At 42.9% G+C, this 115,343-nt stretch carries 101 protein-coding genes and 1 tRNA gene (1 of these 102 running past the window's edge); 47 read left to right on the forward strand and 55 right to left on the reverse strand.

What is annotated here, in order from left to right:
- Positions 1 to 677 precede the first annotated feature (677 nt).
- Positions 678 to 1,379, reverse strand: coding sequence for a DNA glycosylase (locus DXK30_RS11120; protein ID WP_227670752.1), 702 nt, complete (start codon positions 1,377 to 1,379; stop codon positions 678 to 680).
- A gap of 370 nt (positions 1,380 to 1,749) precedes the next feature.
- On the opposite strand from DXK30_RS11120, the gene upp reads away from it, so the two are divergent.
- Both upp and DXK30_RS11130 read left to right on the forward strand, forming a co-directional pair.
- A complete protein-coding gene (upp, locus tag DXK30_RS11125; protein ID WP_114701744.1) occupies positions 1,750 to 2,409 on the forward strand; it encodes a uracil phosphoribosyltransferase in 660 nt (219 codons plus the stop codon).
- 73 nt (positions 2,410 to 2,482) lie between these two features.
- Entirely contained in the window at positions 2,483 to 3,232 is a 750-nt protein-coding gene (locus tag DXK30_RS11130) for an SDR family NAD(P)-dependent oxidoreductase (RefSeq protein ID WP_114701745.1), read from the forward strand.
- A 69-nt stretch (positions 3,233 to 3,301) separates the two neighbouring features.
- On the opposite strand, the gene DXK30_RS11135 is transcribed toward DXK30_RS11130, so the two are convergent.
- On the reverse strand, positions 3,302 to 3,985 hold the full coding sequence (locus tag DXK30_RS11135) for a hypothetical protein (RefSeq protein ID WP_114701746.1): 684 nt from the start codon (positions 3,983 to 3,985) through the stop codon (positions 3,302 to 3,304).
- A gap of 223 nt (positions 3,986 to 4,208) precedes the next feature.
- Between DXK30_RS11135 and DXK30_RS11140 the strand changes: the two genes are divergently transcribed.
- A complete protein-coding gene (locus tag DXK30_RS11140) occupies positions 4,209 to 5,177 on the forward strand; it encodes an alpha/beta fold hydrolase (protein WP_114701747.1) in 969 nt (322 codons plus the stop codon).
- An 88-nt stretch (positions 5,178 to 5,265) separates the two neighbouring features.
- On the opposite strand, the gene DXK30_RS11145 is transcribed toward DXK30_RS11140, so the two are convergent.
- The 3 genes from DXK30_RS11145 to tyrS are packed head-to-tail and all read right to left on the reverse strand — an operon-like array spanning position 5,266 to position 7,504.
- Positions 5,266 to 5,499, reverse strand: coding sequence for a DUF1653 domain-containing protein (locus tag DXK30_RS11145; RefSeq protein WP_114701748.1), 234 nt, complete (start codon positions 5,497 to 5,499; stop codon positions 5,266 to 5,268).
- A 12-nt stretch (positions 5,500 to 5,511) separates the two neighbouring features.
- A complete protein-coding gene (locus tag DXK30_RS11150; RefSeq protein ID WP_114701749.1) occupies positions 5,512 to 6,291 on the reverse strand; it encodes a TIR domain-containing protein in 780 nt (259 codons plus the stop codon).
- Between the two features lies 1 nt (position 6,292).
- A complete protein-coding gene (gene tyrS, locus DXK30_RS11155) occupies positions 6,293 to 7,504 on the reverse strand; it encodes a tyrosine--tRNA ligase (protein ID WP_114701750.1) in 1,212 nt (403 codons plus the stop codon).
- Positions 7,505 to 7,647: 143 nt separating this feature from the next.
- Between tyrS and DXK30_RS11160 the strand changes: the two genes are divergently transcribed.
- From DXK30_RS11160 to DXK30_RS11170, 3 genes are all read left to right on the forward strand, one after another.
- Positions 7,648 to 9,006, forward strand: a complete 1,359-nt coding sequence (locus DXK30_RS11160; RefSeq protein WP_114701751.1) for an anhydro-N-acetylmuramic acid kinase — start codon at positions 7,648 to 7,650, stop codon at positions 9,004 to 9,006.
- 153 nt (positions 9,007 to 9,159) lie between these two features.
- Positions 9,160 to 10,494: a beta-ketoacyl-ACP synthase II gene (gene fabF / locus DXK30_RS11165; RefSeq protein ID WP_162799532.1), complete on the forward strand. Its 1,335-nt coding sequence runs from the start codon at positions 9,160 to 9,162 to the stop codon at positions 10,492 to 10,494.
- A 116-nt stretch (positions 10,495 to 10,610) separates the two neighbouring features.
- A complete protein-coding gene (locus tag DXK30_RS11170) occupies positions 10,611 to 11,456 on the forward strand; it encodes a hypothetical protein (RefSeq protein ID WP_114701753.1) in 846 nt (281 codons plus the stop codon).
- 131 nt (positions 11,457 to 11,587) lie between these two features.
- Here DXK30_RS11170 and DXK30_RS11175 read toward each other — a convergent pair whose 3' ends face one another.
- From DXK30_RS11175 to DXK30_RS11195, 5 genes are all read right to left on the reverse strand, one after another.
- Positions 11,588 to 13,405: an aminopeptidase P family protein gene (locus DXK30_RS11175; RefSeq protein WP_114701754.1), complete on the reverse strand. Its 1,818-nt coding sequence runs from the start codon at positions 13,403 to 13,405 to the stop codon at positions 11,588 to 11,590.
- A 415-nt stretch (positions 13,406 to 13,820) separates the two neighbouring features.
- Complete coding sequence (locus tag DXK30_RS11180) at positions 13,821 to 15,326, reverse strand: peptide MFS transporter (RefSeq protein WP_227670756.1); 1,506 nt, start codon at positions 15,324 to 15,326, stop codon at positions 13,821 to 13,823.
- Positions 15,327 to 15,683: 357 nt separating this feature from the next.
- A complete protein-coding gene (locus tag DXK30_RS11185) occupies positions 15,684 to 16,121 on the reverse strand; it encodes a hypothetical protein (protein ID WP_114701756.1) in 438 nt (145 codons plus the stop codon).
- Positions 16,122 to 16,313: 192 nt separating this feature from the next.
- Positions 16,314 to 17,888, reverse strand: coding sequence for an apolipoprotein N-acyltransferase (gene lnt, locus DXK30_RS11190; RefSeq protein WP_114701757.1), 1,575 nt, complete (start codon positions 17,886 to 17,888; stop codon positions 16,314 to 16,316).
- A gap of 276 nt (positions 17,889 to 18,164) precedes the next feature.
- Positions 18,165 to 19,064 (reverse strand): CBS domain-containing protein, encoded by a 900-nt coding sequence (locus DXK30_RS11195; protein ID WP_114701758.1) that lies wholly within the window; start codon positions 19,062 to 19,064, stop codon positions 18,165 to 18,167.
- Positions 19,065 to 19,352: 288 nt separating this feature from the next.
- Between DXK30_RS11195 and DXK30_RS11200 the strand changes: the two genes are divergently transcribed.
- On the forward strand, positions 19,353 to 20,687 hold the full coding sequence (locus DXK30_RS11200; protein WP_114701759.1) for an Lnb N-terminal periplasmic domain-containing protein: 1,335 nt from the start codon (positions 19,353 to 19,355) through the stop codon (positions 20,685 to 20,687).
- Between the two features lie 7 nt (positions 20,688 to 20,694).
- On the opposite strand, the gene DXK30_RS11205 is transcribed toward DXK30_RS11200, so the two are convergent.
- Positions 20,695 to 21,240: a YcgN family cysteine cluster protein gene (locus tag DXK30_RS11205; RefSeq protein WP_227670757.1), complete on the reverse strand. Its 546-nt coding sequence runs from the start codon at positions 21,238 to 21,240 to the stop codon at positions 20,695 to 20,697.
- Positions 21,241 to 21,475: 235 nt separating this feature from the next.
- Between DXK30_RS11205 and DXK30_RS11210 the strand changes: the two genes are divergently transcribed.
- The 5 genes from DXK30_RS11210 to ylqF all read left to right on the forward strand — a co-directional run bounded on the left by DXK30_RS11210 (position 21,476) and on the right by ylqF (position 30,309).
- Positions 21,476 to 22,213 carry a dienelactone hydrolase family protein gene (locus DXK30_RS11210; protein ID WP_102078159.1) on the forward strand — a complete coding sequence of 246 codons (738 nt, stop codon included), beginning with the start codon at positions 21,476 to 21,478 and terminating at the stop codon, positions 22,211 to 22,213.
- 172 nt (positions 22,214 to 22,385) lie between these two features.
- Positions 22,386 to 25,613 (forward strand): DUF2339 domain-containing protein, encoded by a 3,228-nt coding sequence (locus DXK30_RS11215; RefSeq protein WP_114701761.1) that lies wholly within the window; start codon positions 22,386 to 22,388, stop codon positions 25,611 to 25,613.
- Between the two features lie 167 nt (positions 25,614 to 25,780).
- Positions 25,781 to 26,941 carry a DNA cytosine methyltransferase gene (locus DXK30_RS11220; RefSeq protein ID WP_201508197.1) on the forward strand — a complete coding sequence of 387 codons (1,161 nt, stop codon included), beginning with the start codon at positions 25,781 to 25,783 and terminating at the stop codon, positions 26,939 to 26,941.
- 70 nt (positions 26,942 to 27,011) lie between these two features.
- Positions 27,012 to 28,886, forward strand: a complete 1,875-nt coding sequence (locus DXK30_RS11225) for an AAA family ATPase (protein ID WP_114701762.1) — start codon at positions 27,012 to 27,014, stop codon at positions 28,884 to 28,886.
- A gap of 466 nt (positions 28,887 to 29,352) precedes the next feature.
- Positions 29,353 to 30,309, forward strand: coding sequence for a ribosome biogenesis GTPase YlqF (gene ylqF, locus DXK30_RS11230; RefSeq protein ID WP_057761911.1), 957 nt, complete (start codon positions 29,353 to 29,355; stop codon positions 30,307 to 30,309).
- 21 nt (positions 30,310 to 30,330) lie between these two features.
- Here the strand turns inward: ylqF and DXK30_RS11235 are convergent, their stop codons facing one another.
- Positions 30,331 to 30,726 (reverse strand): hypothetical protein, encoded by a 396-nt coding sequence (locus DXK30_RS11235; protein ID WP_114701763.1) that lies wholly within the window; start codon positions 30,724 to 30,726, stop codon positions 30,331 to 30,333.
- A gap of 6 nt (positions 30,727 to 30,732) precedes the next feature.
- A complete protein-coding gene (locus tag DXK30_RS11240) occupies positions 30,733 to 31,857 on the reverse strand; it encodes a hypothetical protein (protein ID WP_114701764.1) in 1,125 nt (374 codons plus the stop codon).
- A 191-nt stretch (positions 31,858 to 32,048) separates the two neighbouring features.
- Between DXK30_RS11240 and mutY the strand changes: the two genes are divergently transcribed.
- On the forward strand, positions 32,049 to 33,293 hold the full coding sequence (gene mutY / locus DXK30_RS11245) for an A/G-specific adenine glycosylase (protein WP_114701765.1): 1,245 nt from the start codon (positions 32,049 to 32,051) through the stop codon (positions 33,291 to 33,293).
- 86 nt (positions 33,294 to 33,379) lie between these two features.
- Here mutY and DXK30_RS11250 read toward each other — a convergent pair whose 3' ends face one another.
- Both DXK30_RS11250 and rapA read right to left on the reverse strand, forming a co-directional pair.
- The gene (locus DXK30_RS11250) at positions 33,380 to 34,282 is read right to left on the reverse strand and encodes an acyl-CoA thioesterase (RefSeq protein WP_057761915.1); all 903 of its coding nucleotides are present in this window, start codon (positions 34,280 to 34,282) and stop codon (positions 33,380 to 33,382) included.
- A 360-nt stretch (positions 34,283 to 34,642) separates the two neighbouring features.
- On the reverse strand, positions 34,643 to 37,531 hold the full coding sequence (gene rapA / locus DXK30_RS11255; protein ID WP_201637762.1) for an RNA polymerase-associated protein RapA: 2,889 nt from the start codon (positions 37,529 to 37,531) through the stop codon (positions 34,643 to 34,645).
- A 455-nt stretch (positions 37,532 to 37,986) separates the two neighbouring features.
- Between rapA and DXK30_RS11260 the strand changes: the two genes are divergently transcribed.
- Entirely contained in the window at positions 37,987 to 38,934 is a 948-nt protein-coding gene (locus tag DXK30_RS11260) for a D-2-hydroxyacid dehydrogenase (protein WP_114701766.1), read from the forward strand.
- An 11-nt stretch (positions 38,935 to 38,945) separates the two neighbouring features.
- Here the strand turns inward: DXK30_RS11260 and DXK30_RS11265 are convergent, their stop codons facing one another.
- A complete protein-coding gene (locus DXK30_RS11265) occupies positions 38,946 to 40,571 on the reverse strand; it encodes a flavin-containing monooxygenase (RefSeq protein WP_114701767.1) in 1,626 nt (541 codons plus the stop codon).
- 96 nt (positions 40,572 to 40,667) lie between these two features.
- On the reverse strand, positions 40,668 to 41,381 hold the full coding sequence (locus DXK30_RS11270) for an RluA family pseudouridine synthase (protein ID WP_114701768.1): 714 nt from the start codon (positions 41,379 to 41,381) through the stop codon (positions 40,668 to 40,670).
- Between the two features lie 481 nt (positions 41,382 to 41,862).
- On the opposite strand from DXK30_RS11270, the gene trxA reads away from it, so the two are divergent.
- From trxA to DXK30_RS11285, 3 genes are all read left to right on the forward strand, one after another.
- On the forward strand, positions 41,863 to 42,189 hold the full coding sequence (gene trxA / locus DXK30_RS11275) for a thioredoxin (protein ID WP_057761928.1): 327 nt from the start codon (positions 41,863 to 41,865) through the stop codon (positions 42,187 to 42,189).
- A 525-nt stretch (positions 42,190 to 42,714) separates the two neighbouring features.
- Positions 42,715 to 43,983 carry a transcription termination factor Rho gene (rho, locus tag DXK30_RS11280; RefSeq protein ID WP_055125334.1) on the forward strand — a complete coding sequence of 423 codons (1,269 nt, stop codon included), beginning with the start codon at positions 42,715 to 42,717 and terminating at the stop codon, positions 43,981 to 43,983.
- Positions 43,984 to 44,302: 319 nt separating this feature from the next.
- Positions 44,303 to 44,530, forward strand: coding sequence for a glycine zipper 2TM domain-containing protein (locus DXK30_RS11285; RefSeq protein ID WP_114701821.1), 228 nt, complete (start codon positions 44,303 to 44,305; stop codon positions 44,528 to 44,530).
- Positions 44,531 to 44,696: 166 nt separating this feature from the next.
- Here the strand turns inward: DXK30_RS11285 and ypfJ are convergent, their stop codons facing one another.
- The gene (gene ypfJ, locus DXK30_RS11290) at positions 44,697 to 45,584 is read right to left on the reverse strand and encodes a KPN_02809 family neutral zinc metallopeptidase (RefSeq protein ID WP_114701769.1); all 888 of its coding nucleotides are present in this window, start codon (positions 45,582 to 45,584) and stop codon (positions 44,697 to 44,699) included.
- Between the two features lie 528 nt (positions 45,585 to 46,112).
- On the opposite strand from ypfJ, the gene DXK30_RS11295 reads away from it, so the two are divergent.
- A complete protein-coding gene (locus tag DXK30_RS11295) occupies positions 46,113 to 46,469 on the forward strand; it encodes a hypothetical protein (RefSeq protein ID WP_114701770.1) in 357 nt (118 codons plus the stop codon).
- A gap of 248 nt (positions 46,470 to 46,717) precedes the next feature.
- Here the strand turns inward: DXK30_RS11295 and DXK30_RS11300 are convergent, their stop codons facing one another.
- The 5 genes from DXK30_RS11300 to rpmI form a co-directional block, all read right to left on the reverse strand.
- Positions 46,718 to 47,017, reverse strand: coding sequence for an integration host factor subunit alpha (locus tag DXK30_RS11300; RefSeq protein ID WP_057761935.1), 300 nt, complete (start codon positions 47,015 to 47,017; stop codon positions 46,718 to 46,720).
- A 215-nt stretch (positions 47,018 to 47,232) separates the two neighbouring features.
- Complete coding sequence (pheT, locus tag DXK30_RS11305) at positions 47,233 to 49,632, reverse strand: phenylalanine--tRNA ligase subunit beta (RefSeq protein WP_114701771.1); 2,400 nt, start codon at positions 49,630 to 49,632, stop codon at positions 47,233 to 47,235.
- A 188-nt stretch (positions 49,633 to 49,820) separates the two neighbouring features.
- A complete protein-coding gene (gene pheS / locus DXK30_RS11310; RefSeq protein WP_114701822.1) occupies positions 49,821 to 50,876 on the reverse strand; it encodes a phenylalanine--tRNA ligase subunit alpha in 1,056 nt (351 codons plus the stop codon).
- Positions 50,877 to 51,203: 327 nt separating this feature from the next.
- Positions 51,204 to 51,560, reverse strand: a complete 357-nt coding sequence (gene rplT, locus DXK30_RS11315; protein WP_011281252.1) for a 50S ribosomal protein L20 — start codon at positions 51,558 to 51,560, stop codon at positions 51,204 to 51,206.
- A 119-nt stretch (positions 51,561 to 51,679) separates the two neighbouring features.
- Positions 51,680 to 51,877 carry a 50S ribosomal protein L35 gene (gene rpmI / locus DXK30_RS11320; RefSeq protein ID WP_057761939.1) on the reverse strand — a complete coding sequence of 66 codons (198 nt, stop codon included), beginning with the start codon at positions 51,875 to 51,877 and terminating at the stop codon, positions 51,680 to 51,682.
- Positions 51,878 to 52,312: 435 nt separating this feature from the next.
- Here rpmI and DXK30_RS11325 point away from each other — a divergent pair, with 435 nt between their 5' ends.
- The 7 genes from DXK30_RS11325 to DXK30_RS11355 all read left to right on the forward strand — a co-directional run bounded on the left by DXK30_RS11325 (position 52,313) and on the right by DXK30_RS11355 (position 58,785).
- Positions 52,313 to 52,756: an acyl-CoA thioesterase gene (locus tag DXK30_RS11325; protein WP_114701772.1), complete on the forward strand. Its 444-nt coding sequence runs from the start codon at positions 52,313 to 52,315 to the stop codon at positions 52,754 to 52,756.
- Between the two features lie 188 nt (positions 52,757 to 52,944).
- Positions 52,945 to 53,802 carry a phosphoribosyl-AMP cyclohydrolase gene (gene hisI / locus DXK30_RS11330; RefSeq protein WP_114701773.1) on the forward strand — a complete coding sequence of 286 codons (858 nt, stop codon included), beginning with the start codon at positions 52,945 to 52,947 and terminating at the stop codon, positions 53,800 to 53,802.
- A gap of 218 nt (positions 53,803 to 54,020) precedes the next feature.
- Positions 54,021 to 54,260 carry a Sec-independent protein translocase subunit TatA gene (gene tatA / locus DXK30_RS11335; RefSeq protein ID WP_057761945.1) on the forward strand — a complete coding sequence of 80 codons (240 nt, stop codon included), beginning with the start codon at positions 54,021 to 54,023 and terminating at the stop codon, positions 54,258 to 54,260.
- A gap of 26 nt (positions 54,261 to 54,286) precedes the next feature.
- A complete protein-coding gene (gene tatB / locus DXK30_RS11340; protein ID WP_114701774.1) occupies positions 54,287 to 55,027 on the forward strand; it encodes a Sec-independent protein translocase protein TatB in 741 nt (246 codons plus the stop codon).
- A complete protein-coding gene (tatC, locus tag DXK30_RS11345; protein ID WP_114701775.1) occupies positions 55,027 to 55,959 on the forward strand; it encodes a twin-arginine translocase subunit TatC in 933 nt (310 codons plus the stop codon). The genes tatB and tatC overlap by 1 nt, the downstream gene beginning before the upstream one ends.
- 216 nt (positions 55,960 to 56,175) lie before the next feature.
- The gene (locus DXK30_RS11350) at positions 56,176 to 57,675 is read left to right on the forward strand and encodes a UvrD-helicase domain-containing protein (RefSeq protein WP_057761950.1); all 1,500 of its coding nucleotides are present in this window, start codon (positions 56,176 to 56,178) and stop codon (positions 57,673 to 57,675) included.
- A gap of 75 nt (positions 57,676 to 57,750) precedes the next feature.
- Positions 57,751 to 58,785 carry a tRNA dihydrouridine synthase gene (locus DXK30_RS11355; protein ID WP_114701776.1) on the forward strand — a complete coding sequence of 345 codons (1,035 nt, stop codon included), beginning with the start codon at positions 57,751 to 57,753 and terminating at the stop codon, positions 58,783 to 58,785.
- Between the two features lie 45 nt (positions 58,786 to 58,830).
- Here the strand turns inward: DXK30_RS11355 and DXK30_RS11360 are convergent, their stop codons facing one another.
- Together DXK30_RS11360 and DXK30_RS11365 are read right to left on the reverse strand one after the other, a co-directional pair.
- Positions 58,831 to 59,259 (reverse strand): MAPEG family protein, encoded by a 429-nt coding sequence (locus tag DXK30_RS11360; RefSeq protein WP_390178041.1) that lies wholly within the window; start codon positions 59,257 to 59,259, stop codon positions 58,831 to 58,833.
- 11 nt (positions 59,260 to 59,270) lie between these two features.
- Positions 59,271 to 59,684, reverse strand: a complete 414-nt coding sequence (locus DXK30_RS11365; protein ID WP_114701777.1) for an OsmC family protein — start codon at positions 59,682 to 59,684, stop codon at positions 59,271 to 59,273.
- Between the two features lie 475 nt (positions 59,685 to 60,159).
- Between DXK30_RS11365 and DXK30_RS11370 the strand changes: the two genes are divergently transcribed.
- Positions 60,160 to 60,681, forward strand: a complete 522-nt coding sequence (locus DXK30_RS11370; protein ID WP_114701778.1) for an RNA pyrophosphohydrolase — start codon at positions 60,160 to 60,162, stop codon at positions 60,679 to 60,681.
- Between the two features lie 260 nt (positions 60,682 to 60,941).
- On the opposite strand, the gene DXK30_RS11375 is transcribed toward DXK30_RS11370, so the two are convergent.
- The 3 genes from DXK30_RS11375 to DXK30_RS11385 all read right to left on the reverse strand — a co-directional run bounded on the left by DXK30_RS11375 (position 60,942) and on the right by DXK30_RS11385 (position 64,812).
- Positions 60,942 to 62,036 carry an NAD(P)-dependent alcohol dehydrogenase gene (locus tag DXK30_RS11375; RefSeq protein ID WP_114701779.1) on the reverse strand — a complete coding sequence of 365 codons (1,095 nt, stop codon included), beginning with the start codon at positions 62,034 to 62,036 and terminating at the stop codon, positions 60,942 to 60,944.
- 181 nt (positions 62,037 to 62,217) lie between these two features.
- Positions 62,218 to 63,051, reverse strand: coding sequence for an NRDE family protein (locus DXK30_RS11380; protein ID WP_114701780.1), 834 nt, complete (start codon positions 63,049 to 63,051; stop codon positions 62,218 to 62,220).
- Positions 63,052 to 63,159: 108 nt separating this feature from the next.
- Positions 63,160 to 64,812 carry a DUF4139 domain-containing protein gene (locus tag DXK30_RS11385; protein WP_114701781.1) on the reverse strand — a complete coding sequence of 551 codons (1,653 nt, stop codon included), beginning with the start codon at positions 64,810 to 64,812 and terminating at the stop codon, positions 63,160 to 63,162.
- A gap of 412 nt (positions 64,813 to 65,224) precedes the next feature.
- On the opposite strand from DXK30_RS11385, the gene urtA reads away from it, so the two are divergent.
- The 8 genes from urtA to DXK30_RS11430 all read left to right on the forward strand — a co-directional run bounded on the left by urtA (position 65,225) and on the right by DXK30_RS11430 (position 74,191).
- Positions 65,225 to 66,577: an urea ABC transporter substrate-binding protein gene (gene urtA / locus DXK30_RS11395; RefSeq protein WP_114701783.1), complete on the forward strand. Its 1,353-nt coding sequence runs from the start codon at positions 65,225 to 65,227 to the stop codon at positions 66,575 to 66,577.
- Between the two features lie 228 nt (positions 66,578 to 66,805).
- Positions 66,806 to 68,635, forward strand: a complete 1,830-nt coding sequence (gene urtB / locus DXK30_RS11400; protein ID WP_390178042.1) for an urea ABC transporter permease subunit UrtB — start codon at positions 66,806 to 66,808, stop codon at positions 68,633 to 68,635.
- A gap of 10 nt (positions 68,636 to 68,645) precedes the next feature.
- Positions 68,646 to 69,716 (forward strand): urea ABC transporter permease subunit UrtC, encoded by a 1,071-nt coding sequence (urtC, locus tag DXK30_RS11405; protein WP_101204890.1) that lies wholly within the window; start codon positions 68,646 to 68,648, stop codon positions 69,714 to 69,716.
- A 44-nt stretch (positions 69,717 to 69,760) separates the two neighbouring features.
- Positions 69,761 to 70,570, forward strand: a complete 810-nt coding sequence (gene urtD, locus DXK30_RS11410) for an urea ABC transporter ATP-binding protein UrtD (RefSeq protein ID WP_313777867.1) — start codon at positions 69,761 to 69,763, stop codon at positions 70,568 to 70,570.
- 78 nt (positions 70,571 to 70,648) lie between these two features.
- Positions 70,649 to 71,347, forward strand: coding sequence for an urea ABC transporter ATP-binding subunit UrtE (gene urtE / locus DXK30_RS11415; protein ID WP_114701785.1), 699 nt, complete (start codon positions 70,649 to 70,651; stop codon positions 71,345 to 71,347).
- A 304-nt stretch (positions 71,348 to 71,651) separates the two neighbouring features.
- Positions 71,652 to 72,536 carry a prolipoprotein diacylglyceryl transferase gene (gene lgt, locus DXK30_RS11420; protein ID WP_114701786.1) on the forward strand — a complete coding sequence of 295 codons (885 nt, stop codon included), beginning with the start codon at positions 71,652 to 71,654 and terminating at the stop codon, positions 72,534 to 72,536.
- A gap of 148 nt (positions 72,537 to 72,684) precedes the next feature.
- Positions 72,685 to 73,554, forward strand: coding sequence for a thymidylate synthase (locus DXK30_RS11425; protein WP_114701787.1), 870 nt, complete (start codon positions 72,685 to 72,687; stop codon positions 73,552 to 73,554).
- Between the two features lie 64 nt (positions 73,555 to 73,618).
- On the forward strand, positions 73,619 to 74,191 hold the full coding sequence (locus DXK30_RS11430) for a dihydrofolate reductase (RefSeq protein ID WP_114701788.1): 573 nt from the start codon (positions 73,619 to 73,621) through the stop codon (positions 74,189 to 74,191).
- Positions 74,192 to 74,323: 132 nt separating this feature from the next.
- On the opposite strand, the gene uvrC is transcribed toward DXK30_RS11430, so the two are convergent.
- Positions 74,324 to 76,168, reverse strand: coding sequence for an excinuclease ABC subunit UvrC (gene uvrC, locus DXK30_RS11435; RefSeq protein ID WP_114701789.1), 1,845 nt, complete (start codon positions 76,166 to 76,168; stop codon positions 74,324 to 74,326).
- Between the two features lie 154 nt (positions 76,169 to 76,322).
- Positions 76,323 to 77,846 carry a DUF3360 family protein gene (locus DXK30_RS11440; RefSeq protein ID WP_114701790.1) on the reverse strand — a complete coding sequence of 508 codons (1,524 nt, stop codon included), beginning with the start codon at positions 77,844 to 77,846 and terminating at the stop codon, positions 76,323 to 76,325.
- A 500-nt stretch (positions 77,847 to 78,346) separates the two neighbouring features.
- On the opposite strand from DXK30_RS11440, the gene DXK30_RS11445 reads away from it, so the two are divergent.
- The gene (locus DXK30_RS11445) at positions 78,347 to 78,907 is read left to right on the forward strand and encodes a DUF4442 domain-containing protein (protein ID WP_114701791.1); all 561 of its coding nucleotides are present in this window, start codon (positions 78,347 to 78,349) and stop codon (positions 78,905 to 78,907) included.
- Between the two features lie 239 nt (positions 78,908 to 79,146).
- On the opposite strand, the gene rplS is transcribed toward DXK30_RS11445, so the two are convergent.
- From rplS to rpsP, 4 genes are all read right to left on the reverse strand, one after another.
- Positions 79,147 to 79,569, reverse strand: coding sequence for a 50S ribosomal protein L19 (gene rplS / locus DXK30_RS11450; protein ID WP_057761981.1), 423 nt, complete (start codon positions 79,567 to 79,569; stop codon positions 79,147 to 79,149).
- 205 nt (positions 79,570 to 79,774) lie between these two features.
- Positions 79,775 to 80,539: a tRNA (guanosine(37)-N1)-methyltransferase TrmD gene (trmD, locus tag DXK30_RS11455; protein WP_114701792.1), complete on the reverse strand. Its 765-nt coding sequence runs from the start codon at positions 80,537 to 80,539 to the stop codon at positions 79,775 to 79,777.
- Between the two features lie 77 nt (positions 80,540 to 80,616).
- Positions 80,617 to 81,150 (reverse strand): ribosome maturation factor RimM, encoded by a 534-nt coding sequence (rimM, locus tag DXK30_RS11460; protein WP_114701793.1) that lies wholly within the window; start codon positions 81,148 to 81,150, stop codon positions 80,617 to 80,619.
- Between the two features lie 165 nt (positions 81,151 to 81,315).
- Positions 81,316 to 81,585, reverse strand: a complete 270-nt coding sequence (gene rpsP / locus DXK30_RS11465) for a 30S ribosomal protein S16 (RefSeq protein ID WP_068038349.1) — start codon at positions 81,583 to 81,585, stop codon at positions 81,316 to 81,318.
- Between the two features lie 425 nt (positions 81,586 to 82,010).
- Between rpsP and DXK30_RS11470 the strand changes: the two genes are divergently transcribed.
- The gene (locus DXK30_RS11470) at positions 82,011 to 83,489 is read left to right on the forward strand and encodes an ATP-binding protein (RefSeq protein WP_114701794.1); all 1,479 of its coding nucleotides are present in this window, start codon (positions 82,011 to 82,013) and stop codon (positions 83,487 to 83,489) included.
- Between the two features lie 38 nt (positions 83,490 to 83,527).
- On the opposite strand, the gene DXK30_RS11475 is transcribed toward DXK30_RS11470, so the two are convergent.
- From DXK30_RS11475 to DXK30_RS11535, 13 genes are all read right to left on the reverse strand, one after another.
- Positions 83,528 to 83,707 (reverse strand): hypothetical protein, encoded by a 180-nt coding sequence (locus DXK30_RS11475; protein WP_114701795.1) that lies wholly within the window; start codon positions 83,705 to 83,707, stop codon positions 83,528 to 83,530.
- A 203-nt stretch (positions 83,708 to 83,910) separates the two neighbouring features.
- Positions 83,911 to 85,608: an ATP-binding protein gene (locus DXK30_RS11480; RefSeq protein ID WP_114701796.1), complete on the reverse strand. Its 1,698-nt coding sequence runs from the start codon at positions 85,606 to 85,608 to the stop codon at positions 83,911 to 83,913.
- 329 nt (positions 85,609 to 85,937) lie between these two features.
- Positions 85,938 to 86,654 carry a response regulator gene (locus DXK30_RS11485; protein WP_057761994.1) on the reverse strand — a complete coding sequence of 239 codons (717 nt, stop codon included), beginning with the start codon at positions 86,652 to 86,654 and terminating at the stop codon, positions 85,938 to 85,940.
- A 600-nt stretch (positions 86,655 to 87,254) separates the two neighbouring features.
- Entirely contained in the window at positions 87,255 to 87,671 is a 417-nt protein-coding gene (locus tag DXK30_RS11490; protein ID WP_114701797.1) for a F0F1 ATP synthase subunit epsilon, read from the reverse strand.
- 114 nt (positions 87,672 to 87,785) lie between these two features.
- A complete protein-coding gene (gene atpD / locus DXK30_RS11495; RefSeq protein WP_114701798.1) occupies positions 87,786 to 89,219 on the reverse strand; it encodes a F0F1 ATP synthase subunit beta in 1,434 nt (477 codons plus the stop codon).
- A gap of 38 nt (positions 89,220 to 89,257) precedes the next feature.
- Entirely contained in the window at positions 89,258 to 90,139 is an 882-nt protein-coding gene (atpG, locus tag DXK30_RS11500; RefSeq protein WP_102093132.1) for a F0F1 ATP synthase subunit gamma, read from the reverse strand.
- Positions 90,140 to 90,355: 216 nt separating this feature from the next.
- A complete protein-coding gene (gene atpA, locus DXK30_RS11505; RefSeq protein WP_057762002.1) occupies positions 90,356 to 91,900 on the reverse strand; it encodes a F0F1 ATP synthase subunit alpha in 1,545 nt (514 codons plus the stop codon).
- Positions 91,901 to 91,993: 93 nt separating this feature from the next.
- The gene (locus DXK30_RS11510; protein WP_114701799.1) at positions 91,994 to 92,617 is read right to left on the reverse strand and encodes a F0F1 ATP synthase subunit delta; all 624 of its coding nucleotides are present in this window, start codon (positions 92,615 to 92,617) and stop codon (positions 91,994 to 91,996) included.
- 13 nt (positions 92,618 to 92,630) lie between these two features.
- Complete coding sequence (locus DXK30_RS11515) at positions 92,631 to 93,101, reverse strand: F0F1 ATP synthase subunit B (RefSeq protein WP_101205956.1); 471 nt, start codon at positions 93,099 to 93,101, stop codon at positions 92,631 to 92,633.
- Positions 93,102 to 93,218: 117 nt separating this feature from the next.
- Positions 93,219 to 93,467, reverse strand: a complete 249-nt coding sequence (gene atpE, locus DXK30_RS11520; protein ID WP_010197960.1) for a F0F1 ATP synthase subunit C — start codon at positions 93,465 to 93,467, stop codon at positions 93,219 to 93,221.
- A gap of 33 nt (positions 93,468 to 93,500) precedes the next feature.
- Positions 93,501 to 94,367: a F0F1 ATP synthase subunit A gene (gene atpB, locus DXK30_RS11525; protein WP_101205957.1), complete on the reverse strand. Its 867-nt coding sequence runs from the start codon at positions 94,365 to 94,367 to the stop codon at positions 93,501 to 93,503.
- 676 nt (positions 94,368 to 95,043) lie between these two features.
- Positions 95,044 to 95,442 carry an ATP synthase subunit I gene (locus DXK30_RS11530; RefSeq protein WP_057762011.1) on the reverse strand — a complete coding sequence of 133 codons (399 nt, stop codon included), beginning with the start codon at positions 95,440 to 95,442 and terminating at the stop codon, positions 95,044 to 95,046.
- Between the two features lie 276 nt (positions 95,443 to 95,718).
- Positions 95,719 to 96,612 carry a metal ABC transporter substrate-binding protein gene (locus tag DXK30_RS11535; protein WP_114701800.1) on the reverse strand — a complete coding sequence of 298 codons (894 nt, stop codon included), beginning with the start codon at positions 96,610 to 96,612 and terminating at the stop codon, positions 95,719 to 95,721.
- Positions 96,613 to 96,810: 198 nt separating this feature from the next.
- Between DXK30_RS11535 and DXK30_RS11540 the strand changes: the two genes are divergently transcribed.
- The 6 genes from DXK30_RS11540 to gluQRS all read left to right on the forward strand — a co-directional run bounded on the left by DXK30_RS11540 (position 96,811) and on the right by gluQRS (position 102,491).
- The gene (locus DXK30_RS11540) at positions 96,811 to 97,389 is read left to right on the forward strand and encodes a Fur family transcriptional regulator (RefSeq protein WP_114701801.1); all 579 of its coding nucleotides are present in this window, start codon (positions 96,811 to 96,813) and stop codon (positions 97,387 to 97,389) included.
- Between the two features lie 72 nt (positions 97,390 to 97,461).
- Entirely contained in the window at positions 97,462 to 98,259 is a 798-nt protein-coding gene (locus tag DXK30_RS11545; protein ID WP_114701825.1) for a metal ABC transporter ATP-binding protein, read from the forward strand.
- A gap of 104 nt (positions 98,260 to 98,363) precedes the next feature.
- Complete coding sequence (locus DXK30_RS11550; protein ID WP_114701802.1) at positions 98,364 to 99,167, forward strand: metal ABC transporter permease; 804 nt, start codon at positions 98,364 to 98,366, stop codon at positions 99,165 to 99,167.
- Positions 99,168 to 99,483: 316 nt separating this feature from the next.
- Positions 99,484 to 100,323, forward strand: a complete 840-nt coding sequence (locus tag DXK30_RS11555; protein ID WP_114701803.1) for a metallophosphoesterase — start codon at positions 99,484 to 99,486, stop codon at positions 100,321 to 100,323.
- A 492-nt stretch (positions 100,324 to 100,815) separates the two neighbouring features.
- Positions 100,816 to 101,253 (forward strand): RNA polymerase-binding protein DksA, encoded by a 438-nt coding sequence (gene dksA, locus DXK30_RS11560; RefSeq protein ID WP_057762021.1) that lies wholly within the window; start codon positions 100,816 to 100,818, stop codon positions 101,251 to 101,253.
- Between the two features lie 242 nt (positions 101,254 to 101,495).
- On the forward strand, positions 101,496 to 102,491 hold the full coding sequence (gene gluQRS, locus DXK30_RS11565; protein ID WP_114701826.1) for a tRNA glutamyl-Q(34) synthetase GluQRS: 996 nt from the start codon (positions 101,496 to 101,498) through the stop codon (positions 102,489 to 102,491).
- A gap of 141 nt (positions 102,492 to 102,632) precedes the next feature.
- Here the strand turns inward: gluQRS and DXK30_RS11570 are convergent, their stop codons facing one another.
- Positions 102,633 to 103,829, reverse strand: coding sequence for an FtsW/RodA/SpoVE family cell cycle protein (locus DXK30_RS11570; protein ID WP_182176715.1), 1,197 nt, complete (start codon positions 103,827 to 103,829; stop codon positions 102,633 to 102,635).
- Positions 103,830 to 104,109: 280 nt separating this feature from the next.
- Positions 104,110 to 105,534: a UDP-N-acetylmuramoyl-L-alanine--D-glutamate ligase gene (gene murD, locus DXK30_RS11575; RefSeq protein ID WP_114701804.1), complete on the reverse strand. Its 1,425-nt coding sequence runs from the start codon at positions 105,532 to 105,534 to the stop codon at positions 104,110 to 104,112.
- Between the two features lie 700 nt (positions 105,535 to 106,234).
- Between murD and DXK30_RS11580 the strand changes: the two genes are divergently transcribed.
- From DXK30_RS11580 to DXK30_RS11595, 4 genes are all read left to right on the forward strand, one after another.
- Positions 106,235 to 107,734, forward strand: a complete 1,500-nt coding sequence (locus DXK30_RS11580; protein ID WP_114701805.1) for a SulP family inorganic anion transporter — start codon at positions 106,235 to 106,237, stop codon at positions 107,732 to 107,734.
- Positions 107,735 to 107,908: 174 nt separating this feature from the next.
- Positions 107,909 to 108,763 carry a universal stress protein gene (locus DXK30_RS11585; protein ID WP_114701806.1) on the forward strand — a complete coding sequence of 285 codons (855 nt, stop codon included), beginning with the start codon at positions 107,909 to 107,911 and terminating at the stop codon, positions 108,761 to 108,763.
- Between the two features lie 479 nt (positions 108,764 to 109,242).
- Positions 109,243 to 109,581: a P-II family nitrogen regulator gene (locus DXK30_RS11590; RefSeq protein WP_010197981.1), complete on the forward strand. Its 339-nt coding sequence runs from the start codon at positions 109,243 to 109,245 to the stop codon at positions 109,579 to 109,581.
- 107 nt (positions 109,582 to 109,688) lie between these two features.
- Entirely contained in the window at positions 109,689 to 110,951 is a 1,263-nt protein-coding gene (locus DXK30_RS11595; RefSeq protein ID WP_114701807.1) for an ammonium transporter, read from the forward strand.
- 194 nt (positions 110,952 to 111,145) lie between these two features.
- Here DXK30_RS11595 and DXK30_RS11600 read toward each other — a convergent pair whose 3' ends face one another.
- The 3 genes from DXK30_RS11600 to DXK30_RS11610 form a co-directional block, all read right to left on the reverse strand.
- The gene (locus tag DXK30_RS11600; RefSeq protein WP_114701808.1) at positions 111,146 to 111,529 is read right to left on the reverse strand and encodes a DUF2147 domain-containing protein; all 384 of its coding nucleotides are present in this window, start codon (positions 111,527 to 111,529) and stop codon (positions 111,146 to 111,148) included.
- Positions 111,530 to 111,790: 261 nt separating this feature from the next.
- Positions 111,791 to 112,054, reverse strand: coding sequence for a hypothetical protein (locus tag DXK30_RS11605; RefSeq protein ID WP_114701809.1), 264 nt, complete (start codon positions 112,052 to 112,054; stop codon positions 111,791 to 111,793).
- A gap of 70 nt (positions 112,055 to 112,124) precedes the next feature.
- Positions 112,125 to 112,961 carry a DNA/RNA non-specific endonuclease gene (locus DXK30_RS11610; protein WP_201508206.1) on the reverse strand — a complete coding sequence of 279 codons (837 nt, stop codon included), beginning with the start codon at positions 112,959 to 112,961 and terminating at the stop codon, positions 112,125 to 112,127.
- Positions 112,962 to 113,138: 177 nt separating this feature from the next.
- On the opposite strand from DXK30_RS11610, the gene DXK30_RS11615 reads away from it, so the two are divergent.
- Positions 113,139 to 113,229, forward strand: a tRNA-Ser gene (locus tag DXK30_RS11615).
- Positions 113,230 to 113,436: 207 nt separating this feature from the next.
- Here DXK30_RS11615 and DXK30_RS11620 read toward each other — a convergent pair.
- The 3 genes from DXK30_RS11620 to mraY form a co-directional block, all read right to left on the reverse strand.
- Positions 113,437 to 113,724, reverse strand: coding sequence for a hypothetical protein (locus DXK30_RS11620; RefSeq protein WP_114701810.1), 288 nt, complete (start codon positions 113,722 to 113,724; stop codon positions 113,437 to 113,439).
- Between the two features lie 434 nt (positions 113,725 to 114,158).
- Positions 114,159 to 115,106 carry a putative RNA methyltransferase gene (locus DXK30_RS11625; protein WP_114701811.1) on the reverse strand — a complete coding sequence of 316 codons (948 nt, stop codon included), beginning with the start codon at positions 115,104 to 115,106 and terminating at the stop codon, positions 114,159 to 114,161.
- Positions 115,107 to 115,245: 139 nt separating this feature from the next.
- Positions 115,246 to 115,343, reverse strand: the end of a protein-coding gene (gene mraY / locus DXK30_RS11630) for a phospho-N-acetylmuramoyl-pentapeptide-transferase (protein ID WP_101205970.1). It continues 1,021 nt past the right edge of the window; 98 of the gene's 1,119 nt are visible here — the last part of the coding sequence; the start codon falls outside the window, past its right edge; the stop codon is at positions 115,246 to 115,248.

Raw genomic sequence — 115,343 nt, forward strand, 5'->3', positions numbered from 1 at the left:
CATTCTGAATCAGCAAAAATCCACACAAGTTGTTCTTTAGTTATGCTTTTAAATAATGTCTGATACTGTCGTCCAGTATTAGGTATACTCTGACTAATTATACTCAATATCCAATGTGGTTATTGCTAATTAGCGAGCTGACTATCATATCATGTTTTAATACGCTGTCAACTTCTTTTTTTAATTTGTTTCAATAAGTTAGCTCGTTAATTACGGATGATTAATCACCCTTCTTATTAACTGCTTCCCTTAATGAGGTGCGTATTATAGACGCTTTTTTTATCAAGTCAAGAAGTATTTTTTATTTAGTTTGAGGTTCTTTTCATACTCTCTATGAGTAGTAAAAGCCCTTTATCCTAATAAAGCATTCTGAGTGGTTATGCAGTTTCCTGCCCCTTCAGTCTGCCTTCCCTTTCGACTGGGTGGCATTATACGTGGTTTTAATGTGGGGTCAAGGGGTTATTCTGAGAGTTTGTCAAATCAGTTTGATAGACGCCAAATACTAACGCCATTTCAATAAGTTAAGTGTGAAAAAGAATGCTAATTATTTATGAGAGCGGGTGCTTACTGAGTGTTTACTTCGATTAACGTCACTTTTCTCTTCACGTAGGGTCTTTTTTTAGACGCTTTCTAGCTATATAAACGGTTCTAAAGCAGTAAATTCTACAATCATTACCTTATAGCTTACCTATCTTTTTAAAGAAGTCTTTATAGGCCGCGACTTTTTTGTCTAACGCTAAAGGATAAGCGCGTGAAGTGGATGGCAACCTATATAAAGTTAAATCGTTAATGTTGGCTGTTTGGCTATTGTCTGCATTTTGCCATTGATAAGGATAATCCATACTTTGATTGGTCTTGGGATGCTTTGATTTGGCAATTGGCTCATCTAATAGTCCGAGCAACACTTCAGTCGCTTTGCCACCTGTGGTAAACAATGTATCCACCTTTGGTACTTGCGGCAAGATGTTGTCTAAATCAACCGTCGTAACGACGGTTAAGTTTTTATCAGAGGCATTACCCGTCTCCCGAATGGCTTGCTTGACAGTAGGACAAGAGGCAATGCCACGCTCAAACATAAAATTACGAATACGCTCAGGGTCAAAACGCTTCTCATCACCTACTCTAAAATAGTCAGCATCGTCAAAAAACACGCGCCCATAGATACGCCACATATCATTATAAAAGTTAGGATAATGAAAAGACATCGCCCACTTATCAGCAGTCGGTGGAAACGTCCCCATCATCATTACGGTGGCATTGGGTGGCAGCACCGGCGCAAACGGATGAGTCTCTACTGCGGCGGCTCTTGTTTCGGACAATATTAGGGGGTTATCTGCCTGACTTGCCTTGTTTTGGTCAGTGTCTGGTCGTGTAGTCATGATATTCTTCATCAGAAAAGTGGTTTTTTTGTTATCATAGCAGGCCTAAATACTACTTCACTTTAAATAGCGCTATATAGTAAAACATAGTCCGCTTAAAACGTGGTCGGCCTAGTTAAGAAAATAATGCTTTACTTCGTCTAAATCGCCGTGGCTTCCATAACGGTTATGTACGCTAACATGATAATTTCGTTAAAAAATACTCTTGCAAAAGCATTCGATGTATTTAGCGAGCTTGATTATTACAGCGTTCATCTTACTATTTATGTGCTGAATATAAGGTTAAAGTGCAGTAAGTGTTTGTATCTTTTATACTAATAGCAACCGCAGTAACTGCGCAAGCGTCAGCCCAAAAATCAAGAGAGTTCTTATGAGTGACTTAAACAACGGTTTAAAAATTACGGTAATCGATCATCCACTAGTCCGTCATAAACTCAGCCTAATGCGCGAAAAAGATTGTAGTACTTATAAATTTCGGACGTTGACCAAAGAGCTTGCCCGCTTGATGGCGTATGAAGCGAGCCGTGATTTTGAAATTGAAACCTTCCCAATGCAAGGCTGGTGTGGTGAAATCACTGGGGAGCAAATTATCGGGAAAACAGCGACCATCGTACCGATTTTACGTGCAGGCATTGGCATGCTTGACGGGGTGCTTGATTTGATCCCTACCGCAAAAATCTCTGTCGTGGGTCTACAACGTGACGAAGAAACACTGCAGCCCGTGCCTTTCTTTGAAAAGTTTGTGAGCCACATGGACAAACGTCCAGCGCTTATCATCGACCCAATGCTCGCAACGGGCGGCTCCATGGTTGCGACCATCGAGATGCTCAAGAAAAATGGTTGTACTAACATTAAAGCATTGGTACTCGTGGCTGCACCTGAAGGCGTACGCTTGGTAAATGAAGCGCATCCTGACGTGACCATCTATACTGCTGCGTTAGACAGCCATTTGGATGAGCACGGTTACATTATCCCAGGTCTAGGTGATGCTGGTGATAAGATTTTTGGTAAGCAGTTATCGAATAGATAAGTTGCATTAGGGTAAATAAAGTCGTCATCAAAATTATGGCAACAGCAGACAGCATCAATAATAAGGACAGATCATGAACGTATTGATTACAGGAGCAAGCGCAGGTTTTGGTAAAGCGTTGGCAGAGCGTTTGGTTGCTAACGGCCATCGTGTGATTGGTTGCGCCAGACGCCTTGATAAACTGAATGCTTTGGCAGAGACTTTGGGTGAGGCTTTTTTGCCCGTGGTTATGGATGTGAGTGATACAGCTGCTATCCCGCAAATCATTGCTGACTTGCCTGATGATTTTAAACAAATCGATGTCTTGGTCAATAATGCAGGATTAGCACTGGGTACAGAGCCTGCTCACAAGGCCAGTCTTGATGACTGGATGCGTATGACTGATACCAATATTAAAGGCTTGATGGCGCTGACCCATGCGGTCTTGCCAGCGATGGTCGCTCGCGATAGCGGTTATATTATCAATGTCGGTTCGATTGCTGGTAGCTGGCCTTACTTTGGTGGCAACGTTTACGGCGCAACTAAAGCGTTTGTAAAACAGTTCAGCTTAAACTTGCGAGCGGATCTGATTGGCACCCAAGTACGCGTGACCAACCTTGAACCTGGTAATGTGGCTGGCACTGAGTTTTCAAACGTGCGCTATCATGGTGACGATGACAAAGCTGCCAAGGTGTATGATGGTTTTAAAACCATGACAGGTGAAGATATCGGTGATATTTTGTTATGGCTAATTGAGTCACCTGCTCATATTAACGTCAACCGTCTAGAAGTAATGCCAGTCGCCCAGACTTATAATGGACTAACGATGGCCAAGCAAAATTAATATTAACTGCTCGGCTAGTTATAGTATCAATGTTGATTATAGGTATATCACTTATCAACACCGAACCTGTTAGCGTATCTCATACGATCGAAGCAATATAGAGTCATCTGTATTGCTTTTCTTTATGTCTTCAATAGCTTGCTCATTGACCAAACGCAAATCCTGAAAGTCTAAAATCAGCACTTCGTTACGCAGACGTTCGCTAGTGCGCTTGTTATGTCGTATCGCAAACCCCAATACTTGCTTACCAGTGATAGTTATCTGATTAATAATTAACCTTGAATTATTCACTTTCAGCTTTTTGGACAGATTCTCAGACGTTGTCTGAGCATTTATTATTGCCGTTGCCGGATTCACCGTAGTGGTTAAAGTCTTAGTCTGTCGTACACTTTTGGGCATATCTCCTGCAAAAAACAATACCTGACCTAATGGTAAATATTGCGCATGGCGCACCAGCTCTTGTCGGAACAATGCAGGCATATCTGTGTTAAAACTGTCTTCTGTCTGCTGATAAAATGCGGTAAAGTTACGATGCAAATAACGCCCAAACACCGTAGTATTAATCCATTCTTGATAAACATCGTCTGCCAATAACTGCTTGGTAAAAGCACTGGCATCAATTGTGACATCCTTACTCAAAGTAGCAGACAACATCGATAGCAAAAGCGCCTGCGGACTGGTAAATGTCTGCTGCTGCTGCCACACTTGTGGATATAGGCTACTATCGAGTAATGGCAATGTTGATCTGCTCATGCACTTGTATCCTCAACGATCATTTTCAGCCCCTACATAGCACTGGTATAGTCTCACTGTTGGCTTTTACCCTTAGCCAAATTCTATGCTATGGTCAGGTGACAGCTTTAATATAGCAGTCTTTTATTCGCGGTATAACTATTTTGTAGCTGTGTACTCTACCGCAATACTTTCTTAGCTAAATTGACCGAGACAGCTTGAAAAATCAAAGAGATATCACTCTATGAAAAAAGACCTTATACCCCTTCCTACTCCTTACCAGCTAAAGACCATTACTGTCCAAACAGCTGATGGAACGTTGCTGCCCGTCTCTGTCATTGGCAAAGGTAAACCCGTCCTATTAATGCACGCTTTTGGTATGGATGCGAGGCAATTTCTACCATTTATTTTACCGCTAATTCAGCACTACTGTTTTTACTTGCCGCATTTTAGAGGGTTTGGTTTGGCCAGTAACTTAACGTTGCCAACGTTTGATTTTATTGAGCAATATGCACAAGATACCCAAGATGTATTTGAATACGTGAGCAAAGAAACTGGCTTTGAGGCTTTTCCTGTTGCTGCGATATCGATGGGGGCATTGGTTATGTGGGCGTATTTTCAGCGCTTTGGTACTCAGCGCGTGAGTCACTATCTGAATATTGACCAAGCACCGATTATCCATAATCAGCCAGACTGGCAAGGTGGCGGTGTGTTTGGTACCCGACAAACCGAATTATTTGCGCAATTTACACAGTTAATTACCGATACTGCTCCTTATTTACAAGCCGAGCAAGTAGTTGACTTCCGCCACCTGCCCTATCAATTAAAAGTAAACTTATTAGACATGGAACGTTCTTTTTCTCTGCTCTCTGTCAGTCGCAAACCTTCGCAATTATTGGTAAAAGCCCTCAGTTATCGGGCATCACACAAAATCTCATTGATGGAACACGCGACTTGGCAACATAAACTTCGTTGCCTATCTGCTTATGTTGCGCTGCCCTACGATTATCGAGACGTTTTGCCAACGGTCAATATTCCGACTACCTTACTGATTGGTGCGCGCTCGCAGTTATATAATGCAGAGTGGCAACAGCGTTTGACCACTCTGCTGCCCAATGCGCACAGTATTATTTTGCCAACATCAGGGCATGCTGTACCGATGGATGCACCAGTTAGTTTTTATCAAGTCTTGAAAGAGTTTCTGAATGCTTAATTGTGAGTTTGCGATAATGCACAAAAAAAACGACCTCAACGGGTCGTTTTTTTGTGCGCTAAATTCAATCTAAATCAGTGGCTAGATATTAATCACTTAATGGCTGAACCAATTCAAATCGCGGTATTGCTTGACCATCAACGGTGACCGTCTCAGTAAACATCGCAAGCGGACGTGCCCACACGCCATACTCACCGTACAGACAACGATATACCACTAGCGATTCTTCGGTTTCTGAATGCTGCGCCGTATGTAATACTTGATATAAGCTACCTTTATAATGGCGGTAGATGCCTTGAGAAACTGCGACTTGGTTTGCCATTATTACTTCCACTTAGTCAATTTTATTCATATCGACGTCATAGCCAGAGCTTTTCATTTCTCTAGCAATGCTATATCTCCAAGCTCCACCTGTATCCATAGGCTTATAGACCACACCTGATATATCATTTGGAATTTCAACATTACCTTTCACAAGTGCAACAACATTGGCTCGACCAATCTTACCTATTAAGAGTCCATGTTCAAAAATAACATTTTGTCTTGCTCGTGGTTTCAGATCTTCTGGCTTGGATTTAACACCTCCAATGTCGCATTCAGTATAGAGAACGATAGCAAAACCTACATCCGTATATTTTTCTAATTTCTCTATGATGGTAGCACCAGAGTCTACTTGCTCATGAAGAATAACGGCCTCAAAACCGAGCTTATCTACAAATCTAGCTACTGTTTCTTTAGCGCCATCATCGTGACCGTGAACAATAAAGATTTTTGAACTATCTTTCATAATTAAGGGCTCTTTTTTGGTTAAACTCTCGGCCGTGTCAAATAACTCTATATCTTCTATTACGTCATCTATAACTTTTAAAGCATAGTTATGACCAATCAACCATGCCTCTTTAAACTTAGCAGACTCGTCACTACCGTTGAAAAATACTGCTAGAGGAGTGAAGCTAATTTTGTTAAATTTCTGAATATAAGGTGAATTACTGTCTAGAAACCTACTAATCAGCGTTGTAAATCTAATAGACAACTTATCTTGGTTATCATGATTTTCATAAGTTAAGTTTTGAAAATCTTGTCTAAGCGTTTTAAAGGCTCCTACTTTATCCATATTAACCGACTGTCACTTTCGCATAAGCCTTTTTGCCTGCTTGAATCACGACCGTCTGACCTGAGGTTAGACTAAAGCCACCATCAACGACTTCGCCATCTACTTTGACCGCGCCACGTTTTACCATGTCTTTGGCAGCTGAGTTGTTTTTAGCGAGCTTAGCTTGGTTCAGGATTTGAGTGATAAACAACGCATCTTGCCCTTCTAGATCCAACATGATTTCTGGTAAGTCAACTGGTAGCTCGCCATCTGCTAAAACGTTACCCGCAGATTTGTGCGCATTAGCAGCGGCATCAGCATCATGAAAACGCTCGATTAATTCTTCGGCTAAGATACGTTTGATTTCTTGCGGATTACGGCCATCTTCCATTTCGCGCATCAATCTTTCAACTTCTTCCATTGGCTTAAAGCTTAAAAATTCAAAGTAACGATGGATTAGTGTGTCTGGCATCGACAGGATTTTTTGATACATGGTGCCTGGTGCATCATAGATAGCGACATAGTTGCCCAGTGATTTGGACATTTTATTGACACCATCTAGCCCTTCTAAGATTGGCACAGTGATACAAACTTGTGGTTCTTGGCCATAGCGTCCTTGCAGCGTGCGACCCATTAGCAAGTTAAAGGTCTGATCGGTACCGCCAAGCTCAACATCGGCTTTTAGGGCGATAGAGTCGTAGCCTTGTACTAACGGATAAAGAAACTCATGGATCGAGATAGGCGTTTGTGAAGCATAGCGTTTTGAGAAGTCATCACGTTCAAGCATACGCGAGACGGTTTGCTGACTGGCAAGCTGAATCATGTCAGCGGCGCTCATGTCATTGAACCACTCAGAGTTAAAGACCACGCGGGTTTTTTCTTTGTCCAAGATTTTGAATACTTGTTCAGCATAAGTCGTGGCATTGGCTTTGATTTGCTCATCGGTCAACGGTGGACGCGTGCTGTTTTTGCCAGAAGGGTCACCAATCTTGGCGGTATAATCGCCGATTAGAAAATAAATCTCATGACCCAAATCTTGGAAATGCTTAAGTTTATTGATCAATACCGTGTGACCTAAATGTAGATCTGGTGCGGTAGGATCAAAGCCGGCCTTGATACGTAGTGGACGATTGAGCTTTAGCTTAGCCACTAAGTCATCTTCAGACAATATCTCTTGCGTACCGCGCTGAATAAGGGCCAGTTGTTCTTCTAGGGTGTAAGTTTGATTGGTCATGATGCTCTCTATATATCACTTTAATTGGGATTTTTATGAATGACGGTTACTGGCTCAACACCTTAGGAAGTTTAGAACCTCAAAAGGTCAGAAAAAATGCTAGAATTTGACGGATATACTAGCGTTTTTTAAGGTAAATTGCCATGACCAACCCCGCATCGATTGCTGATACTGACCATAATGCCCTCGCAGACTTGCTTATGAATAATGGTTTGGATAATCCTTCAGACGATATTGATGATTTGACCTTTGATGATTCGAACTATGCCACCCTAACGGATGCACTTGAGCAAACAGTATTTGAAAGCTTCGATGATGGCTTATATATCGGCATGATGTCTGGCACCAGTTTGGACGGTATGGATGCTGCTCTTTGTCAATTTAATCCTGAGATGAGCACCAAAGATAGTACCCAACCACCGATGCGATTGCTTACGACTTATAGCCAAGATTTTCCGCCACGTCTGCGTGAAGTGCTATTGGCATTGTGTCAGCCGAATGGTGTGAATCAACTCGTACCAGAGACTGATGAACCAAACAGTGAATTGGATTGGTTCGGCTGGGCAAGTCGCGCGTACGCTGAGTTCGCGAGTGAAGTGGTCAATACGCTATTGCAGCAATCAGATACCGATCCTGAGTCAGTACTAGCGATTGGCTGTCATGGACAAACCGTACGCCATCGCCCGCAGATGGGATTCACGTTGCAACTGGTCGATGCCAATATCATCGCTGAGCGCACAGGTATCAGCGTGGTCAGTGATTTCCGACGTCGTGACATGGCAGTTGGTGGTCAAGGTGCGCCTTTAGTACCTGCGTTTCATCAGGCACTATTTGCCAATCCTGATAGTACCCGTGTGCTATTAAACTTAGGTGGTATTGCTAATATAACCGTCTTGCCCGCCAATGAAAAAGATCAAGTTGTTGGCTATGATACTGGACCTGCTAACTTATTATTGGATGCGTGGACCTCATTGCATACAGATAACTCTTATGACGCAGGTGGCGCTTGGGCGCAGTCTGGAACACTCATTGAGCCATTATTACAGCAACTTTTGGCACATCCGTTTTTTGCTCAGTCTCATCCAAAAAGCACCGGTCGTGAGGACTTTAACTTAACTTGGTTGCAAGATGAGCTACAGGCTTTTGAGCAAGCCAATGCTAACATCAGTTATTCAGCAGCCGATGTACAAGCAACCTTAACTGAGCTAACGGCTATCAGTGCCAGTACGCAAATCAACATGTTTGTCAGTCATTCAAAAAACAGCTCAGTTTATGTTTGCGGTGGCGGCGCATTGAATGACTATTTAATGACACGCCTGCAAGCACATCTACCCCATTGCACAGTAAAAACCACTGAACATTTAGGGCTTGCGCCAACATGGGTAGAGGCCGTTGCTTTTGCATGGTTGGCCAGACAAACATTGATGGGTGAAACTGGTAATTTACCAGCGGTAACTGGTGCCAATAAAGGCGTGGTGTTAGGGCAAGTTTGTTTTGCCTGACCAGTTATATTTTAGTTTACATACGTGCACCTATGTGTTTTATAATAACTTTAAAAACGCCATCCTCTTAGGACCCGTAAGTATAGGACATATCGCATGAGCCAACACAGCACCTCACCTATCGACCAAGCCACCAATGATGACACAAATAATATGACCGCAGCACCTGTACATAAATCGCGTCAAAAACCCCCTCATTACGAGCGCTCTGATGACAAACGTGTGGTCGTGACAGGTATGGGTGCCATTACGCCGCTCGGTCTAGATGTTGATAGCTCATGGAGCAAGCTACTCAATGGTGACAGTGGTATCTCACCAATTACGCATTTTGATGCCACAGGCTACCGCGCGCAAATCGCAGGCGTCATCAAAGACTTTGATGCCAAGCAATATATGAGCGCCAAAGATGCACGCCGCTATGATAAGTTTATACACTACGGGATTGCGGCTTCTTCTATGGCACTACAACATGCTGGTCTTATCGATGAAGTCAGTGCTGCTGATGCGCCAGTACAAGGTGTTGACCAAGATCGCTTTGGTATCATATTGGGCTCAGGTATTGGTGGTATCCAAACAATCGAAAACAGTCGCGATACCCTACACGAAAAAGGTGCCGCCAAAGTTTCGCCTTTTATTATCCCAGGCTCTATCGTTAATATGGCAGCAGGATTGGTCGCGATTAAACACAACTTAAAAGGGCCAAATCTTGCAACATCAACAGCTTGTACCACGGCGACTCACGCTATCGGTCTTGCTGCGCGTTTGATCGCCTACGGTGATGCCGATGTCATGTTAGCAGGCGGTAGTGAAAAAGGCTCTAGCCCACTTGGTATAGCTGGCTTTAGTGCTATGCATGCACTATCTACGCGCAACGACGAGCCAACCAAAGCCTCGCGTCCATTTGATAAAGGTCGTGACGGTTTTGTACTTGGTGATGGTGCTGGCGTGGTGATATTAGAAAGCCTTGCTCACGCCAAAGCGCGCGGTGCCACAATACTGGCAGAGCTGGTCGGGTTTGGCATGAGCGATGATGCCAGTCATATTACCGCACCACCAGAAGATGGTAGCGGCGCTGCAAAAGCCATGCGCAATGCACTCAATGATGCTGGGATTGAACCATCAAGCGTCGGTTATGTCAATGCACACGGTACCAGTACACCTGCAGGTGACGTCGCCGAATCAATTGCTATCGAAACAGTATTTTCGCCAGTGAAAGACAGCATTTTGGTGAGTTCAACCAAGTCAATGACCGGACACCTACTTGGTGCAGCTGGCGGTGTAGAAGCCATATTTACCGTACTCGCCCTACAAAATCAGCACGTACCCCCAACGATTAATCTTGAAAATGTAGAAGATAACTGCAATCTCGATTACGTGGCTAACCAATCACGTAAAGTCAATAATCTGCAATATGCTGCATCCAACAGCTTTGGCTTTGGTGGTACCAATGGCTCCTTGATATTTGCTCGCTGGCCTGTCAATCAATAACACTTGAGCGCTTACAGCACGATATATTGTAACGTTGGTGTCAGATTTGCTACGTTTGTCCACTTGCAGCCCCTTATCGTACTTGCGTATGATAAGGGGTAATTTTTGGAACATTTATGGAAGATACCATGTCAAGCTACTCATTTTCCCATCAGTTTTATCAACGCTGGACGTGTGCGCCTGAGCCAGTACGCGCAGCGATTACCCAAGAACTAAAAGACATCACTACCCTGCTACAACCTGACACCTCATTTGAAGACTTCACTTTTAATACTCATGATTTAGATGCGCATGTAGACGAGCTATATGACAACTACAATGCAGAACAAGCCATTGCTAAAGCGATCACGGACAAACAAGAGAAAGAAGACGCAGCCGCTGCAAAACAAAAGCTAGAAGCCGAACAGAAGCAAAAAGAAGCAGAAGAAGCCACACGCAAGGCAGAAGCGACTCAAAAAGAACAAGAAAAACATGAGCAGTCAATGTTAGAGAAAGACAAGGACAAAGAAACGGCTGCTATCGACGTAGCTAAAGTAAACACAGATAAAGTCGTGGTAGATAGCGCTGTTACTGACGATTTTGTTACTAATAATTCTAGTGCAAAGACTGAAAAAGTGGCATCAGAAGTCGTAAATGCTGAAGGCAATACTAGCGATAATAAAAGTGCTGACAACAAAACCATTAGCGAACAGGCACATACACTTAGTGATAACCACATTAAAGATATTAATAATAAAGCCAGTGCAGCGATTAATCTGGCCTTAAAAGACGCGAAGCTAGATGCAACACATCAACAGCTAATCCGCGAGCTAGAAACACAGGTCGATGACTATTTAAGTGATCAAATGATGCTAATGTCTGAAAACCTAAAGTCTTGGCTACGTGCTGAGGTAACCCAACACTTTAGCGAGCAGAATGACTTAACTACTAATAATGAAGCTGCTAAGAAAAGCATCCACTAATAGTGATTATTTTTCAGTATTGAACCTACAGTTAGAAACAGCCGCTCAGTACTAAGTAATGAACACTAAAAAGCCCCGTAAATAATTTACGGGGCTTTTTAGTACTTTTAGTTAATGTTTTGAGCTTAGTATTAAATGGCTTTGGTACGTTCAGTCAACCATTCAAGCGCTGCACCTTCAACACGATCTTTTAGCTCTGCGAAGACTTGGCTATGATAGTCATTTAACCAATCTATCTCGGTTTGATCCAACAGTGATGGCTCAATCAGACGCGTATCGATTGGGCAGTAAGTGATGGTCTCAAAGTTTAAGAAATCACCAAACTCTGTCTCAGTAGGCTTAGCAACTGGCGTATTTACTACCAAGTTCTCGATACGAATACCCCATTTGCCTTCGCGGTATAGACCTGGCTCATTACTAGAAATCATACCGACTTTCATCGCACGCTCTTTTGGTGTGCTAGCGCTATAGGCGATGACTTGTGGGCCTTCATGTACGTTTAAGAAATACCCAACGCCGTGACCCGTACCATGACCATAGTCCATCTGTGCTTGCCATAATGGCGCACGGCAAATGGCATCGATCAACGGTGAGGCGATACCATCAGGGAAGTGAGCACGAGCTAGCGCAATGTGGGCTTTTAGCACAAGAGTAAAGTCACGTTTATGCTCAGCAGTGACTTGCCCAATACCGACTACGCGGGTGATATCAGTCGTACCGTTTTGATATTGTGCACCTGAGTCAATCAGTAGCAATCCGCCTTCGCCCTCGGCCACATCAAGGTAGCTGAATTTTTCTGGCGTTGCACGGTAATGTGGCAATGCGCCATTTTCATTAAAGCCTGCGATGGTTGGGAAACTTGGCGAGACATAATGCGGCTGACGACTGCGCACGTCTATCAGCATACTATCAACATCTAGTTCACTCAAACGCTCACCTGCTGCTAGACGCTGCTCAAATGTCGCAAAAAACTCAGCCAAAGCAGCGCCATCTTGACGCATCGCTTCACGGACATGATCGATATCTGCATCAGATTTTACAGATTTGAGTAATGTGCTAGGTGCCATTTGCTCAATAAAACCAACATCATCTGCCATTTTTGAGAGCGTACCTACTGCGATTTTGCTCGGATCTAACAGTAGTAAATCGTCTGGCGTTAATGCGCTCAATGCCTCTTGCACAGCAGAATAGTCAGCCAATGTGATGCCGCTGTCTTTTAAACTCTGTGCAATATCTTCGCTTACTTTATCAGTATCAACAAACAACGTTGCTTTGTCTGCGTCAATCAACATATGTGATAAGAATACCGGATTATAATCAACATCCGCACCGCGCAAGTTCGTCAACCAAGCGATATCGTCTAAGCTTGAAAGTAAATGATGGGTCGCACCTGCTTCTGCCATACCTTCGCGTACTGCTGCAATTTTTGAGGTGGCAGACTGAGCAAGGAACTGCTCATCATGAGTATATAATTTGGCCGCTGGTAGTGCTGGGCGATCTGTCCAAATCTCTGTCAGCACATCACGCTCAGTAATCAAAGTAATATCATTGGCATCAAAAGCATTTAACAAGCGATCTTGCTCAGCGATAGATAACACATTGCCATCCACTGCTACGCTATCCCCTTCTTGCAAATGCTCGGCTAGCCAATCGATATGATTTGGCTGACCCGGCGCAAGCTTTTCTAAAGTAATACCTGTGCCTTCTAACTGGTCAGCGGCATGTACCCAATAACGGCTATCCGTCCATAGACCTGCAAAATCAGCAGTCACAACCAGCGTGCCGACAGAACCGGTAAACCCTGACAGCCATAAGCGTGCTTGCCAGTACTCTGGTAAATATTCAGATAAATGGGGATCAGCAGAGGGTACGATGATAGCGGTGAGATCTTGCGCGGCTAAGGTGCTACGTAAATTAGCAATACGTTCGTGAATGGCTTGTTTATTCATTGAATGTGTCCTTATAAAGGTTATAAAAATATGCTGGAGCGATTATTTACAATCGTCTTGTTCTAATAGTCGTCTTATTTAAGTTTTTGATACTGCTTTAGTTGTAATAAGACATTTATTATCGATAGAGATTATTCAAGCAAACAATCTACTTATTTAGCTATCTAACTATGTTTGCTTTGATAATTACTTCTGCTTATTGAGAATAGAAAGTTGAATTAATATAGGCTTATAAAACGCTGTACTGCTGGTTATGGTGAGCTATCATTAGATGTTTGGGCAGATAGTAAGCTTTCAATAGCTTGTGCTAAATATCCCACCAACTAAAACAATAAAACGTGCTACCAGTAATGGTAACACGTCTCATCATGTGTCACTTGTGCTGTTGTTAATCACAAATGTACATCAGACTATTTTATTGCTTAGCCAGTTGTTTCTCACGCTCGCTTTCTTTGAGCATTTTATTGATAGGTTTTGCTAGTATCAATAATAGTACAGCGGTAACTACCAAGAAGATGGTCATGGTTGTGAACAGACCTGGTAACCCTTCGATTTTGTCAGCTGATACATGCCCACCAAAGAAAGCAGCAACCAAGTTACCCATAGCGATAGAAGCAAAGAATAGCCCCATCATTTGGCCTTGCATACCTTCTGGCGCCAATTTAGTCATGGCAGATAACCCAACTGGGCTTAATGCTAACTCACCTAGCGTCAATAATAATAAACTACCAACCAACCATAGTGGTGATGCCAAGCCAGCACCAGGCGCTAAAATGCTTTTTGAAGCAAAAATCATCAAGGCGAAACCTGCGGCTGCCAGTAGCATACCGAGTGCAAACTTAGCCATACTGCTAGGCTCAAGACCTCGGTTACCAAGCTTGACCCAAATAACACTAACGATAGGTGCCAATATTAAAATAAATAGTGGGTTCAATGACTGGAACCAGATACTTGGTATCTCAAATCCTAAAACATTCAGGTCGGTATAACGATCAGCAAACAAGTTAAAAGACGTTGGCTGCTGCTCAAAGCTTGACCAGAACAGCGTCGAGCCAATGATTAAGACAAAGCAAATTAACAAGCGTAGTTTGTCCGTCTTATCTAATCGCGGTGAGATAAACATAATGACAAAATACAAGATGACCACTGCAGCAATGATATAGGTCATATACTCTGCAACCATCTCAGGATTGAACGATATCATGCCGGTAGACACTAATAGCACTGCAGCTACTAACAACGCGACAAAACCACCAACCCAGCGACCGATGTTTTTGTATTTATCGTTAGATTTTTCCCACTCAGCAGAGATACCTTTGGCGCGTGCATAACGCGTCAAATTCTTTTGTGCGACAAAACGATAGATCAATAATGAGATCAGCATACCCAAACCGCCAACGCCAAAACCGACATGCCACATGCCTTTTTCTTTGAATACGCCAACGATAAGTGCCGCTAATAACGCACCGATATTAATGCCCATGTAAAACAAGGTAAAGCCGCCATCACGGCGAGAGTCGCCTTTGGGGTACAAAGCGCCAACCATCACTGAGATACAGGTTTTAAATAACCCTGAGCCCAAGACAATACAGATTAAACCAACAAAGAACAGCGTCATGCCAAACATCGCTGAAAGCGCAATACACAAGTGACCAAGAGCAATAATGATACTGCCCCACCACAATGCACGCTCTTGACCCAGCCAATTATCTGCTAACCAGCCACCTGGTACTGCTGCTAAGTATAACGAACCAGCAAAGATACCATAAATAGCAGAAGCGGTGACTTCATTAAAGCCAAAACCACCACTGCTTACTGTGGCCACCATAAATAGCACTAGTAGCGGACGGATACTATAGTAAGAGAAACGCTCCCACATTTCGGTAAAAAACAATGAGCGTAATGGCGCGGGATGTCCCATAAAGCCATTATCTAGTGCTTCCAGCTCAACTGCACTAGCTTCTGATTTAGACTGTGTACTCACAACTTTATTCCTTTAAAGATTATTTTGGTAATGACAGAACCCTCAATTATTCGGATGAACGGTCATATAGGCGGAACATTGTTTCACTTGGTTATAATCAAGTAAAGAAAAAGTTGGCTAAAAATTACACAAATACCCATAAAAAAAGCCCGCTCTCAACTATTGAGAACGAGCTTTTTTTAGATGTTAAAGTCTCTATCATCGTACTTAAAGTACTATTGATAGAGACGTGGTAAAGTCACTTATTTTATAGACAGGTAGCATTACCACTCATTTGATTGACCGTATTACAGACTACTGTGCTGCGGTATCGCCAGCTTCTAAGTCACCATCCGCTTGCTCAGCTGTCAAATCCGCATCGGCAACAGCAGCTTGGCTTACAGTACCAGAAGCAGTTGCTGTACCAGCTTCTGCGGTGACAACTGCACTATCTGCATCTGTCGCTGGGGTTACGGTTGCATCTGCCGCGGTATCAGGCGCTGCAGCATCTGACGCTTCTTCTGTTGTTGCAGCTTCTGCATCGGCTGGAGCCGCCTCTTCTTCAGTAGCAGTGGCTTCTGCTTCATCTGCCGCAGCTGATGCTTCAGTTGTCTCAGCAGTGATATGCTCGCCTGCTGGACGCAAAAACGCAGAAACACCAATAAGTAAGACAATACCTAAGAACATGGCAATGCCACCTAAAGCGAATAACAGCTCTTTTTTTGGATTGTTATTAACGACACCTTCTGACATACCTTATCCACCTTGCACAAAATATTTGAAATATTTACCTATTATATCGCAATTTATACTGATTTGTGAAAACCCTTAAGTATTTAAAGGGCTTATTATCCACAATTTGAATATTCATTTTTGGCACTTATGTCAGCCAACTACTTAATAAGTTATCTATTATTCGCTATCGACACATCTTACTGAACAATACTACTTAACCAAACGTACTGGAGTCTTCGGACGTTTACCCAAATAGCTGAGTATCAGCAACAGTGTCATTATAAACAAAATAGGATACTGACCAAAGCGCATAAATGGCGTGTTGCCAACTCGCGCCTGAATATCACCGCGCAGTACAGTACGTTCAAACTGCGGTGCACGCTCTACGATACGACCTTTGTGGTCGATAATAGCTGTCACACCTGTATTGGTCGCACGCATAAACCAGCGACCGTTTTCGAGCGCTCGCATCTGTACCATCTGTAGATGCTGTAGTGGACCTGCTGACGTACCAAACCAAGCATCGTTTGAGATGGTCAATAAGAAGTCCGTGCCAATGGCGTTTTTGCGCGTGGTATCTGGATACGCCACTTCGTAACAGATGGCTGCGCCTAGATTGTGCCCTCGCACACGTAGCGGTGACTGCTGATCACTGCCGCGACTATAGCTCATAATGTCTTGGCTACCCGCTAGATTAGGCAAAATATCGAGCACGCCTTGGAATGGAATATATTCTCCAAATGGCACTAGACGTTGCTTTTTATAAAGCCCTTCTGCCTGTGCTCCTAGCGCAACCACACTATTGTAGAACGGCGGATACTTATCTGTACTGGCATCAAACGCTGCTTCATCCTTATAAGGAATACCTGTCACCCATGTCGTGTCAGTCTCTTTGGCCATCGCGACCATTTCACTGATAAAACCAACAGCTTCTGTCTGAAACATAGGAATCGACGATTCAGGCCACAGCACGATGTCACGTCCCCACTCGTCACGGGTCAACGTTGCATAGATTTTTAGCGTTTCAATCTGATACTCGGTGAGCCATTTTAGGTCTTGTGGGATATTACCTTGAATCAAAGATACCGATAAATCAGGGGTGCCTTTTGGTTTGGTCCATTGCGGATTGATCAACCAAAGCGTGCTACTAATGATAAGCAATGCTATCGATGGAATCATATAGCCACCGCGACGACGCAATAGCTCAACGATACTGGCAGCCAATAGTACCGCTACGAAAGAAACCGCAAAGACGCCAGCCACAGGCGCTAACGAAGACAGCCAGTACTGTTCAGTAAATGCATAACCGACGAATAGCCAAGGAAAACCAGTAAACAACCAAGTTTTCATCCACTCTTGAAGTATCCATAAGGCAGCAAAAGATAACGGCTGCTTGCCAACCACACGATTAAAAATGAGCGCCAAAAAGCCATGGAACAAACCCATACCTAGACCCATGAGCGCAATCATAATCAGCGCAAGCCATGCGGGCGTATCACCATAAACGTGTATCGAGGTGTACAGCCAAAACGCGCCAACACACCACAGTCCCGTACCGTAGGCCTGACCAATCAGAAAGGCGCGACGACCTGTCATCGCTGGTACCAATAACGCATATAAAATAGCAGGTGATACCAAGGCAACTGGCCAAATCCCATAAGGCGCGAGCGCAAGTATGAAAGCTGCCCCTGCCAGCCAAGCTATTAGTACCGTCAACCCCATATGTAAACCTTTTGGTTTACCGGGGTTCAGACGCTTTTGCAAATCAACAGTAGACAGACGCATAGCAGTTATCCAAAATCATATTTTCTAAATATTCTCAGCTAAGCGATGAGATAACACTCACGCAAAACCTGACTGCATAATGCTTTATGCAGGGCCATAAATAAAACCCACCCATGATACCAGTCAAAACCTACAAATGGGTAAATTTGCGTAGCTAAAACCTCATTCTAAAGTTCAAAAGGCAGAAAGCAAAAAACACGATTTTGCATCGTGTTTTTTATTAATTTTGCTGACAAGTTTTATTCATAGACCAATTATCGTGACACTATAATCAAGCTAGTGGCTGCCTATTAATATCTGTTGCTCGGCATTGGTTTTGGTCAGCTCTAGATTTTGGATAAATCGCCCTTCTACATCGGTAATAGTAATTTTCCAATCATCTATCACGACGCTCTCACCTTCTAAATCACCAACGAAGCCAAGTGCTTGCATGACCAGACCGCCCATCGTATCGACATCGGTATCGTCAAAACGGCTACCCAGCTCATCATTACAGTCTTCAATTACTGTAGACGCTTGGACACGCCATGTATTTGGCTTTTCTGGGTCAGGAACGATGTTGTTGATATCGCTGTCTTCATCAAAGTCATCATGCTCATCGACGATGTCGCCAACGATCTCTTCCAACAAATCTTCCATGGTGACCACACCACCGAAGTTACCAAACTCATCAACGACAATCGCCATGTGTACTTGGGTGCGCTGCAATGAGCGTAGCAAGGTATCAGAACGAGCCGTCTCACTGATATATAACGGCTGACGCACCAAATCTTTGAGACGTTTACTGTCAATTTTGTCTTCTTGGTTGCGAACCATATGTACCAAAATCGGAATTAAGTCTTTTGCCAATAAGATACCGATGACAGCATCATCGTCTTGACTGTCAAAAACAGGATAGCGCGAATGGGTGGTCTCAAGAATGATGTCCATCACTTCAGCAAGACTGGTGCTCTCGTGCAGACCAATTACTTGCGGACGCGGCGTCATGATTTCGCGGACTTGTGTCGCAGGCAAATCTAGCACGCCTTCTAGCATATCGACAGTATCAGGCTCTAAAAACTGGCGCGAGTCTTGTACCAGACGAATCAATTCATCACGGGTTTCGGGGGCGGTCGATAGCCAGCGTTTTAAGCCGCGCATCGACCAACTACTCGGGCTGGGAGTGTCGTCAGACATGGTGGTGTGATTTAACCTCTTTAGTTAATAAAAATCAGAATAGTATTCAATAGAAAAATGAACAATACTCAATAAAAAAACAAGTAGAGCCTAGATGGGGATAAAAGTAGCAAATAAAACAGCTAGTTTGTTATTAATTACTGCATGAATAACAAATTTGCTAGTACAAATTAGCTTCACTTTATCGCAAGGCTCACCGACATTCAACGACAAATTCACTCAAATTGTATTGTCAGCGTGTTATAAACTTTGCTATGGTCAAAGCCTTTATTTATCAAAGCAAACCCTATGTCGCTACGTTCCGTTTTTTCTCGCTTACTCTCGTCGCGTTCACGCAGTCGACTGTCAGACAGTCGTGGCTTAGAGAGCCGTGGTTTGGAGAACCTTGACTTAAAATGCGAAACATTAGAACGTAAACAGCCAAAGCCTACATGGCACCAGCGTCTTGTGACTTTTTTAATTGCCGTTACGTTATTGTTATCAGCGCTATGGCTGTTACTCGCGATTTGGTATCAATACGGTGTCAGCTCAGTACTGACTTGGCTTGCGACAATAGCGATTGTAGGTATATTAGCTGCGCTGCTAAGTACACGTTATTGGGATGTCGTCACAAGAGTATTGCACAGTGACTCATTATCTAACAAAAAATCAATTAGCAAAAATACAGCAACCAAACTACTTATCGGCGTATATGGCGCTATTTGGCTTGTGGGTCTAGGTTGGTTTTTTTCTATCGAACCGAAACAAGATCGAGAATGGATGGCTGAGGTCGACCAACGGGTCTCTTATGAACGCGATGCGACCAACCCTGATTTGATTACTTTAACCAATGTCCGTAACTTTGATTGGCAAACTGAAGAAGACGCTACCGAGCATTGGGATACCCGCACAATTGATCTGTCTAAACTCTCTGGCGTTGATGTGACTAACTCTTATTGGATGGGACCGCTAATCGCTCATACCTTGGTTAGCTTTCGATTTGAAGATGATAGACCACTTGCCTTTTCATTTGAGATACGTAAAGAAGACGGCGAGTCTTTTTCAGCGCTTGCTGGTTTTTTTCGACGTTATGAGCTGAGCCTGATTGCCGCAGAAGAGCGCGATATTATTTACACCCGCAGCAACGCGCGCGGCGAGCAGGTTTATCTGTTTCCTATTAGTAATTTGCAACAGCATGAAGTGAGGTCGCTATTTGAATCTTATCTGACTGCGGCTGATGATTTGAACGCTAAACCTGCTTGGTACAATACATTGCTCAGCAACTGTACCAATATTATCTTTTATATGGCGCGTATCGTCAGTGGCGATCGTTTGCCATGGGATTATCGAATTTGGGTCTCTGGTTGGTTACCGAACTATCTATATGATGTAGGTATGTTGGATGCGGTGCCAGAAAAGGGCAACCAGCCTTGGTCAATGAACACGTGGTATGAGCGTACTCATATCAACCCAAAAGCAAAAGGCTTTGATAATCAAGTCAACTCACAATCTAATATCGATAGAGATAAAAACAGCCGTAAATTCTCACAGCAGATTCGTCAAGATATTCCGCTACCAGCATTGGCTAACTCGCAAGCCAGTGCGGAAGCAAAGGCCAAATCTACTGCTCAGGCATCTAACTAACTGTAGACTAAGGGTTAACCCAGTTAACCACCCGCGTCTCCATCTCTTCATCAGACATACCGATTTCCGTGACACAGCGACCAGCGACGCCTACATTGGCCGCTCGCATCTGTTGTTGTGTCACCACCGCATCCCCAGTCAATAATAAATGCCAACTTGGTAAGCCCTGCCCTTTATACAGACGCTTATAGGCGCAGTGCGATGGTAGCCACATCATCTTGGGCAAGTTGTCCATAGTCAGCTGAATACAGTCTGGCACATGCTCTTGACGCGTTGCATAGTGACTGCAATATCCTGTCGCGCAGTCCATCAACTGGCAGGTGACATCGGTATATTCGACCAGCTCCTCATCCACATTGCCGCTTTCATCTTCATCGATGTACTTAATCAAGCAGCAACTGCCGCAACCATCACACAGCGCTTCCCACTCGCTATGGTTTAGTTCTGTTAACGCAAATCGCGACCAAAACTGAGGACGTAGTGGCTCAGACTCATACTTAGAGTCAGCATCAGCATCAGCATTAGAATCAACATCGGTACTATCAGGGAACAAACTTACCGATTGCGCAGGCTTGGCCGCTGCATCGAGACCTAAGTTCAAGTCTGATTGGTCATTATTTTTGTTTAACAAATTTATAGTCATAAAGTCGCAGTAGCATTTTGATAAAGAGCGTTACAGTATTATAGCTGTTTTTGCTAGACATGGGCGTTAAGGTAGTACGAGTTAGAAAAACGAACCATCATAATGACGAATAATTAAAACTCACAACATAAAAAAGGACAATAATATGTCAATTAAGACTTTTGAATTAATCAGTACTACCGAGAATGGTGTAGAGCTTATCAGTTATGTAGCACTACCAGAGAACGCTTCAGATGAAAATCCAGCAGCAGGTATCTTGGTTGCACCAGAATGGTGGGGCGTGGTCGATCATCCAAAATCAGTGGTTGAGCGTTTGGCAGAGGCAGGTTATGCAGCAGTCGCTATGGACGTTTACGGTGAAGGCAAATTAACTACTGATGCAGCGCAGGCAAACATGTGGATGGAGCAAGTACTGGCTGATCAAGACATGCTAATGGCACGCTGCCGCTTAATCCTTAATGATTTTAGCGATCAGCTATCTGTCGATGGTGACAACCTAGGTGCAATCGGTTACTGCTTCGGTGGTAAAGTTGTACTAGATATGGCTCGCGAAGGCATGCCGCTAAAAGCCGTTGCCACGTTCCATGGTAACCCAACGCCAAAACAACCAGCAGATAAAAACTTTGCAGCAAAAGTGTTGGTTGCTCATGGCCGTGATGATTCAATGGTATCAATGGATGCTATCGAAGGTCTAAAATCAGAGCTAGATGCAGCCGATGTTGATTACACTATCGACGTTTATGACAATGCCAAACATGGCTTTACCAATCCGCATGCTGATGAACGCGCTGCTAAAAACGAAGTAGATCTTGGCTACAATGAAGCTGCTGCTAAACAAAGCTGGGAAAACATGCTTGAGTTTATGAAAGCCAATCTAGCATAAAAAATGATTTGGTATAAAGATCATCAAAAAGGGTAGCTTAATTATTAAGCTACCCTTTTATTTTGAGTGTCATTCTAGCATTTGTCTTTTAGCCCAGTAATCAGAGTAGTCTTGTGCTTCTTATCAAATCACGTCATTATCATTTTACTATAAACTGGATTGAGTGACGAAGATGTTGTATCTAATGGTGACCCAGTTGGGCTGGCTGGCTTTTACGATTTTATTGATCGTAGTGGTCGCGTTATATACTAGGATAGCTCGAAAAATCGAGCTTCTACGCCGCGATGTGACGAAACTGCAAGCTGAGCTTGAGCAGCAAAGACAGCGTAGTATGACGCCTCCGTCGGCACCTTTGGTAGATGAAAAGGATTATGCGCGCAACACTACTACTAACGATCATGATCTTAAAGACAATGTTCCTAAAGACAGTGACACTAAAGACCATGATGATAAAGAAATAGCTTTTGACTCACAACACTCTTCTCCGAATAATCGGCTGCCTGTATCACCACCACCGCTTCCTACCGTTGCTTCAAACTCGACCATACATACAGCGTCAAATATATCTAATGATAAACCTATAGACAATAGTGTCCTTATCAATACGGAAAACACAGCACCTACCGCATCGATTGAGCCTGATGAACGCTCATTGCCTATTGTGACCTCGCTCATTCATTCAATCAAAAACTGGTTTTTCGGTGGAAATTTAGTCGTGCGAGTCGGCGTACTGGTGCTGTTGGTAGGTGTGGTGCTCCTGCTTCGCTTATTAAGCGAATATATCGAGATTTCGATTGCCACGAAGTTGATAGCAGTTGGCGTTACAGGGTTAGCATTGGCAGCGCTTGGATTAAAGCTGACCGCAAAACGTTTCTCATATGGGATTACGCTACAGGGCGCAGGCTTAGCGATTGCGTATCTAAGCACTTTTTTTGCTTACAGTGTTTATGAAATCATTCCTAGTATCCCAAGCTTTGTCGGGCTTGGGATATTGTCTGCCATTACCATTGCTCTCGCCGTACGTCAGAACGCTTTTCCTTTAGCATTACTGGCATTATCTGGTGGATTTTTTGCACCGATTTTGACCAGTGAAGATACTGGCAGCTTAGTCACGTTATTTAGCTATTATCTACTGCTAAACGTCACGATTGCCGTCATTGCTCATTATCGACCTTGGAAAATATTAAATCTATTCGGTGTGACTGTAACCTTTGGCTTGGCATACTATTGGGGTATCAGCGAAAACCTGAGCGCCGTCATTGAAACGCAGCGCTGGTCATTGGTAGCATTAGTAAACTTACACTGGCTGCTTTACTTATTTGTCGTCATTCGTTATGCGCAGCAAATCATTACCTATAATGCGCTAAATGAAAAAGACCTCAGTCATGCTGATAATACAGATGATACAAAGCACTTGGATAAAGCCAATGTAGGCAGCTCCTATGTATTCCCTATTGATACGGGTTTACTGTTTTCAGTACCACTACTGGCCTTTGGTTTATTTTCTGCCTTATTAAACGACATCTCTAACGCCCTTACGATTACCAGTGCCATTTTGGCTGCGGTTTATCTTGGGATGGGCTGGTTGTTCATCCAGCGCAGTAGGCGCTATGCTTTAATCACCGAAGGCATGCTAGCATTGGGATTAGGATTTTTTGCGCTCGTTATTCCGCTGGCGCTAGATGCTGAGTGGATTGCTTTTGGCTGGTCAGTACAAGGATTGGCGCTAGTATGGTTTGGACGACGCTCGCTGCGATCGTGGTCGGTGTTATTCGGCTTACTATTACAGCTCGTCAGTATTGGTATGCTAGTGACGACAGCGGTATTCTCTATCGAAGACTATCCCGTTTTGGCCTTTAGTATTTCAGCGCTCAGTTATCTAGCGACCGTCTTTATATTACGTGCTAGCAACTCCCCTGCTGTGCTGCTTAATAGCTTAGATAGTAGTAACAAACTTAATAGCCTTAACACTAAAGGTCCTACAAAATCCTCGGTCATACAATCTCAATCCTCAGTCATACAATCACAAACATTGGACGGCACATCAGATGTATTGACCGGCTATGCACGTGCGCTGGGTGTCAGTACGCAAGCTGCGCAGCAATGGCTGACCTCCATCGATAGTCAGAGCCGCGTATTCAAATTCGTTTGGCATAGCCCTAGATTCATCAAATTTTTGACATTGACCGCGATGGCTTGGATGCTACAAGTACTGATGCTTGATTTGCATCATTGGTTTGATATCTGGCAATCAAGCACGACGGTAATTGCACTGGCAGCACTCATCAGCTTGATCGCTTATTGGGTTATCAATCGCTATCGTCCGTGGGCGGAAATCAGACAGCTTAGTCATGGATTATTGGCCCTGTTCTACTTCATGCTAATACTGCAACTGCCACAAAAATTTGAGCGAAATTTAACATGGGCAACAGCGGAATGGTTGGTGTTTGTAGGCTTAATAATCGGATGGTTGGTCATGGGTCAGCTATGGCTAAAAACATGGTCTGATACATGGTCTGATAATAACAATCCATCACGCCACACTGATGCAAGCTGGCTAGGTACGGGTATCTTACTTATTGCTGCCGCGGCGCATTATGGCCTACCAGACTCTGATGGCGTAATGGCTTTCTTGTTTTCAGCGGTACTTATATTATTTGGACTATGGTTCAATCTTCGTTATCTCAGTCAAAATACAGAGAACACCTCAACTAATAAAGTTTCAGAACAAGGTCGGCTGTATTGGTTTGATTGGCAACAGGCACTATTAGGATGCGCTGCCATTTTTGCTCCCATTGCTTTACTGTGGGTTGTTCTTACCAATTGGTCTTATGACGGTATGATTTGGGGACTGTCTTATTTTCCATTATTCAACCTATACGACATCACATCATGGTTGACGCTATCGGTTGGTTTTAGTCTGTACTACATCAGCCAACGTCGCCACAATGAAACCGTTATCGAGTCGAGTACAGCTGCCAAATCTAAGCGCGTATTCACCACTGAGAGTCTGCTAATTATATTGGGTCTAATTAGTTTTTGGTTAATCTCCAGCATGTTGGTCAGAACGCTACACGCTTTTATTGGTACGCCACTTTGGAACGACTATCAAGGCGGCGCATGGCAAAGCGAGCAAGTACAAACAGGACTGACGATTCTATGGACGCTCTTAGCTTTGGTTGCCACCATCATGGCGAGTCGCTACTGGCAACGCGCGCTTTGGTTTATGGGTATTGGATTGTTAGGTATCGTCGTACTCAAGCTGGTCTTGGTCGATTTGTCACAGACTGAGGCAATTTGGCGAGTCATATCTTTCCTTGGCGCGGGCAGTTTGATTCTGCTCATTGGTTATTTGGCACCACTACCACCCTCGCACGATGAGATCACGGATAAGAACTGATAGATTAAAATAATTGTCACAGAAGACTAATAGAAATACTGTCCGCTAGCAACATTTGACATTCATAAATAATATGAGCTTTTGAATTTTAAGCATTCTAGTTATCACTACTCATAGAACAGCAACTCCAGTATAATCATTATCGTTTTATTTTTTAAGAGTATGCAATGGTACAGAAGTTGACAGCAATAGATTTATTTTCAGGAGCGGGTGGCTTTTCACTTGCAGCCTATAATGCTGGCGTGGATGTACTTGCTGCGATTGAGTTTGATCAACACGCAGCCGAAACTTATCAAAAAAATTTGGTAGATCGGCTCGAAGCAAAAACTCAAGTCTTTGCTGAAGACATTACGAAAGTCGATATCGATTCGATCATGCGATTTCAAGGTATTGAAAAAGGTCAATTAGATCTCCTACTAGGTGGTCCACCATGCCAAGGTTTCTCTTCTCATCGTATTCACGACTCTGGTAAAGACGATCCAAGAAACGCCCTACTCATACGTTATTTTGATTTTGTAGAACATTTAAAGCCTAAAGCTTTCTTAGTTGAAAATGTCCCTGGTCTGCTATGGCCTCGTCATGAAAAATATCTCAATGATTTTTTAAATCTTGCCAAAGAGCATGGTTATACAATCATTGCAGGTGAACCACTTATTCTAAATGCACGTGACTATGGGGTACCTCAGAATCGTAGACGTGCTTTTATATTTGCACTTCGTGATGATGTAATGCAAGGAGATATCAATTGGCCACCACCCCCAACCCACCATAAATCTGGTGAAGCTTCCTGGTTAACTGCATCATCAGCTTTTGAAAAGCCAAATTCAAGAATCTTGGATATCTTCAGAGAACGACTTGCCGAAAAGTTTGGACATTCCAAAGAAGAGTCAGCTAAGATAATTAAATCCTTGCAGTGGGGCAAAAAACTTGATCTTCAAGACTCATGTAACTTAAGTATGACTCACTCTGAAGCATTAACTAGAGTCTTTGAAAACACACCATTATTGGGTGATAGAGACGAGTCAGGTAGAGAACTGAACTGTCACAAAAACTATAAAGGCCATAAAGATGTCTATGGCCGTATTTATCCACATATACAAGCAAATACAATTACGGCAGGGTGTAATAATCCCTCAAAAGGACGCTTTGTGCATCCTTGGCTAAATCATGGTATTACTTTGCGTCATGCTGCACGCCTACAAACCTTTCCAGATGATTATATGTTCACTGGTGGTTCGATAGCGATGGCAAAGCAAATAGGGAATGCAGTACCTATTAAATTGGGTGAAGCTCTTATATCAGAAATATCTAAACTGTTATCGGCTTGATAGATAGTTTTGCTCTATTTATTACCTAAGTAACGAATTTTCTAAATATCCTATTGAAGAAAGAGTAATTATGAGCGATTTACTTACTAGTATCAAAAAGCGTCGGATTAGTTCATTTAATAATTATATTCTAAACATTAGATTTCCGTTTTTTAAGAAACTTAAAAATGGTGCAAGTATTGATTTGGATTTCCCTTTCGTTGCTTTAGTTGGGCCAAATGGTTCTGGAAAGTCATCTACACTTCAAGCTTTATATGGCTGCCCAGCAAACCATAATGTAGCCCATTATTGGTTTTCTACGGCGATAGATCCTATAGAGGAAAGCGGAGATGAAGCGTATAGATATATTTATAAATACCAACCTCTTAATTATCAGTCGCCTGTAGAAATAGCTCAAAAACGAGTGCGTAGGAAAGATGATCCTGATTACTGGGAAACTGCTCGTCCCATGATTAAAGATAAGATGGCTAATATGCCTGAGCCTTTTGATGAATCTTTGTCTGAACTTAGAAACAAGACCAGATGGAAAAAAATACAGAAGGAAGTCGTATACATCGATTTTCGAGCTGAACTTAGTGCTTTTGATAAGTTTTTTTATTTTGGTACATATAATAAGAGTGAGTCTATAGATTCTAAACAAGATTTTTTACGTAAGAGATCACGTGTTCTAAAGAACCATATAGAGCAAATAGGTACTAGTAGCTCTGTCATGAGTTGGCACTCAAGAGAAACGACAAGTATAGATGTATTAAACGAAGAAGAAATTAATTGGGTTAATAGTATATTAGGTAAAAACTATATATCTGCAAAAATAGTTAAGCATAACTTATTTAACAATTCAGGGTACTCGATAATTTTTACAAATTCTGTTTCTAGTTATAGTGAAGCTGTAGCAGGTAGTGGGGAAGTATCTGTCGTTAACTGCGTTGTTAAAGTTCTGAGAGCTGCGAAAGATTCATTGATTTTACTAGATGAACCTGAAGTCTCACTTCACCCAGGAGCACAAAAAGCGCTTCGACAGTTATTATTCTCTGTGATATTAAAAAATGGCTGTCAAGTGATTGTGTCGACACATTCTGAACATTTTGTGAATGGATTACCTAATAATGCTATAAAACTTTTTCAATTTGAAGCTGCGAATAATACCTACAATATTATTAATAACTGTTCTGCTGAACAAGCTTTTTTACGATTGGGGTCAGAGTTTCATGGAACTAAGCGAAAGATATATGTTGAAGATGAACTCGCAAAAGAAATAGTGAGTGCAGCAGCTGTTGAAATAGACAAAGAAATTCTTAAGAATATTGAAGTTATCGTTTATCCTGGTGGTGCAGCCACTATAGTTAAAAACTTACTAGTGCATTTTGCTGTTTCTGAAACACCCAATAAGGATATTGTTTTTCTTGATGGTGATATGAGAAAGACTGTTGATATAGATGAGACTGAAAAATATAAGGAGAAATTAGATGAAGGTACATTTTCCGTCAAGCGATTTCAAAAAGATATCCCTCAAAGTGAATTAAATGATATTGACGATATTCTGTTTTCTCAAACAGGAACAAGAGGCGATTCTTTCATTTTACCTCTTAATGGTGGAAATTCTGACAATTCTGTACAAAAAGAGAATTTTAAACTAAAAATGCTTGATGTTTATCATGACAAATTTAATTTTATGAATGTTGATACACCAGAGGAACTTATATGGGAAATTGCAAGTAATAGCGATCTATTAAATGTTGATTCTATTAAGAAGCTCTTCCCAACAGAGCCTTACAAAGATAGATTTAGACTTTTTTCAGAACATGATTATGGTAGTAAAACTAACTCCACTCAAATCCTTGAAACACAAAAGCGTTTTCTAGCGAAACGAGATACCAACCATTATTTATGGTTAGAATTTAAAGAAATTCTCCGCTTAATATTAAAAGCAGAAGAAATACTATAAAGTAAATATAGGCTACTTTACAACTCATTAAGATCTTAGAAATGCTTACAAGCATAATAAGTGTTAGCTCAACCTCCTAATAAAACTATAACTTGACCATTGCTGTGGCAAAAAATGTACGTAATATAATTGATGTGAGAATGTTAACTTATTCTAATACCAAAGGCCCTTATACTTCTGCAACTTTGAAATTTTTATATAATGTTAATTTGATATTATAAGACTGAAGCAATTTGGCGAGTCATATCCTTCCTTGGCGCAGGCAGCTTAATACTATTAATTGGTTACCTTGCCCCATTACCACCAGCGCATGAGGAAACAGAAAACCAAAATCAAGCTTAATCACAAAGCTGGTTGGGTGAAATTGTGCCGTGAGCAAGCAGGTTCTGTAGTAAACTGGCACCATTAGAAAGTAAACGTTGATTGTTTTACTTTTAGCATTTTTTATAAAAGGTTATGAAAGCAGATGGATAAGAGAGCAAGTATTCAGTGGTTCCCTGGGCATATGAACAAAGCCCGTAACGAAATCAAAGAAGTCATGCCGCAGATGGATTTGGTCATCGAGGTCATCGATGCGCGTATTCCTTATAGCAGTGAAAACCCAATGGTCGCAGCACTACGCGGCGAAAAGCCTGTTATCAAAATCCTGAACAAAGCTGACCTTGCCGATCCTGAGTTGACTCAAGCATGGATGGATTATCTCGAACAGCAAGATGGGGTCAAAGCCATTGCTTGCGATACTGAAAAAGCCAATGATGTAAAACGCATCATCGCCATCTGTAAGCATCTCGTACCCAATAAAGTCGGGACTGGTCGTCAAATCAAAGCGATGATTATGGGTATTCCAAACGTTGGCAAATCAACGCTGATCAATACGCTAGCAGGACGCGCTGTGGCAAAGACAGGCGACGAGCCAGCAGTGACCAAGTCACAACAACTGATTAAACTCGACGATGACATCATGCTTTATGACACACCTGGTATGCTATGGCCAAAAGTCGAAAACGAAAACTCAGGTTATCGTTTAGCAGCGACGGGCGGTATCCGTGATACGGCTTTTGACTTCGCTGATGTGGCCAGCTATACCGCTGAGTACTTAATGCAAGCCTATCCTGAGCTGCTAAAAACTCGCTACAAAATTGAAGAGCTGCCAAAGACCGACTGGGAGTTTTTTGAAGTCGCTGGACGTAATCGCGGCTGTGTACGCGCGGGCAATCAAGTCGACACTTACCGTATGTCTGAAATTCTCATTAACGAATTGCGTAGCGCAAAGATTGGTCGCATCACGCTAGAAACACCAGCGATGACTGAAGCTGAAGAAATCGTCGTCGCAGAACAACGACTCGCTGCTGAAGAGAAGAAAAAAGCGAAAGAGGAAGAAAAGCGATTACGTCGTTTGAAAACACGGAAGAATAGGAAGTAGGTTTAATAAACGTAAGACCAATCATGTAGAAGTGAAAATTTTCCCGTCAGGCAAAGAAACCAACCCTAACAAATAATAAAACACCAACCCATGTTTCTTTGCCAATGGTGCAATTACTCTAGCAGCTTCTTGCATATTACTATCTGGCAGCGGCAGAGAGACAGCAAAAGTATTCTGTAGCTGCACATGAGCGTCCGTTGCCCCAAATGCTAATGAAAGCTCAAATGACAAATCACCTTCATGAGCCAGTTGCTGTAGCTCAGTGGCAAACTCGAATATGTTTTCGCTATGAGCGCTGACTTCTACCTCTAGAAGCTGCGGTAGTAATACACCAGCGCTATCATATGAGTTTGGTAGATACTCATCACCATCACCCAAACTTGCATCCCAAATATAAAACAAAGTATATTCAGTCATAACTGGTTACTCCAACGGCTCTACGGTAGATAAAATCTCTAAAAGTCTATCCCAACGCTCATTCATTCTATTCTTAGCATACTCGTTTGGTGAGTTATCTATCAGATCACGATACTGTATAACCAACTCATCGAAGTCCTCTCGATCTGCAAGTTTGGCTAAAATAAGGTGTTTATCCACACTCTCACCATAGCTGTGCCCTCTTGCAATCCTGTTGTGCAGTAACAAAAAAAGTTGATTATAGCTGTCTATTTTATCTGCTTCATCCAATTTACTGGCAAACTCAGTATTGATAAATTCAGGAATCTGTTTTTGCTTATCTGCAAAGTTTCTATCGCATACATTAATGTAATGTAGCTTTAAATAAGGAAACTGCTGTCTAAGCTCAGTTGGCGGCGATGCTTTGTCATAAATCTCTTCAAACGCTGGTGATACAAAATACGCATGAATTTTTAATCTAAAATAGCCGTTCTTACCTTCCGCTCCTCCGGTTAGACGCACATGACCATAAGGCATGGCCTTGGTACAACCATCGACTTCAAGAGAATCATTAACGTTAGCGCTTGTTACTTGACTACACTGATAACCATAACGTTCTAAACAATCATGCATGAATGGGTGCAGTATTTTTTCAAAGTCCTCTCTATCTCTAGGAACCTGTGCCTCTGGCTTATAAATATCGGCGGACTGTTTTGCAAGCGCCCGCTTTTCTTTTAGCAGTGTCATCCCTCGTGCGATGTTAGGCGGATAGATCGTACCATCTGGATAGGCGACCATACCCCGCGTGTCATAAAACACTAGCCCTAATTCTTCACATAAAGGGGCGATAACATCTAGCGCTTCACCGTGCAGTGCTTCAGGTGTGGGTATGGCGACGCAAGCGGTCTTAGGATGTGTTTTCATCTCTAAATTTGTATTTACGTAGGCTTCATAAAAGACTTCTGAATAATCCGAGATTCTGGCTTCGTCCACGAGACGAGCTGCCAGCTCAATGATATTTGGGCTGATAGTATCCACTGGCTGCTGGCGCAAAGCTTCAAAGTCGTGCGTTGCTTGTTCCCATGAGCTGTCTTTACTTGGTATACAAGTAACTTGCTGGATATCCCAGACAAAAAAGGTTTGTGCTGACAAGATACTATCTCCTAAACTATTAATGGAAACACTGGTTCTACTTATTATTAAACTGAAAGTGAAGGGCACGTAATAACTAACTAATACTCTTCTTTAAAAACAACAGACCATTGCATAGCGAGTCAGCCCACCCCATAAATTAGTTAACCTTTTATGGTCTAATATTTTTTATTAATTGACAAGGATTATTCTTGCCTACTTTATTCTCTCAACCTGAGTCATCTCTTAACTCCTTCGCCCCGCGCCTGCTAAATTGGTTTGCCGAAAACGGTCGCCATGACTTACCTTGGCAACAGCACCAGACTGATACACCCAATCCTTATATCGTTTGGTTATCCGAAGTGATGCTTCAGCAAACGCAAGTGACTACCGTGCTGCCCTACTTCGCGCGTTTTATGGAGACGTTTCCGACTGTGCAAGATTTAGCCGCTGCCGACTGGGATTTGGTCGCCGAGCATTGGGCAGGACTTGGCTATTATGCACGCGCGCGTAATTTGCATAAAGGTGCTAAGCAGTTGGTTGAGGTCATCGATGAAACGGGGGACTTTCCGCAGACACTAACAGGATGGGAGGCGATTTCGGGCGTTGGGCCGTCGACCGCTGGGGCGATTATGGCGATGGGATTGCATCACTATGGCGTTATCTGCGATGGCAATGTCAAACGAGTGCTGACACGTTGGGCAGCTATCGACGGCGATATCACCAAATCTGCTACCACCAAAGATTTATGGGCATTAGCAGAGCGACTAACACCGACAGAGAACTCCGGACTATTTGCGCAAGCCATGATGGATATGGGTGCGACATTATGTACCCGTAGCAAGCCTGCCTGTCTATTATGTCCATTAAAAGAAGACTGCCTAGCGCATGCGCAAGGGCGCGAGACTGATTATCCTGTCAAAGCAAAAAAACAGCCCAAACCTAGTAAATTCAGTGATGCACTGCTAATCGAAAGTGCAGATGGTGACATACTATGGCTACAGCGCCCTGACAATGGTATCTGGGGTGGATTATGGAGTTTGCCATTACAGTTTGTAGAAAAAATTGACGGTAAAGCGAACATTAAGGCTACTGTTAAAAAGACGCTAGCTAGCGATGATAAGCCATCAAACACAGTAAACGATGTCCGTAGTAATGAAAAAGTATACGAAGCAGAATTTACCACTGCTGAGCAAATCATTAATGAATGGCTCATAAAAAATGAACTGGTGGCAAAATCAGTCAGCAATACCTTGCTCGATGATGCCCCTATCAAGCATTCGCTGACGCATTTTCACTGGTATTTGACCCCGCGTAAACTGACGATCGATGCGACGCAGATAACTGAGCTAAATCAGAAATTAGCAGCGGCTGAAATTGACTTTAAATGGTTAACCGAACAAAAAGCGCAAGACAGCCTAGGGCTGCCTCGCGCGATGGTTAAGATCCTAGAATAAAAAACTTAGTATAAAAAAAGCGACTCATTATTGATAATGAGTCGCTTTTTTTATTCCAACATAAAGATAACTGGGTCTAAAGCACCTTAAGATTTTGGCACACGTAAACGCATGAGGCCTTCTTGTTGCACGGTTGCGACCAGTTTGCCATCTTGCCAAAACTGACCATGATTCAACCCTTTCGCATTAGACGTGGTATCGCTCCACATGTCATAAAGCATCCATTTATTCAAATCAAAATCACGATGGAAATGCATTGAGTGATCGATACTGGCAGCTTGTAGACCACTGGTCATAAAGCTAACACCATGTGACATTAGCCCTGTGCCAACCAAATAAAAATCCGACGAGAATGCCAAGAGTGCTTGCTGAATAGCCACTGGCTGATTGCCCAATTCACGAATACGTAGCCAGTTTGCTTGCTTGGGTTTCATAGGTTCTGGGCTAATCGGATTACGCGGCTTAACTGGCTTAATCTCGACATGACGGCGGCGCATAAATCTTGCTTTTAGCGCTTCTGGCACTTTTCCGACATTTTCTTCTTTTAGATCTTGCTCTGTCAGCAAGTCTTCTGGCGGTGGATAGACAGGCATATCTTCTTGATACTCAAGCCCATCTTCCATCGGCGAAAACGAGGCAATCATTGAAAATATTACTTGTTCAACAGGCGGCTTACCACGTACTTCTTTGTACTGGATAGCCGTGACTTCACGTGCAGACAAGCTACGACCATCACGCAATCGACGGACTTGGTATATCACTGGTTGGTTGATATCGCCACCACGCAAAAAATACCCATGCAGTGAGTGACAAGGTTTGTCTTTATCTAATGTATGCGCCGCTGCCATAATCGCTTGGGCGAGCACTTGCCCACCAAATATACGACTGCCCACATAGTCATGGCTTTTACCCTCAAACACATCAGGGGTAACTTCAATAAGCGCGATAGTAGCCAGCAGCTCATCAATCAGTTGTAGATTATCGGACATGACGATATGTTTCCTTATTTTTATCAAAAACGCTCAGCATCTGATGATATTGATGCCATATAGCCATCATATTTGAATGTAAAATAATGCGAGATCACTTGTTAAGATCTGTCGAAGGAGACCTTAAAATAAACATACAAACATCGTTAGCGATGTTATCACCGAATATTTATTTTCTATAGAAAAGGTAAACATCTTACCCAATATTGGTGGCTTTGACTAGTTACTGTCAGCTTACTCATAAGTATTGCCTGTCTGTTTTTGCCAGAAAAATCGCAACTAAAGAGCAAAGCAAGCAATCTCAACCATAAAAAAACGAGATGTATAATAACACCTCGTTTTTGACAAATACGCCGATGTTTATGGCTTAACTGCTACGAGTACGCGAATAGAGTCCGGTACTAATGACAAGTTACCAAGCGCTTGCTCACCTTGAGCTTTAAGCTGCTCTAGACGCTCAATCTCTTCAGGACGTACGTTTGGATTGATCGTCTGTAGATGTTTTAGACGCTTGATTTCACGTGACCACTGCTGGCTAAAGCGGCTACTTGCTTGCTCACCAATTTCAGCGATCTGCTGACGAGCAATATCTTCAGCTTCGTAATAACGCTGCTCAATCACATCGCCGCGTACTTTAATGACTTGGCGGGCACGGTTTTTATCCAATCGCTCGACATGCGGCATAATCATCTCAGCACTGATACGAGCCGATAAATCACTACCCTGCTCACTGATAAAGACACGGATATTTTGCGTGGACAAAGTCGCTGGCAGATTGAGCACTTTTGGCGCGATTGCTTCAACACGGAAATTCACTTCTAGCAATACCATACCTTGCGGTACAGCAGCGCTTTTCAGCATCGCAACTGTCGTATTACCAAAGGTACTGGTACTCGCCAGCTCATAGATAGCACGCATCAATGGATGCTCGTGAGTGATAAATTCGATGTCTTCACGCTGAAGCGCTTGCTCACGCTCAAAGGTCAGGGTCATACCGTCTTCATCACCAAGTGGCAAGCCATCAATATAGTCACTGATCTCGGTGCTATCGATAGGCGCGATAACCCACGAGCCATCACGTTGAATGTTGTGATCGATATTGGCAGATGCAAAGAAACGCTCGATGAAGTGCGGCAGCAAATTATTACCATCGAAGTCACGCATAGCATCGGCGATACGACCTGCGACACGCGGACGGCATGAATTGTACTCTAGCAGACGGTCACGACCAGCTTGTAGCTGTGCTTCTAGTCCCAAACGTGTCTGTAGCGCCTCGTCAATGATGTCTTGCAAGATGACATTATTCTCAGGTGTATCAGCACCCTCAAGCATTGGCTTAAGCTCTTGGATATATTGCTCTTGTACACTTTGTGCGGTTGGCGATATCTGATTGAACATGTTCAGTGCATCGTTATACCACTGATACAGACGCTCTTGCGCTGTACCTTGTACATAAGGCACATGTAGCATGATTTGCTGCGTCTGACCGATACGATCTAGACGGCCGATACGCTGCTCTAACGTATCTGGATTAGCAGGCAAATCCCAAAGTATTAACTGGCTTGCAAATTGGAAGTTACGACCTTCTGAACCAATTTCTGAACACAACAGTATCTGCGCACCTTCACTATCTGCAAAGAATGCGGCCGCTTGGTCACGCTCAAGCAAAGTCATCTGCTCAGTAAAGATAGCTGTTTTGATACCGGCATGCAGACGCAATACTGCCTCTAAACTCTCTACCGTCGCACCACTACGAGCGATTAATAGCACTTTTTGATGCTTAAGCTCACCACGTAAGATATCAATCAACCAAGAAACGCGTGGATCATCTTCTAGCCAGCCACCATCTGGTTGGTTTTCTTCGCCCCATAGCTGCTCACGCAACTTACCATTGGTTTGATAGCTGTCTTTCCATGCCTCAGGTAATGGCAATGGATACGGTTGGCTGCTACGCCCGTAGAAACCTTTGACACTCTCACGAGTATTACGGAACAAAATACGACCTGTACCATGACGATCTAACAGCTCATTTAATGCATGTGTACGCAGCTTTTCATCTTCATTGATTGAAGATAGCTCTTCAATACTAATATCTAATAAGCTACTTAAAGCAGCAATTTGACCTTCATTCAATGGCTTTTCTTCTATCAAGACGCCAGCAACTGCTGCTGTCTCTGCAAAAGCTTCTTGCCCATCGATAAACTCATCCAAATCATCAAAGCGATCTGGATCAAGTAGACGCAAACGGGCAAAGTGACTTTGCGCACCAAGCTGCTCTGGCGTTGCTGTCAATAGCATCACGCCCGGCGTTTCTTCGGCGAAATCCGCAATCAAGTCATACTTATCATTGCCGCCCTGTGCTTCATCCCAATGCAGATGATGCGCTTCATCAACGACCAATAAATCAAACCCTGCATCCATCGCTTGGTCATATAAGTCTGGGTGATCGAGTAACAGATCCATACCACCAATAATACATTGCTCAGTGGCAAAGACGTTTTGTTCAGGATCGTGTTCTTTAATAGCCGCAGTACGCACTAGATCAAACAAGGCAAAGTTTAGGTTAAAGCGGCGACGCAGCTCAATCATCCATTGGTACTGCAAACTATCTGGCACTAAAATCAACACACGCTCAGCTTTGCCTGTTAGCAACTGCTGATGAATAATCATGCCCGCTTCGATGGTCTTACCAAGGCCAACTTCATCAGCCAGTAGTACACGCGGTGCAATACGCTTACCGACTTCATGCGCGATATATAGCTGATGCTCGATGATATCGACACGTGCACCCATTAGGCCTTTTAATGGATGACCTGCCAGCGCTGATTGCATGCGCAAGATATCTTGACGCAGCTCATACCAGTCACCACGTTCAATACGGCCAGCAAGCAAACGCTCAAGCGGCTTGGCCAATGTGATATTGGCAGCAAGGCGGGTTTCCATGATGCCGCGCTCGTGCTCATCGACGCCATATTTAAGTACGCCCATCACTTCATCAACGGCATTGACCGTATAGCTTTTGCCATCTTGATCGTAGATGCTATCGCCCACCTTAAACACCACGCGCGATAATGGCGCAGAGTTTTTTGCGTAGACGCGTGTCTCTTCACTTTGCGGAAATAAAATATGCACACATCGGTCGTCAACATCGATGACCACACCTAAGCCAAGCTCAGACTCCGTATCAGATAAATAACGTTGACCAACGGCGAATTCAGTACTGTGCAATGAAGCAATAGAGATAGTCATAAGGCGATGTCTTTTGTACTCAGGTAGTAAGAAATTAGATAGATAGCTTAGAAAACAGCAATGGCGGCTAACAATAGCTAAATAAGGTTGTTCACACCATAAAATGTCAAAAAGACATAGAAGAAATGCTACAACACCAATCAAGCCAATCGTTCAGCCCTACCATTATATAACGTTAGCGGGTAGATGAGTGCGTTAAGTTGAATTTTCAAGAGGCAGCTTGCGATAGCTATGATTTTATAAGTTATTTATCAGATACTATGTCAGACGAATACACCAATGTTAAACAATATAGATTATCCTATTTTATCAGCAGCTTATATCTGTTCAATCGATATTTGGCCGATTCGTTTTTGACTAAAAATATCAACGTGCTACATTAAGCCGATAAGAAATCATGCGATAGCCGTTTATTCGCTAACTATCTATAAGACAACAATAAGTAAGGACTAGCCATGCAAGCCGTTTTTTTAGATAAAGGTACTTTTTCTGCAGGTATTGACCTGCCTGCACCAAGGGGTGTGAGCGACTACATCACTTATAACGACACGCCAAAAGACACGGCTGTCATTATTGAGCGCTGCAAAGATGCTGACATTATTATTACCAACAAAGTCCAGATTGGTGCGGAAGTAATAGAGCAACTACCGAAACTCAAGCTGATCCAACTGACTGCCACTGGCATGAACAACGTCGATCAAGAGGCTTGCGATAAGCACGGTGTTGCGCTTTTTAATGTCGCTGGTTATGCGGTGAAAAGCGTGCCCGAGCATACCTTTATGCTCATGTTAAATGCAATGCGCGCAGGCATTCATTATCATCAGAAAGTCGCTGATGGTACGTGGCTGGCAAACGGTAATTTTTGTCTGCTAGATATTCCGTTGATAGATTTGGAAGATAAGACGCTAGGTATTATCGGTATTGGCACCATCGGTAAGCGCGTGACCGATCTTGCTCGTGCCTTTGGCATGACCGTCCTATGGGCAGAACACCAAGGACGCGAACCGCGCAACGACGACTATACCGCGTTTGATGAAGTGCTAGCGCGTGCGGATGTGATCAGTCTACACTGTCCATTAAATGAACAAACTGAGCATCTTATTAATAAAGACACTCTGGCAAAAATGGCCAAACAACCGCTCATTGTCAACGTCGCACGTGGCGGCATCGTTGATAGCCAAGCATTAACTGACGCGGTTAATAGTGAGCAAATCATCGGTTATGCTAGCGATGTATTTGAACAAGAACCGATCGCTGACGATGATCCGCTCCTCAGTATCAGCGACCATCCGCGTGTTATCTTTAGTCCGCACAATGCATGGGGCAGCAAAAGCGCTCAGGAAACCTTGTGGCAGATGTTAAGCAAGCAAGTCGCTGACTTCATCGACAACCATCATCAATAATTACCAAGATGCTAACGACTAAATCGTAACCAGTCGTCTTTTACCTTGCGATACTTAAGCATGATTCGATCGCTTAGATAGTTGTTGGTCACGAACCAAGGATAGCGATCGCCTTGCTTAGGTAGCTCGTCTTTGCCGCGTCTGACATAACCAGACGATAGCGAACCCATTACGGTATCTGCTTGAGCATAGGCTGTCATATCTGCAGTCTGTGCTTGTGGTAATGCGACCTGATAGCGTTGTTTATGCATATACCCCAGCAGCCTCACTACATATTGACAGGCCAAATCTATTTTTAGTGTCCACGAGGCATTGGTATAGCCAAACAGTGCAGCCAGATTAGGTATGCCTTCTATCATGACTGCCTTATAAGTCATACGCGTGCCAATATCGACAGCTTGACCGTCGATATATACCGCAGCCCCGCCTAGCATCTGTAGCTTTAAGCCAGTCGCGGTAACAATGATATCAGCGTCGAGGTGCTGACCAGATTGCAGCATAATTCCTGTTTCAGTAAAGTGGTTTATTTGATCGGTCACCACTGTTGCACGTTTATCCTGCAGAGCTTTGAATAAATCACCGTCAGGCACCGCGCATACTCGTTGATCCCATGGATTATAGTCGGGCATAAAGTGCTTGCTGTCGACGCCGCTACCTTTCAGCTCTTTTTTCACCCCACCTTTTAAGACTGCTTTCATCACCTTGGGTGCATGAGTCGCAACTTTGTACAGGCCTTGCTGTCTCAACACATTGCGCGCACGCAGTACCGTGTAAGCTTGCTCTTTTGATAATGGTGAAAATTTGCCAGATAGCCAGTCAATAGCATGGTCATCACCCGGCACGCTTGCCACATAGGTCGGCGTACGCTGCAGCATCGTGACATGACGCGCACACTGATTACTGTCTTTATCTACTAGCGCAGGTAGCAATGTCATCGCTGTGGCACCACTACCAATGACGACGACTTTTTTATCATTATAGTCTAGATTATTCCAGTGCTGCGGATGGATAATTTGACCGTAAAAATCCTCCTCTCCATCAAAATGAGGGCGATAGCCTTGCTCATAATCATAATAACCAGTGGCACCTACGATAAACTTGGCAGTCTTAACAAACATCTCACCGCTTGCATGGTTTTTAATAGTTGCTGACCACTGTTGATCCTCACTAGACCATGATATCTGCTGAACTTCATGCTGATAATGGATATGTTCGGTCACCCCAAACTCGCGTGCCGTATCGGCGATATAGCGTTTGATATCATCGCCTGCTGCAAGCATTCTATAATCAAGCCACGGCCTAAAATTATAGCCAAAGGTCAGGGCGTCAGAGTCAGAGCGAATCCCGGGATAGGTAAATAAATCCCATGTACCACCCAAATCAGCACGCTTTTCTAAAATAGCAAAGCGCTGTAGAGATTTTTGATTATTAGTCAGTTTTACCTGCTTTTGCTTTTTTGGAGCTTTATGACCGAATAGGCCTTTATGCTGCTGTTGCTGTAAACGGCAAGCCATGCCAATACCTGCGATACCCGCACCGATAATCAATACTTCATAGTCGGCTACTTTATCCGTCTTTGATTTTCTACCTTTAAGGCGGTTTTTGATGGCCTGTTTGGTAGTGGTGATATCAAGCATACTTTCATCCTTGTATTTGCATGACTGGTATTTTATAGCTGGCTTTAGAGCCGTTGTTTATCGCATCTATTAACAGCAAGCGGCAAAATCTAATTCTTAAAATGGGCAAGGACTCTCCCAGTCCATCCAAGCACCCAGTACTGGATGCTTTAAACGCAATTGCTGTGCATGTAAGTTGAGCCTCGGAGCTATCTCTAATGCCGCACCTTCAGCATAAATCGGATCGCCAATCATCACATGATCGACATGCACCATATGTACGCGTAGCTGATGACTGCGACCCGTGACTGGCTTTAGCATGACCCTAGTGACTGCCTCGCCATTACAGGTTTCGTGAGCCAAAACTTCATATAACGTCAGCGCATGTTTTGACCAGTCGTGGTCGACGATATGACGCGGTTTGGTACTTGGCTCATAGCGTACTGGTACTGATATCTCACCAGTTGCGCCGACCTGCTCCCATTCACCAAAGACACGTGCTTGGTATTTCTTTTGCGGTAGACGCTCGATAAATTGCTTACTGATATTGGTTTGCGCTGCTGCATTTTTTGCAAAAATAAGCAGTCCCGAGGTGTCCATATCTAAGCGGTGAATCAATTTTACGGCTGGATTGGCACGCTCAAGACGAGCAAGAAGACTGACTTTGAGTGTTTTACCATCGACGCTTAATAGTCCTGCAGGTTTATCAACCACCCAAATGTCATCGTCTTCATAAACCGTAATTTCTTGCGCAAAATTTTTAAAAAACTCAAGTGGATAAGCGCTTTCTTGGGCATTGAGGGCGTTTACTTCTTCATCGGTAAAAGGCATAAATTTAACTACTTATGTAAATTGGTTTTAAGATAAGGATTTTTGGTGGCTAATATTTTGGACACGATAGCTATATTTGGCACGATAGCCATTTTATGAACAACGGTTATATGGATAAAAGGGCAAAAATTTGGCTAATTTTTAACGTTATTAATATCGCTAGCTGCTAATCACTATTTAATACATAAACAAGGTATAAAATACGACTTCTATCGCACTGAGATACATACTTTGATAAGGATAATCGTATTAAATAACAGATTAGACACTCTTGTGCTGCACCGTTTCGATTTATTGTGCTAATACTAGTTGTTAAACAATTTAACCAGCCTGTATCTGTCAAATTAGGGCAAACATGTTAATATAATGGCACATTTTCACCCCTTCTAAACAATTCTTTGACCACCAACTGATTTATTATTAAACCGATATATAGGTTGATGAGTGGTGATAGAAGTAATAAAACAAGAGAGATAAAACTATGTCAGACCTTATTGTACATACTACCGACACAGACTTTGATCAAGACGTTCTACAATCAGACGTACCTGTACTAGTAGACTTCTGGGCGCCATGGTGTGGTCCTTGTAAAGCCATTGCCCCTATTTTAGAAGATCTAGCGACTGAGTACCAAGGTAAAGTTAAAATCGTCAAAGTAGACGTAGACAACAACCCACAAGCGGCTAGCCGTTTTGGTATTCGTAACATCCCAACGCTATTTGTATTCAAAGATGGCGAAAAAGTTGATTCAGTAATGGGTCTACAGCCAAAAGCTGAATTGGCTAAAGTACTAGACAAGCATTTATAAGTTAAATTTGCCAGCTCTAGACTATCTTGGGCGGGTAAAATAGAATAACTGAGAAAGCCATTATCTGACCAAGATAGTGGCTTTTTTGCTTTTTTTTTGTGCAAAAAACTCGATAATGTGACTTTTTTGGCAAAATTTATTGACAACGCTATTGTGAAGACCGTATAGTCTGCTGACAAGAGAAAACCAACTGTTTTCCTAAGTATCTTGTCGCTATTCTCCTCGTGTTTATCAACAAAAACACAATCGTCATTATAAACACCATTGCTGAACAAAATGACTAAACGCAATTACTGATATTGAGTTTTTGACGCAGACTCTTATGTAGCCTTTTTTATCCTTATTTCTTATTACCTTGCCTCCAATGATGGCAATGCGTACATAAGCAGACATATAAAACCAAAACTACATAAACTACAGCGCTGTGCACACACCCATATCATCATATTACCGTTATTTTAATCACTGTCGTGACTTGTGCTGCTAATGGCATCTCTCATCTGATCAATTGCTAATGACCTATCTATGAATCTTACTGAATTAAAGAAAAAATCAATCGCTGAGCTATTGGCTATCGCCAAAGAAATGGGTCTTGATAATATGGCGCGTAGCCGTAAACAGGACATTATCTTTGCTATTCTAAAAACCCATGCGCGTAACGGTGAAGCCATTTATGGTGACGGCGTACTTGAGGTTCTTCCTGATGGTTTTGGATTTTTGCGCTCATCAGAAGGCTCATATTTAGCCGGTCCTGATGATATTTATGTTAGCCCTAGCCAAATTCGCCGTTTCAGCCTAAAAACTGGTGACAGTATCGCTGGTACGATTCGTCCACCAAAAGATTCTGAGCGTTATTTTGCATTATTAAAAGTTGGCGAAATCAACTTTGATACACCAGATCGCTCACGTCATAAGCTTATCTTTGAGAACCTGACACCCCTATTCCCAACTGAGCATTTAAAACTTGAGCTTGGTAACGGAACCACTGAAGATTTGACTGGTCGTATCATCGATCTAATCGCTCCGATTGGTAAAGGTCAGCGTTCTATCATCGTCGCACCGCCAAAAGCGGGTAAAACGATGTTACTACAGACCATCGCGCAATCAATCACTCGTAATAATCCGGAATGCTATTTGATCGTACTATTGATTGATGAGCGTCCAGAAGAAGTGACCGAGATGGTACGTACCGTACGCGGTGAAGTGGTCGCCTCTACCTTTGATGAGCCGCCACAGCGTCACGTACAAGTCGCTGAAATGGTTATCGAAAAAGCCAAACGTTTGGTTGAACACAAGCAAGATGTGGTGATTTTACTCGATTCGATTACGCGTCTAGCACGTGCTTATAACACGGTCATCCCATCATCAGGTAAAGTATTGACGGGTGGTCTGGATGCCAATGCCCTAGAACGTCCAAAACGTTTCTTTGGTGCTGCGCGTAACGTTGAAGAAGGTGGTAGTTTGACCATTATTGCCAGTGCTCTTATTGATACTGGTAGTAAGATGGATAGCGTCATTTTTGAAGAATTTAAGGGAACTGGTAACCAAGAGATTACGCTTGAGCGTGACTTGGCTGAAAAACGTGTATTCCCTGCGATTAATATCAAAAAATCTGGTACACGCCGCGAAGAGCGTCTATTGGACGAAGACAAACTGCGTAAAGTGTGGATTTTACGTAAACTGCTTCAACCGATGGATGGCGTACAAGCGACTGAGTTCTTGTTAGATCGCTTGAAAGAAGCTAAAACCAATGATGAATTCTTTGAGCAAATGAAGCGTAAATCGCAAAACTAATTCTTAGTTAGTTTGCTAGACATATTTAGCTTTGATTCAGTATTAAGACTACCTATAGGTAGTCTTTTTTATGGCAGCATCAGAATATTAATGTCTCGACCAGTTAGAATTCAATTTTCACTATCGTTCACAGGCTCTGCCGATGATACAGTGCGGCAACATCGCTTACATCTTGTTTGCAAAGTTTAGCGTTTTTACTACGCCTATATTGTTAGCAACGGACTATTATGACAAATACTAGGAATATGCTTGAAAATATCATAGACATAGTATGTTAAAGGTATTGTATCTTAAACTTGATGACTTAATAGGTGATAATATGAAATTTGCTAAAACGATCGTAATGACCGCAATTACTAGCTCAGCACTAATCATGACTGGTTGCAACTCTTATAGCGGTATGAGTAACACAGCTAAAGGCGCTACTGCTGGCGCAGCTGCTGGCGCCCTTATCAGAAGTAAAGGCGATAGCAAAGATATCGCTCGTGGTGCATTGGCTGGTGCAGCTATTGGCGGTGCTGGTGGTTACGTTATTGATAACAACTAAACCCTTCTACTATAATGTTATTTGACAATTGTTTGAGTGATATTAGCTAAAAGATGATTAAAAAAGCCTGCAGTTGATTGCAGGCTTTTTTATGTCTTAATTTTTATTACCAGTCTATGAGCGCTGGACTTTCGTTAAAAACCATCGGTGTTAAAAGGTACTGCTATTAAAGTGCACCACTGAACGTATCACAAGATTGTACATTACCGCTTTCCAGTCCACGAGTGAACCATTCGACACGTTGTTGACTAGTACCATGAGTAAAGTTATCGGGCACTACTGCACCGCCACTCGCTTTCGCTAGACGATCATCACCAATTTGACCAGCAGCGTTCACTGCTTCATCAATGTCACCAGCCTCTAAAAACTGTACACGCTCTTGATTGCGCTGTGCCCATACACCGGCAAAACAGTCCGCCTGTAACTCTTGCAATACTGACAGCTTATTGGACTGTGCTTGAGTCACTTGCTGACGAGCTTCATTGACCTGTTGGCTAATGCCTAGTAGCGTCTGTACATGATGACCTACTTCATGTGCTATCACGTAGGCCTGTGCGAAATCGCCAGCCTTGCCTTGGTTCTCTTGACCACCAGAGCCTTGCTGATCGCCCGAAATACCAAGATTTTGGCGCATCTCTACAAAGAATGACGTATCCAAATAAACAGTCTGATCCCCTGGACAATAAAATGGACCGGTTGCAGAGCTAGCACTACCACATGCCGAGCTGACCTGACCGTTAAAGAGAATCAACGATGGCTCTTTATAAGTACTACCCGCCTCGTTAAATATTTGGTGCCAGACTTCTTCTGTATCTGCTAGTACAACTTTCACAAACTGCGTGTCTCGGTCTGTACTGGTTGCCAGCTCGGTAGATGACTCACTACCACCACCTGTGACCGCTTGTCCTGTCTGTAATGCGGTCATTGGGTTTACCCCAAATACCAACCATAAAATACCAGCGATAATAATGCCGCCAATACCACCGCCGATCATCTTACCGCCACCTGTGCTAGAGCGCACATTCGAGCTGCCTCGTCTACCTTGCCATTTCATAATTATATTCCTCAAATATAGATTGATTCATTATTTCTATTAACCACTACTTCTATTAATCATTACTTATGTTATATATTATTTAGCCAATTAATTCACGCTATGACCTAGTCTACTATCCTAAAAGCAGGTAGAAACCTATAAAATTGCTAACTTAACTAGGGTTTATGTAATATAAGATGATAATCGGACTATTTAATTTAATTTTTACCCATAGAAATGGGGTTAATATCGACAATTTGAGATAAGAAACAAGAACCAAAAAAGCGCTTAATCCCTCTGATGTCATTGATTATACGTCGATTAATCTGGTTTCTTGTATTAAAAAGTATATCGAACAGACAAAGTAAAATATTATTTTAACTTTTATTGTTACTTAATTGTACAGGCTATTTTCATTTACATAGAAAACATATAGAATGCGTGGAAGCTGAGTAGCTGTAACTAAGACTAGTTGAAATTTGAGAAATCTCAGATTTTGACCTTTGTTGCTGCTACTGCTCATTTCATTTTTCCGGAGAAAACCATATGAAACTTAAATTACTTGCTCTAGCTGGTATCATGACTGCAACTATGGGCCTTACTGCCTGTGATAGCAACAAAGAAAACGCTGCAGAAGATTTATCTGACGCGCAAGAAGAAGTGCAAGACGCTTCTGAAGAGCTAAACGAAGCTGCTGCTGAAGGCGAAATGACTGCTGATGCTGACGCTGCTGTTGCTGGCGCTGAAGCTGACATCGCTGATGCTCAAGAAGCAACTGCTACTGACGAAATGGACGCTGAAGTTCCTGTAGACGGTACTACTACTAGCGTAGACGTAGCTAGCGAAACTGATACTGCTGCTGTTGATGCAGCTGATGAAGTTGTAGTTGAAGAAGCTCAGTAATTTATTGTTCATACAATAGATAAACTGCAGTAAAAAAAAGAGAGCCTATGCTCTCTTTTTTTACGTCTATCATTTATGATCTTAGTAAGATGCTACGTTATAAATAACCATAGTGTACGAGTCATGCTGCAATCTCTAAATACGTAAATGTATGCAAAAAAATAACTAAGTGCAAATACGCACTAGCATTCTTGGAAACTCACGATAAAGCAGGCACGCTATTATTTAGGGTAATGCCAAATTAGGTATTAGCTATCAAACAAACGCTCGTCAACCTTTTGACGAAATTTCTGTCCTGTTTTAAAGGTAACCACACGGCGCGCGGATACTGCAACAGGTTCCCCTGTTTTAGGGTTACGGCCTGGACGGCTGTTTTTATCTTTAAGCTCAAAGTTGCCAAAGCCTGAAAGCTTGACCTCTTTGCCATCAATCAAACTCTCTGACAGCTCATCAAAAAAGTTCTCCACCAGACAGCGGCCTTCTTGGCGTGTTAGGTTTAGGTGACTCATCAAATGCTCAATCATGTCAGATTTGGTTAAGGTGCTCACAGTACGACTCCTATGCTATGTCGTGATGTCGAATATCATGGTTTAGCGGTATGAGGGTTAAGGCTAGCTATTATAAAGGTTTTTTGACCGTTTTTTAACAAAGTCTTCATTAAAATCCTTTATTAATAACTACTTAACTTATTCTATGAATAGCAATGCTCCGTAGCCTCATGGTAAAAAGACTACAGAGCATTGGGTATAATACTTCCTAAATGTTAGCTGTCGCGCAGCTGTACAGAATGCTGGTCAGTTAGCGCTTGTACCACTTTATCTGTGGCAGTCTTGACGGCTTCGTCAGACAGCGTTTGCGTACTGTCTTGCCATATCAGTGCAAACGCTAGTGAGCGCTGACCTTCTGGTACTTTGTCACCTTGATAAACATCAAATAACCAAAGATCAGTCAACAAATCACCTGCCGCAGTTCGCACCGTTGTCTCTAGTGTCTGCAAACTGATGTCACTGTCTACCAAGATAGCAATATCGCGGCGTACTTGCGGGAACTTGCTTGGTGTCGTGATAGCATGCTGCTCACGTGCAATCGTCAATAGCGGTGCTAGTGACAATTGAGCGACCCATGTAGTCGGCAGATCTAACTGCTTAGCAGTATTTGGGTGCAACTGACCCAACCAACCAACGTATATATCATCGATGTATAACTCAGCGCTTTGTCCTGGATGCAGGAAGCTCAGCGTACTACGCTCATAGCGGATACGTGCGCTATCGATTTGTGCTGGTAATAGCTGCTCAATATCATGCTTTAGATCATAAAAATCTAACGCACGATTCTGATAAGCTTGCTCGCTCCATATATCGCCAACTGCGACTAAAGCAATACTTGGCGTTTGTACTAAGTCACTAATGCTTTGTCCAACAAAGCTAAGACCTGTCTCAAAGAAACGTACGCGCGGCTGCTGACGATTTAAATTATATTGCACGCAAGGCAGTAGGCTCGATAGCAAGGTACGACGCATAACGGCCAAATCACTGGAGATAGGATTTGCCAGTGCCAATACCTCCCCTAGCGCTTCGTCATCAAGCAATGCTTCTAGTTTTGCATCACTAAAGCTAAAGCTAATCGCTTCCATATAGCCGTTGTCGACCAATGCGAGCTTCATCTCATGCGTCAAATCTGCAGTATCATCATAATCCATGCTGACTTGCAAATGTGGCAGGACGCTTGGAATATTGTCATAGCCATAGATACGAGCAATCTCTTCGATTAAATCCTCGCGGATACTCATATCAAAACGATAAGATGGCGGCTTGCAAATCAGTGAATCGCTCTGCTGCTCTACATCAAAACCCAATTGGGTCAAGATACGTACCATCTCAGATGGTTCAATATCAATCCCAATGACATCACGAACTTTCGTGATTGGCAATGTAATCGGTGCGCGTGCTGGCAAATGCTCAAGGTTTTCGGCCGTGACTATTTGACCTGCTTCCCCGCCAGTGATACTGGTGATTAAATCACAAGCTCGTGCCAACGCCAATACCGGCAATTCAAAGTCGACGCCACGCTCAAAACGCTGTGATGCGTCCGTATGTAGCCCGAAACGACGTGCACGCGCAGCGATAGCTAACTGATTAAAGAAAGCACTTTCTACAACGATATTGGTAGTGCTATCAGTGACACTGCTACGCTGACCACCCATGATACCAGCCAGTGCCAAGGCACCTTTATCATCAGCAATCACAAGCTCATCACCCGTCAAGGTAACGGTTTGCTCATTTAGCAAAGTAATGGTTTCATCAGGCTGTGCCAAACGTACAACGATATCACCTTCGATCGTGTCTGCGTCAAACGCATGTAACGGTTGACCTAATTCCATCAATACATAGTTGGTCACATCGACCAAGAAGTTATGTGAACGTAGTCCTGATTGTACCAGCGCATCTTGCATCCATTTCGGAGTATCGATGCTACGATCAATATTGCGAATCGATTGCAACAGATAGCGAGGACACGCTTCCTTTGCATCGACTGTCACAACTGGTGTTGCAGCAGTGCCAGCAGTATTGGCCGAGATTTCTGGCATTTGTACAGGTAAGTCGTTGATGACTGATATTTCGCGAGCGATACCACGTACGCTAAAGCAATCACCACGGTTTGGGGTGATAGAGATATCCAATATTTGATTATCTAGACCTAGATATTCACGAATATCTGTACCAACTGGTGCATCTTCAGGCAATTCAAGCAAGCCATCTATATCATCGACCAAATCAATTTCAGAAGCGCCACATAGCATGCCATTTGAGGCCACACCGCGGAGCTTACTCTTTTTGATTTTAAACCCTTTCTTATCATCGCTTGGCAATACCGCACCAACGGTAGCAACCGGTGCTTTCATACCGACGGTCACATTAGGCGCGCCGCAGACAATTTGTAGCGGCTCAGCATCACCGATATTTACTTGAGTGACACGTAATTTATCTGCATCAGGATGCTGCTCAACGCTGATGACTTCACCGACAACCACACCGCTAAAAGCACGGGCAACCGCATAGCGATCATCAATCTCAAGACCTGCCATAGTCAACTGTTCGGCTAACTGTTCGCTAGTATTTGTAGGGTTTACCCACTGACGTAGCCACTGTTCGCTAATTTTCATAAATATCTCGGATCAGAATTTTATAATAAAGATGTTGGAGTAAAGCTTGGCGAATTCGCTTGCTATAGTCAATCTTATATAAATTAGATACAGCGTCAGGCTCGTTCAGTCTACGATTTGTAGCACTTTCACTCACTTTCCTTGGATCTAAATTATCTTGAACTAACTATATAGGTATAAAGAAAACTCTAGCCAAATTGCTTTAAGAAGCGCACGTCATTTTGGAAAAACAAGCGCAAGTCATCAATACCGTAATAAAGCATCGCAAAGCGCTCGATACCCATACCAAAAGCAAAGCCAGTGTATTTATCGCTATCAATACCGCAATTGGTCAATACTTGTGGATGCACCATGCCGCAACCCATTACTTCAAGCCACTTGCCATTGTCATCTAAGATATCCACTTCTGCAGACGGCTCAGTGAATGGGAAAAACGACGGACGGAAACGTACGGTCAGCTCTTTGGCAAAGAACGCTTCTAGAAACTCACTGATTAAACCTTTTAGCTCAGCAAAAGTACTCGACTCGGTGACCATAAGGCCTTCTAGCTGATGGAACATCGGCGAATGAGTTTGATCTGAGTCGTTACGATAAACACGGCCTGGGCAAATGATGCGAATCGGCGGCTCATTTTTTTCCATGGTACGAATCTGAACAGGGCTGGTATGCGTACGCAATAGATAATGCGCATCAAAATAGAATGTATCATGCATCGCGCGCGCAGGATGGTGCGACGGGATATTCAACGCTTCAAAATTATAGTAGTCGCTCTCGACTTCAGGACCGGTTGCGACATTGAAACCCGCTTGAATAAAGTACTGCTGCATACGCTGAGTAATCATGGTCACTGGATGCAGATGACCTTTTTGACCACCGCGAGCAGGCAAAGTGATATCAATGCTCTCGCTTTCTAGCTTGGCATTGAGCGCGGCGACTTCTAGTTGCTGCTGTTGGTCTGTCAGTGCTTGCTGAATGCGGCTACGTACTTGATGCAACCAGCCGCCATAAGTTTTTTTATCGTCAGCATCAAGCTTGCCCATCTGCTTTGACCAGCCCGTTAACGGACTCTTTTTACCAGTCAATTGCACACGAAAATCTTGCAGTGTGCGCGCATCAGTTACTTGTAGGATTAGGGCTTCAGCAGCACTCGCAAATTCGGTAAGTTGAGCTTCGTTAAGCTCATTGAGCTCTGAAGACAAGGTCGGTAGCGCCGACAAGTCGTTGGTGGCAGCAGGGTTAGTCATAAGACGCATTATTCCTGATTTGAACGGACTATTAATTGTAGGGATTTGACCAAATATTGCAAACCATTTATCCAGCTATGTTTATATAAAAGATTAATACAAAGGCTGGTTATAAGAATGGCTTGAATATTTAGACGATAATAAGCGTATTTTTGCTCGACAAAGTTCAATATAGAGCACGCTTAAAATAATTTAATATAAAAAAAGCCACCGACCAGCGGTAGCTTTTATTAATATCATACTATTAATCAATATTAGTCCTATCCATTTAGACAATTGCTTATAAATAATTATTTAAAAGCATCATACCCAAAGGACGGTTAATATTTAGGCCAATTCCGCTTTTGCTTTTTCGACCAATGCTGTGAAAGTCGCTGCATCATGCATAGCGATGTCTGCTAGAACGCGACGATCGATTGCGATGTTTGCTTTTTTCATACCATTGATGAAGCGGCTATAGCTTAAGCCGTTTAAGCGTGCACCAGCATTGATACGTGCGATCCAAAGACGACGGAAAGTACGTTTCTTGTTGCGACGGTCACGATAAGCATATTGACCAGCTTTGGTCACTGCCTGTACCGCTACGCGGTAAACACGTGAACGGGCACCGTAGTAGCCTTTTGCGCGCTTTAAGATTTTTTTGTGACGGCGATTTGCCTGTACACCACGTTTTACACGGGCCATAATTTACTCCAAGATTTTTTAATCACTGTTAAGCGAGTGATGATGCCGTTAAATAACAAACATCATTGTCAGATTGCAAAGTCAAATATTTTCAATCAAAGATAGATGACGGTAGGCTATTAAATGTATGGGCACATACGACGAACTGCTGCTTCGTCAGACTTGTGCACCAACTTAAGACCACGCAATTGGCGAATACGCTTAGCTGATTTCTTGGTCAAAATATGGCTTTTGAATGCTTGCTTACGCTTGAAGCCATTCGCTGTTTTTTTGAAGCGTTTAGCTGCGCCGCTTCTGGTTTTCATCTTAACTTTCATGATGATTTGCCTCTTTTTCTGTTTTAGAACCTGGTCGTCAAATAGTCACACTGAATAATCGTTATATAAATAACCACTAAACCTCTATTTGCCTCGAGGTGGGAGGCGCTATTTTAGCAGATAGTTCCTTGTTTTGCCAAGTAAAGTTTTGGCGAGGTTTTAGTAGACAATATAGACAAGTAATCAGCATCAAATAAGCGATAGCGGCTCCCCTAAAAGCACCAATAAAATGGCTGATTTTTATCCAAATAGATTGAATGTCAGCCTAAGCTGTGCTTAAGTAGAGACTGAGCTATATTTTCATATAAACACTATTAAAACCACCTTATTCACCATGAGTATTTACGCTGTAATATATAGCTATAACGATAACAATGCTGCCAACATATAGCGCGATAAGTAGAACAATCTTTGGCCATCACTCTAGGAGATAGTGTGTCAAAACAAGAGTTAGTATTCGACGACGACTTGTTTGTTTTTGAGACAGTGATGCGTGTGCGTCATACGGAAGCCGACGCAGGACAGCACATGACGGTCGAATCTCTGACAGCGCTATTGTCCGAAGCACGGCTAAGATTTTTATACGCTAAAGGTGTCAAAGAAATCAACGCAGACCATCAAGGCTTAATTATTGATAAATTGCAGCTAGATATTGTGAGCCGTATCCGCGTACGAGAAGAGCTGTTATTTGAAGTTGGTGTTGAGCCAATATATGATAATGGCGGTAATATAATCCTAAAGGTCACGCGAATGCATACGGGCGAAATAGTAGTAAAAGCGCGCCAGCATTTTAGAGGTTACGACTTTAGCCTCAATAAAGTGACTAAGCTTGATAACACGATCAAAGAAGCACTGTATCCGCATTTATTTAGACTGTAGAATCGCTTGTCATAAATAGTATGCTGTCATTTAGCATAATTGCATTTTATAGTGCATTTAGTTGACATCATATTGCTAGTTGTCAGCATATTACAGAGCATTTTAGATAATCTCCCCGCTTTAATCATAAGTAGTATAATTGCTTATCACTCTTTTTCACTTTCTACCTATAAGACGACAAATACATTATGACTTTACCTGCTTGGCTGACTGCCGTAACTTTTAATGATGATGGTTTGATTCCTGCAATTGCTCAAGATCATCAAACAGGTCGTATTTTGATGATGGCGTGGATGAATGCAGAAGCATTACAGCTCACCGCACAAACACAGACAGCGGTTTATTTTTCACGCTCGCGAGTCAAACTGTGGCACAAAGGTGAGTCATCAGGTCATACGCAAACCGTACATGATATTCGTCTAGACTGTGATGCAGATGTGATTGTGCTTAGTGTCACTCAGGTTGGCGGCATTGCTTGCCATACAGGACGTGAGTCGTGCTTTTATCAGCGTTTGGATTTATCAGGCCAAACGCCTGAATGGCAAACCGTCGATAAAGTGCTAAAAGACCCTGCGGATATTTATCATTCTCATGAATCTACTAGCGACACTCATGAAACTGAAAACACTGGCGCGAATACTGACTCGGATACTATCCAAACACAAACTGATACTGCTCAAGCACAAGTCAATAAAGCCTCTGTATTGCAGCAGCTTGATAGCGTATTAGCAGAGCGCAAACAAGCCGATGCCGACAGCTCTTATGTGGCCAGCCTGTACGCCAAAGGATTAAATAAGATATTAGAAAAAGTTGGTGAAGAGAGCACAGAGAGTATCATCGCTGCCAAAGATTTTGCTAACTGCGATGAGAGTACAGACAAAGCAAGCTATGATGAAGCTCGTCATGAGCTGATCTATGAAGTCGCCGATGTCTGGTTCCATACCTTGGTTGGACTGGCATGGTTTGATATAGAGTCGGATGCCGTGTTAAACGAGCTAGGCAGACGTTTTGGGTTATCCGGTATCGATGAAAAAGCCGCTAGATAAGCCTAAATAAAAAATAAACGTCTATTTTATTGGATTATTGTTGCTTTCACCTATTTGTAATAAGTGCAGGTTATAATATAGCTCTGTTTTATCTCGCATTATATGTCGATACTTTTTGTTTGCTAGTTGGACCTTTTTGCAAACTAAAAGCAGGCATATAAAGACTGAAAACCAAGTCACAAAATCAGGTCACAAAACCAGGTCACAAGGATACCATTATGGGTAGTTTTTCTATTACACATTGGCTGATACTATTGGTCGTTGTCGTTGTCGTGTTTGGCACCTCAAAACTCAGAAATGCTGGTAAAGATTTGGGCGGTGCTGTGAAAGGCTTTAAAGAAGCTGTCAAAGATGAAAATACAGAGCATGCCAAAAAACACGCGGTTCTTGACCACGATGCAACGGCACACACTGAAGAGCGCTCAACCACCAAGGTTGATGATAAGCATAACGTATAGCATCTAAACAGTGACATCGGACCATTATGTTTGATATCGGGTTTTCTGAACTACTTCTCTTTGGCGTTATCGCCCTAATCGTACTGGGCCCAGAAAAGCTGCCACAGGCAGCGCGCACTGCTGGGCAATGGTATGCCAAAATTCGCCGTACAGTCTCAACATTGCAGTCTGAAATAGAGGCTGAGCTTGACTTGGCTGAGACACGCCAGCAAATGCAAAAAGAGCTTGCTAAAATTCGCCAGACTGAAGCTGAAATGAGGCGTGAGATGGCTGAAATGCGCGGTAATATGAAAGCTTTTGAAAGCTCACATAGTCCTGCTGCGATAGCTTCTGAAGCATCTACAAATGCTGAAAACAGCAAAGGCGACGAAGCTCATGAAAATAACCGCACACAAAAGCAGCAATCAGCTGCGCCAAAAGCATTCGACTATGCTTATGCCTCTGACGAGCAGCCAGATACATTAGAAAATGGCCAATTATCGAAGCGCGGTCACAGCGGTGACAATATAAATGATCCAAATATAAATGATGCAAATGTAGATGATGCAAATGTAGATGATGCAAATGTGAGCGATAACGCCAAGGCAGCGCCAGTTGTTCAGACCATCACTACTCGTCCATGGGAAAACATGTGGTTTCGGCTGGGCGCTTATGACAAAGCACGTCGGCTCCCAATGCCACCATATGTGCCAAATTATAAAGCGGATGCCCTACTCAACAGTCCTGCCAACATGCAGACTTCTGACCATAAGCAGGAGACTGATTGATGTCATTATTCAAGCGCAAAAAAAGTCGTCAAGAGAAAATCGCTGTTTCTGCCATTACTGACCAAGATGTTATTGATCAAGAAGCTATCGATCAAGATGCCTTTAATAAAGACCCTCTTAATCAAGGTGCTGAAGCAACGACCAATACCACTCAAGATAAAAAATCAGATGATGTTTTAAGCCCTTTGGCTGATATGCCTATTACCGAGCATTTGATTGAGCTGCGTCGGCATTTGATCAAAATATGTGTGGCGGTACTGATAATATTTTTAGGTTTGGTCGGTTATTCGCGCGAGCTATATAACTTGTTGTCTGACCCATTAGTTGCACAGTTACCTGCCAACTCGACCATGATTGCCACCGATATCACGTCAAACTTTATGGCGCCGATACGTCTGACCGTATTCGTAGCCGCGTTTTTGGCGATGCCCTATATCCTTTATCAAATTTGGTCATTTGTAGCGCCCGGTCTGTATAAGAAAGAAAAGAAAATCGCTATTCCAGTGCTGCTATCTTCTATATTTTTGTTTTATGCTGGTGTGGCTTTTTCTTACTTTATTGTGCTCAAAGGGGTCTTAAAGTTCTTCATTATGTTTGCCCCGCAAAACGTACTACCCATGACGGATATCGACAGCTATCTCAGTTTTGCCTTAAAATTATTTATGGTATTCGGCTTAACGTTTGAGATTCCAGTCGTTACTTTGCTATTGATATTGGCAGGTATTGTCTCCATTCAGAGCTTAGAAGAAAAACGTCGTTATATCATTGTAGGCTGTTTTGCTGTGGCTGCCGTTGTCACGCCGCCAGATGGCGTATCGATGCTCATGCTAGCGATTCCGATGTGGTTGTTGTTTGAGCTTGGTTTGTTTTTGGCGAAGATTTTGATCAAAGAAGAGCCCAGTCCTACTCTCGTATCGACAGACAAAGAATAAAACACTTACTAGTCTAATCTAGACTAAAATAAAGTTATTGATTACATATAGCTATGCGTTAAACTACCATTACACCGTTTTATTCTTGCCTCATTAGTAAGCTGATTGCTTATTATCACGTTTTAGCATCACCATCATCTATAAGCCATTGTTTACCCAGTGGCTTTTTTTGCCCCTTTTGTTTTTAATCAATTTTTGTATTTAGGTAGCTTTATTATGTCCGCATCTATGCCAGCTTATATGAGCGATCCCACTGACGAGCAGCTGAGCGCGCTGAATATGGCGATGGATCACAAGTCGTTTAAAGTGGTCGCTTATGCTGGGGCCGGTAAGACAACGACGCTCAAACTAATTGGTGAACGCTTACGTGGACGCGGACTGTATCTGGCTTTTAACAAAGCGATTGCCAATGATGCTCGTTCAAAGTTTCCACCGCATGTAGAGTGCCGTACTTTTCATTCACTAGCTTATCGTCATGTTGCTCGTGATATTACCGCCAAGCTATCTTTGCCGCGCTTTTCACCTAAGCGTCTCGGTGATGATTTAGGACTACAGCCTGTACAAGTACGTCGACAAATGGATGGGGTTAATAAATACATTACGCTGACACCCGCACGATTGTCTCGGTTCGTCAGCGATGCAGTAAGTAATTTTTGTAGCACGCATGCCAGCTACCCTGCGCCAAGGCATATACTGTTCCCAAGTTGGCTCGATGACTCGGATGCGGAGCAGCTACGTGAGATGCTCTATCCTGCTGTTGAGCAGCGCTGGTTACAGTCGATTGATGCGCGTCACCCTGCTGGTATTGGCCATGATATTTATCTCAAGCTTTGGGCACTATCTAAGCCTAGTATTCCAGCGGACTTTATCTTATTTGATGAAGCACAGGATGCAGATCCATTGATGATGGGTATTTTGACGCAGCAGTCGAGACAAGTCATCTATGTGGGCGATGCGCATCAGCAGATTTATGAATGGCGCGGCGCGGTCAATGCGATGAAAAAGTTGCCATTGCCGCAGACATTATTGACGCAATCTTTTCGCTTTGGTGAGCCGATTGCAGAAGTGGCCAATACTCTACTAAAAGCACTACAAGAGGACGTACCGCTAAAAGGTAACCCGAATAAGCAGTCTTCTACCGATAAGGGCATGGTACATAGTAAGAAAGATGCTATTTTGTGCCGTACCAATGCTGCTGCTATGTCACAACTATTGACAGGGCTAAAGCACGGGCATCGCGTGGCGCTACAAGCGGATACCGACCGTATGCTCAAATTCTGTCAGGCAGCCGAAAACTTAAAAAATGGTAAATCGGCTTACGGTGTACCTGAGCTGGCTTATTTTTATAACTGGGGTGATGTGCAAGAGTACGCCGAAACCAATGAGGGTAGCGATCTCAAAACACTGGTCAAACTGGTCGATGACCACGGTACCAATGTCTTGAGTCAAGCGGTAAATAGTCTCACCAGTATCGAAAATGCGGATTACGTCATCTCTACCGCGCATAAAGCCAAAGGGCTTGAATGGGGAAAAGTACAACTAGATGATGATTTTTACTACGATGTGACCACCAACGCGGTCAAGATTAGTCCAGAAGAGTTGCGTTTGCTCTACGTTGCTTGCACGCGCGCGCAAAGCAATTTGGATATTCATAATATTAAAGACTTGATATCAGGATTACAGACGGGCAAAAAAGTGATTTTTGGTAATACTTAATTACCCTCCACCTTTGTCAGCCTCAAGTTTTATTCTACCTTTCTCATAATGATCCTTTAGCAGTGAATCACTAGCATGAATAATAACCAACAACTTCAAACGCGTCAAAATACTATCCATCAGTTATTTGCGACTCCCGTGCGTTTGCTCGCGCCTATGGAGGGCTTGACCGATCCATTAATGCGCCAAATTTTAACGCAGATTGCCTCAGATTTGGGGCGGCCCTATGATTGGTCAGTCAGTGAGTTTATTCGCATCACTCAGCATGTCTTGCCTGCGCATGTGTTTTATAAATATGTGCCCGAGCTACATCATGATGCCAAAACGGCTTCTGGTACGCCTATTCATGTACAGATTTTGGGTAGCGAAGCGCAGCTTATGGCAGAAAATGCCGCGTACGCTTGTGAGCTTGGCGCGCCTGCTATCGACATCAACTTTGGATGTCCTGCAAAAACGGTCAATAGTCATCGCGGTGGTTCAGTACTGCTGGATGAACCTGAAACAATGTATCAGATTATCAGTGCCGTACGCCAAGCCGTTCCCGCCCATATACCAGTATCAGCTAAGATTCGTCTGGGCTATACCGACACTAGCCGAATGGATGATATTCGCGGCGCGATTGCTTCTAGCGGTGCTGATTGGCTAACCATCCATGCACGCACTAAGACCCAAGGCTATAAGCCGCCCGCCTATTGGGACAAAATTCAAAGTTTTAATGCGCTCGATATTCCAGTCATTGCCAATGGAGAAATTTGGAACTTTGAGCATGCGCAAAACTGTATGACACAAGCAGGTACACCGCATTTGATGTTAGGTCGCGGCGCAGTAACACGTCCTGATTTAGTGGCACAGGTTGATAATGATACTGAAAACAGTACTGATAGCGTAGAGAATACGGCTACATTGTTATGGCAAGATTTAATCGCGCATCAGGTTAGGTTTTTGGAAGGTGAGGCAAAGAACGATGTGGTGTTAGTCGGACGCTATAAGCAATGGCTAGGGATGCTCACCAAAGGCTATGTTGAGGCACAAACAGTGTGGGAAAGTATCAAACGAGAGAAAAATAAAGCGGTGATTATTAGCGCCCTACAAGCAAGCGTACGAAATTAATCACCTGCTTGTATTTGAGCATTTTGGCAGTTACAGTTAGTTTTACTAGACGCTGACTCGTATCGCTAAATAAAATAGCATTAGACAACATGCCATTGATAGTACCCAGAGGATAGAGCGGAACATTGCCAAATTAGTAATATACGCCACACAAAAACCAATTCGTATCATCACATACAGCCAAGCCAATACGTTGATAATCGACTGCGGTACAAAGAACAGCATAGCGACTATCACTGCCGCCAAAAACACTGGCAAGGTTTCATAGCTGTTTTGTTGTGCTGCATTAGCACGTGCTGCCATGCCTGTCGCATTTTGAAAAAATTCGCGAGGATGTGCATTATTTCTGATTCTAAAGCCACCAGATATTTTTGCAACGATTGACACCGCCCATGGTAGTAGACTTGCTACCACCATGGCTAAAATGGCAGACGCCACTTTGTCAGTTACCAACTCAAAGAATGCACTTATCATTATATAAGTCCCTAGCCTGCAACCACTTCGAAATCATGGGTGATATTGACCCCACCTGCTACTAACATACGGCTGGCAGAACAGTATTTTTCTGCTGATAACTGGATGGCTTTTTCGACTTGTTTTTCTTTAACATCTTGACCAGTGACAATGAAATGCATATGAATATCGGTATAGACCGCTGGTACGGTTTCAGCACGCTGGGCGGTTAGCTCACAACGTACATCCGTCACTGCTTGGCGTGATTTCTGTAAAATCTCTACGACATCATAACTGGCGCAACCACCTAGTCCTAGCAAAATCAGCTCCATCGGGCTTGAGCCTTTTTCTTTATCAGCATCGATTTGTACATTATGTCCTGATGGTGACACGCCCATAAAAGCTTTGTTCTCTTGCCATATGACGCTTGCTTTTGATTCTGACATTGCAGATGTTCCTTATTTTAAATGGCGTATTGCCTATTATTATTGTGTGAATAATATATTGCCCAGCTAGTGTAGCATAAGCCAAAGCAAGATTTTATAGGCTCATTGTTTTGCTGCTAGCTCACCAGTGAAATCTGTGCTTTTACCACTTTATACATATCGAAATAGTGGAGTTCGATATTTTACTGAATAATCGTATATCCATACGCCTATTACTACTCTTCGACACTTGCATAAAAACACTGTATAGAAACCTACAAAAGTTTGCTTATAAATAGTTGATTTTAAAAGGTAAAACTCGTGAAACATTTTATAGCAAAATACTGTTACACATTTTGCTTGTTTCTTGGTTTAATAACGGTAATGAATCTTGTTTTGAGCAGATATCGATAACAATCACCTTATAATAATTACGATTGCTGTCACGGTTTCAAGTCAAAACAAGCTATTTTTAAACAAATTAAAAGGTTTAGTCATGATAGATGCAGACGGCTTTCGCGCCAACGTCGGCATCATCTTGGCAAATACACAAGGGCAGGTTCTGTGGGCAAAACGTATTGGTCACAACGCTTGGCAATTTCCGCAGGGTGGTATCGACCGCGGGGAGACGCCGATGGATGCAATGTATCGCGAGCTCTGGGAAGAGGTCGGCTTACATCCGCGTCACGTAGACTTATTGGCAGTCACGCAAGACTGGTTGCGCTATCGTTTGCCAAAACGTTATGTACGTCATGGTCAGCATCCCTTATGTATTGGGCAAAAACAAAAATGGTTTTTGCTACGCTTAGATGAGCCAAATACTCAACATATCCGCTTTGATGAAGGGAAACCTGAATTTGACCATTGGCAATGGGTCAGCTACTGGTATCCACTCGGACAAGTGATTCACTTTAAACGAGGCGTTTATCGTCGTGCCTTACAAGAATTAGTACGCGAACTTCCCTTAAAACAAGAACTGATCATTCCTGAGCAAAACAATCATTTGATTCAGTCCTGACCTGTAAAGCCCATTTAGCTTTTCACACAAGACATGAAAAAGCCTGTATCACTGGATACAGGCTTTTTTGTATTAAATATGAGTAAAACCAGGGTCTGTCTTCATTTTGAAAATGGTGATAAAAATGAGATAAATTGCAGCCAAATAAGGAAAATAGCGCAGATAATATCAGGATATTAACCAGCTATTTGACGTAATTTGGCAAGATTTAACCATATTTTAGCCTATTTAGGTGCTTTCATTCAGACTGAGGACAAGCCCTAGGGTTTAATAGCAATTTTCAGTACGCCATCACGTTGATGCATGAATAAGTCATAGGCTTCTACAATATCGTCTAACGCGTAGGTATGCGTGACCATTGCTGATAAATCGACACGCCCTGACTCAACCACATTCAATAGACGACGCATACGCTCTTTACCACCTGGGCATAAGGCGGTGCGGATCGTATGATCACCAAGACCAGCTCCAAAGTGTGCCATCGGGATCTTCAAGTCTTCGGAATATACGCCAAGGCTTGAGAGTGTGCCACCTGGCTTTAATACTTTGAGACATTGCTCAAATGTAGATTGTAAGCCTAGCGCCTCAATACTACTATCAACACCGCGACCACCAGTGATTTTCATAATCACATCAATGACATCGACTTCGTTAAAGTTAAGGGTGATATCTGCTCCCAATTTTTTAGCCATAGCCAAGCGTTCATTATTACCATCAACGGCGATAATAGTGGATGCGCCTCTGAGTTTTGCGCCAGCAGTCGCACATAAGCCAATCGGTCCTTGCGCAAATATCGCGACGATATCACCGATCTTAATGTTGGCATTTTCAGCACCTTTAAAGCCTGTTGACATAATGTCTGGGCACATCAACACTTGCTCATCGGTCAGACCATCAGGTACAGGTGCTAGGTTGGCTTGTGCATCGGGCACCAACACGTATTCGGCTTGCGTGCCATCAATGATGTTGCCAAAGCGCCAACCGCCAGTCGCCTTATAGCCATGACAAGCACAGGTGCCATCTGGCCCAATGTAACCACCATCTTGTGACGGGAAACCATCTTGACTGGCATAAGAAGTAAAACTTGGGCAAATTGCACCAGCAATGACTCGCTGACCTTCTTCATAACCCATCACTGCACTACCGAGTTTTTCGATAATACCCACTGGCTCATGACCAATGGTCAGTCCTTTAGCAACAGGATACTCACCCTTAAAGATATGAATATCGGTACCGCAAATAGTTGTCGTCGTGATTTTTAGTAAAGCATCATTTGGTCCAACATCGGGTATTTTCTTCTCAGTGATTTCAATCTTACCTGGCTCAACAAATATTAGTGATTTCATCATGCTCATACCACACTCCTTGTTTTAACCCTCATTTACACACAATAGGGTTTGATACCCTATTCAATGAGTGTAAGCCATAAAAGTGACACTTTAAAGGAAAAACCACAATTACTTTATGGTTTTAATAATTATTTGTTGGTTTATGTGAAACCAAGCGTGAACATAACTAAAAATAAGTGATGATTTTTCACTCACCAGCCACTGAATGCGGATACTCTCGGCTGACAATGTGAGCCGTAAGCGCTGAAACTTCCCTACTGTCTTTACTCAAGGTCAAAATACTCTGGGTTCGTGTTCCATAAGTAGGTTTGCTGGTTTTGGTATCGCCAAAAGCGACGGGTTCAATATAAACAGACGATAACATCTGCTCCACTTCAAATGCTACGCCAGTAACAGGCAGTTTATCTTCTGGTGCTTTGGTACTATCTGACAAGACATTAAAAGCCGCCGCTTGCCAGTACGCAGGCGAGCTATCCTCCGCAATCAATGGCAGCACCTCTTGACGTAGTCGCCCGCGCAACCGCTCTGTCTTAAACCAACTGTCCTCTGGTTGACCATTAGAGATAACATGTAGACCTGCATATAATGGCGTAGGTGCATGACCGCGATTATTGACGATCACAGCTTGCGCAGCGTCACCAATGATCAGATTAAAACCCGCATAATCTTGCAAATCAATCTGCCGTGCAAAATCCATCGGACTTAGAATCCCTGTCAAGAATTCAGTGACCAGTGCACCACGTGAGCGCTCATCACTACTTGCCTGCACGCCATCACGAAAGTTCAACACCGCAGCCCAACGACCATTTTGTTGATGATATTCTGCACTCTGCGCTGGTGACACTTGCTGATGAATGCCTAACCACGTGCCACCGCTTTGCTTATCACGTCCAGCATAGATAGGTTGGTCAGACCACTGGTGGAGCGGCTCAGTTGGGCGCTGCAAAAACTCATCACGATTAGACAGTAGCACCAGTGGTAACTCGTCAAATAATTGCCAAGCAATAGCGACAATACACATAGCTTTCCTTTTATAATAATTTTCGTTATGCGGGTAATTCTTAATAGAGGCAAAGATATTATTTCAGACTTTACCTATTAATAAGGTAGCCTTTATAGATAGTACTTATTAATTGCCAGTTAGCAATTTATTGGCAGGATAACTAATTTGGGAGGTTGAACGTATTACTTGTGATTGTTTACTTGGTAAGTCAAAATCCCATGCCACCATGCCTTGATTGTCATTCCAATCTCGCTCAGTTACAGGCGGCGTATGCGTCACCGCAACTTTTAAACTATCGTCACGACTGATAGGTTCACTGCCCAGTACTTGCAAGCGTACGTTGCGATTGTGCTGATTGGTAAATTGATAGGCTTTGGTGGTCGTGAGTGTTTGCGTACGGTTTAGCACACCTTTCTCACCTTGCTTATCTTCATTGGTCAGCTCTTTTACGAGCATATTTGAATCACGACCAAATCCAATCTCCTGCTCTTTTAGCACTTGATAATTATAACGCGACTGACCTACATAATTGTCATCACGGTACAACTGTAGCGAACCATCGACCCAATCCGGCGTCAAAAACGGCGCTGACGCATACCAGTAGGCAGGAGTTTCAACACTTGGCGTACTGCGAATCCAGAGCTTACTGTTACCTGCCTGCTCCCCAATCACTGTGCGTACCCGTCTCCCGTCACTCGGAATACTGACCAATTGCGGTAAACGATACTCGATAATGCCATTTTTATTTTGGCTACTGACCGTGAAATTAGGTAGCGGTGCCATAGCTACCCCTGCTCCTTTGTTATAAGCAGGCTCTTCCATCATAACAGGGGACGCATCCATCATAGGTAGCTCACGTCTTACTCGAGTATCTGCGCTCTCTTCATACAATGACAGACGCTGCACATATGGCAGTTGCCTCGTCGTACTTTGATTGGGGTTCACGGTGCTGAGTGTCAGAGGTACGTTTGTCCAGTTCTCGCCAGTTTGCTGAGCGATAATCGCAGAAGCTGTGATACTTAACTGTTCACTGTTTGTGTTTAGACGCGCTTGATACGCAGGCTCCCAACCTGCACCTTGCACTTGATAATGCAACTTAATACTACTTGGCGAGCGACTTGCCGTACGTACACTCACCTGTGTCACCTTGTTAAAGGTCGATGTCGCGCTGCCTGCCATCAGTTGGTTCAATGCGTCTTGGGCACGCGCTTGTCGCTGTTGAATCTCTAGAATTCTTTGGTTAATACTGGTCGCTTGAGTTTCTATATCGCGGGCATTATTGGCAATCGTACTAGCTGTATTGACTTGCGTGGCTTTGGTCAAATTCTGCAAGTAGGCCTTTGCTAACCGTGCCGCTTCTAATTCAGCATTGATATTGGCTAGGGTATTTTGCTGCGTCTGTACCTTGGCATCACCTTGATACTGACACTGGGCTGCCTGCTCACCTGTCAGCTCTTCGATACTGACTTCCCCAACGCTAACATTATCCATCGCCTGTACGCTTAGACTTTCTTTATCCATATAAGGTGACAAACACGAAAACACCACCGTTTGCTCACCGCTACCTTTGATTGGCAATGCACGCGTCACGCTCGCTAGCCCCTGATAAATGGTCACTTGCTCGACACTACTGGTTGCTGCTTGTGCCGAAGATAATCCCAAGACGGCACTACTACCAAGTACAAATGGCAGGATAGCAAATCTAGTCATTTGGTTAAGTGGCGGTAATACGCTGCCATGGTCTGTTGAGACAGGCGAATCCGTTAATTGTGCGTTCATGCATCATTCCTTAGCAGTAAAATCCATCATGGCAGCTACGCATTGGCTCAACGCGCAAAATAGTAACTATCTTAGAGATATTACCGTAGCCGTTTTGCAGGTCTTTGGCAATAAATGCTTTTGGCAGACTGCACTTTTAGCAATAAGCACTTTTAGCGACAAATCCCTTCATATGATAGCGATTCAGTTTAAAAAATTTGGTTTTTAATATTGCACCATTTTTTTGTTCATCTCCCCTTTATGGTGCAGTTTATTAACCATCCTGCACTAAATTAATGAATATATTAATCAGAACTTAATTATTGCTCAATTATTACTCGATTATTGGCTTTTTTAACTTGGCACGGAACTTGAACTCTTAATGGTTGTTCAGGAACATTATTTTACCTTTTGTATTTATTAGGAGATGTCCATGTTTTCGTTACCAATTTTAGCCAATACTCAAGTAGCAGACCCTCAATCACACGAAAAAATCAAATCGCGTTTATCGTTACTAGCGGTAGCCGTCGTTGGTAGCTTAAGTCTTATTGGTTGTCAAAAACCTGCCGAAACTGCTGCATCAACAGAGACCACAACTGAAACCAGCACAGAAACAACCACCGACCCTGCTGCTGATGGCGACACTATCAAAGTCGGCATATTACATTCGCTGTCTGGCACCATGGCCATCTCTGAAACCTCTCTAAAAGACACTGCGTTGATGACGATTGATGAAATCAATGCCAATGGCGGCGTGCTCGGTAAGCAACTCGAACCAGTCGTCGTCGACCCTGCTTCTGATTGGCCATTATTCGCTGAAAAAGCCCGCCAGCTACTCACTCAAGATAAAGTAGATGTCATCTTTGGTGGTTGGACGTCAGTATCACGCAAATCCGTATTACCTGTGGTTGAAGAGTTAAACGGATTGATGTTCTATCCAGTGCAGTATGAAGGACAAGAGCAGTCAGAAAACATTTTTTACACTGGTGCGGCACCAAATCAGCAAGCTATTCCGGCAGTAGAGTACTTGATGAGCGAAGAAGGCGGCGGTGCAGAGCGCTTTGTATTGTTAGGTACTGATTACGTCTATCCACGCACCACCAACCAGATTTTAAAGGCATTTTTGAAATCAAAAGGCATAGCTGATGCAGACATCATGGAAGAGTACACACCATTTGGTTTCAGCAATTACCAAACCATCGTATCTAACGTTAAAAAGTTCTCAACGGGCAAAAAAACCGCGGTTATCTCGACCATTAATGGCGACTCAAACGTTCCGTTCTATCGTGAGCTTGCCAACCAAGGTATCAAAGCGTCAGACATTCCAGTCATGGCATTCTCAGTCGGTGAAGAAGAGCTACGTGGTATCGATACCAGTCTGCTACAAGGGCATTTAGCGGCATGGAACTACTTTATGTCGATCAAAAACCCGACCAATAGTGCCTTCACCAAACGCTATAAGCAGTATGCATTGGACCAAAAACTACCCAATGCTGAAAAAGTCGTGACCAATGATCCAATGGAAGCTACTTATGTCGGTATCAACATGTGGAAGCAAGCTGTCGAAAAAGCAGGTACGACTGATGTAGACAAAGTGCGTATCAGCATGGCGGGACAAACGTTCGATGCACCTTCTGGCTACACGCTAAAAATGGATGAAGAAAACCATCATCTATGGAAGCCTGTCATGATTGGACAAATTCGTGCCGACGGACAGTTTGATACGATTTTCAAAACGCCAGAAGTCATTCAAGCCCAGCCATGGAGCGAGTACATTCCTAAATAGGCTACTCCCTAAATAAGACAGTACTGAAAAAAACATGGATAGTAATTGAATAGTAGGCGGATGGATAAACGACACTAATAACAATCCTAAAGCCTACTTTTCACATTTATTTTCAACACTTATTCTTAACTTTTAAATAACGCCAAACCTTATCAACTCTTCTATCGCTTAATTCGTTAAGCAGTAGTGGCTAAGGGTTTGTTGTCTGTGAAAAACAGGGAGCCGCACATGCAGCACCATACTTTACGCCCGTTTGTAGGGCAAACATCGTCCAAAAATGGTAATAACCCACAAGCATCAGTCAGTGAAGTCATGCGGTATGCGGCTCGTTTTTCAATTTATGTGCCTCTGCGGTTACTTGCATTGGTGGCATTATGCATAACAACTTTCATCACCACAGCATATGCGGATCATGATGGTCAGGTACATGACCACGATACGGATACCGTTCATAGTGAGCAATCTTTGGTCACACCCGCAAATGTATCTACTTCTACTCAAACCAGCACCTCAAATATTTCAACAGCAGCAACTACAAGTTCAGGCGATGCCATTCAACAATTTGTGGCCGGCGATTTTAGTAAGCGTCAAGCCATGTTAAGTGATTGGCCAGGATCCGTTGAGAGTTTAGATAGTTTGGTTGAATTCATTGCCAATGATGAACTGTATCAAGGTAACAGTGGGCAAACATATTTACTGAATAAAGAAGATCAGCTGTTTACTTATCCTGACAAAAAAGAGACTGACGATTGGCCAAGTGATTTATCACAAATCACCTTAACCAATGCACTTCGCTCAGCACTCATCTTTGGGCAAGCCAAGGTAAAGCTGGCGTCTGACAAGCCCGCTCAGCGACTACAAGCCGTCGATATTTTGGCCAACAATATTGACCAAGTAGATCCAGCCATTATCACGACCGCAGCAGCAAACGAAGACAATGCTAAAGTTAAAAAAGCACTAACGGCACTACAAGCTCGTATTGATTTCAAAAACGGTGACCTGCCCACACAAATTGCAGCGGTCAATCTACTTGCAGATAGTGATAACCCACAAGTTTTGGTCGATATCGAGTCTGCCCTCGCTGCGGATAACTTAGATGCCTCGCTCAAAGCTGCACTTATCGATGCTGAATCTAGCGTGTCACGCCGTATCGAAATCAGCACATGGACAGGGCATATCTTCACCGGTATGAGTACCGCCAGTATTTTACTGCTCGCCGCACTTGGTCTCGCCATTACCTTTGGCTTGCTTGGCGTGATTAACATGGCGCACGGTGAGCTGATTATGATCGGGGCTTATACCACTTATATGGTGCAAAACTTCTTTCAAGCTTATATGCCAGATATGGCAGGTTGGTATCTGCTTGCTGCTATTCCAGCTGCTTTTTTAGTCAGTGCCATCATCGGCATGATTATCGAACGCATTGTCATTCGTCCACTATATGGTCGTGAGCTAGAGACTTTATTGGCGACCTTTGGCGTGAGCTTAATATTGATGCAGCTGGTACGGATGATTTTTGGTGCGCAAAACGTTGAAGTCAGTAACGTGGCATGGTTAAGCGGTGCCTATCAGGTGTCATCAAGTTTGGTGCTGCCTTATAACCGTATCGCTATTATTGGTTTTACCGTCATTGTCGTGGCGCTACTGGTGTACTTGCTCAACAAAACCCGCTTTGGATTGTTTATACGAGCTGTCACCCAAAATCGCCAAATGGCACGTGCTGTTGGTATCCCCTCTGCACGTATCGATATGATGGCATTTGGTTTGGGTTCTGGGCTGGCTGGTATGGCTGGCTGTGCCCTTGCCCAAGTAGGTAACGTAGGTCCTGATTTGGGCCAAACCTATATCATTGATACGTTTTTAGTCGTCGTCGTCGGCGGTGTCGGTCAAGTATGGGGCGCAGTATTGGCCGCCTTGGGACTTGGAGTCAGCGGTACGGTACTTGAGATTGGTATCGGTGCGGTATTGGCTAAGATTGTGTTGTTGGTTCTTGTGATTCTGTTTATTCAGAAACGGCCACAAGGTTTATTTGCACTCAAAGGCCGCTTTGTCGAATAAGGAGACTTCTATGATACTGACCAAATTACTGTCTGATACGCCGCGTAGTGCTGTTTTAATTGGCTTATGTTTTGCCGTACTACTGATACTGCCTTGGCTACATCTTATGCCAGAGACCTCAGCTTTTCACCTTTCAGCCTACTGGATTACCCTAATTGGCAAAATCATGGCGCTAGCGATGGTCGCTTTGGCACTAGATCTCGTCTGGGGCTATGCCGGTATTTTGAGCTTGGGACATGGCCTGTACTTTGCTTTGGGTGGTTATGCGTTTGGCATGTACCTAACACGTGAGACAGCAGGCGATGCGCTTCCTGATTTTATGCGATTTTTGAGCTGGACTGAAATGCCGTGGTATTGGGCTGGCACGCAGCATTTTTGGTGGGCAGTCGCACTGGTCGTATTAGTACCTGGCTTGGTTGCTTTTATTTTTGGTTTCTTTGCTTTCCGCTCCAAAATCAAAGGCGTTTATTTTTCTATCATCACTCAAGCCATGGTCTATGCAGCAGCCTTGCTATTCTTTCGTAATGAGACAGGCTTCGGCGGCAATAACGGATTTACTGGTTTTACTACTCTTTTAGGCTATGACATTACCGCTGCCTCTACCCGATCAATGCTGTGCTTCGTTACTGCATTAGCATTGTTAGTCTCTTATATGGGTTTGCGTCATTTAATGAACCAACCTTATGGGCGAGTACTTGGTGCGATTCGTGACAGTGAAAACCGCCTGCAATATCTGGGCTACCGTACGTTATGGTACAAACTATCCGCTTGGGTATTATCCGCTGTCATCGCTGGTATCGCAGGTGCGCTATACGTACCGCAAGTAGGCATTATCAATCCGAGTGAGATGAACCCAGTGAACTCAATTGAGATAGCTGTCTGGGTAGCGACTGGTGGTAGAGGAAGCTTAATTGGCGCGATTTTAGGAACTGGTGTGGTAAATGCTGTGAAAACCTACTTTACCGTCGCCTACCCTGAGTTTTGGCTATTGATATTAGGTGGACTGTTCGTCGTCGTGACGTTGTTTTTACCCAATGGCATTATGGGCTTGTTCGATCGATTCAAAAAGGAGAAACAATAATGCTAAATGATAAATCACCATCGACCGAACAATCGACTAAGGCGCTGTCTGAATATGATCATACTGATGGACGTGACGGTCTCAGTCATCCCAAAAAATCAGGCGTCGACTTTAGCCATGGTATTGCTCTGTACTTAGAAGATTTAAGTGTCTGGTTTGATTCGTTTCGCGCACTTAATAATCTGTCGCTCTATATCGAAGAAGGCGAGTTACGCTGTATCATCGGCCCCAACGGCGCTGGCAAAACCACACTAATGGATGTCATCACAGGTAAAACTCGCCCTACCGAAGGCAGCGTATTTTTTGGTCAGACTCATAACCTTGCCAGCTTATCTACTGAAGAAATCGCTGAAGCGGGTATCGGCCGTAAGTTTCAAAAACCTACTGTCTTTGAGAACTTTACGGTGATGGATAATCTGTTACTTGCCGCGCCAAAAGACAAACGTGTGGTTAAAAGCTTGTTTAATAAACTCAATGCCGATACTCGCGATACCCTCGACGCTACCCTACAGCAAATTCGCCTGACCGATAAGATCAATAAACCTGCTGGTTTGCTTTCACATGGGCAGAAACAGTGGTTAGAGATTGGCATGCTACTGATGCAGAGTCCCAAACTGATTCTGCTTGATGAGCCAGTGGCAGGTATGACCGATGCAGAAACAGAACATACCGCTGAGCTGTGTCTACGCCTTAAAAAGAACCATACCTTAGTAGTAGTCGAACATGATATGACCTTTATCGATGCCATCAGTGAAAAAGTCACGGTATTGGCACAAGGGGCGATTTTGGCTGAAGGTACGTTAGCTGAAGTACAAGCCAATGAAGCAGTGATTGAGTCCTACTTAGGTCGATAGCTAAACGTATCATCTAGACGAACCAAACGAATATAACCTTTAAAATATTAGAAAAGTTTTAGAGTTTAGGAGACAGCCATGTTACAAGTGAACGATATCAATCAATATTACGGCGGCAGTCATATTTTACGAGACGTCTCGTTTACAGCGCCTGTAGGCGCGTGCAGCGTGATACTTGGACGTAACGGCGTGGGCAAAACTACGCTACTTAAATGTTTGATGGGGATACTACCGATTAAATCAGGCGAGATTTTGCTCAATGATAAAGACATCAGCAAGATGTCTCCAGAGCAACGTGTCCGAGCAGGACTCGCTTATGTACCACAAGGACGCGATATTTTTTCGACATTAACCGTAGAAGAGAACATATTAATTGGTATGGCCAAGTTTTCACGCAGTAAGGCCAAGCATGTACCCAAGCATTTATACGATATTTTTCCCGTACTCGATGAGATGAAACATCGACGTGGTGGTGATTTGTCTGGTGGTCAGCAGCAGCAGCTTGCTATCGCCCGTGCCCTAGCCTCCGAGCCAACTGTGTTAATTTTGGACGAGCCAACTGAAGGTATTCAGCCCTCTATCATTAAAGATATTGGCCGTGTCCTTCGAGACCTAGCAGATAAAGGTGACATGGCCATTGTGCTGGTTGAGCAATTCTATGAATTTGCCGAAGAGCTTGCTGACAATTACACGGTACTATCACGTGGTAAGGTAGTGTCACAAGGCGCAGGCGATACGATGGTCGAAAACAAAGTACAAGATCTGGTCGCCATCTAATTTCTTTTAATAATAGATGTAATAATACAACTTGGTAGCGAACGCTTGATAACGCTAAAAATGGCACTTTTATCTCAAGCTGCTAGCTACCAAGATTACATATCATCACGAAAACACTCCTTAATTAAAGTCAATTTTTTCACCTCACTTCTTATTTTTTTGACTCTTAGTCTATACATTCTCTACTATCTAAAAAACTCAAATTACTCATACACTCTGATTGGCGTCATAGCAATTATGTATGCCCAGCGAACGAAATTTGCTATTATAGTCAGCATTTTATTATCAATATTATGATGCCCTTATGATGATTCATCCTCAGTACGATCCTGTAGCATTAGCAGTTGGACCTGTCGAAGTCCATTGGTATGGGCTGATGTATTTGTTGGCATTTGCCGCCGCCTACGGACTGGCATGGTATCGCAGTACCAAGCGTGAAGGCTGGACGACAGATATGGTCTCTGACCTAGTGTTCTTTGGCGCACTTGGTGTGATATTAGGTGGCCGTGTCGGCTATGTGTTGTTTTATCAGTTCAGCGAGCTGCTTCAAAACCCTGCCTATCTGTTCAAAGTCTGGGAAGGCGGTATGTCATTCCATGGTGGCCTGATTGGTGTCATGTTGGGTATGCTGTATTTTGCCCGCAAATATAAGAAGACACCTTTCCAAGTGCTCGATTTTGTCGTTCCCTGTGTACCAACTGGTTTATTGTTCGGACGTATTGGTAACTACATCAATGCCGAGCTATGGGGCCGCGTCTCTGACGGTGGCTACAACTGGTTGACCTACTTCCCGCAGGCCGCTAGTGTTGATATGCAGCAGCTACAAGCCAATCCTGCGCTGCAAGACCTTATGACTGAGGTCAATGGCCAGTACCTGTTGCCTCGTCATCCGTCGCAACTATATGAAGCCCTTGCAGAAGGTCTGCTGTTGTTTCTATTCTTGTGGTGGTACTCATCGAAGCCCCGTCCTCGGATGGCAGTGACCGGTGTCTTTATGCTTGGTTATGGCTTTAGCCGTTTCATCATTGAGTTTTTCCGCCAGCCAGACATCGACCAAGGATTCATCTTGCTAGGCTGGATGACCAAAGGTCAGATACTAAGTGCCCCAATGATAATTATCGGCCTGTTCTTGATCGGTTACGCCTATAAGCGTGGCATCTATGACTGGGGTAAGCAAGCTGCTTATTAAGCCTACCCTTTTGTGATAAAGGTTAAGGACTTAAAATAGGGTAAGCTGTCAAAACACCTACCCTAGCAATACTTTTAATAATGACAGTGTATATATCGACTACCCATCTAGCCTGTATGCACTGTCGGCAGTAACTAAAGAGCATTTTATGATCAATGGCACCCAAAGTAATAACGAGCAAGCATATCTTGATTTGCTACGCCACGTTCTCGACAATGGCACCGAAAAAGGCGATCGTACTGGCACCGGTACGCTTAGCCATTTTGGCGCACAGCTACGCTTTGACTTAGCAGAAGGCTTTCCACTGCTAACGACCAAAAAGGTTCACTTCAAATCTATCGCTTATGAGCTATTGTGGTTTTTAAGTGGCAGTACTCATGTCGGTTATCTACAACAGAATAACGTTCGTATCTGGAATGAGTGGGCGACAGCAGAACAGACCGCGCGCTTTAACAGACCTGCTGGCGATTTGGGTCCTATCTATGGTCATCAATGGCGTAACTATGGCGCGACCAAAAATGAAGATGCCAGTTATAACGCTGATGGCGTCGATCAAATCGCACAAGTCGTTGAACAGATAAAGACCAATCCGAATTCACGCCGTTTGATTGTTTCTGGCTGGAATCCAGGTGAGGCAGAGCAAGTAGCCCTACCACCATGTCATACGTTATTTCAGTTCTTTGTCGCAGACAACAAGCTGTCGTGCCAGCTTTATCAACGTTCGGCTGACTTATTCCTAGGCGTGCCTTTTAACATTGCGAGCTATGCGCTATTGACTCATATGATCGCGCAGGTGTGCGGTCTAGAAGTTGGAGAGTTTGTCTGGACAGGTGGTGATTGTCATATTTATCAAAACCACCGTGAGCAGGCTGAGCTACAGTTGACACGCTCGCTATATAAACTGCCGACATTGTCTTTGAACCCTGAAGTAAAAGACATATTTGCATTTGAGTACGAAGACATTAGCGTCAATGACTATGAGTCGCACCCTGCTATCAAAGCCAAAGTTGCCGTATAAAGTTAGTCTGGTTAACTACGCTAAATAAGAGCAAAATTTAAAAATACAATAAAAAGGATATATTATGAGCTATGCCCATACCGAAGTTGCCCAAATCGCTGCTATTAGTAGCAATCGCTGTATTGGCAAAAACAATGAGCTACCGTGGCATATCTCAGCAGATTTGCAACATTTCAAAAGCATGACGACCAAAAAAAACGATAGCAAGATTCAAGGTATCGTAATCATGGGTCGCAAAACATTTGAGTCAATGGGTAGCAAACCATTACCAAAGCGTGTGAGCTTCATTGTCACGACACAGATGGATTATGCTGAGACAAAAGGTCTAGCAGATAGCAACAATGCTTATGTGGTACACAACCTAGATGACGCACTGACACAAGCAGCGAGCCTGGCTCATGGCGCGCACCTTGACACGATTTGGGTAATTGGCGGCGAGCGAGTATTTAGTGACGCTCTGATGTACACCGACCGTATTGAGTTGACTCATGTAGATACTAATATTGCAGACGGTGATGCATTTTACCCTGAGCTGCCAGAACGATTTAAAGTAGCAGACGAATCTGAGCAGATGCACGATGAAAAAAGCGATTTAAGCTTTAAATTTACCACTTATAAAGTAGAAACTGATAAGTAGTAAAAGCCTATTAAAAAAGGGGCAGTCTTGGATAATTTGACTTATCCAAGACTACCCCTTTTTTGTTTAATCTCCACACAGTCGTATTGATAGACAATCAATAAAAACTGATGCTTGATAACATCTAATCCATTACTCGTGCAATACTTTATAAACCGTTTTTGCCAGTACTGGTCCGATACCTTGTACGCCTGCCAATTCCTGCTGTGAAGCGCCTAACAGCTGCTGCATACCACCAAAGTGATTGAGCAAGTCACGACGACGTTTCTCACCCAGTCCCGGTATTACCTCTAGCACTGATGACGAGCGACGCTTATCGCGTTTTTTACGGTGAGCGGTAATCGCAAAACGATGCGCCTCATCACGAATATGCATCAGCAAGTGCAATGCTTTGCTATCCATCGGTAAATCTAACGGCTCATGATCGATAAAGTGTAGTACCTCAAGCCCAGCCTTGCGCCCTTCCCCTTTTGCCACACTAATGAGCAAGGTGTCGCCAAGAATACCCAACTCAGTTAATACTTCTTTGGCAATACCAAGCTGACCTTTACCACCATCAACCAATAGCAAGTCCGGCAATGGCTGCTTTTTATAACGTCGGGTCAGCACTTGTTTCATCGCTGCATAATCATCGCCGCCTTGGATATCATGGATAGCATATTGACGGTAATCGCGACGACGCGAGCCACCTTGGTCAAACACCACACAGCTGCCAATGGTCGCCTCACCCATCGTATGTGAGATATCAAAACATTCAATGCGATCAATCGTCCGATCTGTGACAGTCGCCAATACGTCTTTTAGCGCGCCAAATCGTGCATGTAGCTCTAAATAATCGCCAAGCTTGGTTTTTAATGCATTACTGGTATTCAGTGTGGCTAAGTCTAGCCACTCTGAACGGTGTTCGCGTACATTGGTCTTGATGACTACTTTATTGCCAAAGTGCGTTGCCAATGCTTCACTCACTGCCACCTGATCTGGTATCTGATGGCTCAATATGATTTCGGCTGGTAAATCATCGGTCACTTGGAAATAGAATGAAGTGATAAAGGCCGATAAGTTATCTGCTAACGACTCACTACTATCCACATCCGGGAAATAATTTTTTCCGCCTAGTACACGGCCGCCACGTACCGTAAGCACGTTCACACAGGTCATGCCAGCCTGACTAGCAATGGCAATCACATCTGCCTCACCTTGTACGGTATAAACCGCTTGCCTTGCTTGTACTTCACGTAACATGGACAGCTGATCACGATAAAATACTGCTTTCTCAAAATCTAACGCTTCAGCTGACGCTTCCATCTTTTCAATCAGAGTCGTATGAATATCACTAGAGTCGCCTTTTAAAAAACGGATGGTATTATTCACATCCTCTGCATACTCTTCTGGCGACACCAAACCAACACAAGGCGCACGGCAACGTTTGATCTGATACTCAAGGCAAGGACGCTGACGCTGCTTAAAAAAGGTATTGGTACATTGACGCATTTGAAACATTTTTTGCATCAAGACCAACGTTTCTTTTGCCGCATGTGCAGAGGGAAACGGGCCAAAGAATCGACCCTTTTGATGATTGCCTTTGCCGCGACCGTAAGCCAACCGTGGATAAGGCTTATCGGCGGAGATAAACACATAAAGATAGGATTTATCATCACGCAGCAGCACGTTATAGGGCGGACGATGCTCTTTGATTAGATTCTGTTCAAGCAACAGCGCTTCGGTCTCACTACGCGTGATAATAGTCTCAATATTATGGATCCGTGCCACTAGCGCCCGTGTCTTTGGATGATCTATCGTTTTGGCAAAATAGCTATTTACTCGGCTTTTAAGCGACTTAGCTTTACCAACGTATAATATGTCGCCGTTCTTACCCAGCATCTTATATACCCCTGGCAAGTTAGGCAGGCGTTTGATCAGATGCTTAAGACGGGCTTTTTTATCATCGACAGGACTCGATTCTGAGACATTAACCATAGAATTTATTGCTCTTAAAAATCTTAGTAATACTGCTAGTTATGGGGCGGGAGTCATTGTTTTACAAGCCAATTATTATCGCAGTGCTACCCATAAAAAAGCCAGCTTTCGCCGGCTTAGTTTGTTCTATTATCGTTTATTCGACTACATACTACTAATGACGGAAGTTTGCCATCAATGCTGGGATACCCGGCAGCATACCAACGATAGCCATAACACCTGTCAATACCACAAACATAATACCCGGTATGATCCAGCGGCTCATCTTAGTCAAATTGGCACTACGTTCTTTAGAGCCAATCAAGCCCAAGTTATCAAGCAACAACGTGAGCGACCAACCAAAGGCTGGGTTAACCAATGCCGACGCGAATACCACGATAGCAGCAGATTGTGTGGTTTTACCTTCACGCGTCATCTCCATACCAGCTTCAAGCAGTGGAATGAATACCCCAACGATCAAGGCCACACACATCACTGGCTGCCAAATGGCCAAATCCATTGGATAGCCCCAAACCCCTGCAATGATACAGAATAGGGCTGTCAATAAAGCTCCGGCAGGAATTGGACGTTTAGCAATCGCTGCAGGAACGATATACGTTCCCCAAGATGACGCAAAGTTGGCACCGCCCAATACAGAGCCGACTACCTGACGAAATGAAGCACTGGTCATAGTGTCATCGATATCCATAAGCACTTTTTCAGTACGCTTAGGATAGCTGATTTTTTGGAATACCTGATGGCCCAAGAAATCTGGCGACCACATTGCCACAGCCAAAATAGCAAATGGCAGTACTACGATGAAGCTTTCAATCGTCGGCAGACCTAACATCCAACCTGTGTTTTCGCCCCACCAATACATTGGATTCATGTTTGGTAGACCTGGTGCTGTTTTAAACTCAAAAGGTGCGCCCAATGCAAATGCAAGACCACCACCTAACACACAGCTTAGCGGAACTGCGAGCCAGCGTTTTTGCCAATGTTCAAGCAATGCATATAGCAGGATAGTCGCAAGAATAATAAAGAAAGCGATATGCGACATGCCAATCCCTTCTGCCCAAGCAAAGAGATTTTTGACCTGTGAGGTGGTACCGATAAAGCCCAAGTAAATCAATAGGCCACCGCACACCCCTTTACTGGTCAAATTGGCCAACAAACTCCCCCCTTTGCTAATAGCAAGGATTAGACCAAAAGCACCGATAAGCAAACCAAAGGCCATCGGATGCCCACCTGCTGCTACCACAATAGGAATCAGAGGAATAAGTGGGCCGTGAGTACCTGCAAGGTTGGCCGTCGGCAGCAAAAAGCCCGAAAATAAGATAATAAAGAAGGAGACGATCAATAGCTCGTAGCGCACGTTTTCTAGAACAAACGCATCACCTAAGCCGAGTGGACCTGCAAAGGTTGCTGCAATGGCGCCCACCATAACAACTTTACCGATGGTCGCGGCCATTGCTGGAATAGTATCTTCGTATTCAAAACGGTAATCACGGAATGGTAAATTAGGACGCCAGCGTTTCGGCTGCATTATTTGTAATTCATGGTTTAAATAAGCATCACGACTGTCAAAACTAGAACTGGACTTATGCAAATCTACATAACTGCCTTGTGATTGACTGTCGTGGTTTACGTTCGAGGTCGGCGGATTAGACCCTGAAGAGGGGGTCTGAGGGTTACTCATCACATTTCCTTGTGTCGATTACATTTTTAACTAACTAATATTTTCTGATGGGATATTCGCCAAATGACCAAACGGTCATAATAAGCGGCAAACCATTGTATGTTAAGGGATAAGGAAATGCGAATTTAAGATATATTGTGTATCGTTATAAAATATAAATTAAAATTATTATTAAATAAGATATTGAGATTAATAGGAAACTATTAGGAATAAAAAGCGCTAGTTTGGACATAAAATCAAACTAAATGATAATTTTCTTAATAATGACTTACATCTAAATATTTTTTATCATATAACTAAATAATAAAGATATTTGTAATAAATACTAAAAAGCACTTTGTGATAGTGATAGAAACTTTGTTTGGTTACGCTTTAAAGCTAGCGAGCTCAGTCATTTTTAACTATGATAAATGTTTTTATCGTTCCTCATCTAATAGCAAGCACTAAAAAAAGCGCTATCAATACTATTAAAAAATCAATAAAAGCAACAGGATAGTTTTATGAGTGTACTACCCAGCAATTTTGAGACTTTGAAGCGTCGAGCCAAGCAAAGTATCATGCCGCTACTGACCCCGCACCTACTGAAGCTACGGCTCAATACTTACGCACCCTATATAGGTGCAGGTATCAAAATCGACCATATCAGTCTCGATCAAGGATTGTGTGTGATCAGCATGGGGTTAAATACTCTGAACAAAAATATCGTCGGCACTCAGTTCGGTGGTAGCTTATATTCGATGGTTGACCCTTTTTATATGCTTATGCTGATGCATCAATTGGGTAGCAACTATGTGGTGTGGGACAAAAGCTCACACATTGATTTTGTTGCGCCTGGCAATAGTAAAGTCACTGCACGCATGAAAATACCTAGCTCTGAAATCATTACCATTCAAGAGTTGGCAAAAGAGGGTAAAGCCGTATTTCGTGAGTATAAAGTCGACATCGTTGATGAGCAGCAAAAGCTCATTGCGACCGTTACCAAGACGTTATACATTAGACTGCGCAAATACAGTAAGTCCAAGGAGCAAATCAACCGTATCGATACATTTGATACTCAATAAACTTTAGCTTATAACTGGCGCTATTAGAGCTGATAATATCAGAGCTGGTAAAACTCAAATTATTAATGCTATACATACAAAAACCCCAATCTAGCTTTCGCATAGATTGGGGTTTCGTCTTTTTTGGTATGGCCCGCTTATTTATAAATAAACCTATGAATAAGGGCTTGTATCTACTATTACCTTGTCTTGAGCCAATCCTAAAATTATAGGATTAACTCAAAACGGCAAACTTGTGCTTAGATACCAGGTGCAGTATCAACTGCATCAGGTACGCCAGCGTCAGTTTTTTTCTTAGCAACTGGACGAGCACCAAGTTTTTCGCGGATACGTGCTGATTTACCAGAGCGCTCACGTAAGTAGTATAGTTTCGCACGGCGAACAGCACCGCGACGTTTCACTTCGATGCTCTCGATGATTGGTGAATGCAATTGGAATGCACGCTCAACGCCAACGCCGCTTGAGATTTTACGTACGGTAAACGCTGAGTTTAAACCACGGTTACGCTTAGCAATTACAACGCCTTCAAAAGCCTGTAAACGCTCACGCTCACCTTCACGTACTTTTACTTGTACCACAACGGTATCGCCGGGTGCAAAGCTTGGGCGCTCAAGCAATTGAGCGTTTTCGATGACCTGAACCAATGGATGCTTGTTGCTCATGAGAGTTATCTCCTCACATTAGATAATAGAGGCTTGACGCATATCACCTGTTTGTAATAATTAATCGCATCTCTTTATAGTGAGACACAACGTAAATGGGTTATAACCAACGGCCACTATGCTATGACTCGTTTTATTATTGCTCAAAATTCTGTTTCTTAACTGTTTATCAAACTTGCTAACGATAAAGTTAGATTATAAAAACCTACTTTTTATCTGCTTTGGCCAATGCTTTCAACCACTTAGCTTGCTCTACCGTTGGGGTAAACGCTTGCCATAAGTCTGGACGACGCGTTTGCGTACGACTGACTTGCTGACTAAAACGCCACTTGGCGATATTGGCATGGTGACCTGAAAGTAATACCTCAGGAACCGCCATACCCGCAAACTCATGCGGCTTAGTATAGTGTGGACAGTCAAGCAAGCCATCGACAAAAGAGTCTTGCTCCGCTGACTTGTCATCACCCATGATATCGGGCAGACGACGTATCACACTATCCATCAGCACCATTGCTGGCAACTCGCCACCAGTCAACACGTAATCACCTAACGATACTTCCATATCGACATATTGTGAAAGTAAACGCTCGTCAATACCTTCATAACGACCGCATAATAAAATCATGCCATCGTAATCAGTCATATTGACTACGCTACTCTCACTAAGCGTCTCTCCTTGCGGCGACATATATATCACCGGACAGTGCTCACTATCGACACGGCAACCGTATTGCTTGGCACGCAATCGTGCGTCCTCAATGGCTTTTGATAATGGCTCAGCCATCATCACCATCCCAGGACCACCCCCATAAGGGCGCTCATCAATACGGCGATAGTTATCAGTGGTATAATCACGTGGATTAATGCATTCAATCGTAACTTGCTCTTGAGTCACTGCTCGGCCCGTGATTCCAAACTCACGAATCGTGGCAAACATCTCAGGAAAAATACTAATTACGGCAAAATACATCTGATGTCTACTTACATTAAGGCTAAAACAATCGGTGTAAGTACTAATAATGTCTGACTAAAAAGCCTGAAATACTATTAATAATCACTCGGCCATGCCACAAGCACTGTTTTTTCAGTCATATTGACTTCTATCACAGTTTGCTTATGCCATGGAATCAGGCGTTCTTCATTGTCTAAACTATCTGAATTTGCCGTTACACGCATGATGTCATGGGCACCGGTTTCAAACATTTCAGTGATATTACCTAGATACTCATCCTGCTCGTTCATCACGCGCAGACTGACCAAATCCGACCAATAATATTCGTCTTCAGCTGTCTCAGGTAGGACGTTTTGTTCGACCCAAACGGTAACACCGTTCATAGTCTCAGCAACATTACGATCAGGAACCTGCTCAAATTGAGCCACAATTCCTGTTCCTTGCTCACGCCAAGCCTTCACAGTCAAAGGTTTCATACCAGTAGCAGTTTTCATCCACCACGGCTTCATATCGAATATCGCTGCACGGTCATCCGTATCACTGAATACCCAAAGCCAGCCTTTAATGCCGTAAGGCTTCTTAAGCTGACCAATTTTCATAAGGGCACTAGCGTTTGGAACGGATGACATAGCAGCTAACCTAACAATGATTAAAACAGCAATTGCAAAAACAATTGCGTCAAAAGCGATAAACAGTTAATGGCGCACCCTGGTCAGACCAGTTACGCTATGTATTCTAAAGTCTACTGAGTCATATCATAGTTTTGCTATGAACGTCTCAGTAACACCCAAAACTTAAGCAGTTGCTTCAGTTTGAGCTGCAGACTTATTGTAAGCTTTTACTAATGAAGCAACGCGATCTGAAGGTTGTGCACCTTTTGCGATCCACGCATTGTACGCTTCCATGTTTAGGCGTACTGCTTCTTCAGACTCTTTAGCGAGTGGGTTAAAAAAGCCGATGTTTTCAATATAGCGACCGTCACGCGCGCGGCGTTGATCAGCAACAACTACTTGATAAAATGGGCGTTTCTTGGCACCGCCCCGTGCTAAACGAATAACAACCATGTGAATTCTCTCTTTCGCAGGTATACCAAAAAGGGCATAATTATATCACAGTCTTTATTTGTTGAAAACACAAACTGTGCATATTTAATTATTTATTAACAATAGCTTAAATGTCGACCTAAGTAAAATATAACTGATGATAATTGCGCATTTTTAAAGTTTTTCTTTAGATTCTGTAGCTTACTATCGCTCTCTTTGAAAAATAGACAATTGCTAAAAACACTTATCCTCAAGCTTAACTTTATTTCTATTCTTACAGTTATGTGGCTCAATCATCGATTGCATACTGTATCAGTACTATTTATTGATTATGCTATTCTATGATATACCACCATTAATTAACGCATTTACTAGCCTTAAGACGTCTACATTTAGAAAACTACACCTATATCACAATAACTTTTCTTTTACTCTGTTGGACACATATGATCTCTCCGAACCCAAAGCCGCGTCGTAAAGGTTGGCTGCCACGCTCTTACTCCAACACTTGGCTAACGACCTTGATGGTTGCCTTTATCGTGCTTATCAGTGTGAGCTTATCGATTTTGTTCTTTTGGCGCAGTCTGTATCTGCCAGAGCTAAAAAACCATGCGCGTTATTTGACGAGTGAGTTGCAGCTGATCAATAGTGCCAACAAAGACTGGCAAGGTCGTCCTGAAGTACGCCAATGGATTTACCAGCACTCTCATGTCGTCGTGGTAAATAACCCTAGTGACTTTCCGGAAGTCGCTGACAAACCATTCGTAAGCTTTTTTACGGATGTATTACAACGTGAAATCGGTGCACAGCTCGGTCGCCCTGTAGAAGTTTATTTTAAATTTAAGCCAACACCCCAGCTATGGGTACAAGATAGCCGTGATAGCAGTTTTTGGATACGTGAGCCTGTGGTCTATTATTCACAATATAGCCCAACGTTATTAGTCCTATTCTTGATTGGACTGCCTATCCTATCGCTGCTAACGATTGTTCTATTAGCCCGTCAGTTAAATCGTCCTCTACGCTACTTACAGCGCGCAGCTACTAATTATATTCGTCTTGGTCATGCAACTACACTGCCAACTCAAAAAGGCCCCACAGAAATACGTCAGGTTAATATGGCGTTTAATCGACTGTTTACGACATTAAATCAAGCTCAGAAAGAGCGAACGATTATGCTCGCCGGTATCTCACACGATCTGCGCACACCGCTGACTCGTATGCGTTTAACCGCAGAGATGCTACCAGATGACTTTTTCCGTGAAGGGCTCATTTACGATATTGAGGATATGGATGCTATTTTGGAGCAATTCATCTCATTTATGAAAGATGGCTCTGATGAGCCAGTCAGTCTGACCAATTTAGACATCATATTCAACGAAATCATGGTCCAGTTTGCCCCCATGAAGTTTGTATATGAATCAGAATGCGACAAGGTCGTTCCCGTACGTCCACTATCCATCAAACGTCTAATTATTAACTTGGTCAATAATGCCAATCGTTATGGAAAACCACCTATTTATTTATCGGCAACGGTCGTACCGACATTTATAGACACTGTGGAAGACGAAGATACGGATGTGGTCAGCGAAAATGTGGTGAACAAAGAAGCACAAGAACAATTAGTAATTTGTGTGCGTGATTGCGGTGATGGCGTCGCTGACGATCAATTAGAGCGTATTATGCAACCGTTTGAACGTGGAGAGACAGCACGGACTACTCAAGGTAGCGGACTAGGTCTTGCGATTGTTGATCGCATTGCACGATTACATCACGGTACTGTTGAAGCCATCAATCACCCTGAAGGTGGGCTACAAGTATGCGTACGTATTCCCCTACTCTCCAAAGTCGCTGGAGATACTACATTGGCGGCTGACGTAGAAGAGGTATCTGAGGTAGATAGGACAACAGTGCCAAATTCAAAATAGCGATGAGACTTTAATCTGAATAAGCAAAGAGGTCAAAATTAGTCTTTGCTACCAATAGCCGGTGGAATATACTCAGCACTATTTGTGAAATCCAATGGCTGGGTAATCTCTTTCTGAGCTATTTTTAGCGTTTGTGTCGTTGACGGCTGTTTCAAAAATAAATAATAGCCTAGCGTGATCGCATTCAACACTACCAAACCACCAAATAAATATGGCATCCTATGCCCTCCTATGACATTGTCCAACTGTCTTAAAATAGCGACAAGCCCGTCACCTAGCTATAAAGCTCTATCGTGTTATACCATTAAGATGACGCTGATTATCTTTAGCAACATGACTAATAATTATGGCCCAGTCTGATGATTTAGTCTGATGATTTAGTCTGATGATTTAGTCTGATAGCTTAGTCCTATAACTTGGTCTAATCTGACAACTTAGTATCGAAGTCGCGCTCGCTTTTCTCTTGCGTCAATTCATCAGCAGCAAGAATTTGTGTCAATGGTTTGATAGGCCATGTCATCACAAACCTTGCACCGCCTAACTCACGACTCTCATCTACCTTCATACTACCATTAAACCAAAAGGCAATGCGCGATACAATAGACAAGCCTAAACCATAGCCACCTGATGCGCGTGTACGGCTGTCATCTAAGCGTGAAAATGGAATAAATACTTTTTCGCGATCCGCTTCAGGAATACCATGTCCATCATCCTCGACACTGACGAAGGCATTGCCTTTTTTGACACCAGCACTAATGATAATGGTTGTTTCTGCATAGCGTAACGCATTACCTGCAAGATTCTGAATCACACGGTGTAAGTAGCGTCTATCCGCAACTGCTGTGACTTTTGCATTTGGTAAACTGGTTACTATTTTGATAGGCTTGCCTAGCGCATTGGTTTCGCGCTCGATCTGCTCTAACAGCTCCCTCAGATTTACTGGCTCTAAATCTAACTTTGGTGACCCTTCCTCAAGCTTAGCATAGGTCAAAATCTCATCAATCAAACCATTAAGCGACTCAATATCTTCATCAATATAGTCTCGCTGCATAAAGCGTGAATCTTCGTCATCCGTATCAGCAAGCATATCTACCGCAAATCGAATACGAGCCACTGGCGTACGAAGCTCATGTGATACCGCTCGGGTAAGCTCTCGCTGTGATTCAATCAAACGCTTAATGTGTGAAGTCATGGCATTAAACGTCGCTGACAAACGCGCTATTTCATCTTGACCAATTACTTGTACCTGAATATCAAGGTTACCTTGACTAACCTCGTTAACACCTACCTGAATCAATTGTAGCTTACGCTCAAGTGGGAAGATGAGCGCATACACACCTAAGCTAATTAAGAACATACTGATAAGAATCATACTGATAATTAAGTTGAGCGGGAACCAATTAAATAAAGGTATAGGCCCAATTAAAATTGCCATATCATTGATTTCAGATGGCACCACTACCCTAATAGCAGAGTTACTCGTACTACTATTAGTATCTTGCAATGATATGACAACTTCATCACGGCGCAAGCGAGCCATCTGATCTGAATCCAACTCAAGTGTATTGACCGCCTTAAAAGCTAAAGGAAAAGAAAACTTTTTTTCCAGTTCTGCCAAACGTGCACGCTTGTCCGACAGGGTCATATGATAAGACAAGTCATCTAACAGAAATACCGCGATTGCCCGTACTTGCTGCTCCGTAACCTGCGATACTCTCGCTGTTAGAACATTCTTATTATCAGGCAAACGATAATAAACATCTGCATACACAGGCTGGTTGAAATAACGTACAACGGTACTATCATTTTTGAAGCGGCGCAGTTCACTAGCACTAAAGTCTACTTCATCAATAGGCACGACTTTAAAAGTAGTACCAAATAAACTACTCGCATCTGACAACCAGTATTCACGCTCTTCTTCACTATTTTGATGGGAGATCCCCTCACTCACCAAATGAAACGCACCCATTGCCATATTTTCACGATAGGACTGCACACGCTCCTTATTGATGGTATCCATCAATAACTGCGCAAACAGCGCCACACACAAGCAGACTATAAGTAGCCCAGCATAGATACGAACAAAAATACTGTGTTTTAAAGAAGAGACTAATGACATACGTGCCGTGACCAACTTAATAAATAGAGATTGCTAATATCATCAAACATATAGATAGTGCTATGTGTTTGATGATATCGAACATGATCGAATAGAGATAGACTTTAACTTTGACTTTTAACTACCGCATTATAATTCCTATGCAGCAGTCATCCAAAGACTTATATATATTACTATATTTAGCCAGCGTCTATAATAATGGGTTAATTAAACCACATAACACTACATTTAAGTTTAAAAATTAAAATTTAGCCACAAAAAAACCAGCATCGTTGCTGGTTTTTTCTGAATAGCGTTTGGTAATTAATCAATATACAGAAGCAACAATATTAGTTGCCTTCTTTTACGAATAGATAGCCTTTACTACGTACGGTCTTAATACGTTTTGGATTTTCTGGATCATCACCGATTTTTGGACGAATACGTGAGATACGTACGTCAATTGAACGATCTTGACCATCATATTCAATACCGCGTAGACGCTCAAAGATATCCTCACGAGATAGAATACGACCTGCATTAGAAGCAAGCAACCATAGTAAATCATATTCAGCACTGGTGAAATCAACCAACTCATCACCTAGGTTAACTGAACGACCACCGTTATCAATTACTAACTCGCCAAACTCTAGACGTTGTGGCACATCTTCTGATGGTGCATTTTCTGAGCGGCGCAGTAGCGCACGAATACGGGCAAGCAATACACGTGGCTGAGCAGGCTTGGCAACATAATCGTCAGCACCCATCTCAAGACCCAATACCTGATCCATGTCTTCAGTACGGGCAGTCAACATCAAAATTGGATTTTGATAATGCGGGCGTACTTCACGGCATACGGTCAGACCATCACTACCAGGTAGCATGACATCCAGTACAACCATATCTGGTTGCTCATTGACGATACGGCGAATAGCGCGATTACCATCAGTTTCAATTGCCACTTCTAAACCATTTTTGACCAAGTAATCTTGAGTCAACATGGCCAGGCGCTCATCATCTTCAACAATCAAGATTCGGGGGGTGTTGTCTTCTTCATTCGTTGTCATTGTTATATCCTCTAATACATCTAATTTAAAAGCAGTAAAAGTAAGAGCGGTAAAATTAATAGCACCATATAGCGGCACAATTGATGTTCGTATAGCTGTTACAAACTTGGTAGCACAGTATACTATTAAATTATCAGCTTCCTATACTATAGCTGATAGTCGGTAACAAAACCTATAAACTACCCCTATCAAAACTTTAGTTTGCGTCCAGAAATTATGCCAATTACTTCGTTAGTACATAGCAATTTCTATTATCTACCGTTTTCTAATTACCCAAACCATCGAGCCAACATTATCGCGTACAGTTACTGCTCGTTACTTATAATACGTTATGTCTAATATAACCATATATTACCGTTGTCGCCAGTGTCTTTTTAAGAAAATTCCAATGGACGATGATTCATTGATAATAAAAGATTTTTCCTGAGAATGGATTCAACTGCCATAAGTAATAGCCAAGTAATAACCATGTGTATTTACCGCAGAACAGTTAATCTCATAATGAATAGACATAAAAAAACAGCCCATATAATGGACTGTTTTTTTATCATTACTTCTAGCAATAATTTTAAATAATTATTTAAAGCTATCAGTAATAAACTATGCGCGGTTTTTGTACTTACGGATAGTCTGTAATTGTCCTACTGACTCTGCAAGTGAGGCCAAAGCTGCATTGGTTTGTAGCGTATCAGACTGGTTAACTAGCATTTGCTCAGCTTTTCTACGTGCTTCGACGATTTTGCTTTCGTCAAGATTGTGTGCACGCATGGCTGTATCAGCCAATACCGTAACCATTTTTGGTTGTACTTCTAGTACACCACCTGAGACGTAAATTACTTCTTCTTCACCGTTTGGTGTTTGCACTCGCATTGCACCTGGCTTTAGCAAAGTAATAAGCGGTGTGTGACCTGGCAATACACCAATCTCGCCTTCGGTACCAGTAGCTATTAACATGCTAATTTCGCCTGAATACAACTCTTCACGAGCACTTACGACGCGACATTGTAACGTTGCCATACTTAATTCCTTACCATCAAAGCGCGATCAAAAAACAGTAAAACTGCGATGCGTTACTGAAGAGTAGATATAAGGTTTATATTATATCTACTCGTTAGCTTATGCTCATACAACTTACGCTGACTTAGACTTCATTTTTTCAGCTTTAGCGACTACTTCATCGATGCTACCAGCCATGTAGAATGCCTGCTCTGGTAGATCATCATATTCACCGGCAATAATTGCTTTAAAGCTAGCAATGGTATCGCGTAGTGGTACGTATTTACCAGGTGCACCAGTGAAGACTTCGGCTACGTGGAATGGCTGAGACAAGAAGCGCTGGATCTTACGAGCACGATAAACAACCAGTTTATCTTCTTCTGATAACTCATCCATACCCAAGATAGCGATGATGTCTTTTAGCTCTTTATAACGCTGTAGAATTTCCTGAACACCACGAGCAACATTGTAATGCTCTTCGCCGATTACTTGTGGATCTAGCTGACGTGATGTTGAATCCAATGGATCAACCGCAGGATAGATACCTTGTGATGCGATATCACGGCTTAGTACAACTGTTGCATCCAAGTGAGCAAACGTTGTAGCAGGTGATGGATCGGTTAAATCATCCGCAGGTACGTATACCGCCTGAACTGAAGTAATAGAGCCTGACTGAGTTGACGTAATACGTTCTTGTAGTAAGCCCATCTCTTCAGCTAGTGTTGGCTGATAACCAACCGCTGACGGCATACGACCAAGTAGTGCTGATACTTCTGTACCCGCTAGTGTATAGCGGTAGATGTTATCAACAAACAATAGTACGTCACGACCTTTGCCAGTAACAGGATCTTTGGTATCACGGAAGTACTCAGCCATAGTCAAACCAGACAGTGCAACACGTAAACGGTTACCCGGTGGCTCATTCATCTGGCCATATACCATTGCTACTTTAGACTTACTAAAGTCTTCAGTGTTTACAACGCCAGCTTCCTGCATTTCGTGATAGAAATCGTTACCTTCACGAGTACGCTCACCAACACCAGCAAACACTGACAAACCTTCGTGCTTTAGAGCGATGTTGTTGATCAGCTCCATCATGTTAACGGTTTTACCAACACCAGCACCACCGAACAGACCAACTTTACCACCTTTAGCGAACGGGCAAAGTAGATCGATAACTTTGATACCAGTCTCTAGTAGCTCAGTGCTGTTTGACTGATCCGCGTAGCTTGGCGCTTCACGGTGGATAGACCATTTTTCGTCAGCAACAACAGGACCTTCTTCATCGATAGGACGACCAAGAACATCCATGATGCGACCTAGCGTACCAGTACCTACAGGCACAGAAATAGGTGCACCAGTATTAGTAACAGGTAGGTTACGCTTTAAACCTTCGGTTGAACCCATTGCAATAGTACGTACAATACCGTCACCTAGCTGTTGCTGTACTTCTAGGGTAGTTTCGGTACCGTCTACTTGCAAGGCATCAAAAATTTGAGGAACTTCATTACGGTTGAACTCAACGTCAAGAACCGCGCCAATAATCTGTACAATACGACCGCTACTCATTGCGTTCTCCTTGAACTTCTATATATAGGTGTAGTCAATTATGAAACAGCAGCAGCACCGCCAACGATTTCCGAGATTTCTCGGGTAATCGCCGCTTGACGCAGCTTGTTATAAACCAACTGTAAATCGTTAATAAGGTCACCAGCATTATCTGTTGCCGCTTTCATCGCAACCATACGTGAAGACTGCTCAGAGGCAATGTTTTCCATTACCGCTTGATAAACAATCGACTCAATATAGCGACCAAGCAATTCATCAATTAACGTCTTGATGTCAGGCTCGTAGATATAATCCCAGCTAAGTTCTGTCTGTAGACCACTGTCTTCATCATCAAATGACTGCTCTGGTAAAGGAACCAACTGATTGACTGTTGGTTTCTGAGTCATGGCATTGACAAATCGGTTATAGACCACATAGATACGGTCAATATTACCGTTACTATAGTCTTCAAGCATTGCTTGAACCGGTGCATTTAATTGCTCAAACGTTGGTTTATCGCCATAATCGGTCACAGCCGATGTAACTTTACCACCAAAGTTTTTAAAGAAACTAACACCTTTGGCACCGATGACTGCAAACTCAGCTTGTACAGACTGATCTTGATAATCTTGGATACTTTTAGTTAGGGCTTTGAATAGGTTAATATTCAAACCACCCGCTAGGCCACGGTCAGAGGTAATGACAATATAGCCAACCTTATTGACTGGACGCGATACCATATACGGATGTTTGTAGTCTGATGAGGCATGCACCAAATGTGAAATAACCCGGCGCATACTATCAGCATACGGGCGACCCACTTCCATGCGCTCTTGCGCACGGCGCATTTTACTTGCCGCTACCATTTGCATAGCACGAGTAATTTTCTGGGTGCTTTTAATACTGGTGACTTTGGCACGTATCTCTTTTAAGCTTGCCATAATGATTCCAATATAAGAGGGTTAAAAAGCATTGGCGCATGCGACAATCATTTGATATACAACATCAATCCTACAGAATAACATTTTATATCTTGTGGCATTACGCGATCTAATACCGATACTGGTTAAAACAGTGGCGCAAATATCTAGTCAGACAACGCGCCACTTTATCAGCTCTAAGCTACAGTTATAACCAATTCGGCTTAACCCGTTAAATTAATAACTGTGATTTTGTTTAAAGGTCTCTAGAGATGACTTTAAACGACCTGCGATATCATCATTGTAGTTCGCAGTGTCATCAATCTCACGCATCAATTCACTTTGCTCATCATGCATATAACGTAGGTACGCTTCTTCGAAAGAACCAATCTTTTCGACAGGTACGTCCGCTAAGAAGCCTTCGTTTGAGGCATAGATAACGGCTGCTTGCTCAGAGATTGACATCGGCTGATACTGCTTCTGCTTCATCAATTCAGTCACACGCTCACCATGATCAAGCTGCTCGCGAGTTGCATCATCAAGATCTGAGGCAAACTGAGCGAATGCTGCTAGTTCACGATACTGAGCTAAAGCGGTACGAATACCACCAGATAGCTTTTTGATGATCTTAGTCTGCGCGGCACCACCAACACGAGATACCGAGATACCAGCGTTTACTGCTGGACGAATACCTGAGGCGAATAAACTAGACTCTAGGAAGATCTGACCATCAGTGATCGAAATCACGTTAGTTGGTACGAACGCAGATACGTCACCAGCTTGTGTTTCAATGATTGGTAGTGCGGTTAAAGAACCAGTTTTACCTTTCACTTCACCGTTAGTGAATTTTTCTACATAATCAGCATTTACACGTGATGCACGCTCAAGTAGACGTGAGTGTAAATAGAATACGTCACCAGGATAAGCTTCGCGACCTGGCGGACGACGTAATAGTAGTGAAATCTGACGATAAGCGACTGCTTGCTTTGATAAGTCATCAAATACAATCAGTGCATCTTCACCACGGTCACGGAAGTATTCGCCCATCGTACAGCCTGAGTACGGTGCGATATACTGAAGTGCTGCAGGCTCTGATGCTGAAGCAACCACAACAGTGGTATATTCTAGTGCGCCAGTTTGCTCAAGCTTACGTACTACGTTAGCGATAGTCGAACGTTTCTGTCCGATAGCCACGTATACACATTTAATGCCTGAAGCTTTCTGTGCGATGATCGCATCGATAGCCATCGCTGTTTTACCAGTCTGACGGTCACCAATGATCAGCTCACGCTGACCACGACCAATTGGAATCATGGTATCAACGGCTTTATAACCAGTCATTACTGGTTGATCTACTGATTGACGGTCGATAACGCCTGGAGCGATCTTTTCGACTTTATCAGTCATCTTGGCATCGATAGGACCTTTGCCATCAATAGGATTACCCAAAGCATCAACAACACGGCCTAACAGCTCAGGACCTACTGGTACTTCAAGAATACGACCAGTACAATAGGCTTTTTGACCTTCTTGCAGCTTTAGGTAATCACCAAGTACTACCGCGCCAACAGAATCACGCTCTAAGTTTAGAGCCATTCCGTAGATTTCGCCTTCAAACTCAATCATTTCGCCGTACATGGCATCTTCAAGACCATGAATCTGCACGATACCGTCAGATACTTTGACAATCGTGCCTTCATTCTTTGCAGTTGCACCCGCATCAAGGTCTTGAATACGCTGCTTAATCAGGTTACTGATTTCCGCTGGATTCAATTGTTGCATTGCCTTGTTTCCTTTAATTTATGATAACCCGCCCACTGACTTAATTGCTCTTATAATCATACAGTCAATATTTGACTGTATTGATGATTGGCATTAGGCAGTTAGCTGTGTTTTTAACTGTTGTAACTTGCCGCGCATCGAATCATCAATGACTTTGTCACCGACTTTGATTGTAGCGCCTGCCAATAGACTTGGATCAACTGATTCGTGAATCACTACACTAGCATTTAGCGAGGCAGCAAGACGCGTTTGTAGCGTTTGACGCTGTTCATCAGTCAATGGGTAGGCAGAGGTCACATATGCGTCAAGCTGCTTTAAGCTTATTGCCTTGTGACGGCGATAATGCTCATAAACTTCAGGAAGCAGCGCCAGACGCTCTTGTTCTGATAACTGTTTAACGAAGTTACTAAGTGCTACTGATACTTTTGGATAGCTTACGTTACTGTCAAGGCTAGTCCCTTGAGCTTCGCTTAATAACTGCTTAAAAGCAGAATCATTAGCGCTAGCTACTTGCGTATCATAAAGATCGACCAAAGCAGCTGACTTATGCTCAGCAGAAACAGCTGGATTGTCTAGCCAAGTACTGAACGACTTGTCATTGACAACAGTGCTAGCAACAAGTAAGAAGTTTTCCCACTCGATGACTGCGCCGTTTTCGTTGGCATAGTCAAACGCGGCTTTAGCGTACGGTCGTGCTAAGGTTGATAAGTCAGCCATTATATCCTCACAATTACAGCTTCGCCGCCAGTTGGTCTAACATACTGGCATGTTTTTGCACATCGACTTTGTCTTGCAAAATCTTCTCTGCACCAAGTACAGCCAGTTCAGCAACTTGGGCACGTAATGATTCACGCGCTTGATTGATTTCTTGATCGATAGATGCTTGCGCTTGTTGACGAATGCGCTCGCCTTCCGCTTGGGCTTGCGACTTTGCATCTTCGACGAGCTGATTGGCACTCTTGTTCGCTTGCTCGATTAGAGCGGCAGCCTTGGTCTTTGCAAGATCAAGTTCCTGCTGGACATTTTGCTCCGCGGTCGCCAAATCTGCTTTTGCTTTTTCTGCGGCATTCAGACCTTCAGCAATTTTACGCTGACGCTCATTGATGGCACCGATAAGTGGTGGCCACACGAATTTCATGCAAAAAATCACAAATATTGCAAAAGCAATGGCTTGACCGACGAGGGTAAAATTGATATTCACGTGATCACCTCTTTGTTAATGAAAAATCAGTTTCATTGATCATGTTTGGTAGTCAAATCTTGACTATATTTAATAGAAAGTCTCCGAATACCAAACATTTACAACTGAGCTTTCGGATTAACCTGCTAGAGGGTTAGCGAACAACAATAGCATAGCAATACCAACACCGATCATCGGAATAGCATCAAGAAGACCTGCTACGATGAACATACGAGTTTGCAATTGTGAGCCAAGCTCTGGTTGACGCGCAACGCCTTCTAAGAATTTTCCACCTAGAATAGCAAAACCAATACCTGTGCCAAGTGCGCCAAGACCGATAAGTAGTGCTACTGCGATAACTGTGTAACCACCTAATACTGGATCCATTGATGTATCCTCATTTACCTATTGAATGTCTAATTAATGTTCAGTTGATGATGCAAGCGACATGTAAACTATCGTCAGCATCATGAATACGAACGCTTGAAGTGTAATAACTAAGATGTGGAAGATAGCCCACGGTACCGATAACGCCCATTGAATCCAAAACGGCATTAGAGCAATCAGTATGAAAATCAATTCCCCAGCATACATGTTGCCGAATAGACGCAAACCAAGTGATACAGGTTTGGCTATTAGAGTAACTGCTTCTAGGATGAAGTTGATGGGAATCAAAATCGCTTGTACGATTGGGTTTTTGGCGCCAAACGGATGCAGTGTTAACTCACCGATAAAGCCGCCCAAACCTTTTTCTTTAATGCTATAAAAGATAATCAGTGCAAAGACAGAGAACGACATGCCAAGCGTGATGTTAGGATCAGTCGTTGGAACAATCTTAAAGAAAACATGATGTGGATCATGGCCCATAGCGGCACCGATTTGCCCAGCAATACCTGGAATGAAATCAACAGGTATTAAATCCATCAAGTTCATCAAAAAGATCCAGACAAAAATGGTCAACGCCAATGGCGCAATCAGTTTTGATGTACCACTGTATGAATCACGAACGTTGTTATCAACAAACTCAACGATCATCTCAACTGCTGCCTGAGTTTTTCCTGGCACGCCTGAAGTGACTTTTTTGGCAACCATCCAAAAGACGGCGCAAAATAAGATACCTAGACCAATCGACCATAGCATAGAATCAAGATGGATAGCGTTAAAGCCCATTGCCCCTGCTTCTTCAGCAGTATGAGCAACTTTCCAACCTTCGCCCGGCAGATAGCCATACGTCCAATTCGTTAAGTGGTGAGAGATATATTCTGATGATGTTTGCTCGGATGCCATAATGTAAGCTTCTTATTAATCAACGATTTAATCAACTACCAAAAATATGGTTGTCATCTGATGAGGTGTAGTATTTATATCTATTTTGCTATTAAGCAGACAAATAAACCGTACTAAATCACTCATGTAACCAACAACATCCAACCCATAGTTCTATTACTAATATGAAATATTTGATAGCGTGAGATAAATTTTAGCTATCAAAAAAGGGCTTATGATAACTCAGTAATAGCCCTTGCATTTTTATACGCAAAATTATTATATATGTGCTTGCCCACTGACCGTTTTTTACGATCGGCGCTTAATGTAGCGCTTACAAGCAAAATATTTAGCCGCCTATATTAATGCAGCGTTGTATTCGTGTAAAGTCAATTGTGATTTTTTTATCCACTGTATGAATAAGTTAGCCACCAGTTTTACTTGTTAATATACCCATTAACCACAATTAAAGAATAGTACTCTAATTATCAGCGATACAGATAGTTGAATAACCCCTACCCTTTCACTGCATACTACGTCTAACATTGAGACTCATAGTGCGGTCTTTACAATCACTGGTGCTATCCTAAGACAGCGTTGTGCTTCGACTTTTCGAACTAGTCATAGAGAAGCTGGACGGCAGGGTGACTTGCCAGTACTATTAATAAACCATCTGTTTAGCGATCATTTATTAGCGCTAGCGTATATGCCACAACATCCAACTGTGACTAATTTGCATTACCATAAAACCGATAAACAGCGCTGGCGCAGATAGGGGTTGTACGGTAATAAAAATTAGTGCAAAACCAAACACGGTCAATAACCATTTTGACATTTGACCCCGATATAGCTGGCTAACGATATGTTGGCGCGCGCGATATCCGGTGTACCAAAAAATAAAAAACGCAAATACTGCTTGAGTGATAAAACTTAGTAGCGCACCAATTGCAGCGCTTTTTGCTATCGTAAGCTCACTATGTAGCCAAATAGTATCTACTAACCAAGCAATGATAATAAGGATAAATAGTATCCATGCTTGTCGTTTAATATAGATGCCAATCTTGTCTTTCTGCGTGCGTTTGGCAGGCTTGGTCATCGGTATTCCTATAGCCCTTACAGCATTGGGACAATATATCATACTTATGATAATTTTATCCGTGAATGACTTACTCTACAGGCATTACCTTTCGGCCAAAATAAAACGCTACTTATTATAGGTAGAGCGTAACTATTAAGCAAGTAAAATATGACTTTTATCAGTCACCTAACGCATTTTGCTAAGATTATTATATTACGTAGTCTGTAATAAATGCTTGAAGCGAAGCTGTACAACCAACTCAAACAATCCTAGCAAATTGCTTTTTTGATTACATTACGAGATACATTGATAGATCTGTTTGGCCATATTCTGCCAACCGCTGATAAAGTCATCGCTACTACTCATATCTTCTGGTTGTACCGTACTCTTCACTGGTTGTAACTTCGCAAGTAAGCCTTTTGCTGGCTCACTTGGACTAACTAAACACATTTGCTTGGCTGGGCGTTGCTCGTTCAACCAACGGAGTTGGCTTGCTTTAGGTGATAGATGATGATCCACGCTAAGGCTACCGACGAGCGTTAAGCTTAAGCTGTCTTCGATATATTGATAAGCATCATGATAAGCCCAATAATGTCGTGTTTTTGAGGCGCTTTGAGTAGAGGTTTGCTCAAATGCAGCAACCTCTTTGTCTAGTTGCTGAGCAAATTTTTTCGCGTTGGCTTGGTATAGATCTTTATATTGTGGATTTGCATGACTATGAATCACAGCCAATGCACGGGTAATGGCTTTAGCATTTTCAGGGTCTAACCAAATATGTGGATCTAGTGTACCGGCGATAGCGTCGCCCTTTACATCACGTAATGGATGACGATTGAATGCATCAAACTCAAATAAAGCAATGGCATTTGGGGCTGTTTTTAAGCTCGCTGCTAGATTATTTTCTAGCGGCTCACCGAACCATACGACGAACTTACTGTCTTTGATTGCTTTGATATCACCTGGGCTGATACTACCATGATGTCCCACCTCCCCCGCTTGCAATAGTCGATTGGCTGATGGCGCGCCTTCTGTTACTGCTTCACTTAACAAGAATAGCGGATAATTACTCACACTGACCGTTGCAGCTTGTGCATTCAGTGTGAAAGACCCTAGAACGATCAGTCCTGTCATTAGCAAGCGCTGTAATGTGATAAGCGAACGTACGGAGTAAGTAAAAACAGCGTTCATAGTAAGCTCTTTTATTGTTAGATAGCATTGTTGGATAACGAACGTATAAGTAATAGTGCCCTGCCCCACTCCTGTAAAAAGATAGATAGACAAGACAATTAACTCAGTTCTTATTTTAGTATGTTATACTATAACAATAAAAAACGCTATCATAAAAAACGTCATGCGATTACCATGCTATTTTTAGGAGCTTGTACCATGTCTATTACTTCATTGATCTGCGAACATTTGCATGATGTGCAAGATCTAACTCCGCATGATGTTCATGAACGCTTAGCAGCAGCTAAAGAGCATTGCCGTGTAAATGGCGCGCGATTTACGCCTTTGCGTCAGCAGATATACCAATTGGTCTTAGAGGCGGATCAGCCGGTCGGCGCTTATGACCTAATCACTCAGTTGCAGCAAATGCGGCTGTCTATACCTGATGACAGCGATACTCAAAAGGTAGCGAGTTCACCAACACTTTCGGTAGACACTAAGACAACCAAAAAACGTGCGCCGAAAAACGTCGCGCCACCGACGGTTTATCGCAGTTTAGAATTCTTACTAAGTGAAGGGTTGATTCATCAGTTAACCTCTATTAATGCTTATGTTCCTTGCTGTCATCCGCGCGCCCAACATACAGCCGCCTTCTTAATTTGCGATCAGTGTCAACGAGTGCAAGAATGCAGCAGCCTGCCCGTTCAGGAAATGATGAGCTTTGCCGAGCAAGATGTAGGGTTTGTGGTTGAGCGTAGTGTCATTGAGCTTAGCGGTCGTTGCCAAGCTTGCCAGTAAGGCTACTGTGGTTCGTGTAAACGTTTTAAGCATGATTCGTCGATTGTCTATTTACCTATGCGTTGTCATATTATGAATACCTCTACCCTACCTTCTAATCAGTCGAATACTGCTGTTGCGAATAGCAGTACTGTGAGTAATGCTGACAAATTATTGAGCTTAAACAATATCAGTTATCATATCGGGCCTCAACGTCTGCTCTCTCATATTGATATCGACATTGCTGTTAACGAGACAGTCAGCCTTATCGGTCCCAATGGCGCTGGTAAGTCAACGTTAGTCAAACTTATCTTAGGTTTGATTGAGTCAACTGATGGCTCTATGACAGCACATCAGCCGCTACAGCTTGGCTACGTACCGCAGCGATTTGCTGTGCCACCGATATTGCCACTACGTGTTTGCGACTTGTTGGCGCAAGCAGATAAGAAGCGTTTAACCCCTGAGCAGCGGCAATTTATCTTTGATAACTTATCATTAACCCATTTACTATCACGGCAGATGCTGCATCTATCAGGTGGTGAGACGCAGCGTGTACTATTGGCCAGAGCGCTACTAGACAAACCCAATTTGCTTATTTTAGATGAGCCGATGCAGGGGCTCGATCCTGATACTGAAGTTTGGCTATATCAGTTTATTGATGAGCTGCCTGATTTCTTACGTTGCGCCATGTTGGTGGTGTCTCATGATTTGCATTGGGTCATGAAAGGCAGCCGCCGCGTCATTTGTTTGAATAAGCATATTTGCTGTGAAGGACAACCAAGCGAGCTGGCCATTAGTACTGAATTTCAAAAGCTATTTGGCCATCATTATGAACAGCCATACGTGCATCAGCCCCATGCCTGTGAACACCATGCGCCAAGCGAGATATAGTTTTAATAGACAAAGCTCGAAATCTAGCTCATCAAAGCCAAAGCTATCAAACATATAAATAATACGGCTTTACTCTATTTATAAAATTTTCACGGACATTCATTATGACTGCTTGGTTAGCCATCATTGCGCCTGCTTGGATCGCTGGCAGTATATTAGCGCTATTATCAGCGCCGTTAGGTTGCTTAGTATTATGGCGGCGTATGGCATTCTTCGCCGATGCCTTAGCCCATGGCACGTTGCTAGGTGTAGCCTTGGCTGTATGGTGGCAATTACCAATGGGTATCGGTATTGCATTGATCAGTGTCATGGTCGTGCTGGGCCTGGTCTTAATTGATGATGAGCGTCTGCCAGTGGATGCTGTATTGGCCGTCGTGTCGGTGTCGTTATTGTGCTTAGGCTTGCTGGCTTTGACCCAATTGACTGACCAACAGGCCAATGTGCTCGGGTTTTTATTCGGCAACTTATTAGATCTTGATTGGGCAGATTTACCTTTGCTTGCTGGTAGCGTATTAGCTGGCTTGGGACTGCTTATTTACATTTGGCCTGCGCAAATCAAGCTTGCAACGCATGAAGCATTGGCACGTATTCAAGGTATCAACCCAACACGGCAACGGCTGTTTTTTATGGGTGTGCTGGCAGGGTTCTGTGCGATTGCACTACAGGCGGTTGGCAGTCTATTAATCAGCGGATTATTAGTACTACCTGCACTGACCGCACGTCTATGGTCGGCATCGCCAAAACAAATGGTGATTATAGCGTTGATAATCGCTCAACTGGGTGTAACACTTGGTGTGTGGGGTAGTATTTGGCTAGATATTCAAACAGGTCTTTCTATCGTCTTGATATTAGCTGCTTTATTTTTTACTGCACTCATTTTTTCAAAGTTAATAAAGATAAAACTTTAGTTAGCGTCGTTGTAAATACGTTATAATGAATAAATTATGACTGTTTTTCGCTATCTTTTTGTTCGACTTTATTTTATTAATATAATGAATACTTTAGCTTGATAATACTATAAGTTGGCTCTAGACTTTAAATTTGCTATTGCTAGTTGATAGTATAAATATCGTTGATTAGAGTCAAAGTAAGCTCAAGGCAAACACTGTGCTCTTCTATAGTAGATTCATGATAATTATAAATACCCAGTGAAAAATAGTAGCTCATTTATCCATACTCGCGCTAACAATACTTATTGTTGTGATTCGATAAGGGACTGAACCAATGCCAAACTATCCTACCAATAAGTTAAGCACCTCTGACCAAACGATAAATATCTTACAAATTACTGATTTGCATTTATCGACGCCTGTCTTTGTTGATGAGAGTAACACCTATAGTGATGACATGGCTTGTCAGCGTAGTTTTGAAGCAGTACTTCAACAGGCGCTTAGTGAAGATATTCGCTGTGATTTGATTATTGTGACTGGTGACTTGGTCAATCGAGTAAAGTCTTCAATTTACGATCATATTTTTGATGTATTACAATCGACTCAGATTCCGTTTGCTTGTATTGCTGGTAATCATGATGTGACTGATGAAAATGGTAAAGACTTGCCGTTTTTTCAGCGAGAGCTTGTTGCTCAACCTGCTGACTCACGTTTGTTAAGTCGTCATGTCATTGAGACTGAATACTGGCAGCTGTTGTTATTAGACTCCTCCATTTCTGGTAAGGTCGCAGGCGAGATTACGCCTACTGATATCAATTGGTTATGTGAGAGACTCCGCACCTGTGATAAGCCCGCATTAATCGCCCTACACCATCATATTGTTCCAGTTGACTCTGACTGGATTGATACCCATATGGCAGAAAACACTGAGAGTTTTTGGCAGCATATGGCGCCATTTGAACAGCTACAAGTGGTGATCAGTGGCCATACTCACCAAGAGCAAGTTCGATTGCGCCAAGGCGTCACGGTGTATAGCACGCCATCTACCTGCTATCAGTTCAAACCTTATGAAGATGATTTCTCTTATGATGAGCATGCATTACCAGGATATCGCTGGTTGCAATTAGCCAACAATGGAACAGTTGCAAGCTGGGTTGAAAGACTGGATACTTGATGCCCAGAATTATTGGGAATAGTATAACTCTTAGCCCTTTATACTTATAGCTTTCGTCAATAATTCCTAATAAAAAATGCAATGATAAACAAATAAAATATGCATTCAATATAAAAAATCACTTCATTATTATTACAAACAATGATACAACTTATGAAATAAAGCAAGGGTGGCCAAATATCTAATATGAAGTCACTGCACGATAGCTAGGATGGCCCATTAACCACAAGCTCAGTTTTCACAATCAATGACCTACGGCATGCTTTAGACAGTATTATTAAAACCGAAGTTTGTATAACAACCTATCTAACAATCGGTATATAACTGTCAGGATATAAAGTCTACGATATTATTTGATCAGCTGTGTTACTTGTATTACCAAGTGGTGAAACGTTTGATAAAAGGACAAATTGTAGCGTTTGTAGCATTAATAACGTCTTGTCTTTTGATACGTCGTTTTATTGAATTAATTTGAAAAAGTAGGATACCCATATGAGCACCCTGACCACGAATCCGAGTGAAGTTAAATTTACTCCTTATGTGCCGGCCAAAGACGAAGAGTATATGTCTGATGCGCAGTTGGAGCACTTTAAGGCTATTTTATTGGATTGGAAAAACCAATTGATTGGCGAAGCGGATCGTACCAAAAACTACATCCAAGATGAGTCAAGCGCCATGCCAGACATCAATGACCGTGCCACTCAAGAAGAAGAGTTTGCACTGGCATTACGTACTCGCGACCGTGAGCGCAAACTTATCCGCAAAATCGACAAATCTATGTTAGAAATCGAAAATGATGACTACGGATTTTGTGAGACTTGTGGTGTAGAGATTGGATTACGTCGCCTTGAAGCACGTCCAACCGCTACCCAATGTATCGACTGCAAAACCTTATCTGAAATCAAAGAACGTCAAAACCAAGGCGCTTAGATCAGATACTACAGATATGAATGTAAGCAGAAGCGACCTTATAATAGGTCGCTTTTTGTATTTTAGACTGTCACTATTTTGCTGCGTTACTAATTTTACTCTGAAAAATACAATCGCCTGAATAATTATATGACTAACAAAACAATCTCATTTAATGAATATCTTTTGATACTCATATTTATTATTCTATCTTTATTACCTTTTATAGACAGCCATTTATTTTGAAAACAATGCCTACCGCCATGCCAACTCAAACGACAACATCACAGCCTATTGGCCGCTTTGCGCCTTCACCAACGGGTGAGTTACATCTCGGCTCTTTAACGACTGCGCTTGCTAGCTTTTGCCATATCAAATCAATCGGTGGTAAATGGCTGTTGCGTATGGAAGATACCGATACTGAACGCTGTGATCGGCAGTTCACTGAGCAAATTTTGATGGATCTTGAGGCCCTTGGGCTACATTGGGATGGTGATGTTATTTATCAGTCTGAGCGCATTGATATCTACAACGACTATCTATCATCATACCTGCGACCGTTGACCTATGGCTGCCAATGCTCCCGTAAGGACTTAGAACAGTACTGGGCGCAAGAAGAGATAAGTAGAAACCATAGTCGTGCTAGCTTAGCTGCAGCGACCGACCAAAAATTATTAAACGAACAGATTTCATTAATTGAACAAGTACAGCCAAATAGGCAGCGCTATCCGCGTCGCTGTGTGGCAGCTGACCTTGATAGACAAAAGCATAAGCTACGTATTCAACTACCAGACTATCGGATTGGCTTCAATGATGGTATTCAAGGATTACAGTGGGATAATCCGCAGCAGACGTTAGGCGATATGGTCGCTCGTCGTCAGGATGGCATGATTAACTATATACTGGCAGCTAGCCTCGATGATGGTCTACAGCAGGTTACTCATATCATGCGTGGTCTTGATATCCTACCTATGACGACTGCGCAAATCGGCATCATGCAAGCCGCCCACCTACCTACTATTGACCAATGGTATCATCTGCCATTGATTAATAATGCTGACGGTCAAAAACTCTCTAAACAAAACCTTGCTCAACCAATCGACACATCAGATCCGAGCCAACTTATTGCTGAAGCCCTATCACTATTACAGCAAGCAAAGGTCGATAGCGATACCCCAGAAAATATGCTTAAACAAGCTATTGCTCAATGGGACAATACCCCGCTACAAGGCAAGCAGCAATTAAATTTGCCCTATTAACAAATAGTTAGTACATTAATAGCCGTAAAATAGACAGTAAAAAGCGCCACTATGAGTGACGCTTTTATTGAAATAATGCTAGACACTATTTACCGAAACTCTGAAGCTACATTATGCCAAGCCCATGGTATGCAAAACCTATTAATAGTAACGGCATTGGCTTTTTTCTATTTCAGGGCTTTCTTTATATATTTTCAATAATAGCGCGACCATAACCAAGCTAATCAACATAGACGAACCGCCATAACTAAAGAACGGCATAGTCAGACCTTTGGTTGGAATGGCGCCCATATTCATTGCAGCATTAATAATCGTCTGGGCAATAAACACCACACCGATTCCGAAAGCGGTGTAGCTCATGCGCATCTGGCGGCGTTTGAGCGCGTTGTAACTGATACGCATCGCACTACCGATGATCAACGCTTCAAGTATCAGTACCATGCTGACACCGACAAACCCTAACTCTTCACCCGTAATGGCTAATAAGAAATCCGTATGCGCCTCAGGCAAATGCGACAGTTTCTGTACACTTTCGCCATAGCCGACACCCGTGAACTGCCCACGACCAAAGGCGATCAAACTACGTGCCAGCTGATAATCGGTATCCTGCACGTCATCGAATGGATCCATAAACGACATCACACGCACCAATCGGTACTCTGCCGTAGTCACCATCAACACTGCACCGCCAACAGCAGCAGCACCCAATGCTAAGAAATGCTTATAAGGCGCCCCAGCGATATAGAAAATCGCGAACAACGTACCAATGATGACGACAAAAGAACCAAAATCTGGCTGTGACAATAGCAGTATCGTTATTAGCGCTACTACCAACATAATTCGCAAAAAACCATCTAGGCCATTACGAACTTCAAAAGATCGGCGCACCACAAAGTCAGATACAAACACAATCATGACCAGTTTGGCTAACTCGGCTACCTGAAAGTTAAAACCACCTACCGTAAGCCAGCGTTTAGAGCCATTAATTGGTGTGCTAAACAACGTGGCAACAAGTAATAGCCCTGTGATGCCTAACAAAGCAAACTGGGTCTCGGTCTTATATAGGGTGCGCAAAGACACGCCATAATAAGGGATGACCGCAACGATTAAACCAATCGTCATATACAACAGCTGGTTTTTGAAAAAATACAGCTCGGTCATACCGCGGCTAAGCGCAAAAGGAATAGAAGCAGAAGCAACCATCAGCAAGCTAAGCACCATCATACAGCCGACGCTTGATAACAAAATTGCGCGCGCTGATGGCATAGACAGAACACCATCTGAGCCAGAGGTTTGCTTGGTTTGGGGCGAGGAACGAAAAAAAGAAGAGAGCGCCATAATTTTATATACACTAACAAACGAAAAAACACGGCGTCTATGAAACGCCACCGTTTAAAAAATCATAAAATAAATCGTACTAAATAGATGGTGATAGAAAGCCTTTAACCATTGGCAAACGCCTTAGCTAGCACCTATTTTAGTAATCAGGATTATATGTTTGACAGTAGCAGCAATCTATAAGCAAAACAATCATTTATCCAGAAAATACTGGCTGTTGCTAAAGACGCGATATGCACTATGCCAGTCTATATAGCTGATTGACATATTCGGCTACCTATCAAGCTTCTGATTGTGCGGTGTCTAATTGATTGACCAGTTGGCTAAAGTGGTCACCGCGAGCCGCATAACCACTATATTGGTCAAAGCTGGCGCAGGCAGGTGACAGCAATACAGCCTGTACTTGCGATAAGCTACTAGTAGTGACTTGTTGAATAGTCGCAAAGGCATTCTCTAATGTCTGACACTGATGTAGCGCAACATCATCACTCAATTTTGCAGCTTTTAGGTGTTGTTCAATCTGCGGACCATCTTCACCAATGAATAAGACTTGGCTCACGTATTGATTGATAAAAGGCGTTAATTCACCAAACTGTTGCCCTTTGCCTTGCCCACCTAAGATCAATAATAGCTTACCGTCTTTTGGCGCATAGACTGCGCCCAAGCCTTCGATAGCGGCCATGGTCGAACCAATGTTGGTGCCTTTAGAATCATTGAAATAATCAATGCCAGCAGCATTTGCCACATATTGGCAGCGGTGCTCAAGACCTGTGAACTGCTGCAAAGTGGTTAGCATGCTCTCTAGCGGTAATCCTGCAAGCTCGCCAAGTGCCAGAGCCGCTTGCGCATTCAGTAGATTATGACGACCTTTAATCAACAGTTTGTCTGCCGACAGTAATCGTTCTGTACCACGAGCAAGATAAGTTTGGCCTTCTGTGTCGGTAATCAGACCATACTGACCTTTATCAGGGGCATGAATACCCGTACTAATTCTCGGTAGATTGTCTGCGACCAATGGACGAGTAAGTGCATCTTCACGGTTAATCATCACCGATTTAGCACCTTGGAAGATACGGTGTTTGGCTTGATGGTAGCCAAGCATATCTCCATGACGATCTAAATGATCAGGCGACATATTGAGCACAGTTGCTACTTTTGCGCCCAGGTTGGTGACGGTTTCTAACTGAAAGCTAGACAGCTCAAGCACCGCAAGCTCCATATCAGGATTCGCTAGCAATGTTAAAGCTGGTACACCTATATTGCCGCCGACACCCACGTTAACGCCAGCATCTGCTGCCATTTGGCCGACTAACGTAGTGACCGTACTTTTAGCATTAGAACCTGTAATCGCTACGATTGGTGCGGTACACGCTTCACAGAACAGTTGAATATCGCTAACTACAGGAATATTGGCTTGGCGAGCAGCAGCCACAGCGGCAGTTTCAAGAGAAATACCTGGGCTAATAATAATACGTGCCGCTTGCTGCAATAAATCGGCATCTATCGCACCAAACTGACGAATCTCTATCTCGGCTGGCAACTGATCGGCCAACTTAGGGGCAGCTTGAGCATCAGTGACTGCGACTTGATAGCCTTGCTTGGCCAGATAATGCGCGACTGACAATCCAGACTGCCCCAAACCGACCACGACTTGTAGACCACTACCCTTATGAAGTAAGGCTTCTGTTGCTGTATTAGTGGTCATATCTATTCCTTCTATATAAACGAGAAAAGTTGTATAAAATAAATTTGTTGTATAGCGACTCTAATCGGCGCTGCTAAGATGTGCAGCATCTTAACGCCATCGTTCAGATTTCGGTACTGATTTTTTATGAGTTTATGCTATTATTCGCCTGTTTTTATATTAAGTGGCTAATGCTATAATAGTCAGCTTGATTAATATTTATCAGTATTTTGCTGAGCACATTGCTCAAGCATTTTAGTTTAGCATGTTGTCACATTTATCGCGCTATTGTCACGCCTCTTCATCAACGATTCTTGTTGTGATAAGGGTGTATCAGATAATTTGACGAGTGATATATCACCTTCTACTACAGCAAGTGATTGCTGACTCTATATATTATTGTAGGTACATCTATCTAGCTGCCTATTTTAAGCAATCTTTTAAAAAATATTTTTAGGTAATTTACTGCCCTTATCATCGTATTGATTATTGATGATCGTATTTTTGATACCAAAAAAATCAGTAGATACCTTAGTTATTAGTTAGATACCTCAGTTATTAGTTAGATATTTTGGTTATTAATTTCTCACAATCCAACACAGCAACATGACCTAGTGCATGTTGAAGTAAAAGAAAAATGAATAGCTATTATTAGCGACGCGATCATTTTATAAATGAGTAATGATTACTTTTTTTGCCTCTAACCCTATGTAGTTTACTTATGACATCTTTTATTGATAACTTGCGTGACGAGTGGTTTTCCAATGTTCGCGGCGACGTTTTATCGGGTTTGGTTGTAGCCCTAGCCCTTATTCCAGAAGCCATTGCCTTTTCTATTATCGCTGGTGTTGATCCAAAGGTTGGCTTATATGCCTCATTTTGTATCGCGGTAGTGATCAGTTTTGTCGGTGGTCGTCCAGGTATGATTTCGGCAGCGACTGGCGCTATGGCATTGGTCATGGTCGATTTGGTTGCTGACCACGGTTTGCAATATTTGCTTGCCGCAACTTTGCTTTGTGGTGCCATTCAGGTCGTGATGGGCATTCTAAAACTTGGTAATCTGATGCGCTTTGTTTCTCGCTCAGTGGTTATCGGTTTCGTCAATGCTTTAGCAATATTGATCTTTGCCGCGCAATTACCAGAACTGAACCCAATGACTGAGCGTGTCGGCATGACCGTTTATATCATGACAGCAGCTGGTTTGGCGATTATTTATCTGTTTCCACTTATCCCTAAAATCGGTCGCATCGTTCCTTCACCGCTTATTTGTATTGTAGGTTTGACCGCTGTTGCAATGTATATGAATCTCGATATTCGCAACGTTGGCAGCATGGGTGATTTGCCAGATTCATTACCAGTATTCTTGTTGCCTGACATTCCATTAAACCTAAATACCTTGCTGATTATTGCACCATACTCTATCGCGCTTGCCATCGTTGGTCTTTTAGAGTCTATGATGACAGCAACGATCGTCGATGAATTGACCGATACCCCAAGTGATAAAAACAAAGAGTGTCGTGGTCAAGGTATGGCTAATGTCGTGTCGGGTTTCTTTGGTGGTATGGCAGGCTGTGCGATGATTGGCCAATCAATGATCAACGTCAAATCGGGTGGTCGTACGCGTTTGTCTACTTTGATGGCCGGTGTCGTCCTTCTGATCATGGTAGTATTCTTGAGCGAATGGGTCAGTCAAATTCCAATGGCAGCCTTGGTTGCAGTCATGATTATGGTATCGATTGGTACATTTAACTGGCAGTCTATTCGCGAGTTTAAGACGCATCCCATGTCGTTTAATATCGTAATGCTGGCGACTGTATTGACTACCGTCTTTACTCACAACTTAGCTTACGGTGTCGGCGTAGGTGTCTTACTATCTGCCTTAGCATTTGCTAATAAAATTGGTCAGTTCCTAACCATCTTTAGTGAATATGATGACAGCAGCAATACCCGCTACTATTATGTTCAAGGGCAGGTATTCTTTGCCTCTACCACCCAGTTCTTGCATAGTTTCGATACCAAAGAGGCTGTAGATAGTATTCAGATTGATGTCAGCCAAGCACATTTTTGGGATGTTAGCGCTGTTGATACCTTAGACAAGCTAGTGATGCGCTTGCAACGTGAAGGTATTGATGTCAAAGTGGTAGGACTCAACAATGCGAGTCGAACACTGATTGATCGCTTCTCTATTCATGACCGCCGAGACATTGGCTTGTTAGACTAAGCGAAACTGCTAAGCGAATCTACGCGGTCGCCATGTGGCTATAATATTAGTCTATGGCTAATGTATCGGATATTAATAAACAGTTATATTGGTGAAAGGGTTGGATGTATTTTTTATACGCCGACCCTAAACTGAGATAGCAGATTTTTATTATTAAAATGATGTGGTCGTTTTATGAGTAATTTAAAACCAGATAGTGTGATTGCTTGCTTGGACTGTCCTGATCATGTTCAAGCAGTCCTAGAGGCCAGTATGTGGGCTTCTGTTCGCCTGCGCGCGCCTGTTGGCTTATTGCACTCGATGCCAAGCTTGCAGCAAAAAGCCGCTATTAATTATTCTGGTTGCCTCAATATTGATGACGAAAACGCTTTGCTCGAACAATTCACTTCTAAAGAGCATCTGAGCAACTGTGAGCTAAAAGCACAGGGTCGACTGTTATTATCTCAAGCAACCTCGTATTGTGAGCAGCAACGCCATAAGCTCAAAACATACACACTGCATCGTCATGAGAACCTCAATCAGAGCATTGATTACGTCGATGACAAAGCACAATTGATCGTTATAGGTCATCATGTCACCTGCAAATCGACACTAAGCCAACTCATTCGAGTCAGTCACTGCCCCATTTTGGTGACACATGCACCATTTTTGCCCCCTACTACCGCTTTATTTGCGTTTGATAACAGTCCAACGTGCCATAAACTACTAAATTGGCTGTGTAAAACGCCACTCGTGCGTGCACTGACGGTTCATATTGTGATGGTTGGCAAGGAAACTTCTGATAACTGTGATGCGTTGCGTGAAGCCTACGCCAAACTCAAACAGGCTGGCATCAAATCTAAAAAGACATTGCTGGACTGCCGTGATGTTGCAGCGGCTTTGAACTACTATCAAAACCAGCATGATATTGGTTTGCTTATGACAGGGGCTTTTGGCCAATCTCGTCTACGCGAATTACTACGAGGTAGCGACACAAAAAAGCTATTGGTTAGCACAAAAACCCCTTATCTACTCTTTCCTAAAGCCTAACGACATATATATAAATACGCCTTAGCCCTTTATTTACCTAGGTTCAGGGGTCTGACTACTATGTTAGGCTCTGCCGCTTATCTCTATTTTCTCTCTACCTTCCCGCCATTCATCTTTGATACGTTTGCATAAAAAGGCCAAGCTAACGACCAAACTCAAGTTAGCAAATCGTCACATGAAATAAAGGGATAGCCTCCCCAAGCACTCAAAAAGTTGGTTATAATAAAGTTTTCGTTAATCAAACGCTAAAGATTGATTTACCTTTATTATGCTTATAGCGACGGCTCTAGTCGTTGCATCGTAGCCCATATTCTATGTTACTACTGTCATTACTTTTTAATGAACAACGCCAGTTCTACCTCCCCCCTTGAGTAGGTTGGCACGGTTCTTGAATAACTTACAGTAAGCAAGGCAGAGATATGATGATGCACCATAGTACTTCTATCAATCTGCGGCATCACACAAATAAGGAATTTTTTATGAAGCTAATCACTGCGATCTTAAAACCGTTTAAGCTCGACGACGTGCGTGAAGCGCTTTCCGACATCGGTGTTAAAGGTGTCACTGTCACTGAAGTCAAAGGTTTCGGTCGTCAAAAAGGTCACACAGAGCTCTATCGCGGCGCAGAATACGTGGTGGACTTTTTACCTAAAGTAAAAGTCGAAGTTGCTGTGATCGACGAGATGGTTGAGCCTGCTATCGAGGCAATCACTCGTATCGCTAGCACTGGTAAGATTGGTGATGGCAAGATTTTCGTCACTGCACTTGAGCAAGTTATCCGCATCCGTACAGGTGAAACAGGACCTGACGCTATCTAAATTTGATGACCTACCTACGGGCATAAACTTATAGGTACAGACTCTTACAGCATTTTTATCTATCGGTAATGCCGATATCTATATTATAAATTCAAGGGGGAATTTAAATGGAAAGTCAAATCTTTGAGCTCCAATATGCGCTCGATACGTTTTACTTTTTGATATGTGGTGCGTTGGTCATGTGGATGGCAGCAGGCTTCACTATGTTAGAGGCCGGACTGGTCCGATCAAAAAACACAGTCGAAATCTTAACCAAAAACGTCGCACTATTTGCAACGGCTAGTATCATGTATATGGTATGCGGCTATGCGATTATGTATGGTGGCGATCTATTCTTAAGCGGAATTGCAGGCGGTGATACGTTAGTAGAAGACGCCTTAGCAGCCTCTGCTGAAAATGGCTTCGGTGGCGACTCTGTCTACTCTGCCGCATCAGACTTTTTCTTCCAAGTGGTCTTTGTAGCGACCTGTATGTCAATCGTATCGGGTGCTGTTGCTGAGCGCATGAAACTGTGGTCATTCTTATTATTCGCTGTGGTCATGACTGGTGTTATCTACCCACTAGAAGGTAGCTGGACATGGGGCGGCAACGATGTCTTTGGTCTATTCAACTTAGGCGACATGGGCTTCTCTGACTTTGCAGGCTCTGGTATTGTGCATATGGCAGGTGCTGCAGCAGCTCTAGCAGGTGTATTACTCTTAGGTTCACGTAAAGGTAAATATGGCCCTAACGGCGAGATACGTGCTATCCCTGGTGCTAACCTACCATTGGCTGCACTCGGTACACTAATCTTGTGGATGGGTTGGTTCGGTTTCAACGGTGGTTCAGTGCTTAAATTAGGCGACATCGCTAGCGCTAACTCTGTTGCGATGGTGTTCCTAAACACTAATGCAGCGGCAGCTGGTGGCGCAGTGGGTGCTTTATTACTAGCACGCGTCATCTTTGGTAAAGCCGATCTAACTATGCTCCTAAACGGTGCACTAGCTGGTCTAGTAGCCATTACTGCTGAGCCTTCAACCCCTTCTGCACTACAAGCCACTATCTTTGGTCTTATCGCCGGTATCATTGTAGTGTTATCAATCTTAGCCTTAGACAAAATCAAAATTGATGATCCAGTTGGTGCAATCTCAGTTCACGGTGTTGTTGGTCTATTTGGCCTGTTAATCGTACCTATTACTAACCCAGCATCTACCTTTATCGGTCAGATTGTGGGCGCTGCAACCATATTCGCTTGGGTATTCATTGCCAGCCTAGTGGTTTGGTCTATTATCAAGCTGGTTATCGGTCTACGTATCTCTGAAGAAGACGAGTACGAAGGTGCTGATATTGCAGAATGTGGTATGGAAGCTTACCCAGAATTTATAAGATAAACTCCTTTTAAGTAACCTAAAGATTTATGTCAAATGCGCTGATACTACCTACTGTAGTATCGGCGCTTATAATTTTAGTGTTTAAAGCGTCCCCCTATTTAAGCTATAAGCTTAAATCTAAAACGTAAAAAATCCCGCGAGACCTTTCTGTAACGCGGGATTTTCATGTATTAAACTGAGACTAATTTTTTAGTTTATTTCTTTTTCCACTCTTGGCTACGAGAGAATGGGCCAATATAGCCTCTAAGTTTCAACGTGTTGCCGCTTAAGCTTGCAGTCATACGATAGTCTTTGCCTTTTTCAGGGTCAGTAATCGTACCACCACTATATTTACCACCACCATCAGCTTGTAGACCTTTAATAATGGTCGTACCAACGTGCTTTTTGCCTTTAGCTGAGTTAGTAGCAATAAGTGTACCGGTCAACACACCGTTTGACTCAGTGATTTTTACCGTACCTTTTGGCTTGCCTTCATCATATGTTTGCCAAGTAGTGTTGGCTAATGGGTCAGCGGCGAATGCCATGCTAGCAATACCAATACCAGCAACTGCTAAAGTGGTCTTTGTAAATAATTTCATAGATTGACTCCCTTCATACAATGATTACTCGAAACGTTATGTTTCTGTTGTCCTATGCTTATCCTTTGCTAGAATCTTTCATTACGAGCTTTATGGTTTCGACCTTTTTAAATGATAGTTACCATTACAACTTATAAGCTTTTTATTAAAGATTCAAGCGACACAAGCGATGTCTTAACTCATTATAAGCAATTTTTAGGTTTTGCCTAGTAATTTTTTTACAGTTTCTTATTTCTATAAAAATAAAACTATATCAAAGAGTTACAGAAAAGGATTGTCGATATCTTTATCTAATTGGTCATCATTTTCCTTTGACTTAGCATCATTCTTGCTATATATATTTTTTTCTTCAAATGCTTGTACGATTTTTCCCGATAGCTCATGCAACTGTTGGGCTTGCTTATATCCTAACTCATCAAAATTGAGATCAATATCACCATATATAATAATCTTGTCTTTTTGATTTTCAATGACAAGATCACCTATCTGCATGCTTTGATGGTCGTTGGCGAATGGCTCAATCATTTGATTATCCTTATTATCAGTAACATTGTATTTTTTCAGAATGAGGCGATTTTAGGGTCTTACTTTCAGCTTAAGCCTGTAATTGTGCAATCAACCATTCTAAAATAGCCCAGACAAACAGCATCCACTCTGGCTCTTCTGCTGGCGCATCTGAGCTCTCACCTGCCTTCAATGGTAAATCAAACGCTTGAGATTTGGACTGACTATCTAGCATAGGTAATACATCGATGCCAATCTCAGTGGTCAGCTCATCGATACTAATCACATCGATGCGTTCCGACTCATCATTTGGTGCGTAATACACGCCTGCCTGATTAGTTGCTGGGATATATACAGCTTTGAAGAAATGGCTAGGCACAAGAACACGGTTAGCGAGCTGCTTGGTTTTTTTATCAGTAAATGCCACACCTGTGATGGTATACACCTCACCGTATTGCTGCGTTAAATACCGAGTGGCAGATTCAATATTACGCCAAATGTAGCGATTATTACGTGGTGACTGCGGGGCAATATTTGCCAAACTAAAACTATCATACTGCTGGCTGCGATTGGCCATATTGGCATTGGGTGCCAAATGTCCTCGGTCGTAGCCAGATCCTGAATAATCAGATAATGAGGCTCGTGCTGACTTTGGTAGTTTACTCTCTTCGTGAAAGCTATCTTCACGATCGATCTGCTTAGCTTGTTGTAGACGTGTGCGATCGAGATGCTCTGCTGACCAAAGCGGTGTACGCGATACCCCCGAGTACATAACCGCAAAGCCATCCATGCATAATGCTTGTGTGTCTTTTTTTAGCTTGGTATTGGTAAATTCAGGATAAACACCACCATAAAAAGACTGGCTACATTGGGTTAGATCATCAGCGTGTGCTTGGGTAATACCTGTCGTGACAAGCAATACTGCCATCAGCGCACTATTCTTACATCCGTACTTAAGCCTACTAAAACTTATCATTCAACTTTCAACCATTTATACTTGCCGTTACATACTTGCTATCCTAGCAGGCGCTTGCCAATAAAGAAAGATAGCGCGCAAGTCGTGACATTTTAAATGGTATCCGCTATACTTAGGCGTTCAAAAAACGGTGAAGTGGGTGAGTGGCTGAAACCGCACGCCTGGAAAGTGTGTATACGTTCATAGCGTATCGAGGGTTCGAATCCCTCCTTCACCGCCAATCTTATTCTGCTTAAGCAAAACCTCAGTTTTCTTATCTAGTTCTACCTTCTCTTAAATACTCTCGGTATTTTTAAAGTCGAGGCACAAAGACTGGCTTTATTGCTGTTTGTAATTCTTCTTTTTCATGACATATGCTACGTAAAAGTATTACACAAAAAATGATGCCCCTTGTAAGGCACCATTTATAAATAATCAGATCTTACTTTTAAGAGCGATGTTGGTGATCATTTCTAATTTGTTTTTTGCCCTGATATTTATTTTGTTTTTTCTCTTTTACTTCGTGTTTAGCAGCCACTATTTTCGCTTTGTGATGTGACTTTGCTGCCTTAGCTTTGGCATGCTTATAGTTATTACTCTCTTTATTGCTGCTGTGTTTTTGATGCTGTACCTGAGCTGTATGATGCTTATCAAAATTAGGCGCGGCATTGGCCTGACCAACCATCGACAAACAAGCAGTAACGGCTAGAATCGAGCTAACTAGTATCTTTTTCATAATTTTATTCCTTTGAATTCATATTTAGAGTAGTTATAGATAATTCACTTAGTGTTAAATGAACTATCGTGATAAAGCTTTACTCTATCGACAAAGAGAATGATAAATGATTCTAGTATTAAGTAGATTTATGAAACTTGAAGAAAGGTTGCGATTGTTACGAGGGCATGCGCAATCAAAGGCATGTTAGGTATTGGCGTAATGTTTGGTTAAATGACAGCGTATTTAGGCTTTATCGGTAAGCATCGTAAACAAGATATTTATAAAAACGCGAATGACTAGCTGATTGATAAAGAGTGCAAATACGGAAACGGTTAAGCCAAATTTCCTGATATCAATATTTCTGGTATTCGAAAAACCTAACTCATCAGAAGTTTCTGGTTAATGTTTAAAACGAGCATAGCAATACCCCATACTGCTATGCTCTAAATGTGCTAAACAGACGTTTTCTGCAAAATATAAACCACAAACTTTGCCTCTGTACTAAATGCTTCTTTCTCTACTGCTGCCAGTAGTGCTTGTCTTTTCTCACTGCGGGCACGGTACGCATAAGGTGTCATCGTCATCAAATCAGCCAAATCCTCTGCGGATAACGTCAGCTCTGTACTGACACGGCAGGTCTCAACCAACGTAAAATATGGTGCCAATTCTTGCAAAAATTTATCAGAATCATGCTCACGCACATCATCAAACAGAGCATCACGCATCGTTGCCAAATGCCCGATATCAGGTTTGGCAATGATTAAATAGCCACCATCCATCAATACATTATCAAACGCCTCGGGCAAAATGGGGCTAAAAATACTGCTAATACCCGTCATACTGTGCGGGCGTAATGGTAAATGTGCAGCACTGGTCACTAATGGATAGACCGCTGTCGTCTTGGCAGTATCTTCTTTGCGCGGCTGATACCATAGACGACCTGCTAGTTTACTGACTTTGGCCAGCTCAACCACTGCAGGCTTACTGATGTCAGCGGCTATCAGCGTGTCTATAACATCCGATCCCATTTGTGCCATTGCCTGCGTGTAGTAGCCTTCTCCGCAGCCAATATCAAGCCAATTGACCGGCTTGCTATCTTGCTTATCTATTAACTCATCGTTAGACAGCAATTCTGCCATTTTTTGACTAATTAGGTTTTGGAGCAAGGCATAGTGCCCATGATTCAAGAACCGTTTACGCGCATCGATAGATTCTTGACTATCACCGGGGGCTTTGGACTTTTTTTGTTGTACTGGCAGCAGGTTAACATAGCCTTGACGCGCTACATCAAAGGGATGTGAAGTCTGCTTAGGGTGCAAACTACCATCACAGCGCCAAGTATCTGCAGCAGGATCTAGTGGTGACTGACAAAGTGGACAAATAAATAACGACACGGGCATCTCAAAGTGATAGCAATATGCTTCGCATTTTAACAAAATTCACCTGCCTTGAGCGACAAAAAGCCGTTTCAATCATGATTGAGACGGCTTTTTGGAGTTCTGCAAATTGATATCTATATAGATATGCGACTGTTATAGCTTAACGCAGTTTTAGCGTCATTAGCCCGAGGATGACAAGGATAATGGCAATAATCCAAAATCTAGCCACCACCTGCGTTTCTTTCCAGCCAATTTCTT

The organism is Psychrobacter proteolyticus, from assembly GCF_003350005.1.
Lineage (GTDB): Bacteria > Pseudomonadota > Gammaproteobacteria > Pseudomonadales > Moraxellaceae > Psychrobacter > Psychrobacter proteolyticus.

What these genes read in the sequence shown, in the direction of transcription:
- DXK30_RS11220 (WP_201508197.1), top strand. Translation starts at nt 25,781, where the DNA reads ATGGTACAGAAGTTGACAGCAATAGATTTATTTTCAGGAGCGGGTGGC.
- DXK30_RS11570 (WP_182176715.1), bottom strand. Translation starts at nt 103,829, where the DNA reads ATGGCGCTCTCTTCTTTTTTTCGTTCCTCGCCCCAAACCAAGCAAACC.
- DXK30_RS11285 (WP_114701821.1), top strand. Translation starts at nt 44,303, where the DNA reads ATGAAATTTGCTAAAACGATCGTAATGACCGCAATTACTAGCTCAGCA.
- DXK30_RS11295 (WP_114701770.1), top strand. Translation starts at nt 46,113, where the DNA reads ATGAAACTTAAATTACTTGCTCTAGCTGGTATCATGACTGCAACTATG.
- dksA (WP_057762021.1), top strand. Translation starts at nt 100,816, where the DNA reads ATGAGCACCCTGACCACGAATCCGAGTGAAGTTAAATTTACTCCTTAT.
- DXK30_RS11355 (WP_114701776.1), top strand. Translation starts at nt 57,751, where the DNA reads ATGAATAATAACCAACAACTTCAAACGCGTCAAAATACTATCCATCAG.
- tyrS (WP_114701750.1), bottom strand. Translation starts at nt 7,504, where the DNA reads ATGACCAATCAAACTTACACCCTAGAAGAACAACTGGCCCTTATTCAG.
- DXK30_RS11145 (WP_114701748.1), bottom strand. Translation starts at nt 5,499, where the DNA reads ATGGCAAACCAAGTCGCAGTTTCTCAAGGCATCTACCGCCATTATAAA.
- tatC (WP_114701775.1), top strand. Translation starts at nt 55,027, where the DNA reads ATGTCATTATTCAAGCGCAAAAAAAGTCGTCAAGAGAAAATCGCTGTT.
- DXK30_RS11605 (WP_114701809.1), bottom strand. Translation starts at nt 112,054, where the DNA reads ATGATTGAGCCATTCGCCAACGACCATCAAAGCATGCAGATAGGTGAT.
- tatB (WP_114701774.1), top strand. Translation starts at nt 54,287, where the DNA reads ATGTTTGATATCGGGTTTTCTGAACTACTTCTCTTTGGCGTTATCGCC.
- DXK30_RS11185 (WP_114701756.1), bottom strand. Translation starts at nt 16,121, where the DNA reads ATGTCAGAAGGTGTCGTTAATAACAATCCAAAAAAAGAGCTGTTATTC.
- DXK30_RS11540 (WP_114701801.1), top strand. Translation starts at nt 96,811, where the DNA reads ATGTCTATTACTTCATTGATCTGCGAACATTTGCATGATGTGCAAGAT.
- DXK30_RS11585 (WP_114701806.1), top strand. Translation starts at nt 107,909, where the DNA reads ATGAGTAATTTAAAACCAGATAGTGTGATTGCTTGCTTGGACTGTCCT.
- urtA (WP_114701783.1), top strand. Translation starts at nt 65,225, where the DNA reads ATGTTTTCGTTACCAATTTTAGCCAATACTCAAGTAGCAGACCCTCAA.
- upp (WP_114701744.1), top strand. Translation starts at nt 1,750, where the DNA reads ATGAGTGACTTAAACAACGGTTTAAAAATTACGGTAATCGATCATCCA.
- DXK30_RS11265 (WP_114701767.1), bottom strand. Translation starts at nt 40,571, where the DNA reads ATGCTTGATATCACCACTACCAAACAGGCCATCAAAAACCGCCTTAAA.
- pheS (WP_114701822.1), bottom strand. Translation starts at nt 50,876, where the DNA reads ATGACTAACCCTGCTGCCACCAACGACTTGTCGGCGCTACCGACCTTG.
- DXK30_RS11625 (WP_114701811.1), bottom strand. Translation starts at nt 115,106, where the DNA reads ATGCCCGTGTCGTTATTTATTTGTCCACTTTGTCAGTCACCACTAGAT.
- rimM (WP_114701793.1), bottom strand. Translation starts at nt 81,150, where the DNA reads ATGTCATCCGTTCCAAACGCTAGTGCCCTTATGAAAATTGGTCAGCTT.
- DXK30_RS11595 (WP_114701807.1), top strand. Translation starts at nt 109,689, where the DNA reads ATGGAAAGTCAAATCTTTGAGCTCCAATATGCGCTCGATACGTTTTAC.
- rapA (WP_201637762.1), bottom strand. Translation starts at nt 37,531, where the DNA reads ATGACTATCTCTATTGCTTCATTGCACAGTACTGAATTCGCCGTTGGT.
- DXK30_RS11445 (WP_114701791.1), top strand. Translation starts at nt 78,347, where the DNA reads ATGAGTGTACTACCCAGCAATTTTGAGACTTTGAAGCGTCGAGCCAAG.
- DXK30_RS11135 (WP_114701746.1), bottom strand. Translation starts at nt 3,985, where the DNA reads ATGAGCAGATCAACATTGCCATTACTCGATAGTAGCCTATATCCACAA.
- DXK30_RS11195 (WP_114701758.1), bottom strand. Translation starts at nt 19,064, where the DNA reads ATGTCTGACGACACTCCCAGCCCGAGTAGTTGGTCGATGCGCGGCTTA.
- DXK30_RS11535 (WP_114701800.1), bottom strand. Translation starts at nt 96,612, where the DNA reads ATGAACGCTGTTTTTACTTACTCCGTACGTTCGCTTATCACATTACAG.
- DXK30_RS11200 (WP_114701759.1), top strand. Translation starts at nt 19,353, where the DNA reads ATGTCGCTACGTTCCGTTTTTTCTCGCTTACTCTCGTCGCGTTCACGC.
- ypfJ (WP_114701769.1), bottom strand. Translation starts at nt 45,584, where the DNA reads ATGAAATGGCAAGGTAGACGAGGCAGCTCGAATGTGCGCTCTAGCACA.
- trxA (WP_057761928.1), top strand. Translation starts at nt 41,863, where the DNA reads ATGTCAGACCTTATTGTACATACTACCGACACAGACTTTGATCAAGAC.
- DXK30_RS11365 (WP_114701777.1), bottom strand. Translation starts at nt 59,684, where the DNA reads ATGTCAGAATCAAAAGCAAGCGTCATATGGCAAGAGAACAAAGCTTTT.
- rplT (WP_011281252.1), bottom strand. Translation starts at nt 51,560, where the DNA reads ATGGCCCGTGTAAAACGTGGTGTACAGGCAAATCGCCGTCACAAAAAA.
- uvrC (WP_114701789.1), bottom strand. Translation starts at nt 76,168, where the DNA reads ATGGTTAATGTCTCAGAATCGAGTCCTGTCGATGATAAAAAAGCCCGT.
- trmD (WP_114701792.1), bottom strand. Translation starts at nt 80,539, where the DNA reads ATGTATTTTGCCGTAATTAGTATTTTTCCTGAGATGTTTGCCACGATT.
- DXK30_RS11360 (WP_390178041.1), bottom strand. Translation starts at nt 59,259, where the DNA reads ATGATAAGTGCATTCTTTGAGTTGGTAACTGACAAAGTGGCGTCTGCC.
- DXK30_RS11485 (WP_057761994.1), bottom strand. Translation starts at nt 86,654, where the DNA reads ATGACAACGAATGAAGAAGACAACACCCCCCGAATCTTGATTGTTGAA.
- murD (WP_114701804.1), bottom strand. Translation starts at nt 105,534, where the DNA reads ATGACCACTAATACAGCAACAGAAGCCTTACTTCATAAGGGTAGTGGT.
- DXK30_RS11580 (WP_114701805.1), top strand. Translation starts at nt 106,235, where the DNA reads ATGACATCTTTTATTGATAACTTGCGTGACGAGTGGTTTTCCAATGTT.
- DXK30_RS11440 (WP_114701790.1), bottom strand. Translation starts at nt 77,846, where the DNA reads ATGAGTAACCCTCAGACCCCCTCTTCAGGGTCTAATCCGCCGACCTCG.
- rpmI (WP_057761939.1), bottom strand. Translation starts at nt 51,877, where the DNA reads ATGAAAGTTAAGATGAAAACCAGAAGCGGCGCAGCTAAACGCTTCAAA.
- DXK30_RS11180 (WP_227670756.1), bottom strand. Translation starts at nt 15,326, where the DNA reads ATGGGACATCCCGCGCCATTACGCTCATTGTTTTTTACCGAAATGTGG.
- tatA (WP_057761945.1), top strand. Translation starts at nt 54,021, where the DNA reads ATGGGTAGTTTTTCTATTACACATTGGCTGATACTATTGGTCGTTGTC.
- DXK30_RS11120 (WP_227670752.1), bottom strand. Translation starts at nt 1,379, where the DNA reads ATGACTACACGACCAGACACTGACCAAAACAAGGCAAGTCAGGCAGAT.
- DXK30_RS11480 (WP_114701796.1), bottom strand. Translation starts at nt 85,608, where the DNA reads ATGTCATTAGTCTCTTCTTTAAAACACAGTATTTTTGTTCGTATCTAT.
- DXK30_RS11350 (WP_057761950.1), top strand. Translation starts at nt 56,176, where the DNA reads ATGTCCGCATCTATGCCAGCTTATATGAGCGATCCCACTGACGAGCAG.
- lgt (WP_114701786.1), top strand. Translation starts at nt 71,652, where the DNA reads ATGATGATTCATCCTCAGTACGATCCTGTAGCATTAGCAGTTGGACCT.
- fabF (WP_162799532.1), top strand. Translation starts at nt 9,160, where the DNA reads ATGACCGCAGCACCTGTACATAAATCGCGTCAAAAACCCCCTCATTAC.
- DXK30_RS11150 (WP_114701749.1), bottom strand. Translation starts at nt 6,291, where the DNA reads ATGGATAAAGTAGGAGCCTTTAAAACGCTTAGACAAGATTTTCAAAAC.
- urtC (WP_101204890.1), top strand. Translation starts at nt 68,646, where the DNA reads ATGATACTGACCAAATTACTGTCTGATACGCCGCGTAGTGCTGTTTTA.
- DXK30_RS11175 (WP_114701754.1), bottom strand. Translation starts at nt 13,405, where the DNA reads ATGAATAAACAAGCCATTCACGAACGTATTGCTAATTTACGTAGCACC.
- DXK30_RS11590 (WP_010197981.1), top strand. Translation starts at nt 109,243, where the DNA reads ATGAAGCTAATCACTGCGATCTTAAAACCGTTTAAGCTCGACGACGTG.
- DXK30_RS11370 (WP_114701778.1), top strand. Translation starts at nt 60,160, where the DNA reads ATGATAGATGCAGACGGCTTTCGCGCCAACGTCGGCATCATCTTGGCA.
- ylqF (WP_057761911.1), top strand. Translation starts at nt 29,353, where the DNA reads ATGGATAAGAGAGCAAGTATTCAGTGGTTCCCTGGGCATATGAACAAA.
- lnt (WP_114701757.1), bottom strand. Translation starts at nt 17,888, where the DNA reads ATGCGTCTGTCTACTGTTGATTTGCAAAAGCGTCTGAACCCCGGTAAA.
- DXK30_RS11235 (WP_114701763.1), bottom strand. Translation starts at nt 30,726, where the DNA reads ATGACTGAATATACTTTGTTTTATATTTGGGATGCAAGTTTGGGTGAT.
- DXK30_RS11210 (WP_102078159.1), top strand. Translation starts at nt 21,476, where the DNA reads ATGTCAATTAAGACTTTTGAATTAATCAGTACTACCGAGAATGGTGTA.
- atpD (WP_114701798.1), bottom strand. Translation starts at nt 89,219, where the DNA reads ATGAGTAGCGGTCGTATTGTACAGATTATTGGCGCGGTTCTTGACGTT.
- DXK30_RS11555 (WP_114701803.1), top strand. Translation starts at nt 99,484, where the DNA reads ATGCCAAACTATCCTACCAATAAGTTAAGCACCTCTGACCAAACGATA.
- atpA (WP_057762002.1), bottom strand. Translation starts at nt 91,900, where the DNA reads ATGCAACAATTGAATCCAGCGGAAATCAGTAACCTGATTAAGCAGCGT.
- DXK30_RS11470 (WP_114701794.1), top strand. Translation starts at nt 82,011, where the DNA reads ATGATCTCTCCGAACCCAAAGCCGCGTCGTAAAGGTTGGCTGCCACGC.
- DXK30_RS11620 (WP_114701810.1), bottom strand. Translation starts at nt 113,724, where the DNA reads ATGAAAAAGATACTAGTTAGCTCGATTCTAGCCGTTACTGCTTGTTTG.
- DXK30_RS11170 (WP_114701753.1), top strand. Translation starts at nt 10,611, where the DNA reads ATGGAAGATACCATGTCAAGCTACTCATTTTCCCATCAGTTTTATCAA.
- DXK30_RS11225 (WP_114701762.1), top strand. Translation starts at nt 27,012, where the DNA reads ATGAGCGATTTACTTACTAGTATCAAAAAGCGTCGGATTAGTTCATTT.
- DXK30_RS11490 (WP_114701797.1), bottom strand. Translation starts at nt 87,671, where the DNA reads ATGGCAACGTTACAATGTCGCGTCGTAAGTGCTCGTGAAGAGTTGTAT.
- atpB (WP_101205957.1), bottom strand. Translation starts at nt 94,367, where the DNA reads ATGGCATCCGAGCAAACATCATCAGAATATATCTCTCACCACTTAACG.
- DXK30_RS11610 (WP_201508206.1), bottom strand. Translation starts at nt 112,961, where the DNA reads ATGGCAGTATTGCTTGTCACGACAGGTATTACCCAAGCACACGCTGAT.
- rpsP (WP_068038349.1), bottom strand. Translation starts at nt 81,585, where the DNA reads ATGGTTGTTATTCGTTTAGCACGGGGCGGTGCCAAGAAACGCCCATTT.
- hisI (WP_114701773.1), top strand. Translation starts at nt 52,945, where the DNA reads ATGACTTTACCTGCTTGGCTGACTGCCGTAACTTTTAATGATGATGGT.
- pheT (WP_114701771.1), bottom strand. Translation starts at nt 49,632, where the DNA reads ATGAAAATTAGCGAACAGTGGCTACGTCAGTGGGTAAACCCTACAAAT.
- DXK30_RS11140 (WP_114701747.1), top strand. Translation starts at nt 4,209, where the DNA reads ATGAAAAAAGACCTTATACCCCTTCCTACTCCTTACCAGCTAAAGACC.
- urtE (WP_114701785.1), top strand. Translation starts at nt 70,649, where the DNA reads ATGTTACAAGTGAACGATATCAATCAATATTACGGCGGCAGTCATATT.
- DXK30_RS11550 (WP_114701802.1), top strand. Translation starts at nt 98,364, where the DNA reads ATGACTGCTTGGTTAGCCATCATTGCGCCTGCTTGGATCGCTGGCAGT.
- DXK30_RS11160 (WP_114701751.1), top strand. Translation starts at nt 7,648, where the DNA reads ATGACCAACCCCGCATCGATTGCTGATACTGACCATAATGCCCTCGCA.
- urtB (WP_390178042.1), top strand. Translation starts at nt 66,806, where the DNA reads ATGCAGCACCATACTTTACGCCCGTTTGTAGGGCAAACATCGTCCAAA.
- DXK30_RS11425 (WP_114701787.1), top strand. Translation starts at nt 72,685, where the DNA reads ATGATCAATGGCACCCAAAGTAATAACGAGCAAGCATATCTTGATTTG.
- DXK30_RS11430 (WP_114701788.1), top strand. Translation starts at nt 73,619, where the DNA reads ATGAGCTATGCCCATACCGAAGTTGCCCAAATCGCTGCTATTAGTAGC.
- DXK30_RS11375 (WP_114701779.1), bottom strand. Translation starts at nt 62,036, where the DNA reads ATGAGCATGATGAAATCACTAATATTTGTTGAGCCAGGTAAGATTGAA.
- DXK30_RS11260 (WP_114701766.1), top strand. Translation starts at nt 37,987, where the DNA reads ATGCAAGCCGTTTTTTTAGATAAAGGTACTTTTTCTGCAGGTATTGAC.
- rplS (WP_057761981.1), bottom strand. Translation starts at nt 79,569, where the DNA reads ATGAGCAACAAGCATCCATTGGTTCAGGTCATCGAAAACGCTCAATTG.
- DXK30_RS11380 (WP_114701780.1), bottom strand. Translation starts at nt 63,051, where the DNA reads ATGTGTATTGTCGCTATTGCTTGGCAATTATTTGACGAGTTACCACTG.
- rho (WP_055125334.1), top strand. Translation starts at nt 42,715, where the DNA reads ATGAATCTTACTGAATTAAAGAAAAAATCAATCGCTGAGCTATTGGCT.
- atpE (WP_010197960.1), bottom strand. Translation starts at nt 93,467, where the DNA reads ATGGATCCAGTATTAGGTGGTTACACAGTTATCGCAGTAGCACTACTT.
- DXK30_RS11130 (WP_114701745.1), top strand. Translation starts at nt 2,483, where the DNA reads ATGAACGTATTGATTACAGGAGCAAGCGCAGGTTTTGGTAAAGCGTTG.
- DXK30_RS11600 (WP_114701808.1), bottom strand. Translation starts at nt 111,529, where the DNA reads ATGAAATTATTTACAAAGACCACTTTAGCAGTTGCTGGTATTGGTATT.
- DXK30_RS11270 (WP_114701768.1), bottom strand. Translation starts at nt 41,381, where the DNA reads ATGCCTTTTACCGATGAAGAAGTAAACGCCCTCAATGCCCAAGAAAGC.
- gluQRS (WP_114701826.1), top strand. Translation starts at nt 101,496, where the DNA reads ATGCCAACTCAAACGACAACATCACAGCCTATTGGCCGCTTTGCGCCT.
- atpG (WP_102093132.1), bottom strand. Translation starts at nt 90,139, where the DNA reads ATGGCAAGCTTAAAAGAGATACGTGCCAAAGTCACCAGTATTAAAAGC.
- DXK30_RS11510 (WP_114701799.1), bottom strand. Translation starts at nt 92,617, where the DNA reads ATGGCTGACTTATCAACCTTAGCACGACCGTACGCTAAAGCCGCGTTT.
- DXK30_RS11385 (WP_114701781.1), bottom strand. Translation starts at nt 64,812, where the DNA reads ATGAACGCACAATTAACGGATTCGCCTGTCTCAACAGACCATGGCAGC.
- DXK30_RS11475 (WP_114701795.1), bottom strand. Translation starts at nt 83,707, where the DNA reads ATGCCATATTTATTTGGTGGTTTGGTAGTGTTGAATGCGATCACGCTA.
- DXK30_RS11215 (WP_114701761.1), top strand. Translation starts at nt 22,386, where the DNA reads ATGTTGTATCTAATGGTGACCCAGTTGGGCTGGCTGGCTTTTACGATT.
- DXK30_RS11545 (WP_114701825.1), top strand. Translation starts at nt 97,462, where the DNA reads ATGAATACCTCTACCCTACCTTCTAATCAGTCGAATACTGCTGTTGCG.
- DXK30_RS11530 (WP_057762011.1), bottom strand. Translation starts at nt 95,442, where the DNA reads ATGACCAAGCCTGCCAAACGCACGCAGAAAGACAAGATTGGCATCTAT.
- DXK30_RS11250 (WP_057761915.1), bottom strand. Translation starts at nt 34,282, where the DNA reads ATGTCCGATAATCTACAACTGATTGATGAGCTGCTGGCTACTATCGCG.